The following is a 100,716-nucleotide window of genomic DNA, read 5'->3' as shown; positions in this document are numbered from 1 at the left end:
CGACCGCGGGCGGGGTGGGAATGCCGGGCGGCGAGGGCGTGGTGTACTCGCCGACTTCGCCGGTGACTTTCGCCACGATGCCGGCGAACGGCGCATGCAGCGTAGTGCGTTCGATCCCCGCCTGCGTCACGCGGATCTGCGCCTGCGCGCGCTTGACGTCGGCGGCGAGCGCGTCGCAGTTGGCCTGGCGCGCGCGTGCTTCGGCGCGCGCATCCTCGCCGCGCTGCGGGCTGACGAAACCTTTTGCGGCCAGTTGTTCGGTGCGCTCGGCGTCGCGGCGGGCGGTGTCGGCCATGATGCAGGCTTCGCGGTGGCGCTGTTCGCTGGTGGTCAGCTGGCGGCTGGCCAATTCGCGCTGCGCGGCGAGGTCGCGGTTCCACAGTTCCAGCAGCGGCTGTCCGGCTTTCACGCGTTCGCCTTCCTTCACCCACAGCTTGACGATCTGTCCACCCGACACCGGCGCCAGTTTGGCGCGGCGGCAGGCCTTGATGGTGCCGGCGCGGGTGTTGACCACAGTGGACTCCACCGTGCCGCGTGCCACGGTCGCCAGTTCGACTTCCGGCGGCTGCGGTCGGGTGAAGTGCCAGCCGGCGTAGGCCAGCGCGGCAAGGATCAGCAGGATCAAGGCCAGACGCAACAGGGATTGAAGTTTGGGCATGGCAGGCAAGCGGTACGGAACAGAGCCAATGTACCATCCGGCCATGCCGAAGACACTCCTTCCCGCCACGCTCGAATTCAGGAACGGTGTGGCGTATTCCGCGCTGTACGACGATCAGTATTACCCGGCCGCCGATGCCGCAGCACAGGCGCACGCCCTGTTCCTGAAGGGCTGCGGTGTGCCGCAGGCCTGGGCCAGGCGTCCGCATTTCACGGTTCTGGAAACGGGTTTTGGCAGTGGCTTGAATTTTCTGGCCACCTGGGCGGCCTGGCGCAGCGATCCGGCGCGCCCGGCCCGGCTGCATTTTCTGTCCATCGAAAAACACCCGTTCCGCGCGGCCGATCTGGCGATCCTGCATGCGCAGTGGCCGGAATTCGCACTGCTGTCGCGCGAACTGCTGGCGAACTGGCCGTTACCGATGCCGGGGTTTCATCGCATCGCGCTCGACGGCGGGCACGTGCAACTGACGCTGATGCTGGGCGACGTGCGCGATTGCCTGCCCCAACTGCAGGCCGGGGTCGATGCGATATATCTGGATGGCTTCGACCCTGCCCGTAATCCCGATATGTGGCAGCCCAAGCTGTTTTATACCCTGGCGCGGCTGGCCCGGCCCGGTGCGCGGGTAGCCAGCCGCACGGCGGTGGCAGCGGTGCGACTGGGGCTGGAACGCGCTGGCTTTTCCTGTGACGTGCGTCCGGGCGCTGGCAACACGCCCGCCAGCGTGGCCGCGCGTTTTTCCGGTAGCCTGGTGCGAGGGGATAGTGCGGCGCCGCGCCACGTCGTGGTCATTGGCGCTGGCGTGGCGGGTGCGGCGGTGGCGCACGCGCTGGCGCAGCGCGGCGTCGCCGTCACCGTGCTGGAACGCGCCGATGCGCCGGCGCAGGCGGCGTCGGGCAATCCGGTGGCGGTATTTCGCCCGGTGATTTCACGCGACGACAACCGCTCGACACGTTTCACGCGGGCGGCCTTTCTGCATGCGATGCGCGCGTGGCCTGCGCTCGGCGACAGGCTGGCCTGGTCGGCCTGCGGCGTCCTGCATCTGGCGCGCGATGCCGACGTGGCCGTGAAACAACAGCTGGCCCTGGCCGAAACCCGGCCGCCCGCTGAATATGCGCGCTGGGTGGAGCGCGACGAGGCGCGCGAGCTGGCGAACTGGCCGGTGGATGCGCCCGGCGTGTTCTACCCGGGTGCGGGCTGGGTGGAACCGGACAGTTTGTGCCGCGCCTGGCTGGATCATCCCGCCATCCGCTTGCGCACCGGCTGTGTCGTTGCACGCGTGCAGGCAGAGGCCGGCGGCTGGCAGGTACAGGCGGAGGATCGGCAGGTGCTGGCTACGGCCGACGCGGTGGTGCTGGCGAATGCCTTCGACGCGCTACGGCTGGCCGATGCCGATTGGCCGCTGGAAACCGTGCGCGGCCAGGTGACGCGTCTGCCGCCGGGTTGCCTGCCGCAGATCCGCCGCGTCATCGCGCGCGAGGGGTATATCGCACCGGGCGGGGCGCAGCCAGTCATCGGGGCGACCTATGAAAACAATGATCCTGACGTCGCGCCGCGGCGCGAGAGCGATCTGCTGAATCTGGAGCGCCTGGAAGCGATCCTGCCGGGCGTGCGCGCGTGTGTCCCGGTGGACGAACTTAGCGGGCGCGCTTCGCTGCGCGCCACCATGCCGGACCGCCTGCCGCTGCTGGGCGCGATCTCAGGGCAGGCCGGACTGTATGTTGCGGCGGGCTATGCCTCGCGGGGCATGGTGTGGGCGGGTTTGTTGGGAGAGGCGCTGGCGGACCGGATCACGGGGCAGCCGTGTCCGCTGGAGGCCGAACTGATGCAGGCGATCGCACCGGACCGTTACAGCCGGTAAGTGATCAGGCGGCGGTGAGGGGTTTGCCGGTATGCGCGGCGACCGACTGCCCCGCTTGGTCGTACAGCCCACCCTGGGTGGTGGTGGCGTGGATCAGCACATTCAGCGCCTGGCGGGTGCTGGCGAGGCGCATTTCGATCAGTTTGCCGATGCGCAGGTTCATGGCCTGCGCCTGTTGTTCCATCTGGCACAGCTGCTGCCATTGGCTGCGGTGTTCGGGCTGGCCGTGCTGGCTCAGCCAGGTGTTCATGCCGACGTGGTCGGCGCTGAGACCGGCCGCCCGCAGGATTTCGTGGCGTGCGTTCGCCAGATTGTTCAGGGTGTTCAGTTGCGCCAGTTTGGAAGCGTTCAGGCGTGACAGGTGATCGGCCTCGCCCTTGATCAGCGCCTGTTCTTCCTCGCCCATGACATTGAGCATCGCCTGCCAGGCTGCGCATTCCGCGGCCAGCCGGCCGAGTGGGGCCGGGATGCTGGCGGCTTCACTTGGCGGCATGGAGCATTTCTTTCACGGAATCGAGCAGGCTGCTGGCGATGTTGCCGCTGTTGATCGCATATTGCCCGCTGGCGATGGTTTCCTTGATGCTTTCCACCCGTGCGCGATCTACCATCGGAATGGATGCCAGCTGGGACTCCATTTGGGCCAGTTCGGAGGCGCGCGCGCTCAGTTTCACCTCGGTCTGGTCGGGCTGGGCACGTTGATTGACCTGGGTTTGCGCGGGACGGGCATCGCCCGAGATGGGCGGGGTAAGTTTCAGGCTGGGATCAATTTTCATGGCGATTTCCTGTAACTGAACGGGCAGGGTGAAACGACAGCACACCCTTAAGCTACATCAGTAACGTCAGTTTGCAAACCATCCTGAAGGGGGGCCATCCTGAAAGGGGAATCAGTAGACGACGACTTGCTGGCCGTCATGGGCGATGCCGCTCACCACCTGCCCGGAGGCGGTCTTGATCCGCACCCGCTCGCCCTTGCTGGCATTGGCCAGCGCCATACCTTCGCTTTGCACGGAAAACCCCGGGCCGTTCATCACGATGCGGGTGGTTTGCCCCTGCTGCACCACCAGCGGCGAACGCAGCAGCCCGGAACGCAAGGGCGCGTTGGCCGCCAGTCCGGATACCGTGCGGTAGCCCACGATGGCCTCGATATCGCTGGCCACGTCGCTGGTCAGTTGTCCGAGATCGCCTTCGCGCAGCATCAGATCGCTCAGGGTCAGCACGTGGTTCGCCGGCAGCGCCTGGGTGGTCGCCACATAACTGCCGATCAGTTTGATCTGTGCCGGCAGATAGACCGTCCACGTCGACGGCGCCAGACAGCGCACCCCTACGGTGGTTTTGCCGATGCGGCGGCTGCCGGGCGGCTGGAAGGCCTCCAGCGCGTCGCAGGCGTCCGGCGTGCTGCGCGGCGGCTTGACGCTGACGCTGAGCTTGCCGGGCAGGCCCGCGGCCTGCATTTTCAGGAAATGCTCGGCGTGCGCCTGCAGGGCAGCCGGGCTCGAATCTGCCGCGTGCGCCGCGCCGGACAGGCACAGGCAGGCGAGTGCGATCTGCCCGGCTGCGCTGCGGATGGCTTGTAACGGTGAATGTGACATGTCGGCTCCTGGCATCAGACTTTTACACAGTGCCAGTGTAGGAAGGCGAGCCGCATTTCAAGAGCCGAATAAGGCGGTCTTTCTGCCGTTTCTCCTGCGATTGAATTGACAGAGGCGCACCTAGGATGCAGTCATCGCAAAAAGGGCTTTGCAGCGACGGCGGCAAGGCAAAGAGGTGACGAAGATGTCGAACGGCGTAGATCAGTTATTGAGTTTCCACCAGCAGGCGCTGCGTGTACGCGACCAGCGCCAGCAGGTGCTGGCGTCCAACATCGCCAACGCGGACACGCCCAACTACAAGGCGCGCGATCTGGACTTCAAGGCTGCGCTGCAAGGCGCGCTGAGCGGATCACCCGCTGCGGGCGGGGTGACGCTGGCGACCACGTCGCCCGGTCATCTGGCCGGCAAGGCCGGGTTGTCGGGCAACGGCGGCTTGCTCTACCGCACCCCGGCGCAAGGCAGCGTGGACGGCAATACCGTGGACATCGACGCCGAGCGCGCCGCCTTTGCCGAGAACGCCGTGCAGTATGAATTCAATCTAACCCGGATCACCAGTCAAATCAAAAGCATGTTGACCAGTATCCAGGGGTGAGGAGGCACTGAATGTCTTTATTCAATATTTTCAACGTGGCCGGTTCGGCCATGAACGCCCAGTCGCAGCGGCTTAACGTCGTCGCCAGCAATCTGGCCAACGCCGACAGCGCGGTGAGCGCCAACGGCGAGCCCTACAAGGCCAAGCAGGTGGTGTTTGCCGCGACGCCGATGGGCGAGGGCGGCGCGACCGGCGTGAACGTAGCGGCGGTGATCGAGGATCCGTCGCCGATGAAGCTGGTGTACGACCCGAAAAACCCGCTCGCGGACGACAAGGGCTACGTGAGCATGCCCAACGTCAATGTGGTGGAAGAAATGGTCAACATGATTTCCGCCTCGCGTTCCTACCAGTCCAATGCGGACATGATGAGCACCACCAAGTCCCTGCTGCTCAAGACCCTGAACATCGGCAATTAATTTTAAGGAGCCCTCATGAGCACCGTACAAGACACCACGAGCGTCAGCAGCCTGTTCGGCGCCGGCTCGGCAACCCAGGCAAAGAACAGCACGAAGGAAACCGAGGATCGTTTCCTCAGCCTGCTGGTGGCGCAGATGAAAAACCAGGATCCGCTGAATCCGCTCGACAACGCCCAGGTGACCAGCCAGCTGGCCCAGCTGTCGACCGTGCAGGGGATCGAGAACATGAACGCCACGCTGCAATCGCTCGCGGCCAGCATGGGCGTCGGCCAGATGTCGGAAGCCGCCAACCTGATCGGCCATGGGGTGCTGGTGCCCGGCAACACGCTCAATCCGTCACTGCAGCAGGACGTGATGGGCTTCGAGCTGTCGCGCCCGGCCGACTCGGTCAGCATCAGCATTCTGGATGCGGCGGGCAATGAGGTTCGCAAGCTCAACCTCGGCTCGCGCGAGGAAGGTATCAACGTGGTGGCGTGGGATGGCCTGACCAGCAATGGCAGTACGGCGCCTGCGGGCAAGTACAGCTTCCAGGTCGACGCCACCCAGAGCGGCCAGAAAGTCAGCAACACAGCCCTGTATCTGAGCGGCGTGACCAGCGTGTCGCAGAGCAGCGAGGGCGTGAAGCTGAATCTGGCGGACAACGAGAGCGTGAGCTATGCCGAGATCAGACAGATTTTTTAAACCGGATACCCCATCCGGACCGTGCGTAAGTAAAGCGAATCAAGCAGTCGACACAATCAAAAGGAGCAGATCATGAGTTTTCAGCAAGGTTTGAGCGGATTGAACGCCGCATCCAAGAACCTGGACGTGGTGGGCAACAACGTTGCCAATGCCAGCACCGTGGGTTTCAAGCAGTCGCAGGCCGTATTTGCCGACCTCTACGCCAATTCGCTGTCCGGCTCGGGCGGCTCGCAGGTGGGCATCGGCGTGAAAGTGGCGCAGGTCTCGCAGCAGTTCACCCAGGGCAACATCACCTCGACCAGCAATCCGCTCGACATTGCGATCAACGGCAACGGTTTTTTCCGCATGGACAACGGCGGCGAGGTCACTTACCAGCGCAACGGCCAGTTCCAGCTCGACAAGCTCGGCTTCATCGTCAATCCAAGCGGCTCCAAGCTGACGGGCTATACGGCCAACGCCAGCGGCGTGTTGTCGACCGGCGCACCTGCGCCCCTCAGCATTTCGACTTCCGACCTGGCCCCCCTGATCACCAGCGAAGTGAATGCGGTGCTCAATCTGGACTCGGGCAGTCCGGTCATTCCGGCATTGCCTGCATTCAATATTGCCGATCCGACTACCTTCACCAACTCGACTGCGGTGACGGTCTACGACAGCCTGGGCAACGACCAGACCCTGCAGATGTTTTACGTCAAGCGCGCTGCGGGCTGGGATGTCTACGCTGCCAATGACGGCGTGCAGATCGGCGCGGCGCCGTTTGCCAACCTCACCTTCAACACCAGCGGCGTGCTGACCACCGCGATGCCGCTGGCGCCGATCAACGTGCCGGCCACCGCGCCCGGCGCGACCAATCCATTTCCGATTGCCGTCGACTTCACCGGCACCACCCAGTTTGGCGCCAATTTCAGCGTGAACTCGCTGGACCAGGATGGCTTTACCTCCGGGCGGCTGGCCGGGTTCGACCTGTCCTCCGACGGCATCGTGCTGGGCCGCTATACCAACGGCCAGACGGCCGTGCTGGGTCAGGTGGTACTGGCGGGTTTTGCCAATCCGAACGGCCTGCAGCCGATGGGCAACAACCAGTGGGTCGAAACTGCGACCTCCGGCGTGCCGCTGGTGGGTGCGCCGGATTCGGGCAGTCTGGGCGTGCTGCAGTCGCGGGCGGTGGAAGATTCCAACGTCGACCTCACCGCCGAACTGGTCAACATGATCACCGCGCAGCGCATGTATCAGGCCAACGCGCAGACGATCCAGGCGCAGGATGAAATCCTGCAGACCCTGGTCAACCTGTAAGCGCCTGAACCACGCGGCTGACTACTGAGGAGCCATCATGGATCGTCTTATCTACACTGCGATGACGGGCGCGAAACACACGCTCGAACAGCAGGCGACGACATCGCACAACCTGGCGAATGCGAACACGACCGGTTTTCGTGCGCAGATCGACCAGTTCCGTGCGGTGCCCGTTCAGGGGGCGATCCTGCCCACGCGTACTTTCGTCGTCGACTCCTCCACCGGCAGCGATTTCGGCTCGGGCGCGATCCAGCACACCGGGCGCGAGCTGGATGTAGCGGTGCAGGGCGAGGGCTGGCTGGTGGTGGAGGCCCCGGACGGCAGCGAGGCTTACACCCGCAACGGCAGCCTGAAGATGGATGAAAATGGCCTGTTGCAGACACGTGACGGACTCACGGTGCAAAGCGACAGCGGGCCTCTGACGTTGCCGCCCGGCCGCAACCTCGCGGTAGCGGCCGACGGCACGATTTCCCTGCTGCCAGACGGTTCCGATCCCATCGGTCTGACCACCATCGGGCGCCTCAAGTTGGTGAATCCGGCCGCAACCGATCTGGTGCGCGGCGACGACGGCCTGTTCCGCATGAAAAGCGGCGAGTCGGCTGCCGTCGACCCGGCGGTCTCGCTGATCAGCGGTGCGCTGGAAACCAGCAACGTCAATGTGGTCGATGCGATGGTCGACATGATTTCGCTGGCGCGCCAGTTCGACATGCAGATCAAGCTGCTGGAACGCGCGGAAAGCAACGACAGCAAGGCCAGCCAGCTGCTGGCGACGAATTGAACACTTTGACTGACTGAAGGAGCCGACATGATTCGCTCACTATGGATTTCCAAGACAGGTCTGGATGCGCAGCAAACGCAGATGGACGTGATCTCCAACAACCTTGCCAACGTTTCCACGGCGGGCTTCAAACGCGCGCGTGCCGTGTTCGAGGATCTGCTCTATCAGACCATCCGCCAGCCGGGTGCGCAGTCGTCCGAGCAGACCCAGTTGCCGTCTGGCCTGCAGCTCGGCACCGGGGTAAAACCGGTGGCGACCGAGCGCATCTTCACCCAGGGCAATCTGCAGCAGACCGGAAACGCCAAGGACGTGGCGATCCAGGGGCAGGGCTTCTTCCAGGTGCTGATGCCGGACGGCACCACTTCCTATACCCGCGACGGTTCGTTCCAGGTCGATTCCAATGGCCAGCTGGTGACGGCCAGCGGCTATGCGGTTCAGCCCGCGATTACCCTGCCGGCCGATACGCAAAGCCTGACCATCGCGATGGATGGCACGGTGTCGATCACGCAGGCCGGCTCGTCCACGCCGGTGACGGTCGGCAATCTGCAGCTGGCAACCTTCATCAACCCGGCCGGCCTGCAGAGCCTGGGCCAGAACCTGTATGCCGAAACCGCCGCATCGGGCACCCCGAACACCAATACGCCGGGCAGCAATGGCGCGGGTACCCTGAACCAGGGCTATATCGAAACCTCGAACGTCAACGTGGTGGAAGAACTGGTCAACATGATCCAGACCCAGCGCGCCTACGAAATCAACAGCAAGGCGATCACGACATCCGACGAAATGTTGCAGCGCCTGACCCAGATGTGAGATTGGCCATGAACACGCCGCGCCTCAACCGATGGATGAAACAGCTTGCAGCGGGCCTGAACGGGCGGGTTGCCGCCTGTGCGCTGGCAACGATGCTGGCGGCCTGCGGCACCACGCCCAGCAGCATCATCCAGCAGCCGAGCACGTCCCTGCCGCTGCCACCGCAGGAGTACAAGGCGGCCAGCAACGGTTCGATCTATCAGGTCGCCACCTACCGGCCCATGTTCGAGGACCGCCGCGCGCGCCTGATCGGCGACGTGTTGACGATCACCATCAACGAAAAATCGTCGGCAGGCTCGACCGGATCGTCCAGCGCCTCGAAGTCCGGTGCGGTCGATGCCCTGGTCAGCGCCACGGCCGGCCTCCCTTTGCTGAGCACCTTGCTGGATAAATTCCAGGACGCGAACGTGGTGTCGGAGAACTCGGGTGAGTATGCCGACAAGTCCGCACTGAGCTCCGGCAACACCTTCAATGCCAGCATCTCCGTGACCGTGACCAATGTGCTGAGCAACGGCAATCTGGTGGTCTCCGGCGAGAAGCAGATCGCGCTCGACAAGGGGGTGGAGTTCATCCGCTTCTCCGGCGTCGTGAATCCCGACGACATCCAGCTGGGCAATATCGTGTCGTCGACCAAAGTGGCGGACGCGCGCCTCGAATATCGCACCACTGCCAAGTACGACGCGGCTGAGCTTACGAGCTGGCTGGCGCGTTTCTTCTATAGCTTCCTACCCTTGTAAACGGGGCTCGACATGACACTTTCACGCCTGTTTCTCCTGACCGGTCTGCTCGCGGCGCTGGGCCTGCCCGGCATCGTTCATGCCGATCGCATCAAGGACCTGGCCTCGTTCCAGGGCGTTCGCACCAACCAGCTGGTGGGGTATGGCCTGGTGGTGGGCCTGGACGGGACCGGCGACCAGACCACGCAAACGCCTTTCACCACACAGAGCATTTTCAACATGCTGACCCAAATGGGCGTCAACCTGCCGCCGGGTTCGGGTCCCAAGATGCAGCTCAAGAATATTGCTGCGGTCATGGTCACGGCCGACCTGCCTGCTTTTGCCCAGATCGGGCAGAACATCGATGTCACCGTGTCGTCGATCGGCAATGCCAAAAGCCTGCGCGGCGGCACGCTGGTGATGATGCCGCTGAAAGGCGCAGACGGGCAGGTGTATGCGATGGCGCAAGGCAGTCTGGCGGTCAGCGGCGCGGGTGCGGCAGCCAGCGGCAGCAAGGCGCAGATCAACCATCTGGGCGTAGGCCGCATCCCGGCCGGCGCTACGGTCGAGCGTACGGTCGCCACCACGCTGGGGGCATCGGGCAATCTCAATCTGGAGCTGCGGCAGAGTGATTTCCAGACGGCCAGCCGGGTGGTCGAAGTGGTGAACAAGCGTTTCGGCAATGGAACAGCGCGCGCCGTCAACGGCCGCGTGATCGAGGTGCGCACTCCGGCCGGCGAAAACGAACGGGTTGCGTTCCTGGGCGAAGTCGAAAGCCTGAATGTCAGCCCGGCGCAGTCGATGGCCAAGGTCATCATCAATGCACGCACCGGCTCCGTGGTGATGAATCAGGCGGTGACGCTCGATCGTAGTGCGGTGTCGCACGGCAATCTGTCGGTGGTCATCAGCACCACGTCGAACGTGAGTCAGCCGGAGGCGTTCTCCAAGGGACAAACCGTGGTGACGCAGGAGTCGCAGATCGAGATCACGGCCAAGGAAGGCGAAGTCATGCTGGTCAGACCCAGCGCATCGTTGGCCGAGGTGGTGAAGGCGCTCAACTCGATCGGCGCCACGCCGCAGGACCTGCTGGCGATCCTGCAGGCGCTCAAGGCATCGGGCGCGCTGCACGCCGAGCTCGAAGTGATTTAACCTAAAAACCGCAGTTGACCGCTTGTCACCTTGAGGAATGCCGCATGAATACTGGATTTTTTGCCTTCGATCACGTTCACCTTCTGGGTGAGTCCGCTACACGCCCGATGGCACGCCTGCTCGTGCGCCTACCGTTGTCGCGCCTCCTTGCGGGCCCCGGCCCGCAGCGTCGTTGCTTCGCGGCAGACACCCGATCAGACGCACCCTCGGGCGCGTCCAACTGCGGTTTCTAGGTTTAAGGAATCCTCCCATGGCCATCAATACGGACATGTCTGCCGGGCTGGCGATTGACGCCAACAGCCTCGCCAAGCTCAAGACCAGTGCGGCGCAGAACTCGCCCGAGGCGTTGAAAGCCACTGCGCAGCAGTTCGAGGCCGTGTTCATGAACATGCTGATGAAAAGCATGCGCGAGGCCACGCCGAAGGAGGGCATGTTCGATAACGAGCAGACCCGCATGTACACCTCGATGCTCGATCAGCAGCTCACCCAGCAACTTGCCAGCCGCGGAATCGGTCTGGCCGACGTGATGGTGCGCCAGTTGTCGCGCACCTCGCAGCCGCCTGTAGGCGAAGCGGCGCGCGCGCGCACGCCTGCGGGCCTGGAACTGGCGCCCCGGCAAAATCTTGAATTCAATGCAGCCCGGGCAGAGGCGGCTGAGCCAGAAGCGGCCCTGTCCCTGAACGGACTGGTTCAGCCTGCCGCGCTGGTTGCCCCTGCGGCCAGCCCGCGCAAGGGCGACGCGCCCGCTCATGTTGAGTCCTTTGTGCAGCGCATGCTGCCGCATGCCCAGGCCGCCAGCGCCAGCAGCGGGATTCCCGCCCAGTTCATGATGGGACAGGCGGCACTCGAAACCGGCTGGGGCAAGGCGGAGATCCGCGGCGCCGACGGCCAGAACAGCCATAACCTGTTCGGCATCAAGGCCGGCGGAAGCTGGACCGGGCGTACCGTCGACATCGTCACCACTGAATATGTGAACGGCAAGCCGCAGAAGCAGGTCGACACGTTCCGCGCCTATGATTCCTATGCCGATTCGTTCCGCGATTACGCCAAACTGCTGGGCGGCAATGCCCGCTATCAGCATGTGGTCGCAGCCGGACATGACGCGGCCGGGTTCGCCCAGGGCCTGCAGCAGGCCGGCTATGCCACCGATCCAAAGTACGCCCAGAAGCTGATGGGCGTGATCCGGCTGGTCGAAACCGGATAAATAATTGAACCTGGCATTTAAGTTATGGCCAAACCGGCCGATTCCTCAATTGAGCGAACATCCGCCCCCCTCGAAATCCACCCGGGCATAGTCAAATGGCAACCAGCATTCTCAGTATTGGACAAAGTGCACTCGCCGCCGCGCAGGTAGGGATCAACACGACAGGCCATAACATCGCGAATGCCGCAACGCCCGGCTACAACCGGCAAATCGTCGTGCAGGGGGCCGCCCAGGCGCAAAACTTCGGCTTTGGTTTTCTCGGTCAGGGCGTCGATGTCTCCTCGGTCACGCGCGTATACAACGAATTTCTGGGCAATCAGGTCCAGACCGCGCAAACCACGAAAAGCGGGCTCGACAGCTATTACGCCCAGATCCGGCAGATCGACAATCTGTTGGCCGATCCGACGACCGGCCTGTCGACAGCCATGCAGGAGTTTTTCGCGGGTTTGCAGGACGTTTCAACCAGCCCGACGTCCATCCCGGCGCGGCAATCGGCCTTGTCGACTGCAGAATCGCTGGCAACCCGTTTTCAAAGCCTGAGCGGACGCCTCGAAGAGATCGAGCGCAGCCTGAATGGGCAGATCCAGTCCAGCGTCTCCGATATCAATACCCTGGGCTCGCAAATTGCCCTGCTGAACGATGCGATCGGCAAGGCCGAGCGTGCAAGCGGCCAGCCGCCCAACGATCTGCTCGACCAGCGCGATCAACTGCTGCTGGAACTGAACAAGCAGATCAAGGTGACGGTCGTCGAGCAGGGCAGTGAATACAACGTGTTCATCGGCAATGGCCAGCCGCTGGTCGTGGGAACGACATCGAGCATGCTCGTCAACGTGGCCTCTCCGACCAACCCGGAAAAGATCGAAGTCGCCTTCCGCGCCAGCAATGGCAACCTGGTTCCTCTGGCGCAATCGGCACTGTCCGGCGGCGAGCTGGGCGGGCTGCTGGATTTCCGTACCCAGTCGCTGGAGCAGGCGCAGAACGCGCTGGGCCGGGTGGCCATCGGCCTGGCCGCCACTTTCAATGCCCAGCATCAGAGCGGATACGGACTTGACGGCTCGACCGGCAATGCCTTCTTCACGGCAGGCGCTCCGGTAGTGGGCGAGCATGGCAGCAATACCGGCAATGCCGTGATCGGCGCCGCCATCAGCAGTCCCACTGCGCTGACCACCAGCGACTACCGCCTGCAATACGATGGCACCAACTACACCGTGACGCGTCTGTCCGACAACACGGCCACCACTTTCGCCAGTTTCCCGCAGACCGTAGACGGGGTGACGCTGAGCCTGGCATCGGGCGCGGCTGCCGCAGGCGACAGTTTCCTGATTCGCCCCACTGTCAACGGCGCATCCGGTTTTGGCGTGGCCATTACCGATCCGGCCAAGCTTGCCGCTGCCGGTGTGGCCGGCGCCGTGGGCGACAACAGCAATGCCCTGCTGCTGGCCGGACTGCAAACAAGCCGCATCCTGGGTAACAGCACCCTCACGTATCAGGATGCCTATTCGCAGCTGGTGAGCCAGGTGGGCAACAAAACCCGCGAACTGGATGTGACCAGCAGCGCCGCCGCAAAGATGCTCACCGAGGCGACCCTCACCCTGCAGAACGAGTCGGGCGTCAACCTCGACGAGGAAGCAGCCAACCTGTTGCGTTACCAGCAGGCTTACCAGGCTGCCGGCAAGGTAATGCAGATTGCCAGCGAGTTGTTTGACGTGTTGCTCTCGATTGGCCGATAAGGAGTAGTCCACCATGCGTATCAGCACCCAGCAGATGTTCGAAATCGGCTCCACCCGCCTGGTAGACCTGCAGAGCCGGCTGCAAAAAACCCAGGAACAGATCGCCAGTGGCCGCCGCATCCTGAGCCCGTCGGACGATCCGATTGCCGCAACCCGCGTCCTCGACGTCACGCAATCGCAAACGGTCAACAAGCAATACGGCGTCAATCGCCAATACGCAACGAACAATCTGTCGCAGGTGGAAGTCACCTTGGGTGGCGTGACCGAGCTCATGCAGACCATCAAGGAAACCATTACCACGGCACGCAACGTCAAACTGGGCGATAGCGAACGCGCCTTCATGGCGAGCGAACTGGATGGCCGGCTGCAGCAGCTGCTGGGTTTGGCCAACACCCGCGATTCCGCTGGTAATTACGTGTTTTCAGGCTTTCAGAGCCATACCCAGCCATTTGTCCAGACGGCCACCGGTGCGAACTATCAGGGCGACCTCGGCCAGCAGAAGATACAGGTCGATGCTACCCGCCAGATGGCAGTCAGCACCCCCGGTTCGATCGTGTTCCAGTCAGGCGGACAGGACATTTTTGCCACGCTGACCGATCTCGTTACCCTGCTGAACACGCCGGGTACCGCCGGCCTGACCGTCGGCCTGGATAGCGCCGACGCCGATATGGATATTGCGCTGGATCGGGTGCTGACCGTGCGCGCCTCGGTGGGCGCCAATCTGCAGGAACTCGAAGCGCTCGACAACGTGGGATCGGACCGCGATCTGCAATACAAGCAGCTTTTGTCCGAACTGCAGGATCTCGATTACACCCAGGCCATCACCCAGCTTACGCAGCAGCAGGTTGCGCTCGAGGCCACGCAGAAAACGTTTGCGAAAACCTCCAGCCTCTCGCTCTTCAACTTCATGTAATCCCCTGCATCGGGCGGGCTGGATCAATTAGCCGGAGGCGCCCACAGGGGCGATTGCCGGCTTTCTGCATTTCAAGCGTCACCAAACAAAAATCATGCCTGTTACGCGTTATTTGCGTGATCCGGCATGAAGAATTCCGAACGCCTGCCGATATAAAGCCTGACTATCAAGTTTGCTGATTCAGCCTTGCATGCCTGATAGGGAAGATCGGGCAGCAGGTTGCCAAACAAAACCAAGAAAATGCATCGCGCATATAACGGAGTTCGAACATGACGATTGATATGAGCCAGTTTTACCAGGTTTTTTTCGACGAGGCAGATGAGCTGCTCGCGGAAATGGAGAAACTGCTGCTGGCTATCGACGTAACCGATCCGGATAGCGAAGACCTCAATGCAATCTTTCGCGCAGCCCATTCCATCAAGGGCGGCGCAGCTACCTTCGGATTCAGCGACATCACCGAAGTGACCCATACCCTGGAGTCCTTGCTGGACCGGATCCGCAAGGGCGAGATGGCTTTGACGCCCGATCATGTGGACGCTTTCCTGGTGTCGAAGGATGTCCTGACCATGCTGATGGGCGGCCATCACCATGGCACAGCGGTTGACGAACCCGCCGTTGCCAGCGTCAGCACGCGACTCGCCGCTCTGTCGAACGGAACGGCCGCGGTAGCGGCCCCGGCTGCGGCGCCCGTACCCGCGCCGGCGGCCATTGAAGCCCCGCCAGCCGATATCCCGCCCGCAGCCGATGCTGATGGCAATTTCCACATTCGCATCGAGCTGCCCGATGTGCCGCAGCGCGATGTGGATGCGTTGGCGACCGAGTTGGGCTTGCTGGGTACGATCACCCAGGAAGTACTGGCCGATAAACGCGCGGTCTTTACACTGGTGACCCGCGAGAGCCAGGACGACATCGTCGCGATCTGTTCGTTTGTGCTCGATCCCGATGATCTGAAAATCACCCATGCCGCAGCAGCGGCGCCAGCCAGCGCACCCGTTGCGGCCGCAGCCGAGGTGGCGCCAGCTGTGGAAACAGCACCTGCAGTGGAAGCCGTACCCGCAGCGCCTGCTGCCAGCTTGCCAACCGAGGCCCGCAATCCGGGGCGGCGCGCCACCGACAAGGACGCCAGTTCGCAGGAATCCTCGTCGATCCGTGTGGGAGTCGAAAAAGTCGACCAGTTGATCAATCTGGTGGGCGAGCTGGTGATCACGCAGGCCATGATCGAGCAGCGCATTCTGGCGCTGGACCCGTTGATCCACGAGCGTTTGCTCAACAGCGCAAACCAGCTGGCACGCAACACGCGCGACCTGCAGGAAGCCGTGATGTCGATCCGCATGATGCCGATGGATTACGTGTTCTCGCGCTTCCCGCGCATGGTGCGCGACCTGGCGACCAAGCTCGGCAAGAAGGTCGAGATCATCACGCGCGGCGCCGCCACCGAGCTCGACAAGGGCCTGATCGAACGTATCGTCGATCCACTGACGCACCTGGTGCGCAACAGCGTGGATCACGGCATTGAAATGCCCGACAAGCGCCGCACCGCCGGCAAGAGCGAAACCGGCAAGCTGACCCTGTCCGCCGCGCATCAGGGCGGCAATATCGTGATTGAAGTGACCGACGATGGCGGCGGCCTCAACCGCGAGCGCATCCTGGCCAAGGCGATGCAGCAGGGCTTGAACGTGTCGGAATCCATGCCGGACAACGACGTGTGGCAGCTGATTTTCGCCCCTGGATTCTCGACCGCGGAAATCGTCACTGACGTATCAGGACGCGGCGTCGGCATGGACGTGGTCAAGCGTAATATTTCCGCGATGGGCGGCACCGTCGAAATTCGTTCGACGCCCGGCTCTGGCAGCACCATTTCGATTTCCCTGCCGCTGACGCTGGCAATCCTGGACGGCATGTCGGTCAAGGTCGGCGAAGAGGTCTACATCCTGCCACTGGGTTACGTCGTCGAATCCCTGCAACCGGAGGCGATCGACGTCAAGGAAATTGCCGGGCAGGGCAAGGTGGTCAAGGTGCGCGAAGAGTACCTGCCGCTGATCATGCTGTTCGAACTGTTCGATATCGAACCCCAGCACGTCAATCCGGCGAATGGAATCATCGTCATCCTCGAGGCCGACGGCAAAAAGGCCGCCTTGCTGGTCGACGGTCTGGTCGGGCAGCAGCAGGTCGTGGTCAAGAACCTGGAATCCAATTTCCGCAAAGTGCCGGGCATCTCGGGCGCCACCATTCTGGGTGACGGCGGCGTGTCGCTGATTCTCGATGTCTCCGCACTCCTGCGCTAAGGCTTCCACAGCCGACCGAATTCAAGACCCGACACCTTAAAGATCAGACAAGGATCGACCCCATGAGCTACACCACGCAAACCCAGACCAGCCTGAACACGTCCGAAAAGGGCGGGGTGGACGAGTTTCTCGCCTTCACTCTCGGCGGTGAGGAGTACGGCATCAATATCCTGCGCGTGCAGGAAATTCGCGGCTACGAACCGGTTACCCGGATTGCCAACGCCCCCGCGTTCATCAAGGGCGTGGTCAACCTGCGCGGCACCATCGTGCCGATCGTGGACATGCGCATCAAACTCGGTTTGGGCGAACCCACCTATGACCAGCTCACGGTCGTGATCATTCTCAATCTGGGCGGCCGCGTGGTCGGCATGGTGGTCGACAGCGTCTCCGATGTCACCACGCTGTCGGCCGAGCAACTCAAGCCCGCACCCGACATCAGCACATCGTTCGACAGCGATTTCCTGATCGGCCTGGGCACTCTGGGCGACCGCATGCTGATCCTGGTGGATATCGACAAGCTGATGTCCAGTTCCGATATGGGCTTGTTCGACCCCGCTGCGTCATGAGCGGCAATCCTGCGCTGTGGCCGCTTACCCGCATTCAACAAGAGAGTGAATCATGCTGACTAATCTGAGTATCAAATCCCGGTTGATTTTCGTGATCGGTTTTCTGTCGATGCTGCTGGTGGGAGGCGGGGTTCTGGGATTGACCGGTCTGGCTTTTACCAACGCGGCCTTGAAAAACGTCTATGAGGGAAAAATGGTCGCGCTGGGCCAATTGAATCAATTGTCCATGCTGATCAATCAGAACCAGATCATGGCGGCAGAAATGACCGCCGGCCAGTTATCGGCCTTTCCGCAAGAACTGGCGGTGATCGACAAGATGACCGGGGAAATCGGCAGCACGATCAATCAAATCGACTCGATCTGGAAAGGCTTTCTTGAACGGGAACTGTCCCCGGACGAAATCCAACTGGCCGAGGCATTCGATGCAACGCGTAAAACCTATGGCCGTGAAGGCATGGCACCGATCCTGGCAGCGTTGCGGGCCCATGACTTCCAGCAGGCAGGCGAAGTGTTGCAAGGCGCTTTGAGCCAAACTTATCCTGCCGTGCGGCAAAGCCTGGATGCGCTCAACCAGTTGCAGATGGACAAGGCCAAAATCGAATACGAGTCTGCCAAGACCCGTTATGCCATTGTCAAGGTGGTTGCCATCGCAGGCATTCTGTTCGGTCTGATCCTGGCCTCAGTGGTTGGATACTGGTTGGTTCGCGCAATCTCACGCCCCTTGAACGAAGCGGTTCGAGTTGCCAAGAGTGTTGCAGCGGGTGATCTGACGCAAACAATCAACGTGCACTCGCAGGACGAAACGGGCCAGTTGATGGGGGCTATGCAGGACATGAATACCAGCCTGGCCGATATCGTCAGTCAGGTGCGCATCGGCACCGAGACCATCTCGGTTGCGGCGCGTGAGATTGCAACGGGCAACGCCGACCTGTCGTCGCGTACCGAGCAGCAGGCGAGCTCGCTGGAAGAAACCGCCTCGTCGATGGAAGAGCTCACCAGCACGGTCAAGCAGAACGCCGAGAACGCGCGCCAGGCCAACCAGCTGGTGCAGTCCACCGCCGAAGTCGCCGTCAAGGGCGGCAATGTCGTGGGACAGGTCGTCGACACCATGGCCTCGATCAGCGAAAGCTCGCGCAAGATCGCCGACATCATCGGCGTGATCGACGGCATCGCCTTCCAGACCAACATCCTGGCGCTGAACGCGGCGGTGGAAGCCGCGCGCGCCGGCGAACAGGGCCGGGGATTCGCGGTCGTCGCCTCCGAAGTGCGCAACCTTGCGCAGCGCAGCGCCGGCGCTGCCAAGGAAATCAAATCCCTGATCGAGGATTCGGTTGGACAGGTTGAGTCGGGCGGGAAGCTGGTAGGCGAGGCCGGCAAGACCATGGGCGAGATCGTCACCTCGGTCAAACGGGTGACCGACATCATGGGCGAGATTGCAGCGGCGAGCCAGGAACAGAGCGCCGGCATCGAGCAGGTCAACCAGGCCATCACCCAGATGGACGACGTCACCCAGCAGAACGCTGCGCTGGTCGAACAGGCCGCAGCTGCGGCGATGAGTTTGCAGGAGCAGGCCGATAACCTGACGCAAGCGGTCAGCGTATTCAAACTGGATAGCGGGGTCTACAGCGTCCATTCCGAGCTTCCGGCGCTGAAGGGCGTGATGGCGACGAAGCGGGTCGCCCGCACGGGGGGCAAGCTTGCTGCCTCGCCGGCGGCGGTTGCCCGGACGAAGAAGCTGGCGGTCGCCGGTGGCAATGACGAATGGGAAGAGTTCTGAGATGCCTGTCCATCTCCCGCGGTCATGCCACGTCCAGTGGTATGCAGATGTGGATGGGCCGTTATTCCAGCCAGGAAACGTAACGGTGGATATTGAAGGTTTTGCAAAATGAAACTTAAGTCAAAAATTGTTTTGAGCATGGGATTGGTGTTCGTGCTCTTCGGCGTCGCGATCGGCGTAGCGCTGACCGGCATGCAGAGCAACAAGAGTCGGTTCGAGAATTTCCTCGCCAAGGATCTGGCGCTCGCCCAGGAAGCCAACAGCCTGTATTCACAAGGGCTGCAAATGGGCCAGGCCGTGCGCAATATCGTCATGGACCCGGCCAATCAGGCTGCCTACAAGAATCTGGACGCGGCGTCTGCCGAATTCAAAAATGCCAGCGAGAAAGCCCTGGCCCTCGCGGCCAACCATCCGGATGAGCTGAAGGTCCTGCAGGAAGTGGTCGCATTGCGCGAGCAGCAGATTCCGCTCCACGCCAAAGTGGTGTCGCTTGCAAGCAGCGATCAGGTCGCGGCCATTGCGGTCATCAGCAAAGAAGAAACACCAGTCTGGCGCGAGATCAGGACGCGTCTGATGGACTACCTCAAAGTCAAACGTGACGCCGTTGAGAATACCAAGGCCGAGATGGCCGCGTTCAGTCAGCGCATGCTGACGATCACGCTGGTTCTCGTGGTGATGGCGCTGGTCGTGGCAAGCGCCATCGTATTCTGGCTGGTCTGCCACATCATGAAACAACTTGGTGGCGAGCCAGCCTATGCTGTGGAGATCGCGCGCGCCATCTCCAGCGGTGACTTCTCCAACTCGGTCACTCTGGAAAAGGGCGACACCTCCAGCCTACTGTTCGCCATCAATGTGATGCGCGAAAACCTGACCGGCACGGTGAGCGACATCCGGCATGCGACCGAGACCATCGCCGTTGCCTCGCGTGAGATTGCAACGGGCAACGCCGACCTGTCGTCGCGTACCGAGCAGCAGGCGAGCTCGCTGGAAGAAACCGCCTCGTCGATGGAAGAGCTCACCAGCACGGTCAAGCAGAACGCCGAGAACGCGCGCCAGGCCAACCAGCTGGTGCAGTCCACCGCCGAAGTCGCCGTCAAGGGCGGCAATGTCGTGGGACAGGTCGTCGACACCATGGCCTCGATCAGCGAAAGCTCGCGCAAGATCGCCGACATCATCGGCGTGATCGACGGCATCGCCTTCCAGACCAACATCCTGGCGCTGAACGCGGCGGTGGAAGCCGCGCGCGCCGGCGAACAGGGCCGGGGATTCGCGGTCGTCGCCTCCGAAGTGCGCAACCTTGCGCAGCGCAGCGCCGGCGCTGCCAAGGAAATCAAATCCCTGATCGAGGATTCGGTTGGACAGGTTGAGTCGGGCGGGAAGCTGGTAGGCGAGGCCGGCAAGACCATGGGCGAGATCGTCACCTCGGTCAAACGGGTGACCGACATCATGGGCGAGATTGCAGCGGCGAGCCAGGAACAGAGCGCCGGCATCGAGCAGGTCAACCAGGCCATCACCCAGATGGACGACGTCACCCAGCAAAACGCTGCGCTGGTCGAACAGGCCGCGGCTGCGGCGATGAGTCTGCAGGAGCAGACCGATAACCTGAAGCAAGCGGTCAGCGTATTCAAACTAGGCGGCGAGAGTTACAGCGGCATGTCGCCGGCATCGACGCACCCGCGCGCAAGGCCCACCCTGCCGCCCGCCGCAAAACACAAGCAACTGGCTGCAAACAGCCACAGCAGCGACGAGTGGGAAACGTTCTGAGCGATTGGACAATTCTATAAAACAACGGAGAACAGCGACATGCTAGACAAACTGGAAAACCTCAGCATCAAGACCATCCTGATCGTTGCGATCACCTCGATGACCTTGCTGTTGGTGATTGTGGGTGTAACCGGCATACGCGGAACAGCCAAAACCCTGCAGATGGATCAGCAGGCTGTGCAGGCCAGCACCAATGAAGCAGGTGTGATGCGCGTGTTGAAGGTCATGGAAACAAGCCGCGCGCAAGTGCTGCTGGCACTGCAGCACAATCCCTCTTATGAATTTGCGTCCATGCATGATCATGCGCTCAGCCTGCACCTGAACGCGCTCGGCCAATCGCAGGACGATCTCAAGAAGCTATGGTCCGAATTTTATGCAGAGATGGCAGACACGCCGGAACAGAAACTGGCTGATGCGTTTTATGCCGATAGCGCCAATCTGGCTGCAGACGGGTTTGCCAAGGCGAAACAGGCGCTGGAGTCGGGCAATTGGAGTGCGGCGCAATCGAGCCTGTTGAACGAGATCGATCCGGCTTTCAACAAGAGCGCGGCTGCCCAGACCGCATTGCTGGTGGGTCTATTGGATCGAAGCAAGGCGCACAGTGAGGAGGCTAGCGAGATTGCCGCTGACGCAAAGTTCAACATGATCCTGACGATCATCATCGCTTCGCTGGCCGCATTGGCAATCGGCGGGCTTCTGATGCGGATGATCACCAAGCCACTGACGCTGGCGGTTGATTTGGCCAACAAGGTGGCGGAAGGCGATCTGAGCTTTCATCTGGACGATGTGGCACGCGACAACGAGTTCGGTCGCCTGCTTGTTGCCCAGCAGTTGATGGAGCGCAAGCTGGCGGACATCGTCGGCCAGGTTCGCACCGGAACCGACACCATCACGGTGGCTGCGCGTGAGATTGCAACGGGCAACGCCGACCTGTCGTCGCGTACCGAGCAGCAGGCGAGCTCGCTGGAAGAAACCGCCTCGTCGATGGAAGAGCTCACCAGCACGGTCAAGCAGAACGCCGAGAACGCGCGCCAGGCCAACCAGCTGGTGCAGTCCACCGCCGAAGTCGCCGTCAAGGGCGGCAATGTCGTGGGACAGGTCGTCGACACCATGGCCTCGATCAGCGAAAGCTCGCGCAAGATCGCCGACATCATCGGCGTGATCGACGGCATCGCCTTCCAGACCAACATCCTGGCGCTGAACGCGGCGGTGGAAGCCGCGCGCGCCGGCGAACAGGGCCGGGGATTCGCGGTCGTCGCCTCCGAAGTGCGCAACCTTGCGCAGCGCAGCGCCGGCGCTGCCAAGGAAATCAAATCCCTGATCGAGGATTCGGTTGGACAGGTTGAGTCGGGCGGGAAGCTGGTAGGCGAGGCCGGCAAGACCATGGGCGAGATCGTCACCTCGGTCAAACGGGTGACCGACATCATGGGCGAGATTGCAGCGGCGAGCCAGGAACAGAGCGCCGGCATCGAGCAGGTCAACCAGGCCATCACCCAGATGGACGACGTCACCCAGCAAAACGCTGCGCTGGTCGAACAGGCCGCGGCTGCGGCGATGAGTCTGCAGGAGCAGGCGGACGTTCTTGCTCAGGCGGTCAGCGTGTTCAAGCTCGATAGCCACAATTTCACGCAGCATGCGCCCCGGAAAACCGCATCCAGCCGCAACTTGCCTAAACCGCATGCCATGGAGGCCCGGTCACGTCCGGCCACCAGCCAGAAAAAGCTGGCCACGTCTTCCAGCAGCGACGGCGAGTGGGAAGAATTTTAATCCCTCCCTATCCGGTATCAACTTGAAGAAGGACTCGCCATGCGAACCAATCTGCCCGTAACCAATGTCGAATACGTGCTGCAGGACGATGAGACCATCGTCTCGAAAACAGATCTGCACGGCAATATCATCTACGTCAACCATACCTTCGCTGAGGTCAGCGGCTTTAGCGAAGACGAGCTGATCGGTGCGCCGCAAAACATTATTCGCCATCCGGATATGCCTGCCGAGGCATTCGCCGACATGTGGCACAGCCTGAAGAACGGCAATGCATGGACCGGTCTGGTCAAGAATCGCTGCAAGAATGGCGACCATTACTGGGTGGAAGCCAATGCCGCTCCCATTATCGAAAACCGCAAAGTGGTCGGTTACAGCTCGATCCGCACCAAGCCCAGCCGGGCGCAGGTACAGGCCGCGGATAGCGTGTACCGGTCGATCAAGGCTGGCGACACCAGTTACAAGATCCAGGACGGCCGGGCCGTCAAACAAACTGTGCTACGACGTTTGGGATTGGCGCGAACCTATTCCACCCGGACCCTGGTGCAGGCGCTGGTCGGTGTGATGATTGCCGTCAGCCTGCTGGTGGGCACCTTGGCCTGGCTGGCACTTGACGGCGACGGCGCGGGCTACCTGAAAGCCCTGATGGTGATCGCAGCATTGGGTGTGCTGATGGCGCTGCTATTCGGCATGGCGTGTTATCGCGGCATCATCACGCCGCTGCTGGATGCCGCGCATGACGTGGGGCGCATGAGCGCAGGTGATTTGACTGGACATATCGTACCCAGCGGCAGCGCCGGACTGGTCAAGCTGATGCAGTCCCTGCGGGTGCTGCAGCTCAATACCAAGTGGCTGGTGATGCAGATCAAGGAAAGCACCGACAGCGTGAACTTGGGGGCGCAGGAAATTGCCCGTGGCAATGCCGATCTGTCTCGCCGTACCGAGTCGCAGGCCTCCAGCCTGGAAGAAACGGCCAGTTCGATGGAGGAACTGACCAGCACAGTGGCAGAAAACGCGACCAATGCCCACATGGCCAGCAAGCTGGTGGCTTCGACCGCCGACATTGCGGTGCAGGGGGGCGAGGTGGTCGGCAAGGTGATCGAAACCATGGCTTCGATCAATAGCAGCTCGCGCAAGATCGCCGACATCATTGGTGTGATCGACGGCATTGCCTTCCAGACCAACATCCTGGCGCTCAACGCTGCGGTGGAAGCCGCGCGCGCCGGTGAGCAGGGCCGCGGTTTTGCCGTGGTGGCGGCCGAAGTGCGCCACTTGGCGCAGCGCAGTGCCAGTGCGGCGAAGGAAATCAAGACGCTGATCGTCGATTCGGTGGCGCAGGTGGACCTCGGCCGCAAACTGGTCAATGAAGCGGGCGAAGCGATTGATGACGTGGTGACCTCGGTGCAACTGGTGGTCGAGATCATGGACGGCAGTGCGACGGCCAGCCAGGAACAGAGCGCAGGCATCGCCCAGATCAACCAGGCGGTCGGTCAGATGGATGAAATGACGCAGCAGAATGCAGCGCTGGTGGAACAATCCGCTGCTGCTTCCGAAAGCTTGCAGGAGCAGGCCGCCAAGCTGGCGCAAGTGGTGGGTACGTTCAAAATTTCGCGCGGCGCGCAGAGCGGTTCACCGCGTGGCGGCAAACCGGCGCTGTCTCATGTGGGCAGGCCGGCTTCGGCGTTGCCCCGTTTGAGCGCGTGAAACATCGCACCTTGCTGAACGCCACGTTGACCAATGGGCGTGGCGAGTCGATAACCTGAACATGAAGCTGACACAAGAAAATACGCCAGACAGCGCCAAGATTTTCGCATTCACTCCACGCGACTTTGCCCGGGTGCGGGCCTTGATCTACCGCCAGGCCGGCATTTCGCTGGCCGAAAGCAAGCAGGAAATGGTGTACAGCCGTCTGGCGCGCCGGCTGCGGGCAAAGGGTTTGAATTCGTTCGAGGCGTATCTGGACGGTCTCGAAAGCGGGCGCGACAGCGATGAGTGGGAGGCGTTCACCAACGCGCTGACGACCAATCTGACGTCATTTTTTCGTGAAGCCCATCATTTCCCGATCCTGGCCGAGCATGCCCGCAGGGTGAAAAAACCACTGACGATCTGGTGTTCCGCCAGTTCGACCGGCGAAGAGCCGTATTCGATCGCGATGACCTTATGCGAGGCCTTCAATACACTGACGCCGCCGGTCAGCATTGTGGCCACGGACATTGACACCAATGTGCTGGAAACCGGGGCGACCGGCGTGTATACCGCCGACCGGCTGGACAAGATGCCGAAAGAACGTGCCCGGCGGTTTTTTCTGAAGGGGAAGGGCAGCAAGCTCGGGATGGTACGGGTACGTCCCGAATTGCGGCAGTTGATCACCTTCAAGACACTGAACCTGCTGGCCAGCAGCTGGCCGCTAAGCGGGCCGTTCGATGTGATTTTTTGCCGCAACGTGATGATCTATTTCGACAAGCCGACGCAGAGCAAAATTCTTTCGCGCTTCGTGCCGCTGCTGAAACCCGATGGCCTGCTGTTTGCCGGCCACTCGGAAAACTTCATGTACGTTTCGGACGCGCTGAAACTGCGTGGCAAGACGGTCTACGAAATCGATCCGCACGTAGTGCGCACAGGGAATGGCGTGTGAATCCTGCCATCGAAGAACACCTGGCGACCAATCTGTATTACGACCGCATTTTCGACTGTGAAGCGGCCAAGATACTGCCCGGCGAATACTATTTCACCCGCAAGCCGATGATGATCGTGACGGTGCTGGGCTCGTGCGTCGCCGCCTGCATCCGCGACCGGGTTTCAGGCATCGGTGGAATGAATCATTTCATGCTGCCCGACGGGGAGGCGGGCGGGGCGTCTGCGTCATCGATGCGCTATGGCAGTTACGCCATGGAAGTGCTGATCAATCAGCTGCTCAAGGCCGGTGCCCGGCGCGAAAACCTGGAAGCCAAGGTGTTCGGCGGCGGCAACGTGTTGCGGGGCTTCAGCAGCATCAATGTCGGCGAACGCAATGCCCGTTTCGTGCGCGATTATCTGCACTCGGTGAATATCCGCATCCTGGCCGAGGACCTGAACGACATCCATCCGCGCAAAGTGTATTTCTTTCCCGAAACCGGCAAGGTTCTGGTCAAGAAGCTGATCCAGCTCAACAACTACACCCTGGTCCGCCGTGAGCACGATTATGCGAGCCGGCTGCAGGCCAATCCCATCGATGTCGAGATCGATTTGAATTGAACAGAACCAGGGCGAACCCCGGAGAGAATTTGGCATGAAAATCAAGGTTTTGATTGTGGATGACTCGGCGCTGATTCGTGGCGTGATGACGGAAATCATCAATAGCCAGTCCGACATGGAAGTGGTTGGAGCGGCACCCGATCCGCTGGTCGCGCGCGATCTCATCAAGCAAACCAATCCCGATGTGCTGACGCTGGACGTCGAGATGCCGAAAATGGACGGCTTGGACTTTCTGGATCGCCTGATGCGCTTGCGGCCGATGCCGGTGGTGATGGTGTCGTCGCTGACCGAGCGCGGCTCGGATATCACGATGCGCGCACTGGAACTCGGCGCGGTCGATTTCGTAACCAAGCCGAAAATGTCGATCCAGAGCGGCATGCTCGAATACACCGAGCTGATCACGGACAAGATCCGGATTGCCGCGCGGGCAAAAATCAAGGCGCGTGCGCTGCCGAATGCCCAGGCTGCGGGTACGACGGCACTGGCCTCGGTGCGCAATCCCTTCATCAGCAGCGAAAAGCTGATCATCATCGGCGCATCGACGGGCGGCACCGAGGCGATCAAGGACTTTCTGGTGCAGTTGCCGTCGGATTGCCCGGGCATTCTGATCACCCAGCACATGCCGGCCGGTTTCACCCGTTCGTTCGCCGACCGCCTCGACAAGCTCTGCAAGATTTCGGTGAAGGAATCGGAAGGCAATGAACGGGTGCTGCCCGGCCATGCCTATCTTGCGCCCGGCCATTCCCACCTGACCCTGGTGCGCAGCGGCGCTAACTACATGACCAAAATCGACCAGGGCGAGCCGGTCAACCGGCACCGTCCCTCGGTCGACGTGCTGTTCCGCTCGGCCGCGGTCAACGCCGGCAAGAACGCGGTAGGCGTCATCCTCACCGGAATGGGCAAGGACGGCGCGGCCGGCATGCTGGAAATGAAAAATGCGGGCGCCTATAACCTGGCGCAGGACGAGGCGTCCTGCGTGGTGTTCGGCATGCCGAAAGAAGCCATTGCGATGGGGGGCACCCATGAAGTCGCACCGCTGCACGAATTGCCGGGACGGGTGATGGCCTTCTTCGCCAGCCAGGGAAACCGTGCGATGCGGGTATAAAATCAGGGTTCCTGTCTGGACGGCAGGCAGGCTTAAGTTTGACGCCCGCATGCCGTTTAACCCCCCACTCAACTAATGCATCAATGGAGCGCTGCATGGCCGATCCGAATACAAAATTTCTGGTAGTAGACGACTTTTCCACCATGCGCCGCATCGTGCGCAACCTGCTCAAGGAGCTGGGCTATTCCAACGTCGAGGAGGCCGAGGATGGCGTCGACGGCCTGGCCAAACTGCGGGCGGGGAACTTCGACTTTGTGGTGTCGGACTGGAACATGCCCAACATGGATGGCCTGACCATGCTGCAGACGATCCGTGCCGATCCTGCACTGGCGAAACTGCCGGTCCTGATGGTGACGGCGGAAGCCAAAAAGGAAAATATCATTGCCGCGGCGCAGGCGGGCGCCAGCGGCTATGTCGTCAAACCCTTCACTGCCGCCACACTGGACGAAAAACTCGGCAAGATTTTTGAAAAACTCGAAAAAGCCGGGGGTTGACGTGAATACGCAATTTCCCGAGTCGGGCGGGCTTGCCGCAAGCGTTGCACCGCTGAAAACCGAGGTGTGTGAACAGGGAGAAATGCTGGCGCGGGTGGGCCAGATGACCCGCGGCCTGCATGACAGCCTGCGTGAGCTGGGACTGGACAAGGTGCTGGAAAAGGCGTCGGTCGACATGCCCGATGTGCGCGACCGCCTCAATTACGTGGCGCGCATGACCGAACAGGCCGCGCAGCGCGTGCTGAACGCCACCGATACCGCCATTCCGTTGCAGGAACGGATAGACGCCGGTGCCAGCGAAGTGCTACAAGGCTGGAAAACGACCTTTTCTGCGCCTTTCTCCGAAGCGAACTATCGCGACATGGCGACCATGACCATGCAGTGCCTGGTCGACATGCAGCACGACACCAACGCCACCAAGCAGCAATTGCTGGACATCATGATGGCGCAGGACTTCCAGGATCTGACCGGCCAGGTGATACGCAAGGTTACCGACCTGGCGCATAACCTGGAGAATCAGCTGGTGCAGTTCCTGATTGATTACGCGCCGTCGGAAGTGCGACGCGAGACCGACAACAGCCTGCTCAACGGCCCGCAGATCAATCCGGAAGGCAAGAGCGACGTGGTGGCCGATCAGGGGCAGGTTGACGATCTGCTGGACAGTCTCGGTTTCTGACCCGGGATTTTTCCGCGCCTTGCGGCCCGGAAAAAGCCCGCTCAGGCGGCAGCCTGATCCGCCGCGCGGAAGCGTTCGATTTCGCGCATCAAGGCATCCGAAGTGGCTTCTATCCTGGCGTGTACTCCGCTGGCATCCGATGCATCGTCGCACTGACAGGTGCGGGCATGTTCGCCCGCGGCCAGGTGGAATGCCGTGTGGGCTTGCTCGATCGCGTCGAGAACAGGCTGTTCGCCCGGGAGCGTGATCCTGATCCGCTTGAGCCAGCGGCCCAGCATGCAGGCATCGTCCCGACTCACCACGCGCCAGTGCAGCGCGTTGCCCGCTTTGAGCGCAGCCTCGTATTCAAGCAGCCATGACTGGTGCAAGGCGATGGCGCGATCCCAGTCGATGAAGTGCATCTGGCGCGTGAATCCACGTGCGTATTGGCCCAGCGGATAGTGCGGCTGCCCGTGCGGAGCGGGCACGTGTGCCTTCATCCAGGCTGCAACAGCTTCGGGCGGCAGCGGATGCGCGATGGCATAACCCTGCGCCTGATCGACGCCGACCAGTCCGGCCGCTTCGATCATCTCCCCGTTTTCCAGACCTTCAAGGGTGCAGGACATGCCCAGCGCATGGATCATGCGCACCAGCGAATCGAGAAAGTCGATGCCGCGCTTGCCCATGGAGGCGATCTGGCTGGTCAGATCGCGGTCGAGTTTGGCAATCCGGAACGGAAACTCGCTCAGGCGGTTGAGGCCGCTGTGGCCGGCGCCCAGATCGTCCATGACCAAAGCGACACCCAGTTCGCTCAGATCGCGCAGGGTGTCGGCCACGCTGCCGGATAGCGGCAGGCTTTCGGTTTCGAGCAGTTCGAGATAGAGCCGTTCGGGTGCGATGCCAACCTTGCCCAGCGCCTCGTCCACGATTTCGGCGCAATAGGGCAGGGCAAGCACCTCGGGCGGCAGGTTGAACGACAGATCGAACACCTGGCCCATCCGGTCGGACTGCGCGAGCCATTCGAGCGCCTGCAGAAGTCCGAGCCGGAACAGCAGGATCAGGTCGTCGTCGGTGAATGCCGGCAGGAATTGCGCAGGCTTCAGATATTCGCCGTCTTCGGTACGCAAGCGTGCAAGCGCTTCGAGCTTGCTGACCTGACCGCTGGGTAGATCGAGCAGCGGCTGATAGAACATGACCAACTGCCCGTTGGCGAGCAAGCTGCGATAACGTTGCCGTTCGTTCAGCGTCAGGGGCGAGTCGGACGCGTTCGCGCGCGCGAAGCGCACGAACCGAAGCTCGGCGATGTGTTGGAACGAGCGCAGCCATAGCTGCATCAGACGGGATTCGAACAGGCCTGGGTACGCGCCCCAGAACGTGAATACGCCGCGGCTTGCACCGTCGCTGCCGATGACGGGCACGCTGGCCAGGCTGCGTACCTGATTGCGCGTCAGCAGATGGCGCCAGCCTGAGTCGGCGAAGGCTTCGTCAGTCAAGCTCGCCAGGGTCGTAATACGGTCACTTTGCCAGGCGGCAGCGTACCCGGCCGCACATTCAGTGGCATCGGTTTCATGTTTGCCCATGACAAGGGCGCAAACCGCAGGCAAGCCCTTTGAAGCGAATTCCATGACGAACCGGCCATTTGTGTGGGCGCGGCCGAAACTGATGCCGCTCAGGCCGTCCATATTGTGCAGAAGATGTGCGATGGCGGATTCGACCCATATTTCGGGGCGGACGCTGGGCAGGTCGAGGCGTTCGAGCCCGGTCAGCGTGTACAGGGTTTTCTCCTCGGCCATGCGTATCGCTTCGAGCATCCAGCGACTCTCGTTGAGAAGGCGCCCGAACACGACAGTGCCGATACCCAGGCGCCGGTCGGCCCTTGCCGGATGGGCTGCGAGATGCTTGAGTACCAGGGTGTGAAAATCCTGCAGGGTCAGCACCATGGTCTGGCTGTCGAGGCCGGCCAGCATGTGGATATGGCTGATGCGCCGAATCGCCGATTGGTGTGCGTCGGCCTGCAGATCCGGCGACAGCAGGTCTTCCAGATGTTGTGCCTGTCGCAGCCGCAGCTGGATCGTTTCCGCCGTCGTCAGGCGGGCCAGGAGGGTCGAAAAGGCAGGGTTGTCCAGCAGCGTGCGATGGAAATCCTCGACGAAGCGGGCGCTCAGACAACCGAGCGGGCCGATGGCCTGGAGGGCGCGTGACGCTTCGCTGCCGTAAGGCTGGCACGCCTCGGTTTCAAGTCCGGGGTCTAAAAGGGAATGCACTTGTGCTGGAATTCGCAACAATTAATCAACGCGAATACGCGCAGTACAGAATGAATCGGCAAGAGTCGGCATAACTTGAGTTTGCCGGACGGCTGTGGCGGGGACATTAAGGTCGCAAGGCCACGGTTACTGCCACGGCGGTCTTCAGCGCATTGTGGATCAGGGCCTCGAACTGGGGTGCGAAGTAGGGCAGCAGGATGTCCAGCACGATCAACCCCACGCCCAGCGTTATGGGAAAGCCGATCGCGAAGATGTTGAGCTGGGGAGCGGAGCGCGTGAGGATGCCCAGTGCAAGGTTGGTCATCAGCAGGATGGCGATCAGCGGCAAGGCCAGTTGCAGCCCCACGGCAAGCACGGTCGACCCGTAGCCGGCGAGCTTGAAAAATCCTGCCGCAGCGACCGGCTGGAGGCTGATCGGCAGGGTTTGAAAGCTGTCGACCAGCACGCCGAGCAGCAGCAGGTGACCATTGATCGCCAGAAACACCAGCATCGCCAGCAGGTTGAAAAAGCGTGCGAGTACCAGGGTCTGTCCGGCGCTTTGCGGGTCGAAAAACGACGCGAAGCCCAGACCAATCTGCAGGCCGACGATTTCGCCGGCGGCTTCCACGGCGGCAAAGGCCACGCGCATGACAAAGCCGATGGCGATGCCGATGAGAAGTTGCTGCAACAGGATGAACAGACCCTGCCAGGAACCCAGCCCGACATCGGGCAGCGGCGGCAGGGCGGGGGAAATGATCAAAGCGAGGAAAACGCCGAGGCCGATTTTGACCGTGGCGGAGACGGAGCGGTGGCCAAACACCGGCGCCACCATGATTAGACCGAGAATGCGGGTGAGCGGCCAGATGAAACTGATCAGCCAGGTGTTGAGCTGGGCATCGGTGATGCTGATCATGCGTGATGCTGCAAGCCGGCGCTAACTGATGATGCCGGGCAGGCCCGTGAGCACGCGCCGCATGTAATCAGTCATGACCGTCAGCATCCAGGGGCCGGCGATGGCGAAGGTGATCAGTACGGCGATGACTTTGGGGATGAACGACAGGCTGGCGTCGTTGATTTGGGTCGCGGCCTGGAAAATGCTGATGATGAGGCCGGCCACCAGGGTGACGAGCAGCACCGGCGAGGCAACCAGAATGGTGATTTCCATTGCGGTACGGCCGATGGTCATTACGCTTTCGGGTGTCATGGCGGCGCTCCTGTGATCCGGTTAGTAAAAACTTTGTGCCAGCGAACCCAGCAGCAGATTCCAGCCATCGACCAGCACGAACAGGATGATCTTGAACGGCAACGCGACGATGGCCGGCGACACCATCATCATGCCCATCGCCATCAGGATGCTGGCGACCACCATGTCGATGATGAGGAAGGGAATGAAAACGGCAAAACCGATCTGGAACGCGGTTTTGAGTTCACTGGTGATATACGCCGGAATGAGCACGCGCATCGGCACGTCGGCGGCGGTTTTCAGCTGCGCGGTGCCCGACATCTTGACGAACAGGGCGAGGTCACTTTCGCGCGTCTGCTTGAGCATGAACGCGCGTAGCGGCGCGGCGCCCTTGTCCAGCGCTTCGCCCATCTGGATGCGATTTTCGGACAGCGGCTGATACGCCTCGACGTAAATCTTGTCGAAGGTGGGGCCCATCACGAACAGGGTCAGGAACAGCGACAACCCGATCAGCACCTGATTCGGTGGCGACGACTGGGTACCCAGCGCTTGGCGCAGCAGCGACAGCACGATGATGATGCGGGTGAAGCTCGTCATCATCAGCAAGGCGGCCGGCAGGAAAGACAGCGAGGTCAGCAGCAGCAGGGTTTGCAGGCTCAGCGTATACGTCTGGCCGCCGCCTGCGCCAGGGGTACTGGTGAATGCCGGCAAGCCGGCGCTCTGGGCGAACGCGAGCGTGGGCAGCATCAGCGCCAGTGCGATCAGGCCGGTGTGGAGACGCTTATTTTGCACGACGCGCCTCGATCAGTTGTTTCAGGTTGGCGGCAAAGCTGGCGTGGGGCGCAGCCGTCGCCGCAGGCAGGGCCTCGCCTTTGGGCAAGGTCATCAGCGCGTTGACGCTGCCGGGCGTGACGCCGACCACCAGCCAGTTGTCGCCGATCTCGACCACGACCACCCGCTCGCGCGCGCCGACCGAGGCGCTGCTGATGACCTGCAGCAGATTCGACGAACCGCCGCGTGCGACGCCGAGGCGCTTGGCGGCCCAGGCCGTGGCGAAAATCAGAAGCAGGACGGCAACCAGGCCGATGAAAACCTGCAGCAGGCTGCCGGCATTGGAAACCGCGGGTGCGGCATCGGCTGCGGCCGCCGTGGCGGGCAGGCTGACGAGCGCGAGGCCCAGCCAGGCGCGCCGGGCTTGCGGCTGGTTTGCTGCGAAGGCAAATTTCATTTGTTGAGTTTCCGGATGCGTTCGGCGGGGGTGATGATGTCGGTCAGACGCACCCCGAACTTGTCGTTCACCACCACGACCTCGCCCTGTGCGATGAGACAGCCATTGACCAGCACATCCATCGGTTCGCCGGCCATGCCGTCGAGTTCGACGACTGAGCCTTGCGCCAGCTGCAGCAGGTTCTTGATCGTGATCTTGGTGCGCCCCAGTTCGACGGTCAGCAATACCGGGATATCCAGAATGAAGTCGATATCGTGAGTGGCGCCGTTGGGCGTGCTGCCGGCCAGATCCTTGAACACGGCCGGGCTGGCTTTTGGCGGCTCGGCCTGTTCTGCCATGGCGGCAGCCCAGTCGTCGGCGGCGGCAGGTTTCTCCGGCTCGGCCTGTTCCGCCATGGCGGCGGCCCAGTCGTCTTCTGCAATGGGTTGAGTCAGCTCTTCAGCCATTTTGATCTCCTGTTGACGGCTCAGTAACGCTGTTGGAAAGCAGCTTTTCGACGCGCAAGGTGTACTGGCCGTTGAATTTTCCGTAAGCGCATTCCATCACCGGCACGCCGTCCACTTTGGCCTCGATGGATTGGGGGATTTCCAGCGGGATGATGTCGCCCACTTTCATGTTGACGATGTCGCGCAGGCTGATCGCGGCGGTACCGAGGTCCGCGATGATTTCGACTTCGGCCATCTGGATCTGCTGGCGCATCAGGCGAATCCAGCGTTTGTCCACCTCGAGGTTTTCGGCCTGCAGGCTGCTGGTCAGCAGGTCCTTGATCGGCTCGATCATCGAGTAGGGCATGCAGATATGCATTTCGCCGCTGACCTGGCCGAGTTCGATGGCGAAGGTGATGGACACCACCACTTCGTTCGGGGTGGCGATGTTGGCGAACTGGGTGTTCATTTCCGAACGCACGAATTCGAATTCGACCGGATAGATCGGCTCCCAGGATTTCGAGTAGGCCTCGAACACGATATTCAGTACGCGCTGGATGATGCGGTGTTCGGTCTGGGTGAAGTCCCGCCCTTCGACCCGCGTATGGAAGCGCCCGTCGCCGCCGAACAGGTTGTCGACCATCAGAAACACCAGGTCGGGATTGAAAATCATCAGCGCGGTGCCGCGCAACGGCTTGACCTGGATCAGGTTGAGGTTGGTCGGCACCACCAGGTTGCGGATGAATTCGCTGTATTTCGAGACCTTGACCGGGCCGACCGAGACTTCGATGCCGCGCCGCAGGAAGTTGTACAGGCCGATACGGAGCAGTCGCGCAAAACGCTCGTTGATGATCTCGAGCGTGGGCATGCGCCCGCGCACGATGCGCTCCTGCGTGGCGAGGTTATACGGTCGCGCAACCGAATGGTCGACTGCATCCGCTGGGGCGTCGTCGGTTTCGCCGGTGACGCCTTTCAGCAGCGCATCGACTTCATCCTGCGAGAGAAAGTTGTCGGCCATGGGCAGTCTTTACAGAGTGTCTTTACTGAATCACGAAGGTCGTGAACAGCACATCGGTCACTTGCTGCGGTTTGCCTTTGGGGTCGAACGGCTGCTTGACCTGCGCCAGGATGTCCGCCACGAGTTTCTTTTTGCTTTCCGGATCGGCGAGCGCCTCGGCGCTCTGGCTCGACAGCAGCGTCAGCAGGCGGCTGCGTACGCGCGGCATATGCAGCTTGATCAGATCCACATCGGCCTGATCGGCTACCTGCAGCGTGATATCGGTTTGCAGATACTGCTCGCCGCCCTGCAGATTGACGGTAAAGGTTTCCAGCGGCAAGAAAACCGGCGCCTTGGCGGGCTCTTCCTCATGGGCGGCGTTGGGGTCGTCGCTGCCCTGCATGAAAAACCACGCGGCTGCACCACCGCCGCCGAGCAACAACACCAGCGCGCCGATGATGATGAACAGCTTCTTTTTCGATTTTTTCGGAGGAGCGTCTGCTTCGACAACTTCAGCGGGCTTGGCAGGTTGGGCCATTTCAGCGTTCCTTTACACGGATAAGGGGAGGCACATACGCGTCATTATCAGGGATACGCGTGCGTTCGATAGCGGGAAAAGAGGGTGAAAAGGCAGGTAGTTCGCAGCAATGCCGTGCTGCCGGGAGGCCCGCCTGACATCGTTGTGGGGTTCAACGATGTCGGACGAACGGATGCGGGAGACTCAGGCGAAAGTGTCGACCAGGCCGCGGCCGGATTGCCGGATCTGCGTTGGCAGAGATTGAATGGTCGTGTCGCCGGAGCTGCTGGCACCGGGATAGGACATGGCGGTCCGCCGCGCTTCACGGTTGGCTGCTTCGTTGAACTGCTGTTGCTGCTGTTCTGCGCTCACCGTTGCCTGCCCCAGCTGGATGCCGGATTCGTTCATCATTTCGCGCAGCCTGGGCAACGCGGCCTCAAGCGCCTGGCGGACCTCGGGCTGGGCCGCAAAGAAGCTGGCGGTGGCCTGGTCGTTGTTGACGTTGATCACGACTTGCAGCGGTCCCAGGTTGGGCGGGTTGAGCGTGAGCGATGCGGTTTGCTGCGCACCTGCTGCCATCCAGACGATTTTCTCGCCCAATGCCTGGCTCCAGGCTGCGCTGCCGACCGAGGGCGCGAGTGCATTGCCGGCTGTGCTGGCGGGCGCGCTGATCGTGCCTGGCTGAGCGAGCTGGGTGGCCGTCGTCAGCAGATTGCCGAAGCCTTCAGGACGGGCTTCATCGAGTTTGAGGGCATCGGGCGACAGCGCGGCGGCGATTTGACCCGGCAGGACAGCTGCTGCGGCGCTGGCGTGAGCTGGGGTGGCCGTCATCGCGGCCTGGAAATCGGCCTTGACCGGCTGCTGGGCGGCGGCTTCTACGGCGGCTGCGGCTGCGGCATCGGTGATCTGGGCGGGCGTCAGGGCAGGTGCGGCGGGCGTGTTGAGGCTCGGCAGCACGGTTGCGCCGGCAGCAAGCGCATCAGCGGTTGCGCTGACGCCGCCGCCCGGCAGCGGTGCTGCCTGCACTGCCGGAACCGGCATGTTCGGTGCGGCAGCCAATGCCAGCAGGGCATCCGGCAGCGCCGGAGTGATCTCCATGCCCGGCAGGGCGGCATCGGGCTGCAGCGTGCTGCTGTCGGCAGCGGGTGCTGCCTGCGGCTCGCTCGCAGCGGTCTCCGCCGTGGACGGGGACGCCGTTTCCGTGCTGGCAGCATCCTGCGTTGCGGGCGCATCGCTGGCCGCAGTCCCGGAACCGGACTTGCCGGCCTGCCGGGTTTCCGGGCGCGACGCCTGCTTTGGCTCGTTCACCGGCTTTTTCTGTTCCATTTCATTCGACAGGACCTTGCTGAACGGGGTGTCCGCGCTGGTGCCCGGGTCGGGCTGCTTTTTGCCGCCAGGCTGGGCCTGCAGGGCATTCACCAGATTGAGGTTGGCTGTTTGGGGGGTCATGGTTTGCCTCGTTGAAGGTGGGGTCAGCTGGGGTTCCGCTTGTGCGAGACGGAGCGTGCAGCATGTTCGTCGTTCTGCTTCTGGTCGCGCCACAATTCGCGGCGGGCCTCTTCCTTGTTGGCTCGGTCCGACAGAGTGACGAAGGACATTTTCTTCTGCTCGCACACCTGCCAGTTTGCACGTGCCTGTTCGACGCGTTGACCGGCGTGGCTGACCACGGTTTGCTGACCGCTGATGGCGTGATCGAGCTTTTGCATGAACACCCGGTAATTGTTGAAATGGGTGGTGCTGATTCCGTTGGCCAGGCTGTTCTGGCAGCGTTGCGCATAGTCGTCGCGGTATTGCTGCAACAGGTCGAACTTCTGTTTGGCTTCCTCGTGGCTGCGTAGTACCTCGCCCAGGCGCTTGGCAGCCTCGTCGGCCTCCTTGTTGGCCAGTTCGATCAGGGTGTCGAGGGCGGAGCGGGTTGCCATTCAGTTTTCCTTATTTACTGGAACAGGGCCGAAAGCTCGCTGAGGCTTTCCTGGACATCGGCGCGCTCGCTGATGTCCTGCTGCAGGAAGGTTTCGATCGCGGGCTGCAATTTGATTGCTTCGTCCAGCATGGGGTCGCTTCCTGCTACATAGGCGCCGACGTTGATCAGGTCGCGGCTGCGCTCGTAGCGTGAATATAGCTTCTTCAAGCGGCGTGAAAGCTGTTGTTGCTCCGGCGTGGTGATGCTGTGCATGGCGCGGCTGATCGACTGCTCGATATTGATGGCCGGGTAGTGGCCGCTTTCGGCCAGCGCACGGTCGAGCACGATGTGGCCGTCGAGAATCGCGCGCGCGGCGTCGGCAATCGGATCCTGCTGGTCGTCACCCTCGGTGAGCACCGTATAAAAGGCGGTGATCGAGCCGCCGCCCGGCTTGCCGTTGCCGGCGCGTTCGACCAGTGCGGGCAGCTTGGCAAATACCGAGGGCGGGTAGCCCTTGGTGGCGGGCGGCTCGCCGATGGCGAGCGCGATTTCGCGCTGCGCCATGGCATAGCGGGTCAGCGAGTCCATGATCAGCAGCACGTTTCGGCCCTGATCCCGAAAATGTTCGGCAATCGAGGTGGCGTAGGCCGCGCCCTGCAGGCGCACCAGCGGTGGTGTATCGGCCGGGGCGGCGACGACGACGGCGCGTGCCAGACCGGCCTCGCCGAGAATCTGCTCGATGAATTCCTTGACCTCGCGACCGCGTTCGCCGATCAGACCGACGACGATGACGTCCGCGCTGGTGTAGCGCGCCATCATCCCCAGCAGCACGCTTTTGCCGACGCCCGAACCGGCGAACAGGCCCATGCGCTGGCCGCGGCCGACGGTGAGCATGCTGTTAATGGCGCGCACGCCGACGTCAAGGATGTCGGTGATCGGAGCGCGCGCCAGCGGGTTGGCGGCGCGGTTGTTGAGCGGCATGGTGGTTTCGGACTGGATCGGCCCGAGGCCGTCGAGCGGACGCCCGCTGCTGTCGAGCACCCGTCCCAGCAAGCCTGCACCGACCGGCAGGTGGCGGGTGCGGTCGCTCGGCCGCCGCCGGGGGTGTTTGACCTGGCCCAGGCTGGGCAGGGTGGGGATGACTTCCACCGGGAACACGCGGGCGCCGAGCATGATGCCTTCGACATCGCTTTGCGGCATCAGGTACAGATGGTCGCCGGAGAAACCAACCACTTCGGCCTCCAGATGGGCGCCATTGGCCAGCGCAACGGTGCAGGCGCTGCCCACTGGCAGCTTGAGCCCGACCGCTTCCATCACCAGGCCCGCCACGCGCGTCACCCGGCCGGACACCAGCATCGGGTCGGCGATCGCCAGCAGTTCGCTGCAGTCATGCAGAAAGCTGATCCAGCGGTCGCTGTGGGGGTGGGCCTGGGCTTGGGCAGTCATCATTCAGCCAGCCATTTGGAATCTTTGCCCAGGGCAGCCGTGAGGCGCTGCCAGCGGGTGGGCAGGGAAGAGTCGATTTGCGTATCCGGCGTTTCGGCACGGCAGCTGCCGGGATCCAGATCGGGGTCGTCCGTCAGCTGCCAGCCCATTTTTGCCAGCTCATTGCCCATCCGGCTTTGCACCAGTTCCATATCGGCGGGATTCAGATACAGCAGCGCGGGCTGCTGCAGCGACGGCAGGTAACGCACGGCTTCCTTGATGATGGGCAGGATCAGTGCAGGCTGGACGGTGAGGGCCGATTTCACCACGGCGCGGGACAGGTCGATTGCCAGGTCCAGTATCTGCTGCGAAATGGTTTCGTCGGCGCGATCGAGCTCGGCGGTGAAGCTTTCTGCCAGCGCGGACAGCCGTCCGGTTTCGACGGCTGCCAGGGCGCGCCCCTCGGCCAGCCCGGCGGCATGACCTTCGCTGCGGCCAAGGGCATAGCCTTCCTGCCGCGCCTGTTCCTGGATCGCCGTGATGTCGTCGATGGTGGGCAGCTTGACGGTGTCGGTGCCGGACTGCCGCATCGCATGCGGGGTCGAGTCGAAACTGGCCAGCTCCCAGGGCTGGCAGGCGGGCTGGTCCTCCTTGCGAATCACGCAACTAGACATACGCTTCTTCTCCCTTGCCGCCGAGGTTGATCTGGCCTTCGTCGGCCAGACGGCGGACGATTACCAGGATTTCCTTCTGCTGGGCTTCCACTTCGGACAGACGCACCGGACCTTTGGATTCGAGGTCTTCGCGCATCATTTCGGCCGCGCGTTGCGACATGTTCTTGAAGATTTTCTCGCGCATTTCTTCCGACGCGCCCTTCAGCGCGATGATGAGCGAATCGGACTGCACTTCACGCAGCAGCAGCTGGATGCCGCGGTCGTCGATTTCCAGCACGTTCTCGAACACGAACATCTCGTCCATGATCTTCTGCGCCATTTCGGGGTCGTAGCTCTTCAGGTGCTCCATGGCGGACGCTTCGTTTTCGCCGCCCATGAAGTTGAGAATGTCGGCAGCGGCGCGGGTGCCGCCCATCGGCTGTTTCTTCATCACCTCGTTGCCCGACAGCAGCTTGGTCAGCACGTCGTTCAGTTCGCGCAGGGCGGTGGGCTGCACGCCGGAGAGGGTGGCGATGCGCAGCAGCGCATCGTTGCGCAGGCGCTCGGTGAAATGTCCCAGCACCTCGCAGGCCTGATCGCGTTCGAGGTGCACCAGAATGGTGGCGATGGTTTGCGGATGCTCGTTGTGGATGAGGTCGGCCACCGATTCGGCATCCATCCATTTCAGGCTTTCGATACCGCTGGAATCACCGCCGCCGCCTACAATCCGGCTTAACAAGGAGGACGCCTTGTCTTCGCCCAGCGCCTTGTTCAACACGCTGCGGATGTAGTCGTCAGAATCCAGACCCAGCGACGAATTGTTGTCGGCAAAGGTGTTGAAATCATTCAGCACAAGCACGACTTCCTCGTGCGAGATGGCTTTCATGCTGGTCATGGCTTCACTGAGCTTCTGCACCTCGCGCGGGCTCAGATATTTCATGACTTCGGATGCGCCTTCCTCGCCCAGTGCGAGCATCAGAATGGCGCCTTTGGTGACGCCGTGGTGTTCACTCATTGTTGCCTACCCAGGTTTTGACGATGTTGGCGACCACACGCGGATCTTCGTTGGCCAGCTTTTGTGCCCGTGCCAAGCTGTCCTGATAGCCGCGACTGCCCGGCGCGCCTTCGCCCATGGCGGCCTCCATCTGCGGCGTGCCATGGCCCGGGTGGACCGCTGCAGGCGCAGGCGGCGTGTATTCGGTGATTTTCTTCAGCATCGGCTTGAGCACGCGCAGATACAGCAGCAGCAGCGCGATGCCCATCAGGATGTATTTGCCGGTGTCCTTGGCGGTCTGGATGGTGCCGGGGTCTTTCCACAGGGGCGTTTCGGGAATTTCTTCCTGTTCCGGGCTGGCGAACGCGCTGTTGACGACGTTTAGCGTGTCGCCGCGAGCCTGATTGAAGCCCATGGCTTCCTTCACCAGATTGGTGATCTGGGTGGTCTCGTCGGCGGTGAGCGGCGTCATTTTCACCTTGCCGTCCTTGCCGGTGGTTTTCTTGTAGTTGACGACGACCGCGACGGACAGGCGCTTGAGACCGCCCACGCCTTGCTGCACGTACTGGATGGTCTTGTCGACTTCGTAGTTGGTGGTAGCATCCTTTTGCGTGCTGGTAGGCACGGCGGCAACGGGCTCAGGCGCCGCTTTTGCATTTTTGGCCGGCGCGACGATGGGCGCCGTGGCAGGTGCAGGAGGCTGGTTGGTCAGCGCACCTGGTACGCCGCCAGGCGCACCCGACGCATTCAGGGATTCGCTGGTCTGCTGGCTGCGAATCGCCATGGCGTCCGGGGTCTGGTTCGGTTTGAACGACTCGACCGCCTGTTCACTGCGCGAAAAGTCGACATCGGCCGTGGCCTCGGCACGCACATTCTCGGCGCCGACGATCGGGCTGACGATCGAGACGACCCGCTTGACCACGTCCTGTTGCAGTTCCTGCACATATTTGATCTGGCTGGGGTCCATGCCGGTGGTGCTGGCGGACTTGCTGGTTTCGGACAGTAGATTGCCGTTCTGGTCGACGATGGTCACATTCTTGATCGGCAGTTCGGGCACGCTGCTGGCAACCAGATGGACGATGGCGCTGACCTGTTGCGGATCGAGTGCGCGTCCGGGGTAAAGATTGAGCAGCACCGACGCGGTGGGCATTTTTTGCTCGGACACGAACACCGAGTCTTTGGGGATGGCCAGATGCACGCGGGCGGCCTGTACCGCCGAGACCGATTCGATCGAGCGTGCCAGCTCGCCTTCCATGGCGCGCTGGAAATTGACGTGTTCGACAAACTGGGAGGAACCGAGCTTCTGGTTTTCCAGCAGTTCGAAACCGACATTGCCGCCTTTGGGCAGGCCCTGGGCGGCCAGCTTCAGGCGGGCATCGTGAACGCGGTCGGCTGGCACCAGCACGGCGCCGCCGCCTTCTGAATACTGGTAGGGCACATTCATCTTCTCCAGCTCGGCGACGATGGCGCCGCCATCGCGGTCGCTGAAGTTCGAGAACAGCACCCGATATTCGGGCTTCTGCCCCCACATCCAGACGGCGACCATGACTGCAACGACCGCGGCCACGCCTATCGCCAGCAGGATCTTTTGCCCGCCGGGTGCGCGGGCAAAGTCCATGAGGTTGACCGGAGCTGCGATTACGCCTGCCTCTGCCATGACTATGCTCCCACCATGTTGTGTTCAGATTTCGTTTGAAGCTTGTGTGTCGTGTTCACGCCGTGCTCTCTCAATGAGGATGTCGCTATGAGATCGAATTATCGGCAGTCCGGGACATTTCAATCAGGGGAATAACACGCGCTTTTCAGCGCTTATCGGGCTTATGGATTGCATCCCGGCTGATAAGGTGAGCACGTGGAAAACCGTTTCGAGCGGTTGCGTTGACCAGGCAGGAGGGTGAAATGAGTATAGGCATGATCGATACCGGCAGGATAGAGGCGATGGTGGCGCAGCTGAAAGCCACCGCTGCGCGTGCGACCCCGTCCATTGAAAAACCCCTGCAAACCCAGCAGCCGACGGGGGCGGTGGATTTCCAGTCGGCGCTGAAATCCTCGCTGGACCAGGTCAACCAGACCCAAATGAACGCGCAGAATCTGAGCGAGCGGTTTGCCCTGGGCGATCGGTCGGTCAGTCTGTCCGACACCATGATCGCCATGCAGAAATCGTCCATCGCCCTGCAGCAAACCGTCCAGGTGCGCAACAAGCTGGTGTCCGCGTATCAGGAAATCATGAACATGGCGGTCTGATTCCGCGCATGCCATGCAAAACGGCAGCCTCGGCTGCCGTTTTGCATGGCGCACCTGATGTTCAATCTTCATTCCGCAATGCATGGCGCAGCGCTTGGGCCAGGTCTTCCGCGACGAATTTGGCGACATAGCCGTCTGCCCCTACCTTTTTCACATGCGCCTCGTTGGCCGCGCCCGTGAGGGAAGAGTGGATCACCACGGGGATCGAACTGAACCGGGGATCCTGCTTGATGTTGCGGGTCAGTGTGAAACCATCCATTTCGGGCATTTCCAGGTCGGTCAGCACCAGTGCGATCTTGTCGCCGATCGAGTGGCCGTCGGCTTGCGCCTTGCTGGAAATGGCCTGCAGCTGATCCCAGGCCTCTTTGCCTGTTTTGCACATGATGTAGGGCAGGCCCATGGCGGTCAGGCCTTCCTCGATCATGGTGCGGGCCACCAAAGAATCGTCGGCCGCCAGAATCACCGAGCCGGGCTTGATATCAACTTTGGGGCCGATGCGTTCGGGGTCGATGTCCAGCCCGGTCGACGGCATCACCTGGCGCAGGATGGTTTCCACGTCGAGCACTTGGGCCAGTCGATCGCTCTTGTCGCCATCGAGGCGCGCGATGCTGGTCACCATGCCGCCGGCCGCATTGCCCTCGGCCGACAGAACCTGTTTCCAGTCCAGCCGCACGATGTCGTCCACCGACTCGACGGCGAATGCCTGCGTGCTGCGGGCGTATTCGGTGATCAGCAGGATATTGAGGCCGGTGCTGGGGGTGCAGCCGGTTACGCCGGCGAGATCGATGACCGGCAAAATCTGGCCGCGCAAATCGACGACGCCCATCATGTGGGGCTGGGAGCCCGCGACGGCGGTAATGGTTGGCATCGGGATGATTTCCCGTACCTTGAACACATTGATGCCGAACAGCTCGGTGCGGTTGAGCTGGGGGTCGTTGCCCAGACGGAACAGCAGCAGTTCCAGCTTGTTGGAGCTGGTGAGATTGGTGCGTTCGTCGATTTCCTGCTGGATGGTTTGCATGGTGTGACTCCTCGAATTCTTGATTTGACGCGTGTGAGCAGCTTAAAGGCTATCGCGCCGGACGCGTTCGATATTCATGACGAAGCGTTGCAGTCGGTTTGACATGGCATTGGGCAGATCGATGAACTTGCAGCCAAGCCGTGTCTGGAATGCGCCGTTCTGCAGGCGTATCTGGGCCGAGTTGCGGACTTCCAGCGTGGTGAGCACCGGCTCGGTATCGGGCAGCAGCAGCCGGCAATTGGGTAGTATGCGGCCGGTTTCCGCGCCGAGGCGGCCGCCGCGTTCGGCGATGGCGACGCCGCCGCAGCCGATGTCCACGATATGCGCGGTGATCGGCTCGCGATCGGTTTCATTGCTTGAGGGCACGATGCATTTGACGGGGTTGGCAATCGGCAGCATCACCCTGAAATGTTCCCGGCGCTGCAGGCGTATCAAGGATTTCGGCAGCGCGATGCGCAGCGCGGGTAGCTTGTCGTATTCGACCAGGCTTACCGCGCCGGTCGAAAAGCTGATGGAGACGCCGTCGAGATGGGTGATGAACTCGGCCGTTGCGCCAGCCATCAGCTCGTGGTTGAGCGCGTCGCCGCGGGCGCTGTCCAGGATGACCGTGTTGTTCGACTCATTGACCGCAATCACCGAGGTGACAATGATTTCCCGGGTGTTCGGCATGTCGAGATTGACCAGCAGCCGGCGTTGCTGGATCGAACGCATGAGATGGAGGATTTCGGTGCGCGAATGAACCGTGCAGTTTGCAAGCAGGTCCGCGCTGACCGTGCCGTGAGCGAGCGATGAGGATGAAGGCATTCTGGTCAAGTTGGAGGGTTCGGCCGGTTCGGTTGATCGAGTTGTTCCAGATGGTAAAGCCAGGCCAGTAATTCAGCCACGGCGATATAGAGCTGTGGCGGAATGTGGCTGTCGAGGTCGATTTGCATCAGCAAGGCCAGCAATTCGCGGGATTCATGCACATAGACCCCGGAGGCGCGGGCTTTCTCGATGATGGTATCGGCCAGAATGCCGCGTCCTTTAGCGACGATGCGCGGTGCGCTGTCGCCGTCGCGGTAGGCGAGTGCTGCGGCAGCGCGCAGAGGATCAGGCGTTGCCATCTTCTTGCACCGTGACGCTTTGCAGGGCGCAGCCCGCCGTGGCGAACTGGTCGATCAGGCGGCGCTGATGCTGCTGCAGTAGCGCGCCGGCTTCAGCCTGTTCGGGCGCCAGCCGGATGCTGAATGCCTGCTGCGCATCGAGCTTGATCAGTACGTTCACGGTGCCGAGATTGGGCAGGGTCAGCTTCAGACGGGATTCCCAGCCCGTTTCCGACTCTTTGGCCGTGAGCGAGGCCGGGTTTTCGGAGTTGTCGGGTTCCTGGCGGACCTGCCATTCCAGCACTTGCCCCGGCCACAGCTCGCCGCGCCAGATGAACTGGGGCGATTCCAGTACCTGCAGTTGTTGCGCCAGCAGGGTGTTGAGCGGATGAGGATTTCTTGCGTCGGCGAGCTCGGCCGGGCCGCGCGCATCGGGCGCCGCACTCGCGGCCAGCGTCAAGGCGAGGGCCGCGGCTGCATCTGTGCGAGCGAGACTGGACGTCAGCCGGTTTTGCGGCTCCTGCATCAGGCCGTCCAGCGTGTCCTGGCCCATTGCCCAGTTTGCCAGGTGCGACTCGTAAAACAGGCCGCTGCGAACCACGGCGGTACGCAAGGCGAGTGCGAGTTCTGCCGGAGCGCGGGCGGGTTGTTCAAGCAGCGGGGCGAGCGGGGTCAGGGTGGGCAGCGTGCGTTCGGGGACGCGCTGCATGAACTCGCTCAGCATGCGTGCGGTCTGGCTGAGCTGGGGCGCATCGGCGGATGCGGTTTCCGGGGTGTCGAGCACGAACACCGGCTGCGGCATGTGCCCGGCAAAATTCATTTTCAGCGTGTCACCGGTTGCAACCGGACGCGGCAGGCGCATCGCAACGGTTTGCCCTTCGATCGACACCAGTGTCAGCCCCTTGGACTGGCCCTTGACCTGACCGGTCACGGCCTGGCCGATGAGCAGGTGCTGGAATGCGGCGCGCGGTCCGGCCTGGTCGCGCTTGATGCTGTCCAGCACTGGCTGGGCAGCCAGAATGCGGGACAAGGCATCGGCCGGAATCATGGGAAGGACTTACAAGCGTTGCGAGCCGTATGCCTCGACACCGCGCTGGCCGGCGCGCGCCATGCTCAGGCGCTGTTGCAGATCGTGCAGGCGCGGCTCGGCAAGGGCACGAATCTTGGCATCGTTTTGCAGGATGGCGCGGATGATGGCCACTTTGGCGCGTTGCTCTTTTTCGGTCAGTGCAACCGGAGCAGTGTGCATCAGGGTACCAACATGGTTCTGGCAGTGATTTTCAAGGTCCGCCACGTGATCCCACTCGCCTTGCTCGGCAGCGCTCAGCATGTTGCTGGTCAGGTCGGAGAGGGTGTTGTAGGTGGTGAGCATTTCGCTACTGGTCATTTTCAGTCTCCGGGTCAAGCGGCAATGGGGTGCAGGGCGGCGTTCTGGGTGCGGCCCTGAGTTTGGGTACCGATCTGCTGCCAGGCTTCATGCAGCTCGCGCAACAGGCCCAGCACTTCTTCCAGCGGGGCGCTCTGGTTGTTCATGTGCGCAAGCATCAGGCGCTTGATCATGTAGTCGTAAAGCGCATGCAGCTGGGCGGCGATTTCGCCACCCTGGCGGGGGTCGAGCGCGGCGCAGAGGCCTTCCTGGATGATGTTGCTGGCTTTGGTGATGGCGGCTGATTTTCGGGTGATGTCGCCCTCGTTCATATGCTTGATCGCCATGCGCACCGACAGCTCGGCGCCGTCGAACAACATCAGGATGAGCTGATGCGGATTGGCCGCGACCACGCCGGTTTCCAGGCCGACACTGGCATACGCATTAGCAGCATTTCGGTAATTCGCATACATGTTCGTCTCCTTGTTTATTCGCTCTGGCTGCTGGCCAATTGCTGGGTCAGATAGGTGCTGGTGCTGTTCATTCTGCTCAGCAGGAGATTCAGGTTGGTGTATTCGGCGATGTATTTCTTTTCAAGGGCCGACATGCGGTTTTCCAGTTTGTCGACGGCCTCGTTCTGGTCTTTGATGTATTGAGTCAGGCTCTTCGTGCGGTTATCGATCAGCCCGCCTGGCTCAAGCGCAGACTTCGCCCAGTCTTCCAGCCGGGTGGCGTAACCGGTCGACGAGGAGAACAGATTGCTCACGTCGGCAAAATTGGTCGATACCGCAGTGTCGAGTTTGCTGCCATCCAGAAGCAGCGAACCGTCTTTCTGGATTGAAATACCGACTTGGGACAGCGTGGTCAGCGAGCCGCCACTTGCCGGTGTCATGAAGATTCCGCGCAATTGGTCCTGCATCAGGCGCAAGGTGCCGTCGCCAGCCAGCGAACCCGCTTCTTGGGTGATGCTGCCATAGGCCGAGCGCGATTTGATCTGGCTGGCCAGTGCGTTATAGGCATCGACAAAACTACTTGCCGCCGTTTTGATCGCTGACGTGTCGCGTGCGACCGTCAGGCTGGCTGGCGTGCTTGTGGTGTTCTTGAGCGTGAGCGTAACGCCCTGAATCGCCTCGCTGACCGTGTTGGACGCGCTGGTGATCGCAATGCCGTTCACCGTGAGGTTGGCATTCTGGGCGGCCAGCGTCTGGGTCAGGTTTTGCGTGCCTTCAGGGTCGTAGCCCAACAGGCTGTTGATGGAGCCATCGCCGCCGCTGGTCGTGATCTTGAAACTGTTGCTGACACCGGAATTGCTCGAGGACAGTGCGAGCCGGTAGGGCGTGCCGCTGCCGTCGTTGACGATGGTGGCGTTGACGCCCAGCCCAGCGGCATTGATGGCGTCACGGATGCCTTCCAGGGTGTTGTTGCTGCTATCGATGGTGATGCTTGCGGTGCCGCTGCCGTTGGAAGTGAAGATCGCGCCACTGTATATCCCGTCGACCAGGGTGCCGCCGCCGAGTGTGTTGGGGTCGATCGTGCCCAGATCGAACGTCACCGTGGTGGCCGATCCATCGCCGATGGCGGCAGTGCTGCTGGTTTGGCCGGCGGCAACCAGATTTTGTGACTGTGCCAGCTGGCTGACATTCACCGAGTACGACCCCGGTACCGCGGTGCTGCTCGCCGTGGCAGACAGCACGCTCGCATCGGAGGGCGTGGCGGTCAACTTCAGCAGGCTGGTGTTCATGCCGGCCGATGCGGTCTGAAAGCCGGATACCAGGCTGCTGAGCGTGCCAAAGGACGAAATCTTGGTTTCGTAGCTGGCAATCTTGGCGGTGAGCTTGTCGATAGGCTGGCGCTCGACCGCCATCAGCTGCGAGACGAGCGAAGGGACATCGAGTGCAGTTGTGCTTGAAGCCGTGATTGCCATGATATGCCTCCCGGCTTATGCCTTCTGAGTCAGCAGTAAACCCTGCTGAAACTCTTCGATTCCGCGCGAAATTGCCAGCACGGACTCGGATGGAAACTGGCGAATCAATTCGCCCGTGCTGGTGTCCACCATTTTCACCACAGTTCGATTGGTGTTGGTGTCCACGCTGAATTCCAGGCTTTGGTTCGACTGTTGCATGGCCTGATTGATGGCTGCCACTGCGGTGTTCAACTCTTCGCTGGAAGGTTGCCGGGCAGCAGGCTGAGTTGCGGGTGCGGCGACAGCCTTCGCCGACGCCGGAGCGACGGGATGGGAGCGGCCATCAAGCTGCACAGCCTGATTTATGGGGGAAGTGTTCGGGATAATCATGGCGATATCCTTTTTGCTAAATCCCCGACCGGATACGCCGGCCAGGGTTTTTCATTTCAATTTAACGATTAACGCAGCAGGGTCAACACGGTTTGCGGAGTCTGGTTAGCCTGCGCCAGGACCGCTGTGCCTGCCTGTTGCAGGATGTTGTTTTTGGCCTGGGCTGCGGTTTCTGCAGCGTAGTCGGTATCCATGATGCGGCTATAGGAAGCGGACAGGTTCACCGAAGCGGTTTGCAGAGTGGCCACTTCGGAGGCCTTTTGCGCCATGGTGGCGCCGAAGGCAGCGCGGGCCGTCATGACGTTACCCAAATCTGTGGCAACGTTTGCAGCGGTGTCGGTCGCAGCATCGATGGCCGCAATGGCGGGTGCACCACCGCCAGCTGCAGTAACAAGCGCTGCAATCCGGACATTTTCACCCGCCAGTGCGACCGTTTCCGCCGTGCCGCCAGGGGTTGCCGTCAGAATTTCCGACATGCGTTGCAGATTTTCCGTGATCTGCCCCAGATAGCCGTCTCGGGTTTGCGCCGACGAAATGACGTCGTTGGCGTTACGGATCTGCACGTTGGCGGTGCGGATCTGGGTATCGTAGCCGACTGCGATGGCCAGGCCGGAAGCGTCGTCCTTGGCGCTGTTGATGCGCAGGCCGGAAGACAGGCGTTCCTGGGCGGTTTGCAGGGCGATCGCCGATTTGTTCAGGGCTGCGCCAGCAAACAGGGCGCCTACGTTGGTGTTGATTACTTGTGCCATGGTATGTCTCCTTGAATATGTCGACTGATTCGGGGTTCAGGTCCGGATCAGCGATTAACGCAACAGGGTCAGCACGGTTTGCGGGGTCTGGTTAGCCTGCGCCAGGACCGCTGTGCCTGCCTGTTGCAGGATGTTGTTTTTGGCCTGGGCTGCGGTTTCAGCGGCATAGTCGGTATCCATGATGCGGCTGTAGGAAGCGGACAGGTTGACCGAAGCGGTTTGCAGGGTGGCCACTTCGGAAGCCTTTTGCGCCATGGTGGCGCCGAAGGCGGAGCGGGCGGTCATGACCGCAGTCAGATCCGCGGCGACCGAGGCGATGGTGCCGGTAAGCGTCGGTGCACCGGCGCCGACAAGCGTATTGATACGGGTGTTTTCAGCGAGCAGCGCAGTCGTTTCTGCCGTGCCAGCCGGAGTGCCCACCAGAATTTCGTTGATGCGCTGGAGGTTTTCCGTGACTTGGCCCAGATAACCGTCCTTGGTTTGCGCCGTCGAAATGGCGTCATTGGCGTTGCGGATCTGTACGTTGGCGGTACGGATCTGGGTGTCGTAGCCGACTGCGATGGCCAGGCCGGAAGCGTCGTCCTTGGCGCTGTTGATGCGCAGGCCGGAAGACAGGCGTTCCTGGGCGGTTTGCAGGGCGATCGCCGATTTGTTCAGGGCTGCGCCAGCAAACAGGGCGCCTACGTTGGTGTTGATTACTTGTGCCATGGTTCTTTCTCCTTAAACTGGGTCGATTGACTCGGCTGATGCCCCGTTGGGCGTGTTGCCGTCAACTTTGGTCTTGCCCACCTGGGCTACATGCACCGCCGTTGTGTGAAGAATCGTCGGGGGTTGGAGAAAGTTAAGGCCGGTTTTAAAAAATCTGCATCCATTTCTTCTGATGCCCTGCAGACAAGGCGATCCGGGGTGTTCATGCTTTTGCAGCCGGTGCGTCGGGCGCGGTACACACGCGGTTTTTCCCGGTTTGCTTGGCGACATACATGGCGGCGTCGGCGCGGGCGATGCTGGCGTCCTGCCCTTCACCCTTGGCGCGCAGCGCAACGCCGGCGCTGAAGGTGATCAGCACCTGCTCGTTCTTGTCGAGGAAGAATTTCTTGGTCAGGCTGCGCTGCAACCGGGTGATGATCTTGACCGCACCTTCGAGCGGCGTGTTGGGCAGCATCACCAGAAACTCTTCGCCACCCATGCGCGCGATGTGGTCGGTGAGGCGCAATTCCTCCTTGGCGACCGCAACCAGATGAACCAGCGCGTCGTCGCCGGTCTGGTGGCCGCGCGCATCGTTCAGCGCCTTGAAATTGTCGATATCGATCACGGCGATGCAAAACTGGGAGCTGTGGCGGTCGGCACGTGCGGCCTCGCGGGCGAACTCGTCTTCCATGCCGCGCCGGTTGAGGCTGCCGGTGAGCGGGTCTTCGCGCACCAGGAAGCTCATTTCGGTGAGCTGGGCTTCCAGCTGCATGATGCGGGCTTCGGCCTGCACGGCGGTGTCGCGTTCGTGCACCAGCTGGTCGTGCGCGCGTCGGTTGTCGGCTTGCGCAATGCGGGTTTCGTTGATCAGACTTTCCAGGATGCGGTTGAGTTCGATGACATCTTCGGTGCCATGAATGCGTTCGACGTGGGCGGTGATTTTTCCCTGGTATTCGTCGTTGGCGGCCAGCGTGTCACTGAGGCGGCTGACGAAGGTGGTCATGGTGGCCTTGAGCCGGGTGGTGGCCTCGCGCAAGCCATGCTTGACCATGCTTTGCTTGTAGATGACTTCCTTGAGGCGCTTTTCGGCCTCTTGCAGCGATTTGATCAGCATCGGGCCGGCGATGACTTCCTGCACCATGTCGAGCTGGCCACGCAGCCAGGTGTCGTCGTCAAGCAGTTCGCCGATGTTCTCCACCAGCAGCAGCAGAATGCGTTTGAGCGTCTCCTGCTGGTCGTGCGTATCGCTGCCCTGCAACTCAATGCCGACCCACAGGTTTTTCAGCTTGGCGAGGGCGTCGCGCAGGCTGGATTCATTGTTGGCATTGCGGAAGGCAACCGCTATTTGTTTGGCCTTGTCCGCCAGCGACGGGCTATGGCTGAGCAGGGAGGCCACGCCAAATTCCAGGGTCTTGGCCAGCGATTCACGCAACAAGGCGAGATTGTCGGCGGGCGGCGCGGCCACGGCAGGCGGGGCGCTCTTTTCCGGCTTTGCGATCAGCAGGCGGCTGATTTGCCCCAGTTGCTTGCGGCTCATTGCCCAGTCTTCCTTGCGGATCGACTGATCAAGCGCGTTGGCGGAATCGGCCAAGTGAGGGTGGTGCAAATTGAGGTCCATGACCAGCCCGGCCAATACGGTGGCAGCACTCGGCGCGTTTGATGGGGGCGCAGTAGGAACGCCGCTGATTTCCTCGTACAGGGTCTGGTAATTGTCCGGCGTGGGCGCCAGCCGACGCATGGCCAGGCGGCGCAGGGTTTCCCGCGCCACCTCGGACGGATTGTTCAGATTGATCTTGTCGCTGGGTTCGGCCATGTTCACTTCCTGATTCCGGGGCGGCCTCCTGGGTCGTCACCGTGCAAACGCATGGTAGAACGCACAGGGGGGCAAGGAAAGGCTGGATTAAGGCGGTAAAAGGCCGGTATTTCTCCGACAAGCGCTGCAACCGGACGAAGATGGGGCGCTAGCCCAGCAGATTGTGCTTGAACGCGTAATGCGTGAGTTCGGCGTTGTTCTTGAGCTGCATCTTTTTAAGCAGGCGGGCACGGTACATGCTGACCGTTTTGACCGAGAGCAGCAATTTGTCGGCAATCGCCGATACCGGCAGCCCCGAGGCAATCATGTGCAGGGTCTGGAATTCGCGGTTGGACAGGGTTTCGTGCGGCAGGCCTTCGCGCTCGCCGCTGACCGTGTGGGCCAGTTCCTGCGCGACTTCGGCACTGACGTATTTCTTGCCGGATGCCGCCAGCCGGATCGCTTCGATCAGTTGTTCCGGTGAACACCGCTTGTTGAGATAGCCCGCCGCGCCGGATTTGAGCGCACGCACCGCATAGTGGGATTCGCGCTGCATGGACAGCATCAGGATCTTGAGATCGGGGTGCTCCTTTTTCAGCAGATCCAGGGTTTCGAGGCCGCTGCGGTCCGGCAAATCGATATCCATCAGCACCAGATCCCATTTTTCCTGCCGGACCATCTGCTGAGCGCGGCGGGAGCTGTCCGCCTCGCCTGCAACCTGAATGCCGCTGGCCTTGGTCAGAATGTGCTTGATTCCCTCACGCATGAGAGCGTGATCGTCGACGATCAGGATGCGGTAGGGTTTGGCTGCTGCCACGAGCGTCCTCAAATTCGAATTTGGGAGGATTATGCCGCTTTAAGCCGGGAATGAAAAAAGCCTCGTATTGCTGCGAGGCTTTTTGAATGGGGGTCCCGGATCCGATTCAGAGGGTTGTGGTTACCGCTGCCGGGCACCCACGCCTTGCACCATTTCGATATACAGCGATTCCACACGCGCCCGCGCCCATGGGGTACGACGCAGAAACTTGAGGCTCGACGTGATGCTCGGGTCATGGGTAAAGCAGCGGATCTCGATTTTCCGCCCCAATGCATCCCAGCCATGAAAGGCAACCAGCTCGTTCAATAACTGTTCGAGAGTGACACCGTGGAGTGGATTGTTGGGCTGAATCGCTTGCATGGTTTTAGACCCTGTCTGGTTGCGGCAGGGTTTACTGGGTCAGCGTGCGCATCCTGTCCAGCTTCTCGACCACCGCCTGATAGAGATCGCCATCGGCATCGGGGTTGCGGTCCGGGTGGTGGGCGCTGCGGATTTTTTTCAGCGCAGCCATATCGTCGGGCAGGTCATGCACCCGGGTTACCCGGTCGCCGTTCTTTTCCATCTCGCGCTGAACCTCGGCCTCTGCGCCTTCGCGCGTGGCGTGCAGGCGCTTGCTGCCAAGACGCCAGCCATCCTGGGTCTTGCGCGGAGATTGGTTTTTCTCACCATCAAACCAGATCCATTTTCCGCTATCAGGATCCAGTTCAAACCGAACGGTGGTGATGCCGTAGGTGTAAACGGGCGGCTTGAGATCCTTGGCGAACATCTTGAACGTGCCGACAGTACCCACGGCCGCCAGGTAATACGCGCCAGCCTCATGGGGGCAGAACGCGCCGTTGGGCACGGACTTAAGCGTGGGCTCAGGCTTGCTGCCGTTAAGTAATGGCTCCGCTGTGGCGTCGTTACGTAACGAATCCATTTCAGCCTTGCGGCTGGCGTGCCATGCGGCCCGGCGTTGTGCGTTGGTCACTGGTGTTGCTCCTTACTATTGCTGAAAGCCCACGGGGATCGCCCCGGCCCGCCTGAGGGAACCGATGAGGATGTCCGGGCGTGTTTTCTTGTGGGCGTTATCCGCAACCCAACTGCGACGCGAAAGCTGCGTTTGCATGGTGCTTTGGGCATGCCTTTGGGCCCACAAGAATGAAAAATGGGCTGCCACCTAAGCGACAACCCATTGATTTACTGCTGTGTTCTGGCTCCCCGACCTGGACTCGAACCAGGGACCTGCGGATTAACAGTCCGTCGCTCTACCGACTGAGCTATCAGGGAATGGAAAGCGCGCATTCTAGGGATGGGTGCGCGGTTGGTCAAGCCTAATTACCCGCTCCGGCCTAAAAACTTGTTCATGCCGCGAAAGCAGGACAGGGCAGTCAAGAAGCTACGTTTATTTTCCGTTATCGGTAAACATGCGGCAATGAGGTGCCGCCGGGGCGGCCTTCGATAGCCTGGATGGCTGGGCGGGTGCGTCATAAATATTTTGAGCCAGTGATTTGCTTTTCACTGGGCAAGAAGGATGAGGGTGTTTGCATGACTGATCGCAACTATCGGCTGATATTGGGCCTGGCCATTCTGGTTATTCTGTATTTCGATTTGACCTATGCCATGTATGGATTGATCGGCTTGCTGTTTGCCGAAGGCATCACGAATTGGCGCATTCCTTTATTGGTGGGCCAATTTACGCAGCAACCCGATGTGCCGCCGATGGAATCCTTCGATTTCAAATGGCCATTGAACGCAGAACGGGCCTGGCGCCTGGTGGTCGGAGCCATGCTGCTGCTGAGTGCAGTGCTTTTCAATGAAATTGCCTGGTTTTTGCCCTGGTTCATGGGCTTTGCCATTTTTGGGGCAGGGGTAAGCGGCATGTGCCCCGTGCTGTTGGGCTTGCGCTTCGCCGGGTGTCGGCGTTGAGTCAAACCGCCAAGCCTGAACCAGTCGTCAGCGGAGAGCAATTGTCCGTTCACGGCGGACTGCCTGCACGCATCACGGGGATCGTTTTCTGGGGCATGGTGCTGGCGGGGCTGTTGATCGTGCTGGTGACGATTCAGGCCTGGGAAGCGGATTTGGAAGATGCACAGTCCGCGTATCTCGCCGAGGCAGCGCTTACCCTGCAGGCGCAGCTCGAGAGCCGGCCCGAACCGCGTCCGGCCGGGGGCGCGAAACCACCGGCAATCCTGGAACAGATGCGTCGCCGTTATGGCTTCAGTGCGCTGGAAGTAGCTGGCCCGGCGGGCGTGTGGCGAGCCGGCAAGCCCGATATGGCGCAGGCGACCTATATGCAAGCCATGCCCGTACACAAGCCGGATGGCACGTATGAGATTTTGCGCATGCAGGCCTATGTGCCGGCGCATTCTGTTTTCCTGAGTGAGCAGCGCAAGCATGTACTGTTATTCACGGGGCTGGTGGCCATGGTGTTTGGCCTGATTTTGCAGGCGATTCTGCATCGCATGCTGTCGCGGCCGTTTCTGCGCATGGTCGGCACTGCGCAAAATTTTGCTGCTGGCGACAAATCGGCGCGGTTCGATGTTCAAGGGGCCGATGAATTCGGCTTTCTGGCCGGTTTCATCAATCAGGCGCTGGATGCCGCGAATCGTTCCGAGATGGCCTTGTCGCAGGAGAAAAACCGCGTCGAGGTGATGCTGCATTCGATTACCGACGCGGTGATCGCGACCGACGCGGACGGCTGCGTGCAGTTCATGAATCCGGTGGCGGAAGAGTTGATAGCTTGTTCGATCCTGGCCGCCCGGGACAGGCCGCTGCACGAATTGGGCAAATTCATCGACGAACTGACGCGGCTGGCGATCGCGGACCCGGTGCGGTGTTGCCTGCTCGATGGGCAGATCGTGGTGTTGCACTCGGGCAGCGAATTATTCGTCAACCACATCGGCGCTGAGATTCCCGTATCGGGAACCGCCGCGCCGATGCGCAACGGCCGGGGCGAGATCATGGGGTGCGTGGTGGCATTGCAGGATGCGCGCCATGCGCGCGAACTGACGCGGCGTCTGACAGTCCAGGCCAGCCGGGACAGTCTGACCGGGCTGTTCAACCGCCATAGCTTCGAGAGCCAGGTGAGGCGTTTGATCGACGAGGTGGACGGAGGCTATGCCAACCATGCCCTGTTCTACCTTGACCTCGACCAGTTCAAGATCGTCAACGACACCTGCGGCCACGTTGCCGGCGACGAGTTGTTGCGGCAGTTGGGCGTCATCCTGCGCGACGACTTGCGTAGCGACGATATCCTTGCCCGCCTCGGCGGCGATGAGTTTGGCGTGTTGCTCCGGCGCTGTTCGCTCGACCAGGCGATCAAGATCGCCGACAAGCTGCGGCGCAGCGTAGAAGAGTTTCGTTTTGCCTGGGGCGACAAGGTGTTCCAGATCGGCGTCAGCATCGGAGTGGTGCCGGTCGAGCCGGGCGTGACTGATCTTGCAGCCTTGCTCAGCGCCGCCGATCTGGCGTGTTATGCCGCCAAGGAAGCCGGGCGCAACCGGGTTCATGTGTATGAAGCTTCAGACGATGCACTGGCGCACCAGTATGGTGAAATGCATTGGGCGACCGATCTTGTGCGTGCGCTGGACGAGGATCGCTTCGAGATTTTTGTGCAGCCGATTGTGGCCCTGGCGGCGGGCGATTCGCATCGCCATTGGGAGGTGTTGTTGCGTTTGCGCGCAGCAGATGGAGGCTATATCGGCCCCGGTGCATTCATGTCGGCGGCTGAGCGTTATGGTTTGATGCCGCGTATCGACCGCTGGGTCATCGAGCGTACTTTCAGGACGTTTTCCGATATTGCAGCGCGTAGCGCGACAGAATGCTGCCAGGATGTGGTCGCGATCAACCTGTCGGGCGCCTCCCTGAACGACAGCAGTCTGATCGAGTTTGTGCGCGATATTCAGGCCAGCACAGGCATGCCATGGGAACGGGTCTGCTTCGAAATCACCGAGACCGTGGCGATCCGCAACCTGCACATGGCGATCAGCCTGGTCAATGAACTGCGTAATATGGGGTGCAAGTTTGCGCTGGATGATTTTGGCAGCGGCCTGAGTTCCTTTGCCTACCTCAAGAGTCTGCCGGTTGATTATCTGAAAATTGATGGCAGTTTCATCATGGATATCGTCAGCGACCCGGTCGACCGGGCGATGGTCGAAGCGATCCGCGAAGTGAGTCGCATCATGGGCGTGAAAACGGTGGCCGAGTGGGTGGAGAACGAGGAAACGGCCGAAGTGTTGCGCACAATCGGCATCGATTACGCGCAGGGTTATTTCTTTGGGCGTCCCGGTGCGGTCGGGAACTGGTCGGAGAAGTGTGAAGCGCTGAGCCGGGCGCCTCAGCTGGCACTGGCCCAGGTTCAATAATTGCCCAGGTTATGCGTTCTGCGCTATTGCGTCGCGAGACGCCACGTCTGCAGCACATCGTAATGTGCGCCATCCGCTTGCGGATTTGACGCCACCAGCACAAACCGATCGACCCCCCAGTTAACCGGCAGACATTCAGGTGCCGCACCGCCCGGCGCCTTGCGCAGCAGGGTGATATGCGGGGTGTGCGGGCGGGCGTCGAAAGGGATGTCCAGCGTGCGTAATTGATCGCGCAGGGCCCGCACTAGGCTTTCAAGCGTTTGCGAGGGCTGGCTCAAGCCCAGCCAGCCAATCCGGTTGTGCGGCCAGTGGCCGGTTTGATCGAGGTTGAGTTCGAACGCGCCGATGGGAATGTCCTGGATGCTTTGCAGCAAGGCGTCGATCTGTGCGGCAGGAAGCTCGCCAAGGAAGACCAGGGTGAGATGTAGCGTGTCGGCGCGCATGCGGCGGCCACCCCAATGTTGGTGCAGCCACTTGCCGGTCCGGTTAAGTGCGTTGCGGGTGGCGTCGTCCGGCCACAGGGCAAAGAATAGTCGTCGCGTCGCAGGCTTGGCCGGGCCCGATTCAATCAGGCCGGTTTCAGCCAGCCCGGATTCAGTCACGCTCGATCAGGCACACCGCTTCGGCGGCGATGCCTTCGCCGCGCCCGGTGAAGCCGAGCTTTTCAGTGGTGGTGGCCTTGACGTTGACGCGGTCGATGGCAACGCCGAGATCGTCGGCGATGTGCGCGGTCATGCGTGCGATATGCGACGCCATTTTGGGCGCCTGGGCAATGATCGTGGCGTCGACGTTGCCGACACGCCAGCGGCGCTGTTGGAGTTGTTCGGTCACGCGGCGCAGCAGGATGCGGCTGTCGATGCCCTTGAATTCGGCACTGGTATCGGGGAAATGGCGGCCGATGTCGCCGAGACCTGCTGCACCGAGCAGCGCATCGCAAATCGCATGCAGCAGCACGTCGGCGTCGGAATGTCCGGCAAGGCCGCGGTCGTAGGGAATCTCGACGCCGCCGACGATGAGCTTGCGGTTTTCAACCAGGGCATGGACGTCGAAGCCGTGGCCGATGCGGAGGTCACTCATTCAGCTTCCCCAGAATCAGGCCCGCCAGTTCCAGATCCTGCGGGTAGGTGACCTTGAGGTTGCGGCTGTCGGACTCGATCAGGAGCGGCTGCAGGCCGAGTTGCTCAATGGCCGAGGCCTCGTCTGTCATGTCGCCGCCGGCGGCGCGTAGCGCTTCGGTCAATTTGCCGTGGCGGAACATTTGCGGCGTCTGCGCCTGCCATAGCCCCGCGCGCGGAACGGTGGCTTCGGCGCGTGCACCGGAGCGCGTGTCGGCTGCAGCACGTTTCAGGGTGTCGGCCACCGGCACCGCGAGCAGGCCGCCGACCGGGTCGTCGGCGACTTCATCCAGCAGCTTGCCCAGCAATTCGTCCGGCAGGCAGGGACGCGCGGCATCGTGCACCAGTACCCAGTCGTCGGCAGCGCAGACTTGGGCGATGGCATCGAGGCCGTTCAGCACCGTTTCGGCGCGGGTAGCGCCGCCGCAGCGCAGCACTTCGATGCGTTCTTCCCAGCCTTGCCACGCGTAGTTGTTCCAGCGCTTGTCGGTAGGTGAGAGCACGACAAACAGCTTGGTAATGCGGGGCTCGCGTGCCAGTACCATCATGGCGTGCGCGATCATCGGAACCGAATTGAGTGACATGTACTGCTTTTCAATGCTCCCGCCCATGCGCGAGCCGCTGCCCGCAGCGGGTATCAATGCGTAAAACTTCAAGCGTCACCTCCGGGTGCCAGCACGTCGCGGTTGCCGTTCGACTGCATGGACGACACCAGGCCGGCGCGCTCCATGTCTTCGATCATGCGCGCGGCGCGGTTATAACCAATGCGTAATTGCCGTTGCACCGAGGAAATCGAGGCACGGCGGGTTTTCAGGACATACGCGACGGCCTGGTCGTAGAGCGGGTCGGCTTCCGCCGCTTCGCCGAATTCGGCGCCGCCTTCGCCGGATTCCTCGGGCGAGTCGAGCATGCCTTCGATGTAGTCCGGTTCGCCCAGCGACTTCAGGTAATCGACCACGCGGTGCACCTCGGCGTCCGATACGAACGCACCATGCACCCGTTGCGGCAGCCCGGTGCCGGGCGGCAGGTAGAGCATGTCGCCCTGTCCCAGCAGGGCTTCGGCACCCATCTGGTCGAGAATCGTGCGCGAATCGATCTTGCTCGAGACCTGGAACGCGATGCGGGTCGGGATGTTGGCCTTGATCAGGCCGGTGATGACGTCGACCGACGGCCGCTGCGTCGCCAGAATCAAATGGATGCCCGCGGCACGCGCCTTCTGCGCCAGGCGCGCGATCAGTTCTTCGACTTTTTTGCCGACCACCATCATCAGGTCGGCGAGTTCGTCGATCATCACCACGATCATCGGCAGGGTTTCCAGCGGCTCTGGATTGTCCGGCGTCAGGCTGAACGGATGCGTCAACGGCGTGCCGGCCTTTTTGGCATCGCGGACTTTCTGGTTGTAGCCGGCGAGATTGCGCACGCCCACGGCGGACAGCAGCTTGTAGCGCCGCTCCATTTCGCCCACGCACCAGTTGAGCGCGGCAGCGGCCTGCTTCATGTCGGTGACCACGGGCGCCAGCAGATGCGGGATGCCCTCGTAGATCGACAGTTCCAGCATCTTGGGGTCGACCATGATCATGCGCACGGCAGACGGGTCGGCTTTGTAGACCAGCGACAGGATCATGGCGTTGACACCGACCGACTTGCCCGATCCGGTGGTACCCGCCACCAGCAGATGCGGCATCTTGCCGAGATCCGCCACCACCGGGTTGCCGGCGATGTCCTTGCCCAGCGTCACGGTCAGCGGGCTGGCGCTGTCGTGATAGGCGGTGGAGCCGAGAATCTCGGACAGCCGCACGATCTGCCGTTTGACGTTGGGAATCTCCAGTCCCATCGTGTGCTTGCCGGGGATGGCTTCGACCACGCGGATGCTGATGACCGACAGGTTGCGCGCCAGGTCCTTCGACAGATTGACGATCTGGCTGCCTTTGACGCCGACCGCCGGCTCGATTTCGTAGCGGGTGATGACCGGGCCGGGCGAGGCCGACACCACTTTGACCTCGACGCCGAATTCGGCCAGCTTGCGTTCGATCATCAGCGAGGTGAATTCGAGCGATTCGGGGCTGGCGGTTTCGACCACTTCGTCGGCGGGGTCGAGCAGGTGCAGAGGTGGCAGCGGCGAATCGGGCAGATTGGAGAATAGCGGCGCCTGCTTTTCGGTCACGGCGCGTGCAGATTGCGGCACTTCCTTCACCACAGGCTCGATGCGGATCGGCGCCGCTTCTTCGAGTTTCTTCTTGACGACTGAAACCTTGGCTTCGCGCTTCAGTAATGCCGCCTCGCCCAGCTTGCGGTCGTGCGACGCCTGCCAGGCTTCGCGCAGCTTGAGGTAAGTGGTTTCGGCCCACTCGCCGGTGCGTTCGGCCATACTGAGCCACGACACACCGGTGAACAGGCTGAAGCCCAGCGCCATCAGCAGTAGCAGGATCAGCGAGCCGCCGGTAAAACCCAGCAGGGCGCCGGCCGCGCCGCCGATGCCGAGTCCTAGCACGCCGCCGTGGGCATCCGGCAGCGCCACCGACCAGTGCCAGGTGCGCAGCCATTCGACCCCCGTGCTGGCCAGCAGCAGCAGCAGGAAGCCGCCGAGCCGCACCCAGCGCTGACGGCCTTTGTCCAGCAACGGCTCGTCCAGATTGCGAAAGGTATGGATCACATAGGCCGCGGCCAGCACCACCCACCACCAGGCCGACAATCCGAACACCAATAAAAGTACATCTGAGACTTTGGCGCCAAAAGGACCACCAAGGTTATGTATCTCCCCACCATCACCAGTTGTGCTAAAGCTAGGGTCAGCGAGATTGTAGGTAAGTAGAATCGCCGCGAGCAGCAGCGCAGCGAACCCCACCAGAAGGGCGCGGGCTTCGCGCAACAGGCGTTGCATGCGGGGCGACAGAGGCTGGGTCGGACGGGGAGCGGGACGCGCCATGGATACGTGGGGTACTTGGGGTACTTGAAATGGGCAAATGTGCGCCCGATTATAAACGGGGCGGCCTGCCGGGCGGGCAACCCCGACAGGCAGCATGGAAATGCCGTTGCCAAGATTGGTTAGAATAGCCCGCTTTCCCCACCTCACCCGAGACCTGCCATGAGCACCGCACACCACAAACTCGTTATCCTCGGTTCCGGCCCTGCCGGCTACTCCGCCGCTGTGTACGCTGCGCGCGCCAACCTGTCCCCGGTCGTCATCACCGGCATGCAACAGGGCGGCCAGCTGATGACCACCACCGAAGTCGACAACTGGCCGGCCGATGTCGACGGCGTGCAGGGTCCCGAGCTGATGGATCGTTTCGAGCGTCATGCCAAGCGCTTCAACACCGAAATCATTTTCGACCAGATCCACACCGCGAAGCTGACCGAGAAGCCCTTCACCCTGATCGGCGATTCCGGCACCTACACCTGCGATGCGCTCATCATCGCGACCGGCGCCTCGGCCATGTACCTCGGGCTGCCGTCGGAGCAGGCCTTCATGGGCAAGGGCGTGTCGGGCTGCGCCACCTGCGACGGCTTCTTCTACAAGAACCAGGATGTGGCGGTCATCGGCGGCGGCAACACCGCGGTCGAGGAAGCGCTGTATCTGGCCAACATCGCAAAACACGTCACCCTGGTGCATCGCCGCGACTCCTTCAAGGCCGAGAAAATCCTCGTCAGCCATCTGATGGACAAGGTCAAGGAAGGCAAGATCACGCTGGCCACTGACAACACCCTGGACGAGGTGCTGGGCGACAAGACCGGCGTTACCGGCATGCGCATCAAGAGCACCAAGGATGGCAGCACGAAAGACATCGCGCTCACCGGCGTCTTCGTCGCCATCGGCCACAAGCCGAATACCGCCATTTTCGAAGGCCAGATCGATCTCGAAGGCGGCTACATCGTGACGAAGGGCGGCAACAAGGGCAACGCCACCGCCACCAATATCGAAGGCGTTTTCGCGGCCGGCGACGTGCAGGACCACATCTACCGCCAGGCCGTCACCAGCGCCGGCACCGGCTGCATGGCCGCGCTCGACGCCGAACGCTACCTCGACGCGCTCGGCAAGGCCTGATCACGGCACGCCGGCAGCGGGCATTGCAGGATGAAGCGCGCCAGCGGCAGTTCCCTTGCCGCCGCCTCGTTCGAGGCGCTGGCACGCGTGCGCCGCGAGCTGCACGAGCTGCACGAGCTGCACGAGCAGGCCGCCGCGCCGAAAGCGCGTCAGCAGGCACCGCATAAACCCAAAGCTCCGGCGGATGGCGCCATGCTGTTTCGCCGTGCTGTCGCCGATGCGGTTCCCTTGCCCCCTTCCGATCGCGCCGAGATCAGGCACCCGCTGCCCAAGCCGGTCGCCCACCAGAGACAGGCCGACGAGCGGCAAGTCCTGGTCGACGCGCTGGCCGATCCGTGGGACTGGGATGCCGCCGTAGCCACCGGCGAGGAGCTGTTTTTTGCGCGCCCCGGCATCCCCACCGCCGCGATGCGCAAACTGCGGCGCGGCGGCTGGGTCATCAAGGCCGAGCTCGACCTGCACGGCCACAGCGGCGACGAGGCGCGCGTGGCGCTGGCGGAGTTCCTCAACCGCTGCATGCTCGAAGACCGGCGCTGCGTGCGCATCATCCACGGCAAGGGCCACGGCTCGAAAAACCGTCTGCCCGTACTGAAAAACAAGGTGCGCCACTGGCTGATGCAGCGCGAGGACGTGCTCGCGTTCTGTCAGGCACGCACCGTCGATGGCGGCGCCGGTGCGGTCGTCGTCCTGCTCAAATCCTCCACCCGTTAAATTCATCCAGAAAAGGCACGCCATGAGCGACCCCGTTATCTCCGATTTCGAATTGCCGGCAACCGGCAATACCGCCTTCAAACTGTCCGCACAGCGCGGTCGCAACGTCGTCGTCTACTTCTACCCCAAGGACGACACCCCAGGCTGCACGCTGGAAGGCCAGGAGTTTCGCGACCTGCATGCCGACTTCGCCAAGGCCAACACCACGGTCGTCGGCGTTTCGCGCGACAGCCTGGCTTCGCACGAAAAATTCAAGGCCAAGTTCGAATTCCCCTTCGAGTTGCTGGCCGATACCGAGGAAAAGGCCTGCGAGCTGTTCGGCGTGATGAAGTTGAAGAACATGTACGGCAAGCAGGTGCGCGGTGTCGAGCGCAGCACCTTCGTGTTCGATGCGGAGGGCAAGCAGGTGAAAAGCTGGCGCGGCCTCAAAGCGCCGGGACACGCGGCGGAAGTGTTGGCCTTCGTGCAAACGCTTTAAGGCCGACTAATCAGCGCGGTTGCGCTCAGGGGCCGGGCTGTCGTTGTCCGGCGCCGGCGTCGGGACAAGCGACTTGAGCTTGAGGTGTAGTGCGGCCTTGGCGAGCAGGTGCGCACTGACCGGTGCGGTGATGAACAGGAACAGGCTGACCAGCACCTCGTGCAGGCTGATGCCTGCTTCGTGCACGCTGAAATACACGGCGGAGGCGATCAGCAGGCAGCCGAGCCCCAGCGTGGTGGCCTTGGTGGGGCCGTGCAGGCGCGTGTAGAAATCGCGCAAGCGGGCCAGGCCGAGCGAACCGATGAAGGTGAACATCGCGCCGGCAAGGATCAGCAGGGAAAGCAGGATCTCGGTCATGATTGCCCGGGCCTCATTCGATGATGTCGCCGCGCAGCAGATACTTGCAGAGCGCCACCGTGCCGACGAAGCCCATCATGGCGATCAGCAGCGCCGCCTCGAAATAGAGGGCGCTGCCGCGGTGGATGCCGAGCAGCACCAGTAGCGCGAGGGTGTTCACGTAGAGCGTGTCGAGCGCGAGGATGCGATCGGGCGCGTCGGGACCTTTCAGCAGCCGCCAGAAGCTGAGCAGAAAAGCCAGGCTCACCAGCGCAAACGCGATCTGGAGGGCAGTGCTCAGCATCGGTCGTTTCCTTCTTCAAATATCTTCTTGAGCGGCGCCTCGTAGCGCTGCTTGATTTTTCTGACGAGCGCGTCGCCGTCATCGGTATCCAGTGCGTGAACGATCAGCGTGCGGCGATCCCCGCTCAGCAGCGCCGACACCGTGCCCGGAGTCAGCGAAATGGTATTGGCCAGCAGGCTGATGGCGAGCGGGGTTTCGAGCGCCAGCGGCACCTCGACGAATACCGGGCGCAGCCGGGCTGGTCCCCGCAGAATCAGGTACGCGACATGGAAGCTGCCGTGCACGATGTCGAGAATCAGGATGCCGAGATAGTGCAGCAGGGTGAGCGGATGGCGGATACGCACCGGCTCCAGCCAGAAAGCCGAGGTGGCGAAAGGGATCAGCCAGCCGAGCAGCCCACCCAGCACGACGTGGCCGGCGGAAAGCTGGTTGACCAGCAGCAGCCACAGCAGGGCGAGGGTGAGGCTCAGCAGGGGATGCGGCAGCAGGCGTCTCATGGCGTCGTTCCCAGCACTGCGCCGATGTAGAGATGGGGTTGCAGCAGTTGCGCCGCCGTGGCGCTTGCGTAGCCGGACAACGGTCCCGCCCAGATCACCATGCCGATGAGCAGCAACAACAGGCCGGCAACGGGCGCCAGCGCGGCCCAGGTCGGCGCGGTTGGTGCGGTTGGTGCGGGTGTCGCATCGTTGGCGCCGAGTGTGCGGTAGAACAGCAGACTGCCGCTGCGCGCGAGCGCGATCATGCCAACCAGGCCGGTGACGAGCACCACCCCCCACACCCAGGGCAACAGCGGCGAATCCAGCGCGGCCTTCAGCAGCATGAATTTGCCGAGAAAACCCGACAGCGGCGGCAGCCCCGCAAGCGCTACGGCAAGCACGAAAAACAGGCCACCCAGCACGCGCGCGCCCGGCATGGCGAAGCCCGGTTCGAAGCGGTCGGCGAATTCGCCGCGCGCCCGGCTGATCGAATCGGCCAGCAGGAACAGCGCCGCCGCGGCGAAGGTTGAGTGCGGCAGGTAATACAGGCCGGCGGCGATGGCGTCGCGCGTACCGAGACCAAAGGCCAGCAGCAGGCTGCCGATCGAGGCCACCACCAGGTAGGCGGTTTGTTGCCGCAGCGAGGTGCTGGCCACCACGCCGAGCATGCCGAGCGTCAGCGTGGCGAGCGCCAGCGGCGCCAGCCAGGCGTCGAGCAGTTGGGCGACCGGGCCGGCAGCGTCGCCGAACATCAGGCTGTAGACGCGCAGGATGCTGTAGGCGCCGACCTTGGTCATGATGGCGAACAGGGCCGCCACCGACGCACTGGTGTGCGCGTAGGCCGCGGGCAGCCACAGATGGAAGGGCAGCAGCGCCGCCTTCAGCGCGAACACGGCAAACAGCAGCAGGCCCGCCGTCTCGACCAGCGCCAGATTTCCGGGCGGGGTGCGTGCCAGCTTGACCGTGAGGTCGGCCATGTTGAGCGTGCCGGTGACGCCGTACAGCGTGCCGACGGCGAACAGGAACAGGGTCGAGCCGGCCAGGTTGATCACCACGAAATGCAGCCCGGCCTTGACGCGCAGGCGGCCGCCGCCGTGCAGCAGCAGGCCGTAGGAGGCCAGCAGCAGGATTTCGAAAAACACGAACAGGTTGAACAGGTCGCCGGTGAGGAATGCGCCGTTCAGGCCGAACAACTGCAACTGGTACAACACGTGGAAATATCGCCCTTCGGTATCGATGCCCTGGCTGGCGTGCAGCAAGGCGAACAGCGCCACCAGCGCCGTCGCCATGAGCATCCAGGCGGCAAGGCGGTCGACCACCAGCACGATGCCGAACGGCGCATCCCAGTTGCCCAGCTTGTAGACGAGCTGGGTGCCATCGCCTGCGGTCTGCATCAGCGCAATCGCCAGCGGAATCAGCGCCAGGGTGGCGGCGACGCTGACGCCGCGTTGCAATGTCAGGCTGCGATTGCGCAGCATCAGCAGCACGATGCCGGCAAGCAGCGGCAGCAGCACCGGCAGAATCGGCCAATGCATCGTCAGGCCATTCATCGCGGGCCGTCCTCGTCGTAGTGTGTGCCGTCGACATGATCGTTGCCGAGTTCGGCGCGCGCCTTCAGCGCCAGCACGATGACGAACGCGGTCATGCCGAAGCTGATGACGATGGCGGTGAGCACCAGCGCCTGCGGCAGCGGATCGGTGTAGCGTGCGCCATCGGCAATCACCGGCGGGACGCCGATGGCGAGCCGGCCCATGGCGAACAGGAACAGGTTCACTGCATAGGACATGAAGGTGAGCCCGAGCACGACGGGGAAGGTCTGGCCGCGCAGCGCGAGGAACACGCCGCAGGCGGTGAGGACGCCGATGATGAGGGCGATCAGCGCTTCCATCAGGGCACCGGCTTTCGATTGATCCGGCTGTCGTGCAGCGCGCCGATCTGGACCAGGATCAGCAGGGTGACGCCGACCACGACGAGGAAGACGCCGAGGTCGAACGCCATCGCCGAGGCCAGTTCGAAATCGCCCACGAGCGGTCCATGCAGATGGCCAAAAGTGGAGGTGAGGAAGGGATGGCCGAAGGCCCAGCTCGCCAGCCCGGTCAGCGTGGCCAGGGCCAGCCCGGCCGCGATCACCGGCTGGGGGGCGCCCGCCAGGCGCGCGTGCATCCACGCGTTGCCGCGTGCGAGGTACTGCACGATCAGCGCCACGGCGGTCACCAGGCCGGCGATGAAACCGCCCCCCGGCTGGTTGTGGCCGCGCAGCAGGATGAAGACTGCCACCAGCAGCGCAAGCGGCAGCAGCAGCTGGGTGAGCGTGGCCATGATCAGGGGATAGAGGTCGCGGTTCCAGGCGCGCCCGGCGGCGTCGCGGTCGGGCGCATCGAGGCGCAGGTTTTCCAGCAAGGCATGGATGCCCAGTGCGGCCAGCGCCAGTACGGTAATTTCGCCCAGCGTGTCGTAGCCGCGGAAATCGACCAGGATGACGTTGACCACGTTCCTGCCGCCGCCGCCCGGTAGACTGTGTTCGATGAAATAACCCGCGATGGTGTCGTAAGGCCGGCTCAGCACGGCCCAAGCCAGCAGCGCGGCGGCGCTGCCTGCCAGCAGCGCGGTCACGCCATCGCGCCAGATCCGCCAATCACGTTCGCGCGCAGTCTGTTGCGGCAGGAAATACAGCGCCAGCAGCAGCAGGATGATGGTGACGATCTCGACCGACAGCTGGGTCAGCGCGAGGTCGGGCGCCGAGAATTTGACGAAGGTGAGCGACACCACCAGTCCGACCACGCCGATAGTGATCAGCGCAAGGAAACGCTGACGCTGCAGCCAGACGGTCGTGAGCGCGGCCACGATGAGCGCGGCGCCGGCCAGCAGGCTGACGGCGTCGAGCGGCAGGCCGGCCCGCATGCCGGTGAGCGGCGTAGCGCTGCCGGGCCAGGGCGAGAAACCGAGCACGAGCGCGGCGAGCAGCAACAGGAACACTTGCCGTTGCAGCGAACCGGTATCGATGAGGCGCGTGATCCGGCTGGACAGTGCAAACAAGGCGTCGAGCAGAAAGTTGTACACCACACGGGCGTCGAGACGATCGAGCCTGCGCGCGTGCAGCGCAAACAGCGGACGGCGCAGCAGATAGATCGCGATGCCGCCCGCCATGGCGGTCAGGCTCATGGCCAGCGCCGGATTGAAGCCGTGCCACAGCGCCAGGTGATATGCGGGCAGTGGCGCCTGCAAGGTGGCGGATGCGGCCACCGCCAGCAATGGCGCAACGGTGAGCGCCGGTGCAATGCCGACCATCAGGCACAGCACCACCAGGATTTCCACCGGCACCTTCATCCAGCGCGGCGGTTCGTGCGGCGTTTTCGGCAAGTTGATGGGTTCGCCGTTGAAGAACACGTCGTGGATGAAGCGGATCGAGTACGCCACCGCAAACGCCCCGGCCAGCGTCACCAGGGCCGGCAGCAGCCAGCCGCCGACATGACCGGCGGAAATCTGCATGGCCTCGGCGAAGAACATTTCCTTGGACAGAAAGCCGTTCATCAGCGGCACGCCCGCCATCGCGGCGGCGGCCACCATCGCCAGCGTCGCGGTGTAGGGCATGAATTTCCACAAACCATTGAGCCGCCGCATGTCGCGGGTGCCGGCCTCGTGGTCGATGATGCCGGCCGCCATGAACAGCGAGGCCTTGAACGTGGCGTGGTTGATGATGTGGAACACGCCGGCGACCGCGGCGAGCGGCGTCGATAGGCCGAACAGCAGGGTGATGAGGCCAAGATGGCTGATGGTCGAATACGCCAGCAGGCCCTTGAGATCGTGCTTGAACAGCGCGACGAAGGCGCCGATCAGCAAGGTGGCCAACCCGGTTCCGCTGACCAGCCAGAACCATTCCGACGTGCCCGACAGCGCCGGATACAGTCGTGCCAGCAGGAACACGCCGGCCTTCACCATGGTCGCCGAATGCAAGTAGGCCGAGACCGGGGTAGGCGCGGCCATCGCGTGCGGCAGCCAGAAGTGGAAAGGGAACTGCGCCGACTTGGTGAACACGCCGAGCAGCACCAGCACCAGGGTCGGAACATAGAGCGGATGCGCGCGGATCAGGTCGCCGGAGGCGAGCACGACGGACAACTCGTAGCTGCCCACGATGTGACCGAGCAGCAGGAAACCACCCAGCAGGGCGAAACCGCCCATGCCGGTGACGGCCAGCGCCATGCGCGCACCCTGGCGCGCTTCCTCGCGGTGCTGCCAGTAACTGATCAGGAGGAAGGACGACAGGCTGGTCAGCTCCCAGAAGATCAGCAGCTGGATCAGGTTTTCCGACAGCACGATGCCGAGCATCGAGCCCATGAACAGCATCAGGTAGCTGTAGAAGCGCCCCATGCTGTCGCGTTCGGACAGGTAATAGCGCGCGTACAGCACGATCAGCAGGCCGATGCCGAGGATCAGTCCGGCGAACAGCATGGCGAGGCCGTCGAGGCGGAAGGCGAGGTTGAGCCCCAGCGCGGGCAACCAGTCGTGTTGCTGCACCAGGGTGTCGCCGTCGAACGGCACGGCGAACAGCGGGGCCAGCAGCGCCAGCGACGCCAGCGTCACCGCGCCTGTCGCCCACGCGGATTGCGAACGTCCGAGACGGGATGCCAGCGCAACCAGCGCTGCGCCCACAAAGGGGATCAGTACGGCAAAAAACAGCGTCATCGATCGGGGGGCGGGAGTTGAACCGGTTTGTGGCCGGAAGACGCAGCCATTCTAACGTGGCGTGCGTGTGGGCAGATGCGTCAAGCCGGATGTCAGGCGGTCAGATCGTCGGCAATCTGCTGGGCGAGTTGCTGCGCGGCGGCCTCGATGCGCCGGTCGGCCAGCGCCCCCGGGTTCGCCGAACCGATTTCGATTCCGTACAAATCGATCCGCGACGGCAGGCTGCCGAGTTCGCGCGCCAGCGCCAGGGCGTCGAGCACGCCAAGGCCGTGGCTGGACAATCCGTGGCGGTAGGCAGGCCAGTCATCCACAGCAAAATGCCGGATGCGGCCAACGGCGCCATCCGATTGCATCGCATCGATCAGGATCACCCGGTCGGCATCGCCCAGCAGGCCGACGAGACTTGCGCCGGGTCGGTCCAGCTTTTGAATATCCACTACTGTGGATTGAACTCCGGCCGCCAGCAAGGCATCGACCGTCAGCCAGCCAGCCTGGTCGTCGCCCGAGGGCGAACCGATGCCGAGGATGCGCAGCGTGCTCACGTCCGCTCGACGTTCAGCCGCAGAAAATGCGTGGCGCAGGAAATACAGGGGTCGTAGTTGCGAATGACTTTTTCGCAGTGCAGGCGCAGCGCATCGTCCGGGTGGTCGAGCCCGAAGTTGAGCAGCGACAGTCGCAAGTCCTGCTCGATGCGACCCTGGTTCTGGCTGGTCGGCGGCACGATGCGCGCGTTGACCACGCGGCCGTCGGCGTCCATCTCGTAGCGATGCCACAGCAGGCCGCGCGGCGCTTCGGTGCAGCCGGTGGCCACGCCGGCACGCGGGGTGACCGGCGCCCAGGGCGAATCCGGCAGCGTGTAGTCGTCGAGCAGGCGTGCCGCTTCCTGCAGCGCCAGCAGGATTTCCACCGCGCGCGCCAGCAGGCTGTGGAAGAGATTGCGGCTCGGCAGCGTGAAGCCCGTTTCGGCGAGCAATGTCTGGATGCTGACAGGCAGGCGGTCGTGGTTGAGATTCAGCCGCGCCAGCGGGCCGACCAGATAGGGCTGCTGATGATAGGTGCTGAACAACGCAGTGGAATGCGGTTCGTGCTGCTCGGCGAAGTGGGCGTCGTAGGCGTCGGCTTCGATCAGCAATCCGTCGCTGGCGGCGATGGCGCCGGTTTCGATGGCGTAAGCGGTCGGGTGCCGCATCGCGACCGAGACGAAGGCCTGATCGTCGGGCGGCATCGGGATCCGTGCTGCCCAGCGCACCAGTGCTTCGGCCTCCGGCAGCGCGGCGCGCAGCTTGTCGCGCAGGTCGCGGATGCGGGACAGCGCAGGCGCGGCATGGAAACCGCCGATGCGCACGCCGACCGGATGCACCGAACGGGCGCCGAACAGGTCCATCAACTCGTTGCCGAGCGCCTGGATACGCAGGCCGCGGCGCACTTCGTCGGGCGCGATCTTCGCCAGTTCGATGGCGTTGCCGCAGCCGAAGAAATCCGGCGCGGCCAGCAGGTGGATGTGCAGGCTGTGGCTCTGGATCCATTCGCCGCAGTAGAACACCCGGCGCATGGCCTGCGCCCAGGGGCTGAGTTCGACGCCGAACAGTTTTTCCAGCGCCTGCGCGGCGGTGACTTGATACGCCACCGGGCAGATGCCGCAAATGCGCGCCACCAGATCGGGGATTTCGCTGTAGTGGCGGCCTTCGAGAAACTTCTCGAAGAAGCGCGGCGGCTCGAAGATGCGCAGGCGCAGCTGCGTGATGTTGCCGTCCTCGATACGCAGATCGAGCGCGCCTTCGCCTTCCACCCGCGCGAGCACCGGGACGTGGATCGCCACCGTTCGATTCTGTTCACTCATCGCGGATCGTCCTGGCCTTGCCGGCGGCAGCGAGAAACACCGGCGCCTGGCTGTTGATCGACTGGAAGCGCTGCGCGACGGCCTGCGGTGTCAGCCCCAGATGCGCGAACTGTGCCGCCAGCGCGTCGGTGTTGGCGCTTTCTGCCGGGCCGTAGCAGCCGTAGCAGTCGCGGCCGAGGCCCGGGCACAGCGCGCCGCAGCCGGCCCGCGTCACCGGGCCCATGCACGGGATGCCGCGCGTCACCATCACGCAGGGATAGCCGTGGCGCTTGCACTCGGTGCATACCTTGTCGGCGTTGTCGCGCGGCGCCACGCCGAGCAGCAGGGCGTTCACCACCGCCAGCATCTGCCGGCTGTTGACCGGGCAGCCCCACAACTCGAAATCGACTTTGACGTGGCGTGCGATCGGGGTGGAATGCTGCAGGCTGGCAATGGCTTCGGGATGGCTGTAGATCTGCGCGATCCACTGCGCGCCGTCGGCGTTGTTGCGCAGGCCCTGGATGCCGCCCGAGGTGGCGCAGGCGCCGATGGCGATCAGCATGCGGCTGTGGGCGCGGACGTGCTGGATGCGTTCGAGGTCTTCCGGCGTCGACACGCTGCCTTCGACGAAGGCGATGTCGACGTCGGTGTCCGGGTTCAGCGGGCCGGCTTCGGCAAAATGCACCAGCTCGACGCGTTCGGCCAGCGTCAGCAGGTCCTCGCCGAGATTGAGCAGAGCCAGCTGGCAGCCGTCGCAGGAGCTGAACTTGTGCACCGCCACGCGCGGTTTGATCGTCGATGCGTTCATCCGGGGTGATCCATAAAGCAGAGCCACGTCATTCCGGCGAAAGCCGGAATCCAGCCTGTTAAAAATCCACCGCGCAAGCGGACAACATGGTCGTTGTGTCCGCTTCGCGGGGTTCTCCTCGGAACTGGATTCCGGCTTTCGCCGGAATGACGGGCTAATGGATGATTGGGTTTCATCAGTAGCCCCGGTGCGCCAGCAGCGTCTTGACCTGGCCCCAGTCGAACACCGGGCCGTCGCGGCAGACGAACGCGCCGCCGAACTGGCAATGGCCGCAGCGTCCCACCGCGCATTGCATGTTGCGCTCCATGCTCAGGTAGAGGTGCGATTCGGGCAGGCCGCGCGCCAGCAGACTGTCCGCTGCGGCGCGCATCATGCCTTCGGGCCCGCACATCATCGCCACGGCGCGCTCGGGGTTGAAGCGGGCGAGGCTGAACAGCTCGGTCACCCGCCCGACGTGCCAGGGCCACAGCGCCGCGCCCTCGTTCGCCGCCACCAGCACCTGGGTGTCCGGCAGTTTGGCCCAGCGGTCGTACTGCTCGCGCCAGATCAGGTCTTCGGCGTGTTTCACACCCTGGATGATGACCAGCTTGCCGAAGCGTTCGCGGCGTCGCAGCACGTAATGGATCACTGACACCACGGGCGCGCAGCCGAGCCCGCCGGTGACCAGCACGACATCGCGGCCGCCCATTTCCTGCAATGGCCAGCCGCGCCCGAATGGTCCGCGCAGGCCCAACGTGTCACCGGGTTGCAGCGCCGCCAAGCCCTGGGTGACGCGTCCCTGGGCACGGATGGTGTGGCCGATGACATCGCGTTCTTCCGGGTCGGACATGATGGAAATCGGCACCTCGCCGACACCGTAGAGGTACAGCATGTTGAACTGGCCGGGGGCGAAGCGGTATGCCGCCTGCGCCGCGGCGTCGTCGAGGCGCAACTGCAGGGTGAAGATGCCGGGCGATTCCTGGGTGCGCGCCACCACGGTGGCAGCGTGCGGCGGGCCGGCGTGGACCGGGTGCGGCATGGCGTTCATGACGGCACCTCGCTGGCGGTCAACGCGGCCACTTCTGCGGTCAGGTCGATTCCCACCGGGCACCAGGCGATGCAGCGGCCGCAGCCGACGCAGCCGCTGCGGCCGAACTGGTCGTGCCAGGTGGCGAGCTTGTGGGTCAGCCACTGGCGGTAGCGGCTGCGGATATCGGGTCGCACGTTGAAGCCGTGCAGGTGGCCGTGAGATTCGCCGAAGCACGAATCCCAGATCCGGCCATGTTCGCTCGACAGGCCGTCCAGGGCCGGCTCGTCGAGCTCGGCGTGGCAGAAGCAGGTGGGACAGACCGCGGTGCAGTTGCCGCAGGCGAGGCAGCGCGCTGCCACTTCGTCCCAACGCGGATGTTCCAGTTGGCTCATCAAACTGTCGCGCAGTGTGTGGCTGGGTAGCGTGCGTGTCTGGGCTGCTGCTGCGGCCTCGCCCTGCTGGCGGGCCGTTTCGATCTGCTGCGGCGTGGCGGGCGCCAGCGCCAGCGCCTGGAGCACGGCTGCGCCCTTCGCGCTGCCTGCCACGGTAATGAAGCCATCGGCGAGTTCCGCCAGGCTAATGTCGTAGCCCGCGGTCGGCGTCGGGCCATCGCCGGTGGAGGCGCAAAAGCACGTCGCCGCCGGCTCGGCGCATTGCACCGCCACCAGGAACAGCTGCTCGCGCCGCTGCGCGTACTGCGCGTCGCGCCGGCCCGCACGCATGAAATGCGCATCCTGCAGGGCCAGCGCGGCCAGATCGCAGGCGCGTACACCGATGATGGCCTGCGGCCGCACCGCCGGCAGAACGGCCGCAAACGTCAGCGCGCCCGCTGCATCGCGTTCCACCCGCCACAGCGATTCCTGCGGCGCAAAGGCCTGCGGCTTGATCGCCTGCGGGCCGTTGGCCCAGGCGAAGTAGCGCTGCTGCGGGTCCTGCGTCAGTCGGTAGCGTCCGGGGGCCTGTTCGGCCTGCAGCCCGCGCGGCAGGCTGTCGGCCGTGGCGAGTTCGCGCATCACGATGGCGTCGTTTTCCAGCGCCGGTCCCAGGCATTGATAACCGTGCGCCATCAGCTGGGCGACCAGCGACGGCAGCTGTGCCAGCGGCAGAAATCCGGCGTGATCGGACAGGGAAGTCATAGGGTGAATTCGGCTTCGACTATCGCAGTATAGGTTCACTCGCATCGATGCTGACAATGGCGGCCTGTTCGTCGATAGCGAGCGGCTCTTCGGTGTCGAGCTGATGCTGCAGCACGGCGAGATCGGCATCCGAGGCATCGTTGCCAAGCTGCGTGCGCTTGAGAATCCGCTCGCGCAGGATGGCGACGGCAACCTGGAAATCGAGAATATGAAAGGCCACGCCGCGCGACTGCGCCTGTTCGCGTAACAGGTCGCGTTGCCAGCGGGCGATGAAGGTGGCGTCGACTATGACCGGCCAGCCGGCGTCGAGCAGGTCGCCGCTCAGCCGGGCAAGGTATTCATAGGTGCGGCGGGTTGCGTCGGCCGCATAGAGTCGATCGCCGATCCCCGAGCTGCTGCGGGCCAGGGCATCGAGGCCGGCCAGGCGTTTGCGCTCGACGTCGGAACGCAGGCGGATCGCGCCCGGGATCTGCATCAATTTTTGAGTGCTGGTGGTCTTGCCCGAACCCGACAGGCCATGCGTGATGTCGAGCCGCAGGGGCAGGGGACGCGTCAGCGTCGTCGCCAGCTGCAGCAGCACGTGGGCGTCGTTCAGCGCTGCGTCGTGATCCGCTCCGCAGGTCTGCTCGGCGCGCAGCACGGCGACCTTGGCGCGCACCAAGGCACGATACACCGCGTAATAGCGCAGCAACGCCAAACCGCTGTGGTCACCCGTTTTTTCCAGCCAGAGATTAAGAAACAGCCAGGCCCAATCCGGGTGGCCGCGCTGCAGCAGATCCATGTAGCAGAAGGCGACTTCGGAGACGACGTCGATCCAGCGCAATTCGGGATTGAATTCGAGGCAGTCGAACACCAGCAGCTGATCGTCGACCCAGGCCAGATTGCCCAGATGCAGATCGCCGTGGCATTCGCGGATGAAGCCGTCGCGTTTGCGCGCGGCCATCAGCGGCGTCAGCCTGGCGTGCTCGGCCTCGCTCCAGCGCTGCAGCCCGTCGAGTAGCCGGCGGTCGTCAGGGTCTTCAAGCCGCGGTGCGATCTGCAGGAAGTTCTGCGCCACCGGCTGCCAGACGGCGTCCGGGCTGCCCCACGGACTGTCCGTTCCGGCGCGCGCGCAGTCCTGCAGATGGAAGCGGGCAACGGTTTCCGCGATGGCTTCGACCTGCCGCGCCGTCATGCCGCCTTGCGCGTCCAGCCGGTCGAGCGTGGCGTCGGGCGGGAACTGGCGCATTTTCACGGCGTATTCGAACGCTTCGCCGCTGCCGTTGATGTGTGGCGCGGCGGGCGATCCGGTGATCGGCACAACGTCAAGATAGATGGCCGGCGCCAACCGCCGGTTGAGTCGAATCTCTTCGCGGCAGGCATGCAGGCGCTGGTCGAGGCTGCTGAAATCGAGAAAGCCGAGATTCAGCGGCTTCTTGATCTTGTAGGCGAATTCCCCGGTGAGCAGGACGTGGGAGATATGCGTTTCGATACGCTGCACCTGATCCACCGGGTGGTCGTAGCAGGCGGGGTCGCCCAGCGCTTCCAGCATCGTGTTCATGTCGGCGGTCATCTCGTGCGCGTGTCCTTACAGTTGGCGCGCGTCATCTTTCAGCTGCCGTCTGCGGCATCGAAGGCGTTGCGCAGCGCGATGCAGACATCCTCGCTGGGTTGTTTGTCGATCACGATTTTCGAATCGGTCACGCCGGGGTCGGGGAGGATGTTGAGTGAGGGCATCGAATCTCCAGCGTAAATGGGTTCTCAGACAAGACGCGTCCAATCCAAGAATAGCAATGTCCCGTTCGTTTGGCGCCCCGCTGTTTGTTGAGGTGGCCGGAAACGCCGCATCCGGCATGATGCCGGGTGGGTTCGGCAAGGAGCGGAAGTCCAACTTCCTTGGCTATGGGTCAGCTCTTCGGCCTGAACGCTCATTAGTGGATTGCTATTTGGTCGGCCGCTCGACTTCGCATTGCCGCCGTTTGACCATTGACAACGAAAAATCAGCAGCGATAAATCGGAACGACCGCTTGTCGAAAATGCCAACTCACTCTTTCTACCCTCAACGGTCGGTCATGCTAGTTATGACCAGCTTCTGCTCCTTGGCCACTCCAGCCATTCACGTCATCGCCTTTTCAAGGTCAGCCATCTACCACAATCAGTGTCGCCATACTGTTCCCTGCCATATCCTTAATCGCCCTCTCGCCCGCGCCCTGGCATCCGGATGTCGTCCTCATTGGCGCTGCGGTGGCATTCAACGCAGTTCTTGAAGTCTCGAATTCCTTCTTCGATGTGCTCGCGCCGGATCTTCTCCGGCGAGTGCTCATGGCAGCCGTAGCAGGTGTAGCGGCTGTAGTCGTTACGCACGTGACAAGTTGCGCATTTCACATCGTGATCACGATCCAGAACGAAATACTTGTCGTGATCGAAGGTCGCGGGTACCCATTTCTCCTGGGTATGGCACTGGCTGCAATTCCCGGTGATCTGCTCGTGTAGAGAATCTTTGGGTGACTTGTGGCAGGACTGACATTCCTTTCGGGCATCTGCCTGGAGCAAGGCATGGTTGAACCGGCCTGCGATACGGAAGCGTTTCACTCCGGCGTGATCACTGTGGCACGCAAGGCAATCTTGCTTCACGAGCTTCTGATGGAATGGCGTGCTGGTGAGCGGTTTCTGGATCGGCTGCCCAAGGGTCGTGAGCTTGCCGATCTCTTCCGGCTTGTGACAGGTCGTGCAGCGTTCGGTCGTAGCTCCTGAAAACGGTGCGTGGCAGGCAAAACAGTCCGTTTCTAGCTTGCTGTGGCCGGAAATCAACTTGCCGGGGCCGACCATCAAGTGGGGATAGACAAAGGCCAGTATGGCCAGGACGATCAGGTTGGCCGCCAGAACGATCTTGAGGATTTTACTCATCGCCATCCCCAGAACAGGAAGATGCTGACGATGTGTCCCAGAGCCAGCACCGCAAAGGCAATGAAGATCGGAATATGTACCTTGCGCCACTTGACCATGGCGTCAAAGGTCACCGACTCCCAGAACACTTCCTGCTCGACCTCAGCCTTGGACAACCCGCGCAACTGGTAATGTTCGCGCTGGGCCTGGACATGTTCGCGCGAGCGTTTCAGTAGCATCTTGCCGACCATGCCGCTGATGACGTTGACGCCCATGGCGATCGTGGCCAGCCACGGCAGGATGGCATTGAAATGCACCCCAGCGTGCAGAAGCACCATCCAGGAACCCAGCCAGGTGCCGATCTCGTGCATGCTGAGCCAGGATTTGACGTTCCCGGTCGTGATGACTTTCCGCTTGCGCAGGGAATAGGTCAGCGATCCGATGATCAGCAAGGTTCCGGGGATGCCGAGATAGCGGCCCACCCAGACCAGATCGAGACGATGGAGCAGGTAGTCGCCGATGACGGTCGCCATCCCGAGCAGGGTCACTAATAGCGTGAAAGGCAGGATATGGTTGCGCCAGAGAGAGGCTGTGCCGGGTGTCGTCATTCAGGCCTCCAGCGTCACGTGGGTCTTGGGAATACTGACGCACATCAGGCAGGTACCAGGTTCGGGGTCGTAGTCCGGAGATTGCCGATAGGACACCTCGCCGGATCTTATCGTGGTTTGGCAGGTGCCGCAGCCCCCGGCGCGGCAGCCTGAATCGATGGCAATCCCCTGGGATTCTGCGAATTCCAGCAGGCTGCCCGACTGCGGTGACCACCGGGCCTGTTTGCCCGATTTGGCGAAGGTCACCATGATGTCGCTTGCAGGGGCTGCAATGGCACTCTCGGTAGCGGCGGTCTCCGGTTTGCGACGCTTGATGGACGCGGGACCGAAGGCTTCGAAGTGGATGTGTGAATCGGGCACGCCCCAGTCCTCCAGCGCCGCCACCAGGGTTTCCATCATCGGCGTGGGCCCACAGATGTAGTAATGGTATGGCTTCAGCGGCAATTCTATCCGGAACAGATTCACATCCACTCGCCCGTGGTGATGGAAATCTTTGCCCAGTTGATCTTCCGGCAGTGGGTCGCTGAAGCACAAGCGCAGATGGACGTTGGGTCTGGCAGCGGCGATTGCACACAGATGTGATGCAAAAGCGGTTTCCTTGCTGTTGCGCACACCATAGAAGAACCAGACTTCGCGCTCGGGTTGATGCGTCTGGCACCAGTTGAGCATGCTGAGCATGGGCGTGATACCGATGCCGCCAGCAATCAGAATGACGGGGCTGCTGCCCGGTTCGAGATAGAAATGTCCAGAGGGGGCACGGATTTGAAGTGTCGCACCGACCTGAATGTGGTCATGGAAAAAATTCGAGGAGCGACCTGGGGGATGATCGCACCTCGGCGGGGCGGGCACCCGCTTGACCGAAACGCGGTAAGAGTCTGTTTGGGGGGCGTCCGACAGAGAGTAGCAGCGAGTGATCTGCTCGGTGCCGCTGCCGTCGGCCTTGGGAACATCCAACCGGAAGGTCAGGAACTGGCCGGGCTTGTATGACTGAAGCGCCTGTCTATCCTCTGGCTCCAGGTAGAAAGAACAAATTTGCCCTGCGGTGTCTTCTATAACGCGTCGAGCAACCTTGAAAGGGCGAAATCCTGACCAGCCAGCCACTTCCGCCTTTGGCAGATTGACCGCGGGTATCGATTCGTCTGCTTCGGGCTGTCCGTGCTTGAGCCGACTGTAGGTCTGCCAGTGCTGCCAAAAGCTGATACCCAAGAACAACCCTACCTGCAAGGCGATGCCGAGAATAATCCAAAGCAGCAAGCTGAGAGAGGTCATAAGTCAGGGGATTCCCTGGGCATTTGTTCAGGGATGGAGCCTACTCTAATAGCCTTAAGAACATCTTAGTGAAATGCCGACAATACGCAGGGCATGTGGCAGGTTTCAGAGTGGTGCGGCCGACGTAATATGAGGCCATGAGTACAGATTTTCCCCAAGGATTGAGTCAAGAGGCTGCGGCGGCTCGTCTGGCCGCTGAAGGCCCCAACGAACTCGGCACGGAGCAGCGACGTACCTTGATTGCCATCGCAGCCGAGGTGGCGCGCGAACCGATGTTCCTGCTGTTGATTGGCGCCGGGGCCATCTATCTTGCTATGGGTGATGCCCACGAGGCCATGATTCTGCTGGGCTTCGTGGTCATCATCATGGTGGTCACCATCCTCCAGGAACGGCGTACCGAGAACGCACTCGAATCCCTCCGCGATCTCTCCAGTCCGCGCGCGCTGGTGATCCGGGATGGCGTGCCGACGCGTATCGCCGGGCGCGAAGTGGTACTCGACGACATTCTGATTCTGACTGAGGGCGACCGCGTCCCGGCAGACGGCGTGGTTCTGCAGGCTCACGAACTGGCCGCCGACGAGTCGATGCTGACGGGCGAATCCGAGGCGATGGCGAAGTTTCCGGACGGCGGCGAGGTATTCGCCGGTACGCTGCTCGTACGCGGTCAGGGGGTGATGCGCGTCACCGCGACTGGCGGCAAGACTGAGCTGGGACGTATCGGAAAATCACTGCAAAACATCGCCATCGAGTCCTCTCCGTTGCGCGACGAAATCGGCTGGCTGACGCAGCGTCTGGTAGTGATCGGCATTGGCCTGTGCCTCGCGCTGGCTGTCCTTTACTGGATTTTGCGCGGTGGCTGGATGGAGGGGCTGCTCGCCGGCATCACCTTGGCGATGGGCATACTGCCCCAGGAGTTCCCGGTCATCATGATCGTCTTCTTCGCCTTGGGTGCGCGGCGTATCGCAGCGCAGCGCGTACTGACGCGGCGCCTCAACGCCATCGAGACCTTGGGTGAAACCACAGTGTTGTGCGTGGACAAGACCGGCACACTGACCGAGAACCGCATGGCCGTATCCGCGCTGTCGGTTGGTGGTCAGATTCTGGAAACCGGCGACCTCGCCGCGGGCGAGCTGCCCGAGCACTATCACGAGCTGCTCGAATACGCTGTTCTTGCCAGCGAAATCGTTCCTCACGATCCAATGGAGCTGGCCTTCCATCACTTCGCCCACGAATACCTGCCCAACACTGAACACCTGCATCCGGACTGGTCGCTGGCGCGGGAGTATGAGCTTTCCTCGGAGTTGCTCGCCATGTCCCATCTGTGGCGGAACGATGCGGACGGGCGCGATGTAGTCGCCTCCAAGGGCGCACCGGAAGCCATCGCCGACCTTTGCCACCTTGAGGAAGAGGCGCGGCGCCGCGTGAGCCAGGAGGCGGAGATCATGGCGGGGCGCGGCTTACGCGTGCTGGGCGTGGCCAAGGCGAAGGCCGACGTCCACAAGAACTGGCCCGATATTCAGCACGATTTCGACTTCGAGTTCATTGGCTTGGTGGGGCTCGCCGATCCGCTGCGTGCGGAGGTGCCAGGCGCGGTCGCCGAATGCCATCGAGCCGGCATTCGCGTCGTCATGATCACCGGCGATCATCCGCACACGGCACGGGCCATCGCCGCTAGCGCCGGGATCGATAGCCGGGAGGTACTCACGGGGGATGAACTGTCAGCGCTGGATGCCGCGACGCTGGCGCAGCGCATCGCCGCGGTGAATGTCTTTGCGCGGGTCACGCCGCAGCAGAAACTCGCGGTCGTCGAGGCGCTGAAGGCCAACGGCGAGGTGACCGCCATGACAGGCGACGGCGTAAACGACGCTCCGGCCCTGAAGGCGGCGCATATTGGCATCGCCATGGGCAAGCGCGGCACCGACGTCGCCCGCGAGGCGGCCTCGCTGGTGCTGCTCGAAGACGATTTCACCGCTATCGTTGCTGCAATCCGCCTGGGGCGGCGCATATTCGCCAACCTGCGACAGGCGCTGGTCTATACGCTGGCAGTGCATATTCCGATCATTGGCCTGTCCATTCTGCCCTTGATGTTCGGGATGCCGCTGATTCTGGCGCCGATTCACATCGCCTTCCTCGAACTGGTCATCAATCCGGCCTGCTCAGTCGTGTTCGAAGCCGAGGCCGGCAGCCCCCGCCTGATGGAACAGCCGCCGCGCTCCACTACCGAATCACTGCTTTCAGCGCGGCAAATTGTCCTCAGCCTAGTTCAGGGAAGCCTGGTGACCTTGGTTGTCGCCGCGTGCTATTGGTGGCTCCTGGCGAATGGATCCATCGCCGAGGAAGCGCGAGCATTGGCTTTCATCGTCTTGGTCACCGCGAACGCCGCGCTCATCTTCCCAACCCGCCTGCCGCAATCGGGGTGGCGCGAAATGTTCGCGGGCCTGTCCCCCGTCAGCGCATGGGTACTGGGCGGAACGCTGCTGGGTCTCTCCGTCATCACCGGGGTTCCTGCCATTGCCGAGACGTTCACCTTCCGGCCACCATCACTCCCGCAGGGGTTGTTGGCTTTCGGGATCGGGGCCGGCATGCTGGTTTTATTCGAGGTGGGAAAGATCGTTATGCGCCAGCGCCATTAGGTCCGTCCGGTGAGAATTCACTTTTTCAAGGAGTGAGCATCCCTTTGTCTTTAGCCTTCCAAGCCGAGCAGTTTTGCGCGAATTTCGAACGACCGGAATAGAAGTGTGGAAGCAGCCAGTCACGATAATCATATCTAACGGCAGTTCAGGGTCGTGTTCCGCTGCTGAGGGAGTCAGAAAGCTGCCGTTCGGTGATACTCCCGGGTCTACGTTCGGTAACGAATCCATAGCGGAAGTAGTCGGCCCAACTCTCCAGCGGCCGCTTCGGCCGACAACCGGTCGAATTGAGACGTTCTGAAAAGCGAGTCAACGCAGCCTTCACCTTCGCATTCAGCAGATCCGCGGCAGCGGATCGTCTTCCAGTTCGTCCAGCACGCGGCGGCCGCCCAGCTCGGTTTCCAGGATTACCCGGCAGTCGCCCGCTTCGATGCGGCCGATGAGACACGCATCGCGGCCGCCGGGCAGCGCCTGCCAGCGCACGAGGATTTCCTGGGCCGTCGCTGCATCGGCCACGGCGACGATGCGACCTTCGCACGCCAGAAAATACGGGTCGTAACCCAGCATTTCACACACCGATACGACTTCCGGGCGCAGCGGTACGTCACGCTGATTCAGTGCCACATTGTGGCCGCAGGCGCGCGCGATCTCGTGGGCGACGGTGGCCAGCCCGCCACGCGTGGGGTCGCGCATGAAGCGCAGGCCGGGCAGGTCGCGCACCGCCTGTGCCAGCGGCAGCACCGAAGCGGAATCGGAACGCAGCTCGCCGGACAGGCCGAACTGTTCGCGCGCCAGCATCACCGCGATGCCGTGATCGCCCACCGGGCCGGACACCAGCACCACGTCGCCGGGCGCGATGGAGGCGATGTCGAGCGGCGCCTGCGCGCGTTTGACGCCGATGCCGGCAACAGACAGATAGAGGCCGCCGCCTTCGCCGCGCCGCACCACCTTGGTGTCGCCGGCCACTACGGCGACACCGCATTCCCGCGCGGCGGCGGCGAAGCTGGCGATGAGCCGGTCCAGCACCTCGACTTCGAGTCCTTCCTCGATCAGCGCTGACAGGGTGAGGTAGCGCGGATCGGCGCCGGCCACGGCGAGGTCGTTGACCACGCCGTGCACCGCCAGCGAGCCGAGATTGCCGCCGGGGAATTCCAGCGGCTGCACGGTGAAGCCGTCGGTGGTGACCATGAGTTCGCCGTCGAGCGGCGGCAGCGTCACCGCGTCGGCGTCGGTGTCGAGCAGCGGATTGCCGAGATGACGCGCAAAGATGTCGGTGATGAGCTCGCGCATCAGGCGGCCGCCGTTGCCGTGCGCGAGGAGAATGCGGGTGTCTTCCATGATGTTTACGTGTGAAGGAATTCGATGACCTGGCCGAAGCTCAGGCCGGCGTCGTTGACGGGAACCCGTTGCGGCAGATGGACCTTGAAGCCCGCAGCCTGCAATTGACTGAGCGCGGCTTCGGTCAGCACGCGGTTCTGGAATACGCCGCCGGTGAGGCCGATGGCCTCGATGCCGGTTTGCGCCCGCAGTTGTGTGGCCTGATCGACCAGCGCCTGCGCCAGGCTGAGATGGAAACCGGCTGCGCGTTCGGCAACGGACGCGTCACGGTCGGTCAGCAGCGGCAGCAATGGCGCCCAGTCGCTGCGCCAGACTCCGCTCGGGTCGCATTCGAGCAACAGCGGGATGGCTTGACCGTCAGCCGCGTCCGCCAGGGCTTCCAGCCGCATCGGGCCTTCGCCTTCAAAGCTCGCATGGGTGCAGATTCCGCACAGGGCAGTGGCGGCGTCGAACAGGCGACCGACTGCGGAACTGGCCGGGCTGTTGAGGCCGTGCGACCAGGCCTGATGCAGCGGTTCGGGCGCGAACGGCGCGGGCTGTCCCGTCTCCCACAGCAGCGCTGCTGCGGCGCGCCACGGCTCGCGCCCGGCCTTGTCGCCGCCGGGCAGGCGGAACGGCCGCATCGAGGCGGCGTGCTGCCAGCGGCCGGGCGCGCCGGTGAAGGCTTCGCCGCCCCATAGCGTGTCGTCCGCGCCGAGGCCGACGCCGTCCCAGGCGAACACGATCCATTCCTTCACGTCGGAAAACTCCCACGCCAGCGCCGAGGCATGGGCGTGGTGATGCCAGATTTCTGACAGCGGCAATCCGCTGTCGCGTGCGAAGCGGCGGTAGCCGTAACCGGGATGACGATCGACGATGAGCCGGCTTGCCTGCACCTGATACAGGCGCTGCAGGTCGGCCGCCACCTGTGCCAGCGTGTCGAGGCTGCGCGGTGAGTCGAGCTCGCCGATGTGCGGCGAGACGACGGCGCGCGTGCCCCAGGCGAGACATATGGTGTTCTTCATGTGGCTGCCGAGTGCCAGTACGGGTTCGGCTAGCGACACGGGCAACGCCAGTTCAAGCGGCGCACTGCCGCGTCCCAGCCGTAGCGGCCGGGGGCGACCGGCGATCACGCGATACACCGGGTCGTCGGCCGGGCGCACGATGGGACGGTCGTGGTGCAGGAAGGCGTCGGCGAGATGGGCGAGGCGGGTTTGCGCTTCGGCATTGCCGGTCAGCACCGGCTCGCCGGAGAGATTGCCCGAGGTGGCGATCAGCGGCCCGCCGAAGTCGTTCAGCAGCAGAGCGTGCAGCGGCGAGTAGGGCAGCAGGCAACCGATTTCCGCGAGGCCGGGGGCGATGTGTGCGGACAGACTGGAATCGGCGCGCCTGGGCAGCAGCACGATGGGGCGTTCGGGTGAGGCGATGAAAGCTTCCAGTTCCGGCGTGGTGTGCACGACCGCGCGCAAGGCCATGATGTCGCGCAGCATCACCGCCAGCGGTTTGGCCGGGCGCGCCTTGCGGGTGCGCAGTGTTGCGACGGCTGTGTCGTTCGTGGCATCGCACAGCAGGTGATAGCCGCCGACGCCTTTGACTGCGATGATTTTTCCTTCCCGCAATGCGGCGACGGCAGCGGCGAGCGCAGCTTCATCATCTGAGCCCCTCTCCCCTGGAGGGAGAGGGGTTGGGGAGAGGGGGTGGCCTACGCAATCCTCTCCATGCTCGCGCACATCACCCTCTCCCCAACCCTCCCCCCTTATGTCCCGCAGGGACGGTATCTCTTGGGGCAAGGGGGAGGGAGCCAGGCTGGTGATGAACTCCAGATGCGGCCCGCACACCGGACACGCAATCGGCTCGGCATGAAAACGCCGATCGAGCGGGTTCTCGTATTCGCGCCGGCAATCCGCGCACAGCGCAAAGTCATGCATCGACGTATTCGGGCGGTCGTAGGGCAGGGCGGTGATCAGCGTGTAGCGCGGGCCGCACTGGGTGCAGTTGATGAAGGAATAGCGGTAGCGGCGGTTGGTCGGGTCGTGCAGTTCGGCGAGGCAGTCGGCGCAGACGAATCCGTCGGGCGGCAGGTGGATATCGGCCTGACTGGATGCTGCGCTGTCGAGGATGGAAAATGCTTCGGCGTATTCGGTTTCGCAGGCGGCGACAGTGAGTGGTCCGGGGCCGGACAAGGGGGGCGCTTCGCTCAACAGCGCATGGCTGAAAACCTCAAGTTGTGCCGGTGTGCCTTCGGCATGGATTTCCACCGCGCCATCGACGTTGCGCACCCAGCCCTTGATTTTATGCTGCTGCGCCAGACGGTAGACGAAGGGCCGGAAGCCCACGCCCTGGACCCGGCCGCCGAGGGTGATATGGCGCGCGGCGCGCTCAGGCATCGACCGCTACGCGCACGCCGCCCGCCCACCAGATGCGGCAGGCGCCTTCGTCCGACACCATGCAGGGGCCGACCGGGTTACGCGGCGTGCAGGCCTTGCCGTAGATGCGGCACTGGTTGGGGTAGATCTTGCCGAGTACCACCTGCGCGCAGTCGCAGCCGGGCGGCATCTCGCCGGCGCGGCGGCGGCCGGGGTCGGCATGATCGGGGAACAGCAGGCGCGCGTTGTGTTGGGCGTAGGCAGGCTTCAGCGCATAGCCCGAGGTGGGGATGATGCCGATGCCGCGCCAGTTGGCGTCTACGACATCAAGGGTTTGCTCAAGCATGCGGCGCGCGGTGGGATTGCCGCCGGGGTGCGCGACTTCGCGGTAGCAGTTGTCGAGAAAACGTTCGCCGGTTTTGAGCTGGCGCAGCACGGAATAAAACGAGGCGAGCAGCGACTCCGTGCCGAAGCCGGCGACCGCGGAAGGAATCTCGTGCTGGTCGACGACGAAGCTCCATTCCTCCGGCCCCATGATGGTGGAGACGTGGCCGGGCGCGACCAGCGCATCGAAGCCCGGGGTGCCGGACGCCAACAGCATGGCCACCGCCGGCCAGGTCAGGCGACCGGACAGCAGAATGCTGAGGTTGTCGGGGATGCCTTCGGCCAGCATCGCGGCAGTCGGCGCGGTCGTGGTCTCGAAGCCGGCGGCGAAGAACACCACCGGGCGCCCCGGGTTTTCCTGCGCGATCTTGCGCGCATCGAGCGGGCTGGCGATTGGCCGCACATCGGCGCCGGCGGCCTGTGCCTCGGCCAGCGAACGCACCTCGCCCTTCTTCACGTTGACCGGCACCCGCAGCATGTCGCCGAAGGCAACCAGAATGACCTTGTCCTGCAATGCAAGCTGCATGGCTTGATACACGTCCTCTTCCGGGCAGATGCACACCGGACAGCCGGGACCGGGCACCAGTTCGACCCATTTCGGCAACGCGCCGCGCAGGCCGGCGTGGGTGATCGAGCGCTCGTGTCCGCCGCACACGTTCATGATCTTGATCGTGCGATCGAATTCGAGGGCGTGGAGCTTGTCCAGCCAGGCGCGGGCTTCGTCCATGTTTGTGCTCCCTTATGCGCTGACGCTGTGATATTTCATGCCGTCGCTCTGGATCGCCGGACGGCGCGACTGGCCGATCGCCACACGGGCGCGCTGCGCGGCGAGTTGTTCGCGCAACCAGGTGTACCAGGCTTCCATGCCCAGATCCTTGCGCGCCGACAGCCGCATCACCGGTGCCGGGTTGGCGAGATTGCGCAGGTGCGCTTCGGCCTTGTCCGGGTCGAAATCGTCGAGCACCGCCAGCAGGTCGGTCTTGGTCAGCAGCATGGCGTCGGCCGCGCGGAACATCACCGGATACTTGGCCGGCTTGTCGTCGCCTTCGGTGACCGAAAGCAGGGTGACGTTGAGGTGCTGGCCGAGGTCGAAGCTGGCGGGGCAGACCAGATTGCCGACGTTCTCGATGAACAGGAGGTCGACGCCGTCGAGCGTCATGTGATGCAGCGCGTCGTGCACCAGATGCGCGTCGAGGTGGCAGGCGGTGCCGGTGACGATCTGGTGCGCCTGCACGCCCTTGGCGCGGATGCGCTCGGCGTCGTTCTCGGTTTCGAGATCGCCCTCGATCACGGCGCAGGTGAATTCGTCTTTCAGCGCGACGAGCGTGGCTTCGAGCAGCGCGGTCTTGCCGGAACCGGGCGAGGACATCAGGTTGATTGCGAGGATGCCGCGCGTATCGAAATGTGCGCGGTTGTGCGCGGCCTGGTCGTCGTTCTTGGCCAGCAGGCCTTTCAGCACCGAGACGGCGGTCGCGCCCTTGGCGACGGGCTTGAACGCGAGGTGTTTGTTGCCGGGGGTGAGGTTGCAGCCGCAGGTGTCACACATTTGGGTGGGGAGGCGTAAGGGGTGAGGGGTGAGCGGTACTTGTCTCCAGCTCGACGCTTTCCAGCAGCAGTTCGTCGCCGGAGATGACCTGGGTGTGCCAGTCGCCGCAGGCGCCGCAGATCAGGCGGTTCATCGCGGCTTCGGTCTCGGCGCCACAGGTCTGACAGTGCACTTTGATCGGCGCAGTCACCAGGTCGAGCACGGCGCGTTCCATGCGGCTGCCGGCGGCGGCGAGCGGAAAGGCGCTGCCGAGCAGTTCCGGCACGACGCCGGCGAGCGGGCCGATGCGCACGCGGATCAGCGATGCGGCGGTGGCGTTGTGCTGATCGATCACGGCATCCACCTGTTCGACCAGCGCTTGGGCGACGGCGAGTTCATGCACCCCCCACCTCCATGGCCTGGGCCTCCAGGATCTGGTCGAGCAATTCCCAAGTTGTACGCGCGTCGGATTCAGCTATCTTCTGGATGGCGTAGCCGACATGCACCATGACGTAATCCCCGATTGCCGGCGGCTCGTCCTGCATCATGAACAGGCTGACGTCGCGCCACACGCCTTTGGCCTGGCAGCGGGCGGTAAAGCCGTCTATGGTTTCAATCTGCATGGGGATGGCAAGGCACATGGCGGGCAACCTGTAACACTGTCGAATCAGTATATGTGATTTGTCGCGCAGGGGAAGATTCCGGCGTGTTACGGAATTATTTTGAAAATCAAATACTTGAGTGAATCACTTGGTTGTTATTCAGACTTCGCGCGTATAGATTGAAGGCATGAAGACACTTGTGCTTGGCATCGGCAATACCCTGCTTACCGACGAAGGTGTGGGGGTGCATGTGCTGCAGGCGCTCGGGCCTTTGCTTGAGGATTGCGCCGATGTGACCCTGCTCGATGGCGGTACGCTGTCCTTCACCCTGGCAGGGCCGATCGAGGAGGCCGACGCGCTGATCGTCGTCGATGCCGCCAACATCCAGTCGCCTCCGGGTGCATGGATTCTGCTGGAAGGAGAGGCGATGGACGCATTCCTGATGGGCAATCGCAAATCCACGGTTCACGAAGTGGGGCTGACCGATCTGCGCGTCATCGCGATCTTGGCGGGGCACTGGCCGGAGAGGCGGGCGCTGCTGGCGATCCAGCCCGATGTGGTCGACTGGGGCGAATACCCCACGCCCGCGGTGGCCGCTGCCATCCCGCCTGCCTGCACCGCCATTCAAAAGCTGATCGGGGAGTGGCGCCATGTCGCTTGAAGCCATCCCGATCCACGTCATCACGCACGCCCCCTCTGAACCCGGACTGAGTGGCAATGCGCCGCCGCTGCTGCGCGAGATTTCCGAACTGCTGCAGCGCCTGCTGGATAGCGGCGAAAGCGCCGCCATCGATTTGTCCGCCCTGCCGCTGACGCCCGCCGATCTCGACTGGCTGCAGGCCATCCTGGGGGCGGGCGAGATCGCTATCACCCTGCAGGCCAGCGGCGAATCGACGCTGAGCGAAACAGCTTGCCCCGGCGTCTGGTGGGTCACGCATCGCAATGAAAACGGGGCAGTGACCTCGCAGTTTATCGAGGTGGCTTTCATCCCCGAACTGGCGAAGGCCCATCCCCTGGATGTCGCAATCGGCCGGGAGCAGCTTGAGTTGCTGATATCCGACCTCTAAGGTGAATTCGAACGTAGTCGTGTAATAAGTCAGGAGACGCGCATCATGCAGGGTCCATTGATCGACACACTCGTACGGCAAGGCGTCAGCCGCCGTACCTTTCTCAAATACTGCGCCACCCTGGCCTCGATGATGGCGCTGCCGCCGACGGCCGGGCGGGCGATGGCCGAGGCGATGGCCGCCTCCAGACGCCCCTCGGTGATCTGGCTGCCATTCCAGGAATGCACCGGCTGCACCGAATCGATCACGCGTTCGCATTCGCCCACCATCGAGGGCATGATTTTCGACATGATTTCGCTCGACTATCAGGAAACCCTGATGGCCGCGGCAGGCTTTCAGGCCGAGGAAGCGCTGCACAACGCGATGAAGGACAATTTCGGCAAATACCTGCTGATCATCGACGGCTCGATCCCGCTGGGAGTGGACGGTGCGTATTCCTGCATCGCCGGGCGTTCCAATCTGGATTTGCTGAAGGACGCAGCCAAGGGCGCAGCCGCCATCGTCGCCATGGGCTCCTGCGCGTCTTACGGCGGCATTCCGAAAGCCAATCCGAATCCGACCGGCGCGGTGTCGGTGTCCGACATCATCAAGGACAAACCCATCGTCAACATTCCCGGCTGCCCGCCCATCCCGGTGGTAATGACCGGCGTGCTGGCGCATTACCTTACCTTCGGCAGCCTGCCTGAGCTCGACGACAAGGGCCGCCCCAAGGCCTTCTATGGAGAAACCATCCACGACCGCTGCTATCGCCGCCCGTTCTACGACCAGGGAAAATTTGCCAAGACCTTCGACGACGAAGGCGCGCGCAACGGCTGGTGCCTGTTCGAACTCGGTTGCAAGGGACCGGTGACCTATAACGCCTGCGCCACCACCAAATGGAATGGCGGCACCTCGTGGCCGGTGGAATCCGGCCACGGCTGCCTCGGCTGCTCGGAGCCGGATTTCTGGGATGCGGGCAGCTTCTACAAGGCGTTATCGACGCCGGCCAACCCACTCAAACTTGCAGCCACTGCAACGGTGGTGGGGGCCGCTGCCGGGGTGGCGGTCAGCTTCGCCAACCGCGCCAAAAAGGATGCCGCCAAGAAGGCGCATCAACCCGTCACCCTGGCCGATCTGGAGAAATGAGCATGAACGACCTGCAATTTCTGACCTGGGTACGCGGCCCCGGCCTCGATATCGCCGTGGGCATTTTCGTGCTGGGCGTGCTGTGGCGCCTGTTCGAGATCTACTCGCTCGGCCGCAAGCCGGACCTCGCCGCGCCGCGCCATGCTGACGGCGCGTCCGGCCTGCACACCGTGTTCCGCCGTTCGCTGCCGCCGCATGGCATGTTGAAGCGCTCGCCGGTGAGCTACATCGGCGGCTACATCTTCCACATCGGTCTGGCCATCGTGGTGTTCGGCTTCGCGCCGCACATCCTGCTGGTCAAAAATCTCACCGGCGTGTCGTGGCCCGGATTGCCGTCGCAGTTCGTCGACCTGGCGGCGGTGGTGACGATGGCGGCGATGGTGGTGGTGCTGTTCGACCGTTTCAACAAGCCGGTCAAGCGCTTTCTGTCCACTTTCGAGGACTGGTTCACCTGGGCGGTGACTTTCCTGCCGGTGCTGACGGGCTGGATGGCGGTGCAGCATCTGCTGCTGCCTTACACCCTGATGTTGGCGCTGCACATTCTGTCGGTGGAAATCCTGCTGGTGGTGCTGCCTTTCACCAAGCTGTTCCACGTCTTCACGCTATTCGGCTCGCGCTGGTTCAACGGTAAGGCCAATGCACACAAGGGAGTGCCGGTATGAGCGCCTCACTCGACAAAGTCACGCAAACCCTCAAGGAAGTTATCGACGCGCCCATCGCCAGCTATTTCGAAAGCTGCGTGCATTGCGGCCTGTGCGCCGAGGCCTGCCTGTTCTACACCGAAACCGGCGATCCAAAATACACGCCGATCCATAAGGTGGAGCCGCTGCGCCGCGTCTACGAGCAGGAATACACGCTGCTCGGGCGGCTGAAGAAAATGGTCGGGCTGTCGAAGCCGATCACCCACGAAGAGCTCGACCAGTGGCAGGAGTTGGTCTATGACAGCTGCACGCTGTGCGGACGCTGTTCGCTGATCTGCCCGGTGGGCAACGACATCACCTACATGGTCCGCAAATTCCGCGAGGGCATGGCGGTGTCCGGCCATGTGCCGGACGGCATCCGCGGCGCCACCAAGCGCACGGTCGAGATCGGCGGACCGATGGGCCTCAAGTGGCCGGCGGTCGCCAACGTGCTGAAGAAGGCCGAAGAGGCCACCGGCCTGCCGATCCCGGTCGATCAGGCGGGCGTCGATTATCTGGTGCTGCTGTCGTCGATGGAGATCGTCAACTATCCGGAATACATCGAGGCGCTGGCCAAGATCTTCAACAAGGCGGGGATCAGCTTCACCCTGGCCTCCGACGCCTTCGAGGCGACCAACGCCGGCATCCAGATCGGCGCGTCCGACATCGCCAAGGTGATCGTCACGCGCATCGTCGATGCCGCTGAACGGCTCAAGGTCAAATATGTGCTGTCGCCCGAATGCGGCCATGCCTACACGGCGATCCGCTGGGAAGGCCCCAATCTGATCGGCCGCCCCTACCAGTTCGAGGTGGTGCACGTGCTGGAACTGCTCGATGGCCTGCGCCAGAAGGGCGTGCTGAAGGTGAAGAACAAGTTCAAGGACCCGCTGATCCTGCACGATCCCTGCCAGATCGTGCGGCGCGGCGGTGTGCTGCAGGCGCCCGAGGCGTTGATCCGCGAGGTGGCGGAAAACTTCATCCCGGTGGCCGACCAGCAGAAATGGAACTGGTGCTGCGGCGGCGGCGGCGGGGCGTCGGCGATCCACACCGAGACGGCGGAAGCGCTGCGCGCCAAGGTCTTCCAGATCAAGAAGCGGCAGATCGAGGACGCGGGCGTCGGCACCATGGTGACCTTCTGCGCCAACTGCCGCATCGTGATGGAAGAGGCCCTCGACCATTACGAGATGAATACCAAGCTGCTCGGCCTGACCGAACTGCTGGCCGAACACCTGGAGGATTGAGCACATGAGTACAGCACAACGCGTCGTCGTTGACCCCATCACCCGCATCGAGGGCCATCTGCGCATCGAGGCGGAAACCGACGTCGACGGCAGGATTACCAGCGCCTATTCCGCCGGCACCATGGTGCGCGGCATCGAGATCATCCTGCGCGGGCGCGACCCGCGCGACGCCTGGGCTTTCGCCCAGCGCATCTGCGGGGTGTGCACCTTGGTGCACGGTATCGCCTCGGTACGCTCGGTCGAGGATGCGCTGCATCGCGCCATTCCCAGCTACAGCATTCCGCAGAACGCCGAGCTGATCCGCAACCTGATGATCGCGGCACAATACGTGCACGACCACGTGATGCATTTCTATCACCTGCACGCGCTCGACTGGGTCGACGTGGTGTCGGCGCTGAAGGCCGACCCCAAGGCCACTTCCACCCTGGCGCAAAGCCTGTCGAGTTATCCGCGGTCGTCGCCGGGCTACTTCGCCGACGTGCAGAAGAAGGTGAAGACTTTCGTCGAGCAAGGCCAGCTCGGTATTTTTTCCAATGCCTACTGGGGTCATCCCGCCTACAAACTGCCGCCGGAAGCCAATCTGATGGCGGTGGCGCATTACCTCGATGCGCTCGCCTGGCAGCGCGACGTGGTCAAGCTGCACGCCATTTTCGGCGGCAAGAACCCGCACCCCAACTTCGTGGTCGGCGGCGTGCCATCGGCCATATCGGTGCACACCAGCGGCGGCGGCCAGGATGCCACTGCGCTCAATATCGTGGGTCTGCAGACGGTGCAGAACGTCATCAAGCAGATGCGCGAGTTTGTCGATCAGGTCTATCTGCCGGACACCCTGGCGATTGCCGGCTTCTACAAGGACTGGGGCGGGCGCGGCGAGGGCCTCGGCAATTTCCTGTCGTTCGGCGATCTGCCGTCGAAAGGCTTTTGGGACACCGATTCCTTCCTCATCCCGCGCGGCGTCATCCTTAACCGCGACCTGAGCAAAGTTCACCCGATCGACCTCGATGCGGACAACGAGATCCAGGAGTTCGTCAGCCACTCCTGGTACAAGTACAGCCAGGGCGATGCCCAAGGTCTGCATCCGTTCAAGGGCGAGACCGAGCTCAACTACACCGGGCCGAAGCCGCCTTACGAACACCTCAATGTGGACCAGAAATATTCCTGGATGAAATCGCCGCGCTGGCAGGGCAAGTCGATGGAAGTCGGCCCGCTGGCCCGCGTGCTGATGATGTACGCCAGCGGCAACGAACAGGCGAAGGAACTGGTGGGCGTCACGCTGAAAACGCTCGATGTGCCGGTCGATGCGCTGTTCTCGACGCTGGGCCGCACTGCGGCGCGCACGCTGGAATCGAAGATCATCGCCGACGCCATGCAGGGCTGGTACGACCAGCTCATCGCCAACATCAAGGCGGGCGATGTGCGCACGTTCAACGACCAGTACTGGGAACCGTCGACCTGGCCCAAACACATGCAGGGCGTCGGCCTGATGGAAGCGCCGCGCGGCGGGCTGTCGCACTGGATCGTCATCGACGACGCCAAGATCAGCAACTACCAGGCGGTGGTGCCGAGTACCTGGAACGCCGGTCCGCGCGATGCAAAAGGCCAGCCCGGCGCCTACGAAGCCGCGCTGCAGGACAACCACGTGATGGCCGACCCGAAACAGCCGATCGAGATCCTGCGCACCATCCACTCCTTCGACCCCTGCATCGCCTGCGCGGTGCACGTGACCGACCCGGACGGCGAGGAACTGGTGCAGGTGAAGATCAAGTAATCCGCCCGCGCATTTGAATTCTGGAGACCACGAATGAAACACATGAATCCTGTACGCACGCTCGTCCTGGGCGCCCTCTGTCTGGTCGCGGGCAGCGCATCCGCGCATACCGGCAGCCATGCGGTGACCGGTTTTGTCAGCGGCTTGAGCCATCCGCTGTTCGGACTGGATCATTTGCTCGCGATGATCGCGATCGGACTGTGGGCGGCGCAGCAGGGCGGGCGCGCAGTGTGGGCGGTGCCGGCCGCGTTTGTCGGCGCGATGGTGTTGGGCGGCGGACTCGCCTTGGCGGGTTGGGTGCTGCCGCAGGCCGAAACCGGCATAGCCGTCTCGGTGCTGGTGCTGGGCTTGCTGATCGCCACGCAGCGCCAATGGGCCGTGCTGGCCGGCATGGCGATTGCCGCGGGGTTTGCGGTTTTTCACGGCTACGCCCATGGGCTCGAAATGCCGCAAGCCGCCTCGCCCATGTTGTATGCCCTGGGCTTTGTGCTGGCGACGGCTTGCCTGCATGGCGTCGGTATCGCCGGCAGCCTGATCGGGCGCTATGCCATGCAGCTGGCAGGCGCCGCGATTGCGGCCAGCGGTCTGGCAATGCTGTTCGGAATGTGAACGGTGGACGATCAGCTGCAGCGCCTGCTGGAAGCCGAAGCCCGTGCACAAGCGGTGATCGACGCTGCCGGCATTGAACGCCAGCGCATTATCGACGATGCACTGGAGGCGGTGCGCACTGCCGAGGCGCGCTTCGACGCCCGTCGTGCCGAACTGCGGGCGCCTTACCTGAACGAGGCGCACGGGCGCGCCGATCAGGCCGTGGCCGAAATCAGCCGCAAATACGGCGAGCGTCAGCGCAGCCTGCGTGAACTGGCGGCGCGCCACGAAACCGAGGCGGTGAATGCGGCGTTCGCCCTGTTGCTGGATCCTTCCGTATGAGCGTTTGTCCTTGCTGAGCGGACAAGCGGGGTAGGGGGGCTAATGCCCCGCCAATGCCCCGATCCGAACGCGATTTCCCCTCTTCATGTCCGCCTACCTCGATACCCGTGTCAGCCTGTATGCCAGCCGCCTGTGGCAGGACGTGGCGCTCGATGCACTGGTCGCCGCACCGGATGCGGAAATTGCCGGCGCGCTGATGCAGCGCGGCCTGCCGCAGCTGGCGGCAGGCTTCGTCAACCCGGCCGACCGGCAGAATGCCCGCTCGCTGGAGCAGCGCATCATTGCCGAGGTGCTCGACGAGACGCGGGTGCTGATCCGGCCGCTGTCCGGCGATGCGCGCAGTTTTCTGACTTTCTGGACGGCGCGTTTCGAGATTTCCAACGTCAAGACCCTGCTGCGCAGCAAGATGACCGGCGAGCGGCCCGCCGCCGTGCTGGCCCGGCTGACGCCGATGGGCAGCTTCGGCCGGCTCGATATCCAGAATCTGGCGCATGCCGAGGACGTGGGCGAGCTATTGAGACGGCTGGAGGCCGGTCCCTATGCCGACATCGTGCGCCATGCCCGGCGTGCCTTCGAGCAGAGCCATGATCCGTTCAGCCTGGATGCGGCGCTGGATCACGCTTATTACGAAGGCCTGGCCCTGCGCGCGAAACCCCTGGAAGACACGGTGGGTGCGCCGTTCCACACCCTGATGGCCCGGCTCATCGACCGCATCAACCTGGTGTGGCTGCTGCGCTATCGTTTCAATTACAAATTGCCACCGGCACAGGTGTATTACCTGCTGATCGGTTCTCGTTACAGCCTGCCCAGCGCGCGCTTGCAGGAGCTGGCCGCGCTCGACAGCTTGCAGGCTGTGCTGGCTGCCTTGCCCCGGGTCTGGCGGACGCCCTTGTCCGGCGCGGTCGATATTCCCGGGGTGTTCGCCCGCATGGAGCGTCTGGCCGCCAGCGAGGCACAGAAGGTGCTGCGTTCGCGCGCCCCCGCGATTGCGCGCGCGTTCGCCTACCTGATCCTGCGCGAACGCGATCTGCGTGCGCTGCGCGCGGTGCTGCGCGGCCGCCATCTGGGCCTTGCAGCAGGCGACATTCGCCAGGCCTTGCAGCGCGTACCCGAGGCGGCCTGATGCTGCGTACCGAACCCATGCTCAGGATGCATGTGCTGCTGCTGGCCTCCGAAACGCAGGATGCCGCGCTGGAACTGGCGCGCTTCGGTGTGTTCAATCCCGCGCCCTGCAGTCTCGACGCGCTGGCGGAATCGCCCGCCGCCACCTACCGCGAAGCCTGGCTGGAGGCCGAGGCCCGCCTGTCCAAACTGCTGGAACAATGCGGCAATAGCGGCCCGCTGCAGTTGCCTGCTGATGCCGAAGCGCCGGCGCTGGCCGACCTGCAGGAATTGAACGGCTGGCTGAAAGAGGTGTGGACGGCCTGTCTTGCCTGTCACGAAAGCGAAATTCAGGTCGCGGAGGCACGCAGTCATCTCGACGTGCTGGAAGACACGCTCGCCAAACTGGAGCACCTGAATGTCGATCTTGCCCACCTGCTGCGCGCCGACAGCCTGCTGGCACTCAACATCGGCAGCCTGCCGGTGACGGAGCTCAAGCGCGTGACCGAGGCACTGGCGATGACCGGACATCTGGTCACGCGTTTCGATCAGCTTGGCGAGCAGGTGTTTGCGGTCATTGCCGGCCCGCGATCCCGCCAGGCGGAGGTGCGCGGCCTGCTGGCCCAGGCAGGCTGGCGCCAACTGCCGGTGCCGGACGAACTGCGCACGCGCCCGCAGGCAGCCCGCGCCTGGCTCGAAGCCGAGCGCGTCCGGATGGATGCTGAATCGGGCACCACCTGTCAGCTCATGGCCGGTTTGCGCGAGCGTTTCGGCCCGCGTCTGCACGAAGCACGGCTGCGGCTTGCGCTGGCGCGGCCGCTGGCCGAGGCCGCTTTGGCCAGCGTGCGCGGCAAGGGCGGATTGACCGCCCTGTCGGGCTGGGTTCCCCGGCGGCACGTGCATGTGCTGCGCGCCCTGCTGGACACCCGTTTTCATGGGCGGTACTGGCTCGATCTGCGCGAACCCGTCGCGGGAGAACGCGCCGACGTGCCGTCGCTGATGCGCTACCCCGGCTGGCTTCAGCCTTTTATCCCGCTGGTGAAAAGCTATGGGGTGCCGCGCTACGGCGAATTCGACCCGGCTTTGCCATTTGCTTTTGCCTACCTGTTGCTGTTTGGCGCCATGTTTGGCGATGTCGGGCATGGCGCGGTGATCCTGTTGCTGGCTGCCTTTCTGGGCCGGCGCTTCGGGCGTATCGCCTGGGTCGGTGTTGCGGCTGGCGCAGTGTCGATGCTGTTCGGGCTTTTGTACGGCAGCGTCTTTGGTTACGAGGAGGTGATCCGGCCGCTCTGGCAGTCGCCGATGCACGACCCGGTCCGGGTGCTGGGGATAGCGGTGGCCTTCGGCGTCGGCTTTATCGCATTCACCCTGCTGGTCAACACAGGCAACCGATGGGCGGCAGGCCGGACCGCTGCAGCCGTGCTCGATTCGAACGGACTCGCCGGGCTGGTGTTTTTTCTGGGCGCCATCGGTGGACTGGCCAGTCTGGTCGGCGTGCTCGATGTCGCGCTGCCGTTCTGGCTGCTGGCGGGCGCGGGTATCGCTGTCGTGGCGGGCTACAAATGGCACGAGGCGCCGGGCGGGACGGGCGAACGCATCATGGTGACGCTGATCGAGACGCTGGAAATGGCGATCAGCCAGTTTTCCAACACCCTGTCATTCATGCGCGTGGCAGCGTTCAGTCTCAACCACGTGGCGCTGGCACTGGCGGTGTTTACCATCGCCAATGGACTGGAGACGGCCGGTCATGCCGTCGCGATCGTGCTGGGCAATAGCGTGATCATCGTGCTCGAAGGCGGCATCGTCGCCATCCAGGCGCTGAGGCTGATGTATTACGAAGGCTTCTCGCGCTTTTTCAACGGCGATGGCCGGGCGTTCGTGCCCTTGCGGCTGGGTGAGGGGTGAGCGGGAAGCGGTGAGGGGTGAGGGGAAAATTGTGAGCAGTGAGCCGTGGGCGGAGAGGCATTCCGCCTCACCGCTTACCGCTCACCGTTTACCAAAAAAGGAGAAAACATGAACTGGATGATTGCATTGATGAGCCTGCCGGTGGCGGCGACGCTGGGCGCGGGCCTCTGGCTGACGTTCAGGCCGCGGTGCATGCCGACAGCGTGGCTGAAGGGCGGCGTGCTGGCCAATCTTGTCCTGTTCGGACTGGGGCTTGCCGGGGTGATGCTGCTGGGGGTGCAGGAGGTGATGGCGGCCGAACCTGCGGCCGGCGCTGGCGTGGAGATTACGCTGGGCAAGGGGCTGGCGTTGTTGGGCATCGGCCTGCCGACAGGGCTGGCCGCGATCGCCGCTGCCCTCGCGCTGGGTCCGATCGGCTCGGCCTCGCTCGCAGTCATTGCCGAAAAACCCGAGATGTTCGGCCGCACCCTGGTGTATATGGGGCTGGCCGAAGGGATCGCGATTTACGGGCTGGTCATGTCCATCCTGTTGCTCGGCAAACTCTGAGTCGATGCACGGGGCGCATGAAACTGGCAGTGCGCGTCTGGTGGTGCTGGGCAGCGCGGGCCTCGCGGGGGGGTTCAACCTGATCGGCGCCGAAGTGCATGTCGACGCCGATGCAGCCACCGTGGAAATCGTGCTCGAACAACTGGCGCAAAGCGGCGACGCGGCACTGGTGCTGCTGGAAACCCATCTGGCACATGCCGATGGTTACTGGCTGAACCGGCTGCGCAATGAAGGCGGCCGTATCGTCATCACCGAACTGCCCCCTTTGCCGGCGCCGCAGGATTACGCACCGGCGGTGGACGCGGTGGTGCGCGCGGTGCTGGGGCCGGATGCCTTGAAGTAGATGCAAGATTCAGGATGCGAGAAGTGAGATGAGAAGTTGCTTGATTCTTGACTCTTGCCTCTCAAATGTTTTTTTGGAGCAATAAATGGAAGCGGATGCGCAGGTTTCCCAACTCGAACAGGCACTGATCCAGCAGGCCGGGACGCTGGCGCGCGAAGCCTTGCAGAACGCGGAATCCGCGCGTGCACGCATCCTTGCCGAGTCGGCAGACAAGCTGAAGCTTGCGGAAGAACGCGAGATTCTTGTCGCCCGGGTCGAGGCCGAGCGTCTGGTTCGACGGCAAACCCAGGCGGCTGAAACGCGGCTGGCCGCCGAGCTTGACCGGCTGCGCTGGGCGCTCACCGAAGCCACGCTGTCCGCAGTCAAGAGCCGTTTCCATCAACTGGTGCAGGACGAGGCGCGCTATCTCGCGGTACTCGAAGCCTGGTTGGCAGCGGCGGCCCAGGCACTGCCAGCGGGCGAGTTGCTGGCGGAAGTGCGGCCGGAAGATGAAAAACGCTTGTTGCCGCTGTGGGACGACATCAGCGCGCGCGCCGCACCCGGACGCGTGCTCAAGCTGACCAGCCACAGCCAGCCGAGCGAAGGCGGCATCCGCGTGCGGCTGGCGGATAACCGTGCGCAGCTCGATCAGACTTTCGAGGCGCGGCAGGCACGTCTCGCCGACGAGTTGGCACGGGTGACGATGGAGCGCCTGTTCGCCAGCGCACCTGATCTCGGCACGCTCATTCACGGATAGGAACATGGGCAAAATTCTCGAAATCAACGGCCCTCTGGTCAAACTCGAACTGCCGCAGACGGTGATCGGCGAGCAGGTGCGGGTGGGGCGCATGGGGCTGGTCGGCGAAGTGATCGGCCGTGACGGCGACACGGCGCTGGCGCAGCTGTACGAGGACACCGCCGGCCTGCGTCCCGGCGAAGTGGCGGAGGGCCTGGGGTGGCCGCTGTCGGTGGAGCTTGGCCCGGGGCTACTCGGCGCCATTTTCGACGGGGTGCAGCGGCCGCTGCAGGCAGTGTGGGAACAAAGCGGCGACCGCATCGCGCGCGGCGTGGCGGTTCCTGCGCTGCCGCGCGACACCCGCTGGCATTTCGTACCGGAGCCGGCTCGCCAGGCCGGCAGCGCGCTGATCGGCGGCGACGTGCTGGGCAGCGTGCAGGAAACCGAATCGATCCGGCACCGCATCCTGACCCCGCCGCTGATCCGGGGCGAACTGCTGGAACTGGCGCCGGAAGGCGATTACAGCCTGGAAGAAGCGATCGGCCGGGTCAAGCTCGCCGACGGCCGCATAGAAAAACTCTACCTGTTCCATCGTTGGCCGGTGCGCACCCCGCGTCCGTTCAGGCAGCGCGACCATGCGGTGGTGCCGCTGATCACCGGTCAGCGCATCCTCGATACTTTCTACCCGCTGCTCAAGGGCGGCAAGGCGGCGATCCCCGGCCCCTTCGGCGCCGGCAAGACCATGCTGCAGCAACAGATCGCGCGCTGGTGCAATGCCGAAATCGTCATCTACGTCGGCTGTGGCGAGCGCGGCAACGAACTGACCGACGTGCTCGAATCGATGCCCTTGCTGACCGACCCGCACACTGGACGCCCGCTGATGGAACGCACGCTGCTGGTGGCCAACACCTCCAACATGCCGGTGGTCGCGCGCGAAGCGTCGATCTACGTCGGCATCACGATTGCCGAATATTTCCGCGACCAGGGCTACGACGTGGTGATGGTGGCCGATTCGACCAGCCGCTGGGCCGAAGCGCTGCGCGAAGTCGCCGGACGGCTGGGGCAGATGCCGGTGGAGGAAGGTTATCCGGCTTACCTCGGCTCGCGGCTCGCGGCGTTCTACGAGCGCGCCGGGCGGGTGGAAACCTGCGCCGGCGACCACGGTTCGGTGACGCTGATCGGTGCAGTGTCGCCGCCTGGTGGCGACTTCTCCGAACCGGTGACCAGCCACACCAAGGAAATCATCCAGACCTTCTGGGCGCTGTCGAAGGAGCTCGCCGATGCGCGTCATTACCCGGCGGTGGACTGGCTGGAAAGCTTTTCCGGTTACGTGGGTTCGGCTGCCAAGTGGTGGGCGCAACACGTTGATCCGAATTGGGAACGCGATCGCGCCGAAGCGCTGGATTTGCTCGCCGCGTCCGAAGAGTTACAGCGCATCGTCAATCTGGTGGGTGTCGAAGCGCTATCGAGCGAACAGCGCTGGACGCTGGAAGCGGCGGGTCTGATCAAGGAAGGCTTGCTACAGCAGGCGGCCACCGATGAAGTGGACAGCTTCGCTTCGCCGGAAAAACAATATGCGCTGCTGGCAGCACTGCTGGAAATCTATCGCCACGGTCTGAAACTGGTGAAGCTCGGCGCGCCCGCGAGAAGACTGATCCAGATGCCGCTGTTGTCCCAGGCGCGGCGCTGGAAAAGCCAGCACAGCTCGGATGAGCTCGCTGCATTGAAGGCTAAGATTGCCGCCATCCCTGACGCATTCGAGCCACTGCTGCAGGAATACGCGCACCACCCCTCTCCCTTGAGGGGAGAGGGGCAGGGGGAGAGGGTGAGCGCGCAAGCGCCTGGATCGCAAACATGAGATCACTCGACTTCGCCCGCCAACTTCGCACCACGCAGACCGATAGCGAGAGCCTTCTTTGGTTGCACTTACGCGCGCATCGCCTGTCCGGATTGAAATTCCGTCGCCAACAACCCATCGGGGTCTATATCGTGGATTTTCTATGTGCAGACAAGAAGCTGATCGTGGAACTGGATGGCGGGCAGCATCAGGAACGAATTGAATATGACGCGGCTCGCGATGCTTGGCTGAAATCGGAGGGGTATGTGGTGTTGCGTTACTGGAACAACGAGGTGATGGGCAATCTGGAGGAGGTGCTGGAGGATATTGGCCGAATGGCGGGCGTTTTCGCCGAGGCCTCACCCTCTCCCCAACCCCTCTCCCCTCAAGGGAGAGGGGCTAGTACTGCCATCCATGGCGAGGAGAAAAACACTGGCAATGAGCCAATTTCTCCCCTCCCCCTTGAGGGGGGAGGGGCCGGGGGAGAGGGTGGGGCCACGCCATGAAAAATATCGAATTCCGTACCGCCACCTCCGCCCAGGGGGGCCTCGTCGTCATGGGCGGCGTGCCCGGTGTGGCGGCCGGTTCACGCGTGCAATTGCGCGATCATGCGGGACGCATTCGTTCCGGCCTGGTGATCCGCGCGGCCGACGATGCAGTGCTGGTGGAAGTGTTCGAGGGGACCGACGCACTCGATCTGGAAAATACCTGGGTGCGCTTCCTCGACGAGCCGTTCAAGCTGCCGCTGTCGCGCGACATCATGGGCCGCGTATTCAACGGTTCAGGTCTGCCGCGCGACGGCCGGCCGCCGATCATTTCCGCCGACCGCCGCGACATCAATGGCGAGCCGCTCAATCCGGCGGCGCGCGCTTATCCGCGCGAATTTATCCAGACCGGCATTTCCGCCATCGACGGCATGAATTCGCTGACGCGCGGACAGAAGCTGCCGATCTTTTCCGGCGGCGGGCTGCCGCACAACCGG

General features: G+C 62.9%; 104 protein-coding genes and 1 tRNA gene (1 of these 105 running past the window's edge). 46 read left to right on the top strand and 59 right to left on the bottom strand.

Annotation, left to right across the window (positions count from 1 at the left end; all coding sequences use genetic code 11):
* Positions 1–658: efflux RND transporter periplasmic adaptor subunit (locus IV098_RS11755; RefSeq protein WP_296889322.1), on the bottom strand; the 658-nt coding region annotated here is incomplete at its 3' end.
* A gap of 43 nt (positions 659–701) precedes the next feature.
* Between IV098_RS11755 and mnmC the strand changes: the two genes are divergently transcribed.
* Entirely contained in the window at positions 702–2,516 is a 1,815-nt protein-coding gene (gene mnmC / locus IV098_RS11750; RefSeq protein ID WP_296889320.1) for a bifunctional tRNA (5-methylaminomethyl-2-thiouridine)(34)-methyltransferase MnmD/FAD-dependent 5-carboxymethylaminomethyl-2-thiouridine(34) oxidoreductase MnmC, read from the top strand.
* 4 nt (positions 2,517–2,520) lie between these two features.
* Here the strand turns inward: mnmC and IV098_RS11745 are convergent, their stop codons facing one another.
* From IV098_RS11745 to flgA, 3 genes are all read right to left on the bottom strand, one after another.
* Positions 2,521–3,009 carry a flagella synthesis protein FlgN gene (locus tag IV098_RS11745; RefSeq protein WP_296889319.1) on the bottom strand — a complete coding sequence of 163 codons (489 nt, stop codon included), beginning with the start codon at positions 3,007–3,009 and terminating at the stop codon, positions 2,521–2,523.
* The gene (flgM, locus tag IV098_RS11740) at positions 2,996–3,289 is read right to left on the bottom strand and encodes a flagellar biosynthesis anti-sigma factor FlgM (protein WP_296889317.1); all 294 of its coding nucleotides are present in this window, start codon (positions 3,287–3,289) and stop codon (positions 2,996–2,998) included. The genes IV098_RS11745 and flgM overlap by 14 nt, the downstream gene beginning before the upstream one ends.
* Positions 3,290–3,400: 111 nt before the next feature.
* Positions 3,401–4,105 carry a flagellar basal body P-ring formation chaperone FlgA gene (gene flgA / locus IV098_RS11735; RefSeq protein ID WP_296889315.1) on the bottom strand — a complete coding sequence of 235 codons (705 nt, stop codon included), beginning with the start codon at positions 4,103–4,105 and terminating at the stop codon, positions 3,401–3,403.
* Between the two features lie 184 nt (positions 4,106–4,289).
* Here flgA and flgB point away from each other — a divergent pair, with 184 nt between their 5' ends.
* The 22 genes from flgB to cheZ all read left to right on the top strand — a co-directional run bounded on the left by flgB (position 4,290) and on the right by cheZ (position 28,049).
* Positions 4,290–4,697, top strand: coding sequence for a flagellar basal body rod protein FlgB (gene flgB, locus IV098_RS11730; protein ID WP_296889314.1), 408 nt, complete (start codon positions 4,290–4,292; stop codon positions 4,695–4,697).
* Between the two features lie 11 nt (positions 4,698–4,708).
* On the top strand, positions 4,709–5,113 hold the full coding sequence (gene flgC, locus IV098_RS11725; RefSeq protein WP_296889312.1) for a flagellar basal body rod protein FlgC: 405 nt from the start codon (positions 4,709–4,711) through the stop codon (positions 5,111–5,113).
* A gap of 15 nt (positions 5,114–5,128) precedes the next feature.
* Complete coding sequence (locus IV098_RS11720) at positions 5,129–5,794, top strand: flagellar hook assembly protein FlgD (protein ID WP_296889311.1); 666 nt, start codon at positions 5,129–5,131, stop codon at positions 5,792–5,794.
* A gap of 72 nt (positions 5,795–5,866) precedes the next feature.
* A complete protein-coding gene (gene flgE / locus IV098_RS11715; protein WP_296889309.1) occupies positions 5,867–7,084 on the top strand; it encodes a flagellar hook protein FlgE in 1,218 nt (405 codons plus the stop codon).
* 37 nt (positions 7,085–7,121) lie between these two features.
* Entirely contained in the window at positions 7,122–7,862 is a 741-nt protein-coding gene (gene flgF / locus IV098_RS11710) for a flagellar basal-body rod protein FlgF (RefSeq protein ID WP_296889307.1), read from the top strand.
* A 27-nt stretch (positions 7,863–7,889) separates the two neighbouring features.
* Positions 7,890–8,672 (top strand): flagellar basal-body rod protein FlgG, encoded by a 783-nt coding sequence (gene flgG, locus IV098_RS11705; RefSeq protein ID WP_296889305.1) that lies wholly within the window; start codon positions 7,890–7,892, stop codon positions 8,670–8,672.
* An 8-nt stretch (positions 8,673–8,680) separates the two neighbouring features.
* Positions 8,681–9,409 carry a flagellar basal body L-ring protein FlgH gene (locus IV098_RS11700; protein WP_296889304.1) on the top strand — a complete coding sequence of 243 codons (729 nt, stop codon included), beginning with the start codon at positions 8,681–8,683 and terminating at the stop codon, positions 9,407–9,409.
* Positions 9,410–9,421: 12 nt separating this feature from the next.
* Entirely contained in the window at positions 9,422–10,537 is a 1,116-nt protein-coding gene (locus IV098_RS11695; protein ID WP_296889303.1) for a flagellar basal body P-ring protein FlgI, read from the top strand.
* 250 nt (positions 10,538–10,787) lie between these two features.
* Entirely contained in the window at positions 10,788–11,741 is a 954-nt protein-coding gene (gene flgJ, locus IV098_RS11690) for a flagellar assembly peptidoglycan hydrolase FlgJ (protein WP_296889301.1), read from the top strand.
* A 95-nt stretch (positions 11,742–11,836) separates the two neighbouring features.
* Positions 11,837–13,471 (top strand): flagellar hook-associated protein FlgK, encoded by a 1,635-nt coding sequence (flgK, locus tag IV098_RS11685; RefSeq protein ID WP_296889300.1) that lies wholly within the window; start codon positions 11,837–11,839, stop codon positions 13,469–13,471.
* Between the two features lie 13 nt (positions 13,472–13,484).
* On the top strand, positions 13,485–14,384 hold the full coding sequence (flgL, locus tag IV098_RS11680) for a flagellar hook-associated protein FlgL (protein ID WP_296889298.1): 900 nt from the start codon (positions 13,485–13,487) through the stop codon (positions 14,382–14,384).
* A 269-nt stretch (positions 14,385–14,653) separates the two neighbouring features.
* Positions 14,654–16,669, top strand: a complete 2,016-nt coding sequence (gene cheA, locus IV098_RS11675) for a chemotaxis protein CheA (RefSeq protein WP_296889296.1) — start codon at positions 14,654–14,656, stop codon at positions 16,667–16,669.
* 62 nt (positions 16,670–16,731) lie between these two features.
* Positions 16,732–17,235, top strand: coding sequence for a chemotaxis protein CheW (locus IV098_RS11670; protein ID WP_296889294.1), 504 nt, complete (start codon positions 16,732–16,734; stop codon positions 17,233–17,235).
* Between the two features lie 52 nt (positions 17,236–17,287).
* Entirely contained in the window at positions 17,288–19,012 is a 1,725-nt protein-coding gene (locus tag IV098_RS11665) for a methyl-accepting chemotaxis protein (RefSeq protein WP_296889292.1), read from the top strand.
* 108 nt (positions 19,013–19,120) lie between these two features.
* Positions 19,121–20,776 carry a methyl-accepting chemotaxis protein gene (locus IV098_RS11660; protein ID WP_296889291.1) on the top strand — a complete coding sequence of 552 codons (1,656 nt, stop codon included), beginning with the start codon at positions 19,121–19,123 and terminating at the stop codon, positions 20,774–20,776.
* A 39-nt stretch (positions 20,777–20,815) separates the two neighbouring features.
* A complete protein-coding gene (locus IV098_RS11655) occupies positions 20,816–22,543 on the top strand; it encodes a methyl-accepting chemotaxis protein (protein WP_296889289.1) in 1,728 nt (575 codons plus the stop codon).
* Between the two features lie 39 nt (positions 22,544–22,582).
* Positions 22,583–24,244 (top strand): PAS domain-containing methyl-accepting chemotaxis protein, encoded by a 1,662-nt coding sequence (locus tag IV098_RS11650; protein ID WP_296889288.1) that lies wholly within the window; start codon positions 22,583–22,585, stop codon positions 24,242–24,244.
* Between the two features lie 61 nt (positions 24,245–24,305).
* Positions 24,306–25,175, top strand: coding sequence for a CheR family methyltransferase (locus IV098_RS11645; RefSeq protein ID WP_296889286.1), 870 nt, complete (start codon positions 24,306–24,308; stop codon positions 25,173–25,175).
* Complete coding sequence (gene cheD / locus IV098_RS11640; RefSeq protein WP_296889284.1) at positions 25,172–25,774, top strand: chemoreceptor glutamine deamidase CheD; 603 nt, start codon at positions 25,172–25,174, stop codon at positions 25,772–25,774. The genes IV098_RS11645 and cheD overlap by 4 nt, the downstream gene beginning before the upstream one ends.
* A gap of 34 nt (positions 25,775–25,808) precedes the next feature.
* On the top strand, positions 25,809–26,879 hold the full coding sequence (locus tag IV098_RS11635; RefSeq protein WP_296889283.1) for a chemotaxis response regulator protein-glutamate methylesterase: 1,071 nt from the start codon (positions 25,809–25,811) through the stop codon (positions 26,877–26,879).
* 95 nt (positions 26,880–26,974) lie between these two features.
* On the top strand, positions 26,975–27,373 hold the full coding sequence (cheY, locus tag IV098_RS11630) for a chemotaxis response regulator CheY (RefSeq protein WP_296889281.1): 399 nt from the start codon (positions 26,975–26,977) through the stop codon (positions 27,371–27,373).
* Between the two features lie 52 nt (positions 27,374–27,425).
* Entirely contained in the window at positions 27,426–28,049 is a 624-nt protein-coding gene (gene cheZ / locus IV098_RS11625; protein WP_296889337.1) for a protein phosphatase CheZ, read from the top strand.
* A gap of 41 nt (positions 28,050–28,090) precedes the next feature.
* Here cheZ and IV098_RS11620 read toward each other — a convergent pair whose 3' ends face one another.
* The 14 genes from IV098_RS11620 to fliF form a co-directional block, all read right to left on the bottom strand.
* A complete protein-coding gene (locus IV098_RS11620) occupies positions 28,091–30,292 on the bottom strand; it encodes an EAL domain-containing protein (RefSeq protein ID WP_296889279.1) in 2,202 nt (733 codons plus the stop codon).
* A 106-nt stretch (positions 30,293–30,398) separates the two neighbouring features.
* On the bottom strand, positions 30,399–31,184 hold the full coding sequence (fliR, locus tag IV098_RS11615; RefSeq protein ID WP_296889277.1) for a flagellar biosynthetic protein FliR: 786 nt from the start codon (positions 31,182–31,184) through the stop codon (positions 30,399–30,401).
* 21 nt (positions 31,185–31,205) lie between these two features.
* Entirely contained in the window at positions 31,206–31,475 is a 270-nt protein-coding gene (gene fliQ, locus IV098_RS11610; protein ID WP_296889276.1) for a flagellar biosynthesis protein FliQ, read from the bottom strand.
* A 21-nt stretch (positions 31,476–31,496) separates the two neighbouring features.
* Positions 31,497–32,201, bottom strand: coding sequence for a flagellar type III secretion system pore protein FliP (gene fliP, locus IV098_RS11605; RefSeq protein WP_296889335.1), 705 nt, complete (start codon positions 32,199–32,201; stop codon positions 31,497–31,499).
* Between the two features lie 34 nt (positions 32,202–32,235).
* Positions 32,236–32,682: a flagellar biosynthetic protein FliO gene (gene fliO, locus IV098_RS11600; protein ID WP_296889274.1), complete on the bottom strand. Its 447-nt coding sequence runs from the start codon at positions 32,680–32,682 to the stop codon at positions 32,236–32,238.
* Positions 32,679–33,128 (bottom strand): flagellar motor switch protein FliN, encoded by a 450-nt coding sequence (gene fliN / locus IV098_RS11595; protein WP_296889272.1) that lies wholly within the window; start codon positions 33,126–33,128, stop codon positions 32,679–32,681. Before fliN ends, fliO begins: the two co-directional genes overlap by 4 nt.
* Positions 33,121–34,125: a flagellar motor switch protein FliM gene (gene fliM / locus IV098_RS11590; protein WP_296889270.1), complete on the bottom strand. Its 1,005-nt coding sequence runs from the start codon at positions 34,123–34,125 to the stop codon at positions 33,121–33,123. The genes fliN and fliM overlap by 8 nt, the downstream gene beginning before the upstream one ends.
* Before the next feature lie 22 nt (positions 34,126–34,147).
* Positions 34,148–34,642, bottom strand: a complete 495-nt coding sequence (gene fliL / locus IV098_RS11585; RefSeq protein ID WP_296889269.1) for a flagellar basal body-associated protein FliL — start codon at positions 34,640–34,642, stop codon at positions 34,148–34,150.
* Positions 34,643–34,825: 183 nt separating this feature from the next.
* Entirely contained in the window at positions 34,826–36,070 is a 1,245-nt protein-coding gene (locus IV098_RS11580; RefSeq protein WP_296889268.1) for a flagellar hook-length control protein FliK, read from the bottom strand.
* Positions 36,071–36,093: 23 nt separating this feature from the next.
* On the bottom strand, positions 36,094–36,543 hold the full coding sequence (gene fliJ / locus IV098_RS11575) for a flagellar export protein FliJ (protein WP_296889266.1): 450 nt from the start codon (positions 36,541–36,543) through the stop codon (positions 36,094–36,096).
* 14 nt (positions 36,544–36,557) lie between these two features.
* Positions 36,558–37,970, bottom strand: a complete 1,413-nt coding sequence (gene fliI / locus IV098_RS11570) for a flagellar protein export ATPase FliI (protein ID WP_296889334.1) — start codon at positions 37,968–37,970, stop codon at positions 36,558–36,560.
* A complete protein-coding gene (locus IV098_RS11565; protein ID WP_296889264.1) occupies positions 37,970–38,623 on the bottom strand; it encodes a flagellar assembly protein FliH in 654 nt (217 codons plus the stop codon). The genes fliI and IV098_RS11565 overlap by 1 nt, the downstream gene beginning before the upstream one ends.
* On the bottom strand, positions 38,616–39,617 hold the full coding sequence (gene fliG, locus IV098_RS11560) for a flagellar motor switch protein FliG (RefSeq protein WP_296889263.1): 1,002 nt from the start codon (positions 39,615–39,617) through the stop codon (positions 38,616–38,618). The genes IV098_RS11565 and fliG overlap by 8 nt, the downstream gene beginning before the upstream one ends.
* Positions 39,610–41,253: a flagellar basal-body MS-ring/collar protein FliF gene (gene fliF, locus IV098_RS11555; RefSeq protein ID WP_296889262.1), complete on the bottom strand. Its 1,644-nt coding sequence runs from the start codon at positions 41,251–41,253 to the stop codon at positions 39,610–39,612. Before fliF ends, fliG begins: the two co-directional genes overlap by 8 nt.
* Before the next feature lie 242 nt (positions 41,254–41,495).
* Between fliF and fliE the strand changes: the two genes are divergently transcribed.
* On the top strand, positions 41,496–41,840 hold the full coding sequence (gene fliE, locus IV098_RS11550) for a flagellar hook-basal body complex protein FliE (protein WP_296889260.1): 345 nt from the start codon (positions 41,496–41,498) through the stop codon (positions 41,838–41,840).
* Between the two features lie 61 nt (positions 41,841–41,901).
* Here the strand turns inward: fliE and IV098_RS11545 are convergent, their stop codons facing one another.
* The 15 genes from IV098_RS11545 to IV098_RS11475 all read right to left on the bottom strand — a co-directional run bounded on the left by IV098_RS11545 (position 41,902) and on the right by IV098_RS11475 (position 52,916).
* Positions 41,902–42,861 carry a chemotaxis protein gene (locus tag IV098_RS11545; RefSeq protein ID WP_296889259.1) on the bottom strand — a complete coding sequence of 320 codons (960 nt, stop codon included), beginning with the start codon at positions 42,859–42,861 and terminating at the stop codon, positions 41,902–41,904.
* 42 nt (positions 42,862–42,903) lie between these two features.
* Complete coding sequence (locus IV098_RS11540) at positions 42,904–43,665, bottom strand: flagellar brake protein (protein WP_296889258.1); 762 nt, start codon at positions 43,663–43,665, stop codon at positions 42,904–42,906.
* A 5-nt stretch (positions 43,666–43,670) separates the two neighbouring features.
* The gene (locus IV098_RS11535) at positions 43,671–43,964 is read right to left on the bottom strand and encodes an EscU/YscU/HrcU family type III secretion system export apparatus switch protein (protein ID WP_296889257.1); all 294 of its coding nucleotides are present in this window, start codon (positions 43,962–43,964) and stop codon (positions 43,671–43,673) included.
* Positions 43,951–44,991, bottom strand: coding sequence for a flagellar hook-length control protein FliK (locus IV098_RS11530; RefSeq protein WP_296889256.1), 1,041 nt, complete (start codon positions 44,989–44,991; stop codon positions 43,951–43,953). The genes IV098_RS11535 and IV098_RS11530 overlap by 14 nt, the downstream gene beginning before the upstream one ends.
* 9 nt (positions 44,992–45,000) lie before the next feature.
* Complete coding sequence (locus IV098_RS11525) at positions 45,001–45,330, bottom strand: flagellar protein FliT (RefSeq protein WP_296889255.1); 330 nt, start codon at positions 45,328–45,330, stop codon at positions 45,001–45,003.
* A 14-nt stretch (positions 45,331–45,344) separates the two neighbouring features.
* Positions 45,345–45,782, bottom strand: a complete 438-nt coding sequence (fliS, locus tag IV098_RS11520; RefSeq protein ID WP_296889253.1) for a flagellar export chaperone FliS — start codon at positions 45,780–45,782, stop codon at positions 45,345–45,347.
* A 14-nt stretch (positions 45,783–45,796) separates the two neighbouring features.
* Positions 45,797–47,233: a flagellar filament capping protein FliD gene (gene fliD, locus IV098_RS11515; protein ID WP_296889252.1), complete on the bottom strand. Its 1,437-nt coding sequence runs from the start codon at positions 47,231–47,233 to the stop codon at positions 45,797–45,799.
* A 15-nt stretch (positions 47,234–47,248) separates the two neighbouring features.
* On the bottom strand, positions 47,249–47,602 hold the full coding sequence (locus tag IV098_RS11510) for a flagellar protein FlaG (RefSeq protein ID WP_296889250.1): 354 nt from the start codon (positions 47,600–47,602) through the stop codon (positions 47,249–47,251).
* A 68-nt stretch (positions 47,603–47,670) separates the two neighbouring features.
* Positions 47,671–48,351, bottom strand: a complete 681-nt coding sequence (locus tag IV098_RS11505; RefSeq protein WP_296889248.1) for a flagellin — start codon at positions 48,349–48,351, stop codon at positions 47,671–47,673.
* 54 nt (positions 48,352–48,405) lie between these two features.
* Positions 48,406–49,059, bottom strand: coding sequence for a flagellin (locus IV098_RS11500; RefSeq protein WP_296889246.1), 654 nt, complete (start codon positions 49,057–49,059; stop codon positions 48,406–48,408).
* 202 nt (positions 49,060–49,261) lie between these two features.
* Complete coding sequence (locus IV098_RS11495) at positions 49,262–50,851, bottom strand: GGDEF domain-containing protein (protein WP_296889243.1); 1,590 nt, start codon at positions 50,849–50,851, stop codon at positions 49,262–49,264.
* A gap of 148 nt (positions 50,852–50,999) precedes the next feature.
* Positions 51,000–51,647 (bottom strand): response regulator transcription factor, encoded by a 648-nt coding sequence (locus tag IV098_RS11490; protein ID WP_296889240.1) that lies wholly within the window; start codon positions 51,645–51,647, stop codon positions 51,000–51,002.
* A 120-nt stretch (positions 51,648–51,767) separates the two neighbouring features.
* Complete coding sequence (locus IV098_RS11485; RefSeq protein ID WP_296889238.1) at positions 51,768–52,007, bottom strand: VF530 family protein; 240 nt, start codon at positions 52,005–52,007, stop codon at positions 51,768–51,770.
* A gap of 31 nt (positions 52,008–52,038) precedes the next feature.
* Entirely contained in the window at positions 52,039–52,617 is a 579-nt protein-coding gene (locus tag IV098_RS11480; protein ID WP_296889236.1) for a hypothetical protein, read from the bottom strand.
* Positions 52,618–52,840: 223 nt separating this feature from the next.
* Positions 52,841–52,916: transfer RNA gene (locus IV098_RS11475), tRNA-Asn, on the bottom strand.
* A gap of 258 nt (positions 52,917–53,174) precedes the next feature.
* On the opposite strand from IV098_RS11475, the gene IV098_RS11470 reads away from it, so the two are divergent.
* Positions 53,175–53,555, top strand: a complete 381-nt coding sequence (locus tag IV098_RS11470; protein ID WP_296889232.1) for a YgaP-like transmembrane domain — start codon at positions 53,175–53,177, stop codon at positions 53,553–53,555.
* Positions 53,556–53,596: 41 nt separating this feature from the next.
* Positions 53,597–55,993, top strand: a complete 2,397-nt coding sequence (locus IV098_RS11465) for an EAL domain-containing protein (RefSeq protein ID WP_296889229.1) — start codon at positions 53,597–53,599, stop codon at positions 55,991–55,993.
* Positions 55,994–56,016: 23 nt separating this feature from the next.
* Here IV098_RS11465 and thpR read toward each other — a convergent pair whose 3' ends face one another.
* Genes thpR through IV098_RS11445 form a run of 4 tightly spaced genes read right to left on the bottom strand, consistent with a single transcriptional unit; the run spans position 56,017 to position 60,034 of the window.
* Positions 56,017–56,595, bottom strand: a complete 579-nt coding sequence (gene thpR, locus IV098_RS11460) for an RNA 2',3'-cyclic phosphodiesterase (RefSeq protein WP_296889227.1) — start codon at positions 56,593–56,595, stop codon at positions 56,017–56,019.
* A complete protein-coding gene (ispF, locus tag IV098_RS11455) occupies positions 56,588–57,070 on the bottom strand; it encodes a 2-C-methyl-D-erythritol 2,4-cyclodiphosphate synthase (protein ID WP_296889225.1) in 483 nt (160 codons plus the stop codon). Before ispF ends, thpR begins: the two co-directional genes overlap by 8 nt.
* Complete coding sequence (gene ispD / locus IV098_RS11450; RefSeq protein WP_296889222.1) at positions 57,063–57,764, bottom strand: 2-C-methyl-D-erythritol 4-phosphate cytidylyltransferase; 702 nt, start codon at positions 57,762–57,764, stop codon at positions 57,063–57,065. Before ispD ends, ispF begins: the two co-directional genes overlap by 8 nt.
* A complete protein-coding gene (locus IV098_RS11445) occupies positions 57,761–60,034 on the bottom strand; it encodes a DNA translocase FtsK (RefSeq protein WP_296889220.1) in 2,274 nt (757 codons plus the stop codon). The genes ispD and IV098_RS11445 overlap by 4 nt, the downstream gene beginning before the upstream one ends.
* A gap of 159 nt (positions 60,035–60,193) precedes the next feature.
* Between IV098_RS11445 and trxB the strand changes: the two genes are divergently transcribed.
* Genes trxB through IV098_RS11430 form a run of 3 tightly spaced genes read left to right on the top strand, consistent with a single transcriptional unit; the run spans position 60,194 to position 62,339 of the window.
* Positions 60,194–61,150, top strand: coding sequence for a thioredoxin-disulfide reductase (gene trxB, locus IV098_RS11440; RefSeq protein WP_296889218.1), 957 nt, complete (start codon positions 60,194–60,196; stop codon positions 61,148–61,150).
* Between the two features lie 30 nt (positions 61,151–61,180).
* The gene (locus tag IV098_RS11435; RefSeq protein WP_296889216.1) at positions 61,181–61,861 is read left to right on the top strand and encodes a Smr/MutS family protein; all 681 of its coding nucleotides are present in this window, start codon (positions 61,181–61,183) and stop codon (positions 61,859–61,861) included.
* Positions 61,862–61,883: 22 nt separating this feature from the next.
* The gene (locus tag IV098_RS11430; protein WP_296889213.1) at positions 61,884–62,339 is read left to right on the top strand and encodes a peroxiredoxin; all 456 of its coding nucleotides are present in this window, start codon (positions 61,884–61,886) and stop codon (positions 62,337–62,339) included.
* Positions 62,340–62,345: 6 nt separating this feature from the next.
* Here the strand turns inward: IV098_RS11430 and IV098_RS11425 are convergent, their stop codons facing one another.
* The 16 genes from IV098_RS11425 to IV098_RS11350 form a co-directional block, all read right to left on the bottom strand.
* Entirely contained in the window at positions 62,346–62,696 is a 351-nt protein-coding gene (locus IV098_RS11425; protein ID WP_296889211.1) for a Na+/H+ antiporter subunit G, read from the bottom strand.
* 13 nt (positions 62,697–62,709) lie between these two features.
* Complete coding sequence (locus IV098_RS11420; protein ID WP_296889210.1) at positions 62,710–62,979, bottom strand: K+/H+ antiporter subunit F; 270 nt, start codon at positions 62,977–62,979, stop codon at positions 62,710–62,712.
* Positions 62,973–63,476: a Na+/H+ antiporter subunit E gene (locus IV098_RS11415; protein WP_296889208.1), complete on the bottom strand. Its 504-nt coding sequence runs from the start codon at positions 63,474–63,476 to the stop codon at positions 62,973–62,975. Before IV098_RS11415 ends, IV098_RS11420 begins: the two co-directional genes overlap by 7 nt.
* On the bottom strand, positions 63,473–65,005 hold the full coding sequence (locus IV098_RS11410) for a monovalent cation/H+ antiporter subunit D (RefSeq protein WP_296889206.1): 1,533 nt from the start codon (positions 65,003–65,005) through the stop codon (positions 63,473–63,475). The genes IV098_RS11415 and IV098_RS11410 overlap by 4 nt, the downstream gene beginning before the upstream one ends.
* Positions 65,002–65,343: a Na+/H+ antiporter subunit C gene (locus IV098_RS11405; RefSeq protein WP_296889204.1), complete on the bottom strand. Its 342-nt coding sequence runs from the start codon at positions 65,341–65,343 to the stop codon at positions 65,002–65,004. The genes IV098_RS11410 and IV098_RS11405 overlap by 4 nt, the downstream gene beginning before the upstream one ends.
* A complete protein-coding gene (locus tag IV098_RS11400) occupies positions 65,343–68,138 on the bottom strand; it encodes a monovalent cation/H+ antiporter subunit A (protein WP_296889202.1) in 2,796 nt (931 codons plus the stop codon). The genes IV098_RS11405 and IV098_RS11400 overlap by 1 nt, the downstream gene beginning before the upstream one ends.
* A gap of 92 nt (positions 68,139–68,230) precedes the next feature.
* Positions 68,231–68,680 carry a hydrogenase maturation protease gene (locus IV098_RS11395; protein ID WP_296889199.1) on the bottom strand — a complete coding sequence of 150 codons (450 nt, stop codon included), beginning with the start codon at positions 68,678–68,680 and terminating at the stop codon, positions 68,231–68,233.
* The gene (locus IV098_RS11390; RefSeq protein WP_296889197.1) at positions 68,677–69,978 is read right to left on the bottom strand and encodes a Ni/Fe hydrogenase subunit alpha; all 1,302 of its coding nucleotides are present in this window, start codon (positions 69,976–69,978) and stop codon (positions 68,677–68,679) included. The genes IV098_RS11395 and IV098_RS11390 overlap by 4 nt, the downstream gene beginning before the upstream one ends.
* Entirely contained in the window at positions 69,971–70,765 is a 795-nt protein-coding gene (locus IV098_RS11385; protein WP_296889195.1) for a sulfhydrogenase subunit delta, read from the bottom strand. The genes IV098_RS11390 and IV098_RS11385 overlap by 8 nt, the downstream gene beginning before the upstream one ends.
* Positions 70,766–70,940: 175 nt before the next feature.
* Positions 70,941–71,792, bottom strand: coding sequence for an FAD/NAD(P)-binding protein (locus tag IV098_RS11380; RefSeq protein ID WP_296889193.1), 852 nt, complete (start codon positions 71,790–71,792; stop codon positions 70,941–70,943).
* Positions 71,789–72,910: a 4Fe-4S dicluster domain-containing protein gene (locus tag IV098_RS11375; protein WP_296889191.1), complete on the bottom strand. Its 1,122-nt coding sequence runs from the start codon at positions 72,908–72,910 to the stop codon at positions 71,789–71,791. The genes IV098_RS11380 and IV098_RS11375 overlap by 4 nt, the downstream gene beginning before the upstream one ends.
* Before the next feature lie 19 nt (positions 72,911–72,929).
* On the bottom strand, positions 72,930–74,450 hold the full coding sequence (locus IV098_RS11370) for a bifunctional aminoglycoside phosphotransferase/ATP-binding protein (RefSeq protein WP_296889189.1): 1,521 nt from the start codon (positions 74,448–74,450) through the stop codon (positions 72,930–72,932).
* A gap of 50 nt (positions 74,451–74,500) precedes the next feature.
* Positions 74,501–74,626: a hypothetical protein gene (locus tag IV098_RS11365; protein ID WP_296889186.1), complete on the bottom strand. Its 126-nt coding sequence runs from the start codon at positions 74,624–74,626 to the stop codon at positions 74,501–74,503.
* 450 nt (positions 74,627–75,076) lie between these two features.
* Positions 75,077–75,796, bottom strand: a complete 720-nt coding sequence (locus IV098_RS11360; protein WP_296889184.1) for a cytochrome c3 family protein — start codon at positions 75,794–75,796, stop codon at positions 75,077–75,079.
* Entirely contained in the window at positions 75,793–76,383 is a 591-nt protein-coding gene (locus tag IV098_RS11355; protein ID WP_296889183.1) for a hypothetical protein, read from the bottom strand. The genes IV098_RS11360 and IV098_RS11355 overlap by 4 nt, the downstream gene beginning before the upstream one ends.
* Entirely contained in the window at positions 76,384–77,652 is a 1,269-nt protein-coding gene (locus IV098_RS11350; RefSeq protein WP_296889181.1) for a 2Fe-2S iron-sulfur cluster-binding protein, read from the bottom strand. It abuts the gene before it with no gap.
* A gap of 137 nt (positions 77,653–77,789) precedes the next feature.
* On the opposite strand from IV098_RS11350, the gene IV098_RS11345 reads away from it, so the two are divergent.
* Complete coding sequence (locus IV098_RS11345) at positions 77,790–80,285, top strand: cation-translocating P-type ATPase (protein WP_296889179.1); 2,496 nt, start codon at positions 77,790–77,792, stop codon at positions 80,283–80,285.
* A gap of 330 nt (positions 80,286–80,615) precedes the next feature.
* Here the strand turns inward: IV098_RS11345 and hypE are convergent, their stop codons facing one another.
* From hypE to IV098_RS11315, 6 genes are read right to left on the bottom strand one after another with little or no spacing between them, the layout of a single operon-like run.
* On the bottom strand, positions 80,616–81,620 hold the full coding sequence (gene hypE, locus IV098_RS11340) for a hydrogenase expression/formation protein HypE (protein ID WP_296889177.1): 1,005 nt from the start codon (positions 81,618–81,620) through the stop codon (positions 80,616–80,618).
* A gap of 5 nt (positions 81,621–81,625) precedes the next feature.
* Positions 81,626–83,986 carry a carbamoyltransferase HypF gene (locus tag IV098_RS11335; RefSeq protein ID WP_296889175.1) on the bottom strand — a complete coding sequence of 787 codons (2,361 nt, stop codon included), beginning with the start codon at positions 83,984–83,986 and terminating at the stop codon, positions 81,626–81,628.
* Positions 83,979–85,076 (bottom strand): hydrogenase formation protein HypD, encoded by a 1,098-nt coding sequence (gene hypD / locus IV098_RS11330; protein ID WP_296889173.1) that lies wholly within the window; start codon positions 85,074–85,076, stop codon positions 83,979–83,981. Before hypD ends, IV098_RS11335 begins: the two co-directional genes overlap by 8 nt.
* 12 nt (positions 85,077–85,088) lie before the next feature.
* Positions 85,089–85,895: a hydrogenase nickel incorporation protein HypB gene (gene hypB, locus IV098_RS11325; protein ID WP_296889171.1), complete on the bottom strand. Its 807-nt coding sequence runs from the start codon at positions 85,893–85,895 to the stop codon at positions 85,089–85,091.
* Positions 85,888–86,277, bottom strand: coding sequence for a hydrogenase maturation nickel metallochaperone HypA (locus tag IV098_RS11320; RefSeq protein ID WP_296889169.1), 390 nt, complete (start codon positions 86,275–86,277; stop codon positions 85,888–85,890). Before IV098_RS11320 ends, hypB begins: the two co-directional genes overlap by 8 nt.
* Positions 86,270–86,515, bottom strand: a complete 246-nt coding sequence (locus tag IV098_RS11315; RefSeq protein ID WP_296889167.1) for a HypC/HybG/HupF family hydrogenase formation chaperone — start codon at positions 86,513–86,515, stop codon at positions 86,270–86,272. The genes IV098_RS11320 and IV098_RS11315 overlap by 8 nt, the downstream gene beginning before the upstream one ends.
* 148 nt (positions 86,516–86,663) lie before the next feature.
* Here IV098_RS11315 and IV098_RS11310 point away from each other — a divergent pair, with 148 nt between their 5' ends.
* From IV098_RS11310 to IV098_RS11235, 16 genes are all read left to right on the top strand, one after another.
* Entirely contained in the window at positions 86,664–87,137 is a 474-nt protein-coding gene (locus IV098_RS11310) for a hydrogenase maturation protease (protein ID WP_296889165.1), read from the top strand.
* Positions 87,127–87,543, top strand: coding sequence for a hydrogenase expression/formation C-terminal domain-containing protein (locus IV098_RS11305; RefSeq protein WP_296889163.1), 417 nt, complete (start codon positions 87,127–87,129; stop codon positions 87,541–87,543). The genes IV098_RS11310 and IV098_RS11305 overlap by 11 nt, the downstream gene beginning before the upstream one ends.
* Before the next feature lie 45 nt (positions 87,544–87,588).
* Complete coding sequence (locus tag IV098_RS11300) at positions 87,589–88,668, top strand: hydrogenase small subunit (RefSeq protein WP_296889161.1); 1,080 nt, start codon at positions 87,589–87,591, stop codon at positions 88,666–88,668.
* Positions 88,669–88,670: 2 nt separating this feature from the next.
* The gene (locus IV098_RS11295; RefSeq protein ID WP_296889159.1) at positions 88,671–89,330 is read left to right on the top strand and encodes a hypothetical protein; all 660 of its coding nucleotides are present in this window, start codon (positions 88,671–88,673) and stop codon (positions 89,328–89,330) included.
* On the top strand, positions 89,327–90,589 hold the full coding sequence (locus tag IV098_RS11290) for a (Fe-S)-binding protein (RefSeq protein ID WP_296889157.1): 1,263 nt from the start codon (positions 89,327–89,329) through the stop codon (positions 90,587–90,589). Before IV098_RS11295 ends, IV098_RS11290 begins: the two co-directional genes overlap by 4 nt.
* Positions 90,590–90,593: 4 nt before the next feature.
* On the top strand, positions 90,594–92,357 hold the full coding sequence (locus tag IV098_RS11285) for a nickel-dependent hydrogenase large subunit (RefSeq protein WP_296889155.1): 1,764 nt from the start codon (positions 90,594–90,596) through the stop codon (positions 92,355–92,357).
* A gap of 42 nt (positions 92,358–92,399) precedes the next feature.
* Positions 92,400–92,966 (top strand): HupE/UreJ family protein, encoded by a 567-nt coding sequence (locus IV098_RS11280; protein ID WP_296889153.1) that lies wholly within the window; start codon positions 92,400–92,402, stop codon positions 92,964–92,966.
* Positions 92,967–92,969: 3 nt separating this feature from the next.
* Entirely contained in the window at positions 92,970–93,287 is a 318-nt protein-coding gene (locus IV098_RS11275) for a hypothetical protein (RefSeq protein WP_296889151.1), read from the top strand.
* An 85-nt stretch (positions 93,288–93,372) separates the two neighbouring features.
* Positions 93,373–94,410, top strand: coding sequence for a V-type ATPase subunit (locus tag IV098_RS11270; protein ID WP_296889149.1), 1,038 nt, complete (start codon positions 93,373–93,375; stop codon positions 94,408–94,410).
* A complete protein-coding gene (locus IV098_RS11265; RefSeq protein WP_296889147.1) occupies positions 94,410–96,293 on the top strand; it encodes a V-type ATPase 116kDa subunit family protein in 1,884 nt (627 codons plus the stop codon). Before IV098_RS11270 ends, IV098_RS11265 begins: the two co-directional genes overlap by 1 nt.
* 108 nt (positions 96,294–96,401) lie before the next feature.
* On the top strand, positions 96,402–96,839 hold the full coding sequence (locus IV098_RS11260; RefSeq protein WP_296889145.1) for an ATP synthase subunit C: 438 nt from the start codon (positions 96,402–96,404) through the stop codon (positions 96,837–96,839).
* 4 nt (positions 96,840–96,843) lie between these two features.
* On the top strand, positions 96,844–97,182 hold the full coding sequence (locus IV098_RS11255) for a V-type ATP synthase subunit F (RefSeq protein ID WP_296889143.1): 339 nt from the start codon (positions 96,844–96,846) through the stop codon (positions 97,180–97,182).
* 85 nt (positions 97,183–97,267) lie between these two features.
* Entirely contained in the window at positions 97,268–97,918 is a 651-nt protein-coding gene (locus tag IV098_RS11250) for a V-type ATP synthase subunit E (RefSeq protein ID WP_296889141.1), read from the top strand.
* 4 nt (positions 97,919–97,922) lie between these two features.
* On the top strand, positions 97,923–99,755 hold the full coding sequence (locus tag IV098_RS11245; RefSeq protein WP_296889139.1) for a V-type ATP synthase subunit A: 1,833 nt from the start codon (positions 97,923–97,925) through the stop codon (positions 99,753–99,755).
* A complete protein-coding gene (locus tag IV098_RS11240) occupies positions 99,752–100,240 on the top strand; it encodes an endonuclease domain-containing protein (protein ID WP_296889137.1) in 489 nt (162 codons plus the stop codon). The genes IV098_RS11245 and IV098_RS11240 overlap by 4 nt, the downstream gene beginning before the upstream one ends.
* A protein-coding gene (locus tag IV098_RS11235; RefSeq protein ID WP_296889134.1) for a V-type ATP synthase subunit B crosses the window boundary here: on the top strand, positions 100,237–100,716 show its 5' portion. The gene runs 903 nt beyond the window's last position; only the first 480 of its 1,383 coding nucleotides appear in the window; the start codon lies at positions 100,237–100,239; the stop codon falls past the right edge of the window. The genes IV098_RS11240 and IV098_RS11235 overlap by 4 nt, the downstream gene beginning before the upstream one ends.

The organism is Thiobacillus sp., from assembly GCF_018780105.1.
GTDB lineage: Bacteria > Pseudomonadota > Gammaproteobacteria > Burkholderiales > Thiobacillaceae > Thiobacillus.
The sequence above is the reverse complement of the archived record's forward strand: the minus strand, read 5'-3'. Positions and strand labels throughout refer to the sequence as shown.

Excerpts from the sequence above, each read along its gene's own strand:
- mnmC (WP_296889320.1), top strand. The coding sequence starts at position 702 with ATGCCGAAGACACTCCTTCCCGCCACGCTCGAATTCAGGAACGGTGTG.
- IV098_RS11745 (WP_296889319.1), bottom strand. The coding sequence starts at position 3,009 with ATGCCGCCAAGTGAAGCCGCCAGCATCCCGGCCCCACTCGGCCGGCTG.
- flgM (WP_296889317.1), bottom strand. The coding sequence starts at position 3,289 with ATGAAAATTGATCCCAGCCTGAAACTTACCCCGCCCATCTCGGGCGAT.
- flgA (WP_296889315.1), bottom strand. The coding sequence starts at position 4,105 with ATGTCACATTCACCGTTACAAGCCATCCGCAGCGCAGCCGGGCAGATC.
- flgB (WP_296889314.1), top strand. The coding sequence starts at position 4,290 with ATGTCGAACGGCGTAGATCAGTTATTGAGTTTCCACCAGCAGGCGCTG.
- flgC (WP_296889312.1), top strand. The coding sequence starts at position 4,709 with ATGTCTTTATTCAATATTTTCAACGTGGCCGGTTCGGCCATGAACGCC.
- IV098_RS11720 (WP_296889311.1), top strand. The coding sequence starts at position 5,129 with ATGAGCACCGTACAAGACACCACGAGCGTCAGCAGCCTGTTCGGCGCC.
- flgE (WP_296889309.1), top strand. The coding sequence starts at position 5,867 with ATGAGTTTTCAGCAAGGTTTGAGCGGATTGAACGCCGCATCCAAGAAC.
- flgF (WP_296889307.1), top strand. The coding sequence starts at position 7,122 with ATGGATCGTCTTATCTACACTGCGATGACGGGCGCGAAACACACGCTC.
- flgG (WP_296889305.1), top strand. The coding sequence starts at position 7,890 with ATGATTCGCTCACTATGGATTTCCAAGACAGGTCTGGATGCGCAGCAA.
- IV098_RS11700 (WP_296889304.1), top strand. The coding sequence starts at position 8,681 with ATGAACACGCCGCGCCTCAACCGATGGATGAAACAGCTTGCAGCGGGC.
- IV098_RS11695 (WP_296889303.1), top strand. The coding sequence starts at position 9,422 with ATGACACTTTCACGCCTGTTTCTCCTGACCGGTCTGCTCGCGGCGCTG.
- flgJ (WP_296889301.1), top strand. The coding sequence starts at position 10,788 with ATGGCCATCAATACGGACATGTCTGCCGGGCTGGCGATTGACGCCAAC.
- flgK (WP_296889300.1), top strand. The coding sequence starts at position 11,837 with ATGGCAACCAGCATTCTCAGTATTGGACAAAGTGCACTCGCCGCCGCG.
- flgL (WP_296889298.1), top strand. The coding sequence starts at position 13,485 with ATGCGTATCAGCACCCAGCAGATGTTCGAAATCGGCTCCACCCGCCTG.
- cheA (WP_296889296.1), top strand. The coding sequence starts at position 14,654 with ATGACGATTGATATGAGCCAGTTTTACCAGGTTTTTTTCGACGAGGCA.
- IV098_RS11670 (WP_296889294.1), top strand. The coding sequence starts at position 16,732 with ATGAGCTACACCACGCAAACCCAGACCAGCCTGAACACGTCCGAAAAG.
- IV098_RS11665 (WP_296889292.1), top strand. The coding sequence starts at position 17,288 with ATGCTGACTAATCTGAGTATCAAATCCCGGTTGATTTTCGTGATCGGT.
- IV098_RS11660 (WP_296889291.1), top strand. The coding sequence starts at position 19,121 with ATGAAACTTAAGTCAAAAATTGTTTTGAGCATGGGATTGGTGTTCGTG.
- IV098_RS11655 (WP_296889289.1), top strand. The coding sequence starts at position 20,816 with ATGCTAGACAAACTGGAAAACCTCAGCATCAAGACCATCCTGATCGTT.
- IV098_RS11650 (WP_296889288.1), top strand. The coding sequence starts at position 22,583 with ATGCGAACCAATCTGCCCGTAACCAATGTCGAATACGTGCTGCAGGAC.
- IV098_RS11645 (WP_296889286.1), top strand. The coding sequence starts at position 24,306 with ATGAAGCTGACACAAGAAAATACGCCAGACAGCGCCAAGATTTTCGCA.
- IV098_RS11635 (WP_296889283.1), top strand. The coding sequence starts at position 25,809 with ATGAAAATCAAGGTTTTGATTGTGGATGACTCGGCGCTGATTCGTGGC.
- cheY (WP_296889281.1), top strand. The coding sequence starts at position 26,975 with ATGGCCGATCCGAATACAAAATTTCTGGTAGTAGACGACTTTTCCACC.
- fliR (WP_296889277.1), bottom strand. The coding sequence starts at position 31,184 with ATGATCAGCATCACCGATGCCCAGCTCAACACCTGGCTGATCAGTTTC.
- fliQ (WP_296889276.1), bottom strand. The coding sequence starts at position 31,475 with ATGACACCCGAAAGCGTAATGACCATCGGCCGTACCGCAATGGAAATC.
- fliP (WP_296889335.1), bottom strand. The coding sequence starts at position 32,201 with ATGCTGCCCACGCTCGCGTTCGCCCAGAGCGCCGGCTTGCCGGCATTC.
- fliO (WP_296889274.1), bottom strand. The coding sequence starts at position 32,682 with ATGAAATTTGCCTTCGCAGCAAACCAGCCGCAAGCCCGGCGCGCCTGG.
- fliN (WP_296889272.1), bottom strand. The coding sequence starts at position 33,128 with ATGGCTGAAGAGCTGACTCAACCCATTGCAGAAGACGACTGGGCCGCC.
- fliM (WP_296889270.1), bottom strand. The coding sequence starts at position 34,125 with ATGGCCGACAACTTTCTCTCGCAGGATGAAGTCGATGCGCTGCTGAAA.
- fliL (WP_296889269.1), bottom strand. The coding sequence starts at position 34,642 with ATGGCCCAACCTGCCAAGCCCGCTGAAGTTGTCGAAGCAGACGCTCCT.
- IV098_RS11580 (WP_296889268.1), bottom strand. The coding sequence starts at position 36,070 with ATGACCCCCCAAACAGCCAACCTCAATCTGGTGAATGCCCTGCAGGCC.
- fliJ (WP_296889266.1), bottom strand. The coding sequence starts at position 36,543 with ATGGCAACCCGCTCCGCCCTCGACACCCTGATCGAACTGGCCAACAAG.
- fliI (WP_296889334.1), bottom strand. The coding sequence starts at position 37,970 with ATGACTGCCCAAGCCCAGGCCCACCCCCACAGCGACCGCTGGATCAGC.
- IV098_RS11565 (WP_296889264.1), bottom strand. The coding sequence starts at position 38,623 with ATGTCTAGTTGCGTGATTCGCAAGGAGGACCAGCCCGCCTGCCAGCCC.
- fliG (WP_296889263.1), bottom strand. The coding sequence starts at position 39,617 with ATGAGTGAACACCACGGCGTCACCAAAGGCGCCATTCTGATGCTCGCA.
- fliF (WP_296889262.1), bottom strand. The coding sequence starts at position 41,253 with ATGGCAGAGGCAGGCGTAATCGCAGCTCCGGTCAACCTCATGGACTTT.
- fliE (WP_296889260.1), top strand. The coding sequence starts at position 41,496 with ATGAGTATAGGCATGATCGATACCGGCAGGATAGAGGCGATGGTGGCG.
- IV098_RS11545 (WP_296889259.1), bottom strand. The coding sequence starts at position 42,861 with ATGCAAACCATCCAGCAGGAAATCGACGAACGCACCAATCTCACCAGC.
- IV098_RS11540 (WP_296889258.1), bottom strand. The coding sequence starts at position 43,665 with ATGCCTTCATCCTCATCGCTCGCTCACGGCACGGTCAGCGCGGACCTG.
- IV098_RS11535 (WP_296889257.1), bottom strand. The coding sequence starts at position 43,964 with ATGGCAACGCCTGATCCTCTGCGCGCTGCCGCAGCACTCGCCTACCGC.
- IV098_RS11530 (WP_296889256.1), bottom strand. The coding sequence starts at position 44,991 with ATGATTCCGGCCGATGCCTTGTCCCGCATTCTGGCTGCCCAGCCAGTG.
- IV098_RS11525 (WP_296889255.1), bottom strand. The coding sequence starts at position 45,330 with ATGACCAGTAGCGAAATGCTCACCACCTACAACACCCTCTCCGACCTG.
- fliS (WP_296889253.1), bottom strand. The coding sequence starts at position 45,782 with ATGTATGCGAATTACCGAAATGCTGCTAATGCGTATGCCAGTGTCGGC.
- fliD (WP_296889252.1), bottom strand. The coding sequence starts at position 47,233 with ATGGCAATCACGGCTTCAAGCACAACTGCACTCGATGTCCCTTCGCTC.
- IV098_RS11510 (WP_296889250.1), bottom strand. The coding sequence starts at position 47,602 with ATGATTATCCCGAACACTTCCCCCATAAATCAGGCTGTGCAGCTTGAT.
- IV098_RS11505 (WP_296889248.1), bottom strand. The coding sequence starts at position 48,351 with ATGGCACAAGTAATCAACACCAACGTAGGCGCCCTGTTTGCTGGCGCA.
- IV098_RS11500 (WP_296889246.1), bottom strand. The coding sequence starts at position 49,059 with ATGGCACAAGTAATCAACACCAACGTAGGCGCCCTGTTTGCTGGCGCA.
- IV098_RS11495 (WP_296889243.1), bottom strand. The coding sequence starts at position 50,851 with ATGGCCGAACCCAGCGACAAGATCAATCTGAACAATCCGTCCGAGGTG.
- IV098_RS11485 (WP_296889238.1), bottom strand. The coding sequence starts at position 52,007 with ATGCAAGCGATTCAGCCCAACAATCCACTCCACGGTGTCACTCTCGAA.
- IV098_RS11470 (WP_296889232.1), top strand. The coding sequence starts at position 53,175 with ATGACTGATCGCAACTATCGGCTGATATTGGGCCTGGCCATTCTGGTT.
- ispF (WP_296889225.1), bottom strand. The coding sequence starts at position 57,070 with ATGAGTGACCTCCGCATCGGCCACGGCTTCGACGTCCATGCCCTGGTT.
- IV098_RS11445 (WP_296889220.1), bottom strand. The coding sequence starts at position 60,034 with ATGGCGCGTCCCGCTCCCCGTCCGACCCAGCCTCTGTCGCCCCGCATG.
- trxB (WP_296889218.1), top strand. The coding sequence starts at position 60,194 with ATGAGCACCGCACACCACAAACTCGTTATCCTCGGTTCCGGCCCTGCC.
- IV098_RS11435 (WP_296889216.1), top strand. The coding sequence starts at position 61,181 with ATGAAGCGCGCCAGCGGCAGTTCCCTTGCCGCCGCCTCGTTCGAGGCG.
- IV098_RS11430 (WP_296889213.1), top strand. The coding sequence starts at position 61,884 with ATGAGCGACCCCGTTATCTCCGATTTCGAATTGCCGGCAACCGGCAAT.
- IV098_RS11425 (WP_296889211.1), bottom strand. The coding sequence starts at position 62,696 with ATGACCGAGATCCTGCTTTCCCTGCTGATCCTTGCCGGCGCGATGTTC.
- IV098_RS11420 (WP_296889210.1), bottom strand. The coding sequence starts at position 62,979 with ATGCTGAGCACTGCCCTCCAGATCGCGTTTGCGCTGGTGAGCCTGGCT.
- IV098_RS11415 (WP_296889208.1), bottom strand. The coding sequence starts at position 63,476 with ATGAGACGCCTGCTGCCGCATCCCCTGCTGAGCCTCACCCTCGCCCTG.
- IV098_RS11410 (WP_296889206.1), bottom strand. The coding sequence starts at position 65,005 with ATGAATGGCCTGACGATGCATTGGCCGATTCTGCCGGTGCTGCTGCCG.
- IV098_RS11405 (WP_296889204.1), bottom strand. The coding sequence starts at position 65,343 with ATGGAAGCGCTGATCGCCCTCATCATCGGCGTCCTCACCGCCTGCGGC.
- IV098_RS11400 (WP_296889202.1), bottom strand. The coding sequence starts at position 68,138 with ATGACGCTGTTTTTTGCCGTACTGATCCCCTTTGTGGGCGCAGCGCTG.
- IV098_RS11390 (WP_296889197.1), bottom strand. The coding sequence starts at position 69,978 with ATGAGTGAACAGAATCGAACGGTGGCGATCCACGTCCCGGTGCTCGCG.
- IV098_RS11385 (WP_296889195.1), bottom strand. The coding sequence starts at position 70,765 with ATGAACGCATCGACGATCAAACCGCGCGTGGCGGTGCACAAGTTCAGC.
- IV098_RS11380 (WP_296889193.1), bottom strand. The coding sequence starts at position 71,792 with ATGAACGCCATGCCGCACCCGGTCCACGCCGGCCCGCCGCACGCTGCC.
- IV098_RS11375 (WP_296889191.1), bottom strand. The coding sequence starts at position 72,910 with ATGACTTCCCTGTCCGATCACGCCGGATTTCTGCCGCTGGCACAGCTG.
- IV098_RS11370 (WP_296889189.1), bottom strand. The coding sequence starts at position 74,450 with ATGAACACGATGCTGGAAGCGCTGGGCGACCCCGCCTGCTACGACCAC.
- IV098_RS11365 (WP_296889186.1), bottom strand. The coding sequence starts at position 74,626 with ATGCCCTCACTCAACATCCTCCCCGACCCCGGCGTGACCGATTCGAAA.
- IV098_RS11360 (WP_296889184.1), bottom strand. The coding sequence starts at position 75,796 with ATGAGTAAAATCCTCAAGATCGTTCTGGCGGCCAACCTGATCGTCCTG.
- IV098_RS11355 (WP_296889183.1), bottom strand. The coding sequence starts at position 76,383 with ATGACGACACCCGGCACAGCCTCTCTCTGGCGCAACCATATCCTGCCT.
- IV098_RS11350 (WP_296889181.1), bottom strand. The coding sequence starts at position 77,652 with ATGACCTCTCTCAGCTTGCTGCTTTGGATTATTCTCGGCATCGCCTTG.
- IV098_RS11345 (WP_296889179.1), top strand. The coding sequence starts at position 77,790 with ATGAGTACAGATTTTCCCCAAGGATTGAGTCAAGAGGCTGCGGCGGCT.
- hypE (WP_296889177.1), bottom strand. The coding sequence starts at position 81,620 with ATGGAAGACACCCGCATTCTCCTCGCGCACGGCAACGGCGGCCGCCTG.
- IV098_RS11335 (WP_296889175.1), bottom strand. The coding sequence starts at position 83,986 with ATGCCTGAGCGCGCCGCGCGCCATATCACCCTCGGCGGCCGGGTCCAG.
- hypD (WP_296889173.1), bottom strand. The coding sequence starts at position 85,076 with ATGGACGAAGCCCGCGCCTGGCTGGACAAGCTCCACGCCCTCGAATTC.
- hypB (WP_296889171.1), bottom strand. The coding sequence starts at position 85,895 with ATGTGTGACACCTGCGGCTGCAACCTCACCCCCGGCAACAAACACCTC.
- IV098_RS11315 (WP_296889167.1), bottom strand. The coding sequence starts at position 86,515 with ATGTGCCTTGCCATCCCCATGCAGATTGAAACCATAGACGGCTTTACC.
- IV098_RS11310 (WP_296889165.1), top strand. The coding sequence starts at position 86,664 with ATGAAGACACTTGTGCTTGGCATCGGCAATACCCTGCTTACCGACGAA.
- IV098_RS11305 (WP_296889163.1), top strand. The coding sequence starts at position 87,127 with ATGTCGCTTGAAGCCATCCCGATCCACGTCATCACGCACGCCCCCTCT.
- IV098_RS11300 (WP_296889161.1), top strand. The coding sequence starts at position 87,589 with ATGCAGGGTCCATTGATCGACACACTCGTACGGCAAGGCGTCAGCCGC.
- IV098_RS11295 (WP_296889159.1), top strand. The coding sequence starts at position 88,671 with ATGAACGACCTGCAATTTCTGACCTGGGTACGCGGCCCCGGCCTCGAT.
- IV098_RS11290 (WP_296889157.1), top strand. The coding sequence starts at position 89,327 with ATGAGCGCCTCACTCGACAAAGTCACGCAAACCCTCAAGGAAGTTATC.
- IV098_RS11285 (WP_296889155.1), top strand. The coding sequence starts at position 90,594 with ATGAGTACAGCACAACGCGTCGTCGTTGACCCCATCACCCGCATCGAG.
- IV098_RS11280 (WP_296889153.1), top strand. The coding sequence starts at position 92,400 with ATGAATCCTGTACGCACGCTCGTCCTGGGCGCCCTCTGTCTGGTCGCG.
- IV098_RS11270 (WP_296889149.1), top strand. The coding sequence starts at position 93,373 with ATGTCCGCCTACCTCGATACCCGTGTCAGCCTGTATGCCAGCCGCCTG.
- IV098_RS11265 (WP_296889147.1), top strand. The coding sequence starts at position 94,410 with ATGCTGCGTACCGAACCCATGCTCAGGATGCATGTGCTGCTGCTGGCC.
- IV098_RS11260 (WP_296889145.1), top strand. The coding sequence starts at position 96,402 with ATGAACTGGATGATTGCATTGATGAGCCTGCCGGTGGCGGCGACGCTG.
- IV098_RS11255 (WP_296889143.1), top strand. The coding sequence starts at position 96,844 with ATGCACGGGGCGCATGAAACTGGCAGTGCGCGTCTGGTGGTGCTGGGC.
- IV098_RS11250 (WP_296889141.1), top strand. The coding sequence starts at position 97,268 with ATGGAAGCGGATGCGCAGGTTTCCCAACTCGAACAGGCACTGATCCAG.
- IV098_RS11245 (WP_296889139.1), top strand. The coding sequence starts at position 97,923 with ATGGGCAAAATTCTCGAAATCAACGGCCCTCTGGTCAAACTCGAACTG.
- IV098_RS11240 (WP_296889137.1), top strand. The coding sequence starts at position 99,752 with ATGAGATCACTCGACTTCGCCCGCCAACTTCGCACCACGCAGACCGAT.